Here is a 115,343-nt window from a genome sequence, read left to right as displayed (position 1 = left end):
AAAAAAGCGTTTGTTGAGTTCGTTGCATTCTTCTTCTAAAACTCCAATAACGACTTTTTTGCCAGCTTCAAGGAGTTTCTTAATTCCTTTACCTGCCACCTTTTCGTTAGGATCAACAGTTCCTACAACTACATTCGGGATATCATGTGTAATGATTAAATCGCAACAAGGAGGTGTTTTTCCAAAATGGCTGCACGGCTCTAGGCTTACGTAGATAGTTGCTTTTTTGAGTAATGATTTGTCTTTTACTGAATTTATGGCATTTACTTCGGCATGTGGTTCGCCTGCTTTTTTATGCCAGCCTTCTCCGATAATTGTATCATTATAAACGATTACGCTACCAACCATTGGGTTTGGATATGTTGTTCCTAAACCGTTTTTGGCAAGTTGAATGCAGCGATTGATGTATTTTTCATGTATATTCACAATGCAAAAGTAGTTATTTTTGAGTTTATGATTTAGTTTTGAAACTATCTAAAATAACAATAAAGTATATTTACTTTTGTGTTTAAATAAGACAGAATAAGAAGAGGTCGAAAATTGGATTATCAGATAGATATTAAAAGAAGACAATTTGGCTGTGGCATAATTAATAAGAGCAGTTTTTGATGAGTTTATTATTCCGAAAGTTGGAACACCATACGAAGATCCTTATTTAGATTTTATGTTTTGAGAATAGAATAACCAAAATAGGTTAATTATTTGGTGTGAAGTAATTGTAGGTTGTAAAGGAGTTGTTCTAATAGAGAAGGAAGCGCCGACAATTTGTGAATTGCAATGGGATTTGATTGCTAATTAAATCTACTTTTAATAAAATACAAAAATGAAAATAAAACAATACAGAACACAGTTTATTCAAGAGCTTTCAGGAATTTATGATGTTCTAGAAGTAGAGAGTTTTTTCTATTTAATTTTAGAAGAGAAACATAATCTTAGGCAAATAGATTTGGCATTAAATCCAGATTTAGCTTTTTCTGAACAAGAAATTGAAGAGTGGAGTAAGTTTGTGACTGAGTTAAAGAAGGAAATACCGATTCAGTATTTGCTTGGCAAAACTAATTTTTACGGATTAGATTTTGAAGTAAATTCGAATGTTTTGATTCCGCGACCAGAGACAGAAGAGTTGGTGGAGTGGATTATCAAAGAAAATTCAAATAATGAAAAACACAAAGAACTAAAGATTTTAGATGTAGGAACCGGAAGCGGTTGTATTGCTATTTCATTGGCTAAGAATCTTTCTAAAGCTCAGGTTTTTGCAATTGATGTTTCGGAGGGGGCTTTGGCTACAGCCAAAAGAAATGCTACTTCTAATGGCGTTTCGGTAACTTTTTTGCATAAAAATATTCTAGAAACAGACGATTTAATGCAGGTGTTTGATGTTATCGTGTCGAATCCGCCTTACGTTCGAAATTTAGAAAAAGAAGAAATTAAGAAGAATGTTTTAGATAATGAACCGCATTTAGCTCTTTTTGTAGACGATAATGATGCGTTGATTTTTTACAGAAAAATAGCCGAGCTAGCAAAGAAAAATTTAGCAAAAAATGGGAGTCTTTATTTTGAAATCAACCAGTATTTAGGAAAAGAAACAGTTGAATTGCTTGAGGATTTAGATTTTAAAAACATCGAATTGCGTAAAGATATTTATGACAATGATAGGATGACTAGGAGTGTTGTTTAGTCTTTAGTTTACAGTTTACAGTTTACAGTTTACAGTTTACAGTTTACAGTTTTCAGTTTTCAGTTTTCAGTTTGTTTCGTATAAAAAAAGATTTTGCAAAGCAAAATCTTTTTTTATATAGATGCTAGACTGCGACTGCGACTGCGACTGCGACTGCGACTGCGACTGCGACTGCGACTGCGACTGCGACTGCGACTGCGACTGCGACTGCGACTGCGACTGCGACTGCGACTGCGACTGCGACTGCGACTGCGACTGCGACTGCGACTGCGACTGCGACTGCGACTGCGACTGCGACTGCGACTGCGACTGCGACTGCGACTGCGACTGCGACTGCGACTGCGACTGCGACTGCGACTGCGACTGCGACTGCGACTGCGACTGCGACTGCGACTGCGACTGCGACTGCGACTGCGACTGCGACTGCGACTGCGACTGCGACTGCGACTGCGACTGCGACTGCGACTGCGACTGCGACTGCGACTGCGACTGCGACTGCGACTGCGACTGCGACTGCGACTGCGACTGCGACTGCGACTGCGACTGCGACTGCGACTGCGACTGCGACTGCGACTGCGACTGCGACTGCGACTGCGACTGCGACTGCGACTGCGACTGCGACTGCGACTGCGACTGCGACTGCGACTGCGACTGCGACTGCGACTGCGACTGCGACTGCGACTGCGACTGCGACTGCGACTGCGACTGCGACTGCGACTGCGACTGCGACTGCGACTGCGACTGCGACTGCGACTGCGACTGCGACTGCGACTGCGACTGCGACTGCGACTGCGACTGCGACTGCGACTGCGACTGCGACTGCGACTGCGACTGCGACTGCGACTGCGACTGCGACTGCGACTGCGACTGCGACTGCGACTGCGACTAAATACTAAGAGAAACTATTCGTAGCGTAACGCTTCAATAGGATCGAGTTGTGATGCTTTTATTGCTGGGTATAATCCGGAAACTACGGCAACCATGAAGCTAGTACCAAAAGCAGCAAGAATTGCACCCCACGGAATTACGAATACAAAGTTCATGGCTGAGGAAATTCCGAAGCCAATTAAAATTCCCAGAATAATTCCGACCAATCCGCCTAATTGTCCGATTAGTAAAGTTTCGATAAAAAACTGAATAGCAATAGTTGTCTTTTTGGCACCTAAAGCTTTGCGAACCCCAATTTCACGTGTGCGCTCTGTTACCGATACAATCATGATATTCATTAAGGCAATCGAAGAGCCCAAGATGGTAATGACGCTAATGCTCCATGCGGCTATGCCTAGATATTGTGTGATGCTTAGAATACGATTAATAAGATCATCACTTCGGACTACACCAAAATTATTGTCACGTATAGGGCTTAATTTTCGAACTCTACGCATGGTGCTTGTTGCATTGTCAATGGCTTGATCTAGTAGTTCTTTTTTAGAAACCATTACGCTTATAGTGTAATTTATGTTTGGAGCAGTAAATAATGAACGGGCTACCTGAATTGGAATCAATACACGTAAATCTTGACTATTTCCAAATGTAGATCCTTTTTCTTTCAATACGCCAATTACTTTAAAACGTGCCCCTCGAATAGAAATAATCTTATCAATTGGGTTTACATCTTTTAGTAAGCCTTTCATGAAATCGGAACCTAATACACATACATAGGTATTGTTTTCTATATCAAATTGATTGAATGTTCTGCCAATACTAGTTTCTAAACCAGAATTACCAATAAAATGCTCGTCAACACCTAGAACTTTAATTTCGGGATCGGTTTTAGTCGAAAGATATTTTACTTCGGCAGTAGAAGTTGCTGTGAATGAAAGGGAAGTTTCTGTAAAAGGGTACTTGAATTTATTTTTGAAAGCGACAGCCTCAGGATAAGAAATAATCGGATTGATGACTTCTCTTTCGTTTCCTCCACGGTTTCTAACTTCGTTTTCGTATTGATTTATGTTGAAGGTATTTGCTCCCATAGAAGCAAAATCAGTAGAAATGGTATTCTCTAAAGCCGATACTACGGTTAGGATTCCTACTAAAGCAGTGATGCCGATTGCGATAATTAAAACGGTAAGTATCGTTCGTAATAATTGAGTTCGAATCGAACCAAATGCAATTCGGATATTTTCTTTGAATAATTTTAGCATCATACTAGTTTGTCACGAAAATACAATTTTTGTTACAAGTTTGTTTTAGAAGAGTCATTATTTATTTTAAAAAGTGAGATATTTGCATTCGATTTAAAATAATAGATACTGTCTAAGGTCTGAAATCTAAAATAAATAAAAATTAAATGGCATCAAAACCTAGTATTCCTAAAGGAACCAGAGATTTTTCACCAACTGAGGTGGCAAAACGTCAATATATTATTCAAATTATAAGAAGTAATTTCGAGAAATTCGGTTTTCAACCAATCGAGACACCTTCGTTTGAAAACTCGGAAACCTTAATGGGGAAATACGGAGAAGAAGGCGATCGCTTGATTTTTAAAATATTGAATTCAGGTGACTATTTGTCTAAAGCAAATGAGGCGCATTTAGAAGCAAAAGACAGTACAAAGTTAACTTCAAGCATTTCTGAAAAAGCATTGCGTTATGATTTGACAGTTCCTTTTGCAAGATACGTTGTGCAACACCAAAACGAAATTGAATTTCCTTTTAAGAGATATCAGATTCAGCCAGTTTGGCGCGCTGATCGTCCGCAGAAAGGTCGTTTTAGAGAGTTTTTTCAGTGTGATGCCGATGTGGTTGGTTCAAAGTCATTGTGGCAGGAAGTAGAGTTGGTACAATTATATGATACTGTTTTTACCTCTTTGGGTTTAAGCGGTGTAACGATAAAAATTAACAACCGAAAAATATTATCTGGAATTGCAGAAGTTATTGGAGCTTCAGATAAATTAATTGATTTCACAGTAGCGTTAGATAAGCTTGATAAAATAGGCGAAGATGGTGTGAAAAAAGAAATGATTGAGAAAGGAATTTCGGAAGAAGCGCTTGTAAAAGTGCAACCATTATTTAGTTTTACAGGAACTATTTCGGATAAGATTGAGCAACTTTCAGATTTATTAGCTTCTTCAGAAGAAGGGATGAAAGGGGTGGAGGAATTACGATTTATATGTGACAATGTTTCCAGTTTAGGTTTGTCTACTGCAATCTTGGATTTGGATGTTACTCTTGCTCGTGGACTTAATTATTACACAGGAGCAATTTTTGAAGTTGGTGCGCCAAAAACGGTTGCTATGGGATCTATTGGTGGTGGTGGAAGATACGACGACTTAACTGGTATTTTTGGATTAAAAAATATGAGCGGGGTTGGAATATCTTTTGGATTAGATCGTATTTATTTAGTGCTTGAAGAGTTACAATTGTTTCCAGAAACTGTTACGGCAACTTCAAAAGCTTTGTTTATCAACTACGGCGATAAAGAAGCGTTTTATGCGCTAAAAGCTATTCAGGAATTAAGAAAAGAAAATATAAAAGTTGAATTGTATCCTGAGAATGTAAAGGTAGGAAAGCAGTTTCAGCATGCTGATAAACGTGCGATTCCTTTTGCGGTTATTGTTGGTGATGTAGAAATGGAATCAAATACATATTCGCTTAAAAATTTGCTAACAGGCGAACAAGTTTCGGTTGATTTAGAAGGATTGAAGAAAGCTTTGCTTCTTTAAATCGTAAAGAGAGTTTGAATTTTATGGATTAAAAACTATTTCTTATTCGTGAATTCGCTACGGATTAATCGCAAAGAGCATAATATTGCTAGTTATCGGGATTGAAAAGTTATAAAGTTTTAATCTGATTTAAGAATGCGAATTTTGCAAAGCTTTGGTGGTGATGACGTTAGCTTGTTAAGTGTAGTTGTTAGATTAAATATTTAAAAATTTATGTAAAATAATTGCTGGAGAAGGGAAAAAAAGCTTTTAATTTGCGCTCAAGTTACGGGCGTAGTTCAAGGGTAGAATAGCGGTCTCCAAAACCGTTGATGGGGGTTCGAATCCCTCCGCCCGTGCAATCACTTTGAAAGAAGCTTTCGGATAGAAGGTGAATAAAAAGCAAAAAAAAGCTTCGTCTATTAGGCGAAGCTTTTTTAGTATAGTAAAGTTGAATTAATAATTTATTATAAAAGCCGAAGGGTAACCTTTGATTCAATTTTAATAATGATAACGATTTTGTTATTACCTCAAATGTATTTAATCTTGACGGCAATTTTCTTAAAATTATATTAATTTTTTGAGAATATGATTGCTTTAGGTGGATTAAATAGGGACTGAATAAAATGAAAATTTGTCAAAAGATGACAATTTGACATTTTCTAAGATTTGGCAGTACTTTTGCAATCCATAGAAAAGAATAAAAAAATGAAGTTTAAGAATATTTTTAAAAATAAAAGTAATATGACTACGGAAAATACAGAAATCGATCAAGAAATAGATGACGTAACGTTAGAGAACAATGCCAATGGCGAACAAATCATTATTGAGGAATTAAGTGTAGAAGAACAATTAGCTCAAGATTTGGCAAAAGAGAAAGATAAATTCTTGAGATTGTTTGCTGAGTTTGAAAATTACAAAAAAAGAACTTCAAAAGAAAGAATTGATTTGTTCAAAACGGCTAATCAAGATGTGTTGTTAGCAATGCTTCCTGTATTAGATGATTTTGACAGAGCATTAGTTGAAATCAACAAATCTGATGATGAGCTTTTGGCAAAAGGAGTAGAGTTAATCTATGACAAGCTAAAAAATACATTAACATCTAAAGGTTTAGAGGAGGTAGAAGTTAGAGCAGGTGATGCATTTAATGCAGATTATGCTGAAGCAATTACTCAAATCCCTGCCCCTTCAGATAAGCTGAAAGGTAAGATTGTTGATGTACTAGAAAAAGGATACAAATTAGGAGACAAAATTATTCGTTATCCTAAAGTGGTTATTGGAAACTAAAATAACAAATTATAAATCCCAAATCCCAAATAGATAGTTTTGAATTTTCAGAATTGAGTTATTTATTGGGTTTTGTTTTTTGGCATTTAAACAATTATGAAAAAAGATTTTTACGAAATATTAGGCATTTCAAAAAATGCGGATGCTGCCGAGATTAAAAAAGCGTACCGTAAATGTGCGTTAAAATATCACCCGGACAAAAATCCGGATAACAAAGAGGCAGAAGAGAACTTCAAATTGGCTGCAGAAGCATATGAAGTTTTAAGCGACCCTAATAAAAAAGCCAAATACGATCAATACGGACACCAAGCCTTTGACGGTTCAGGTGGCTTTGGAGGTGGTGGTCATGGTGGTATGAATATGGATGACATATTCAGTCAGTTTGGCGACATCTTCGGAGGCGGATTTGGTGGTTTCGGAGGCGGTGGAGGCGGAGGCCCTCGTCGTACTAAAGGAAGTAATCTTAGAATTAAAGTAAAATTAACTTTAGAAGAGATTGCAAATGGTGTTGAGAAAAAAGTAAAAGTAAAACGTAAGGTTCAAGCCAAAGGGGTTACTTATAAAACATGTTCTACATGTAATGGTCAAGGGCAGGTAATGCGTGTGACTAATACAATTTTAGGTAGAATGCAATCAGCTTCGACTTGTCCAAGTTGTGGAGGTTCTGGTCAGATTTTAGATAAAAAACCTGCCAATGCAGATTCGCAAGGAATGGTTCAAGAAGATGAAACTGTATCAATCAAAATTCCTGCAGGAGTTGTTGACGGAATGCAGTTAAAAGTTTCTGGTAAAGGAAACGATGCGCCAGGAAATAGCGTACCAGGTGATTTAATTGTTGCAATTGAAGAACTTGAGCACGAACTCTTGAAGCGTGAAGGAGAAAATTTACATTACGATTTATACATAAGCTTCCCGGAAGCTGTTTTAGGAATATCAAAAGATATTGAAGCAATTAACGGAAAAGTTAGAATTAAATTAGAAGAAGGAATTCAATCAGGAAAAATTCTGAGATTGAAAGGAAAAGGAATACCAAGTATTAATGGATACGGAAATGGAGATTTATTAGTACATGTTAATGTTTGGACACCAAAAACATTGAGCAAAGAACAAAAACAGTTTTTTGAAAATGCTTTAAATGACGAACATTTTATTCCGCATCCTGAGAAAACGGATAAATCATTTTTTGAAAAAGTAAAAGATATGTTTTCATAAAAGATCTTAATCTTTTATAAAAAGTTATAATTAATTTACAAACCCATCTTAAACTTTGTTTAAGATGGGTTTTTTTTTGTAACAATATGAAGTATTCGCTACTAATTATTTACTTTTACACACGCGGGGCCGAAAAGGCCAAATTGACTTAGTAAATCCAAAAAAAAAGCATGAGCAACTTACTCGAAGTACATAATGTCGTAAAACAATACGGTGATTATGTTGCGCTTAACGAAGTTTCATTAAATGTTCCAAAAGGCAGTATTTATGGGCTATTAGGTCCTAATGGAGCCGGAAAAACATCACTTATACGAATTATAAATCAGATTACTTTACCAGATAGTGGACAAGTGATTCTCGATGGCGAAAAATTACAATCAAAACACGTACAACATATCGGATACCTTCCTGAGGAGAGAGGTTTGTATAATTCTATGAAAGTAGGAGAGCAATGTTTGTATTTGGCCCAGATGAAAGGATTGTCTAAAGCCGAAGCTAAAAAACAATTAGAATATTGGTTTGATAGATTGGAGATACAAGGATGGTGGAACAAAAAAGTTCAGGAGCTATCAAAGGGAATGGCGCAAAAAATCCAGTTTGTGGTGTGTGTATTGCATAAACCAAAATTATTGATTTTTGATGAACCATTTTCTGGTTTTGACCCAGTGAATGCCAATGTCATAAAAGATGAAATTTTGGCATTAAAAGAGCAAGGTTCAACAATTATTTTTTCAACACATCGTATGGAGAGTGTAGAAGAACTTTGTGATCATATTGCTTTGATTCATAAATCGAATAAACTGATTGAAGGAAAATTGGTTGATGTAAAAAGACAATTTAAGACAAATAGTTTTGAGGTTGGAATATTGACAAGCAATGTAGAAGGTTTGATGTATGATATTACTCAAAAATTCACAGTTTCACCTGCAGATTTTAAATCATTGGGAGATGAATTAAAACTAGAAATTCAGATTGGTAATGCTACTCCAAATGAATTATTGAACATATTGACTCAACGCGGACAAGTGACGCATTTTGTGGAGAAAATTCCAAGTGTAAACGATATTTTTATTCAAACCGTAACAAAATAAATTGTTGGACTTCTTAGATTCTTAGACTGAATCTGGAAGTCTAAAAAAAATCTAACAATTTAAGAAGTTTAAAAAACTAACAATCTAAAATAGAGAATGAGTATAATTTCATTAATTATAAAAAGAGAATTTATTTCTAAAGTTCGTAATAAGTCGTTTGTTGTAATGACTTTTTTAAGTCCGCTATTGTTTGTTGTGATAGCTGCTTTTATCGGATATTTAAGTTCTATGAAAGCCGAAACAAAGCGTATTGCCATTCATGACGAAATGGGCTTGTTCGCTTCACAGTTTACAAAACAGAATGCAAAAAACACGGAGTTTAAATATCTGGATTTATCCAAAGTACCTTTGCAATCTTTAAAAGATAGTATTGCCAAAGAGCGGTTAGATGGATTACTGTTGATTCCTAAAACTGGTAAAATAAAAGATTTAGAAAGTAAAATCGAATTCATTTCGAATAATAGTCCGAGTATTTCTTTTATCGAAAACACACAAAATACGATTGCTAATGAAATTACCAGAATTAATTTTCAAGAAGCAAACTTAGATACATTGGCTATAAAGAATGCTCAGGCAAATGTAAATATACATCTTGCAAAAGCATCGGGAGAAGAAAGTCTAAAAGGATTAAATGAAATAAAAATTGCTATTGGGGGTTCTTTTGGTTACTTGATAATGATGTTTATTGTTATTTATGGTAATATGGTTATGCGAAGCGTAATTGAAGAAAAAACCAATCGTATTATAGAGATTATTATCTCATCCGTAAAACCTTTTCAGCTGATGATGGGTAAGATAATCGGTACTTCATTGGCTGGTTTATTGCAATTTTTAATTTGGGCAGTAATAGGATTTGCTTTGATGTTTGCCGCATCGGCATTTTTCGGTGTAAACGTAGGGCCAACGGCTAAGATTCCGCCAGAATTAATGCATGCAGCGCAAAAAGAAATGGTAGGAACGGCACAGATGTATATTAATGAATTATGGAGTCTTCCGATTGCAAGTATCTTGATTGGATTTGTAATTTATTTCATTGGAGGTTATTTTCTATATAGTTCGTTTTATGCGGCTATTGGAGCGGCTGTTGATAATCAAACCGATTCGCAACAATTTCTTATGCCAATTCTTATGCCTTTAATTTTGAGTGTTTATATTGGTTTTTTCACTGTAGTAAATGACCCGCATGGGACTATTGCCGTAGTATTTTCGATGATACCGCTTACCTCACCAATTGTTATGTTAATGCGACTTCCGTTTGGAGTGCCTTGGTGGCAAATACTTATTTCCGTAACTTTATTGTTTGCTTCCTTTTTTGCAGTAGTTTGGTTTGCTGCCAAAATTTATCGCGTAGGAATATTGATGTACGGTAAGAAGCCTACATGGAAAGAATTGTATAGATGGCTTAAATATTAATTTTATTGTTACTGAGGTTCAAAGTTACAAAGCGACAAAGCAGCAGAGGTTTCTCTTTGTTACTTTAAGTGTTATCTTTTGAACCATAAATAAAAAAGTAATTAAGTTGCAAAGCAACAAAATGGCGAAGGATTTGAAATCTTTGTAACTTTGAGCCTCTGTAACTTTGAACCTTAAAAAGAATGAGTAGAATACTAATTATAGAAGACGAAGCAGCTATTCGTAGAGTGCTTGCTAAGATACTATCAGAAGAAAATGATAGCTATCAGGTAGAAGATGCAGAAGATGGAGTTTCGGGACTTGAGAAAATAAAAAATAACGATTACGATTTGGTTTTGTGTGATATCAAAATGCCAAAAATGGATGGTGTTGAGGTATTGGAAGCAGTGAAAAAAATCAAGCCTGAGATTCCGATGGTTATGATTTCTGGTCATGGAGATATGGAAACGGCAATTCATACGATGCGTCTTGGGGCATTTGATTATATTTCAAAACCACCGGATTTAAATCGTTTATTAAATACAGTTCGTAATGCTTTGGATAGAAAAAAGCTTGTTGTAGAAAACAAGATTTTAAAGAAAAAAGTGAGTAAAAATTACGAAATGATTGGTGATAGTGAAGCTATCAATCATATTAAAGTTATGATTGATAAAGTAGCAGAAACGGAAGCTAGAGTTTTAATTACAGGACCTAACGGAACTGGAAAAGAATTAGTAGCGCACCAATTGCATGAAAAAAGTGGCCGTTCTAATTTTCCTTTAATCGAGGTGAATTGTGCAGCGATTCCTAGTGAGTTAATCGAAAGCGAATTGTTTGGACACGTAAAAGGAGCTTTTACATCGGCAGTAAAAGATAGAGCAGGAAAGTTTGAAGCAGCAGATAAAGGAACTATCTTTCTAGATGAAATTGGAGATATGAGTCTTTCGGCTCAAGCCAAAGTATTGCGTGCTTTACAAGAAAGTATGATTACAAGAGTTGGAGCTGAGAAAGACATAAAGGTAGATGTTCGTGTGGTTGCTGCAACCAATAAAGATTTGAAAACAGAAATTGCCGAAGGACGTTTCCGTGAAGATTTATACCATCGTTTGGCAGTAATTTTAATTAAAGTGCCAGCATTGAATGATAGAAGGGAAGATATTCCAGCTTTGGTTTCGCATTTTACTGAAAAAATAGCTTCAGAACAAGGAAATGCTGTTAAGTTGTTTTCGCCACAAGCGATACAATTGTTACAAGAATATGATTGGACAGGGAATATTAGAGAATTAAGAAATGTCGTTGAGCGCCTTATTATATTAGGAGGAAGCGAAATTTCTGAGACAGACGTGAAGATGTTCGCAAGTAAATAAAATTTAATTAAATGATTTTAAAGTCAAATGATTTAAAGATTGGACAGATAGTTTGATTCTTAATTTCTTGATTTTAAATCTTTCAATATTTGAAGATGAAACTAAAAAAAATAAACGAAAAGTTACAGGAAGGGTTAATTGAGAACGGTTTGACCGAAGCTAATGCGTTGCAACAAGAAACTTTTTCTACACTAAAAAGTGGAGTAGATTGTATTATTGTGGCTCCAAAAGGAAGTGGAAAATCGACAACAATTGTATTGAATGTTATCCAGCAATTAGAAGGTAAAAATGAAGAGTCACCACGTGCTTTGATTATTGTAGAAGATAAAACAAAGGTGCTAGAAATGGAAGAGCTTTTTGAGAAGTACGGTAAGTATACTACTCTTGAGGTTTACGGAGTGCATGATAAAGGTGATATGGATTATGATAAAAACTATATCTCAACTGGTATTGATGTTTTAATTGGAACACCAAATAAATTAAGCGATATGTTTACCACAGCAGGGTATAATGTAAACCGTTTGAAAATGTTTATCTTGGATGATGCAGATCCGATTTTGAAATTACGTCATGAAACTAAAATCATGCGTATTTCAAATAGTATTGCTAAAACGCAACGAATTGTTTTTACAGAAAAGCTTACTGAACGTATCGAAATTTTGACGGATAAAATGTTATTGGAACCTTATTTGTTTGAAATCGAAGAGGGAGATGACGAAGAGGAGGAAGAAGAAGATATTGAAGAATAGATTTTAGTTAAGTTATTAATAAATAAAATAAAATGATATGGGATTAATGAAAGTGTTTTCAGGAAGTGAAATTTTAGCACAAGCATTGCAATCAAAACTAGAAGAAGCTAAAGTTGATACAGTAATTAAAAATAATATCCAATCGGCTCGTTTAGGTGGTTTTGGGAATACAGATTTAGCTGTTGAGGTATTTATTCAAGAGACTGATTTTGCAAAAGCAAATCCTGTTATTGAGGATTTTAGAATGAGTATTTAATAATGAAAATAATAAGTATCAGTTACAGTCTCAGTTATTAGTATTGTCGAAAGTGAGACTGTGACTGAAAACTTAAAAAAAGAATATGCAATACAAAATGTTGGTTTTAGACATGGATGATACCTTGTTGACCGATGACCATAAAATTTCGGATATTAATAAAGAAATGCTCCTTAAAGCCCAAGAAAAAGGAGTTTATGTAGTTTTAGCATCTGGAAGACCGACTTCTGCAATGACTTCTTATGCTAAAGAACTAGAGTTGGATTTAAATGATTCTTATATGATTTCTTTTAACGGTGCTGTTATTAGTAGTGTTAAAGACAATGAGATTCTTTTTGAACAAACATTGTCTAAAGAGCAAATACATGAATTATACGATTACAGTTTAAAAAAGGAAACTCATATTATTACTTATTTAAATAATGAGATAATCAGTGAAACTGACTCAGAGTACATTGAAATAGAAAAAGAAATTACAGGTTTAAAACATACTAAAGTGCCGAGCTTTAAAGAAGCTGTTACCACATCTGCTGTGAAATGTATTTTGCTTGCAGAGCCAAGTTATTTAAAAGGATTAGAAGATGATTTAAAGGCTGCAATGCCACATTTAAGTGTAGCGATGTCTAAGCCTTTTTTCTTAGAAGTAGCTCAAAATGGGATTGATAAAGCAGCAAGTTTAAAACTTTTGGCAGAGAAGTTAAATATTCAGCAATCAGAAATTATTGCGGTAGGAAATGCAGGTAATGATTTAACTATGGTAGAATATGCTGGTTTGGGAGTTTGGGTAGATAATGTTACTCCCGAATTGAGAGACAGAGCAGATGTAATTGTAGCATCAAATAATAATCATGGTGTTGCCGAAGTAGTTAAACGTTATATTTTGAACTAAATATTCTTAAGTCCATGAAATCAATAGAGACAGAACGTTTATTGTTAAGAGAGTTTCTTTCTTCGGATGTTGAAGGAATGTTTCAATTGGATTCTAACCCGAATGTGCATAAGTATGTAGGGAAGAAACCTGTTACGCATATCGATGAAAGTCACGCTTATATTGAATTTGTTCAGCAGCAATATAAAGATATCGGAATTGGACGTTGGGCAGTTGTTCTTAAAGAAACCAATACTTTTATCGGTTGGTCTGGAATAAAATTCATCACTACTACGATCAATAATCACCAGAATTTTTATGAAATTGGTTATCGTTTTATAGAAGAACACTGGGGTAAGGGATATGCTACCGAAGCAGGAAAAGCTTTTATAAATTATGCTTTTAATGAAATGAAGGTGGAGGCAATTTATGCTTACGCAGATGCAGAAAATAGTAGTTCTAGAAATATTCTGGAAAAACTAGGATTAAAGTATATAAATGCCTTTATGCTTGACGAAGAGGAAGAAGTTTGGTATGAACTAAAGAATCCTAATCTTTAGAATTTAAAATTTAATGTTTCTATATCTTTACAGACTTTTGGTTTTATAATCTAATAACAAAATGTAGGTAAGTTGTTGCCGATTTTGTATGTAAAGATATAGATGACATAGCTCCGTTACGAGATAACGGTATCTTAGTATTTTAAGCTTATTTTTTAGCTACAGAAATAAAGTATTTATTCCCATCACCCATTGTAAGTTTTACACGTTCGTCGCAAAGATCGATAGAGTAATTAGCATTCTCATAACAACTACAAGTTGTGTTTTTATCTTTAGACATTTCTGTTTTACAGTTGTTGCTTTTGTAGGTAGACAATTGTGGAGTGTACAATGACACTAAATCTGTCGAAGCAGTTACTAATGATATAATACTAGCAGTATTACCATTTGCAATTCTATAAACGATTCTGTCTGTATAAGAAATATCGTTTGCAGTTACTTTTCTGATATAGGTAAAAGCAGTTGAACCTTCTTCAACAGATTTCACTTCAAATTTAAATCCAATACCACGAACTTCAATATCAAATTTTGATTGTGAATTATAACTTGCCCAAGAGGTAAGAGTCGCAATAGTAGGAAATGGATTTGTGTTAGTACCAGTACTAGCAGTTTGTGCCTGTACTCCAAAAGTAGTTAATAGCATTAATAAGATTGTAGGGATAAATGCTTTCATGTTTTTGTAATTAATTTAAATACCTACTCTATATGGTTTTCGGTTTGCCCAATTATTTTTATTCAGTTCAGAATTCAATGCTTTTATGAAAATATAATTAACGCAAATTGATGTTAATTAGTGTTTTTTTTGTCACAATTTTCGTGGTGTGAATTTAAGACGAAAATTTACGCGAACAAAGCGTATAATAGGAAAACTTTATTTTTTGAATTCATTTTTTTTAACGGGATGCATCTTGTTAATAATCATTTAATTGAGTGGGTTTTTTTAATGTAAAAAAGGATCGCTGAAAAAAAAGAATATATATAAATAAGATTTATCTGTTAGTTATATTACTTTTTTGATTTTGATTCATAAAAAAAAGACTAGGGAGAGTTCCTATAGAATTAAAATGATGTTTTTTATTCGTTTTTTTAGATTTAGCGTTTCATTTTTTCTAAAAGTAAAATGATTATGGCTTTTTTTGGTATTTTTTTGAGAAAATAAATGTTCCTGCAATTCAAAATATTGATATATAGCTTATTATTGATTTCGTTTTAAAAAATATTGTACGTAAATTTGCAAACTCTTTTGTAAAGAGGTAAATTATAATAAATACTACTTAAAACGTAGTTTATTGCCATGGAAAATAGAAAAAAAGTTGCTTTTTATACGTTGGGATGTAAGCTGAATTTTTCAGAAACGTCTACAATTGCTAGAAATTTTAATGAGGAAGGTTTCGATCGTGTCGATTTTGAAGATGTTGCTGATATATATGTGATCAATACATGTTCGGTTACCGAGAATGCTGATAAGCAGTTTAAGCAGGTTGTTAAGAAAGCAATGAAACTTAATGATAAAGCATTTGTTGCTGCTGTGGGTTGTTATGCCCAACTTAAACCCGAAGAATTAGCATCTGTAGATGGTGTTGATTTGGTTTTGGGAGCTACCGAAAAGTTTAAAATCACGGATTATATCAATGATTTGAGCAAAAATGATATGGGAGAAGTACATTCTTGCGAAATTTCGGAAGCCGATTTTTACGTAGGAAGTTATTCTATTGGTGACAGAACTCGTGCTTTCTTAAAAGTGCAAGACGGTTGCGATTACAAATGTACGTATTGTACAATTCCGCTTGCTAGAGGAATTTCTCGTAGTGATGCTTTGGAGAATGTATTGCAAAATGCTAAAGAAATTGCCGCTCAGGATATTAAAGAAATTGTTTTAACAGGAGTTAATATTGGGGATTACGGAAAAGGGGAATTCGGAAATAAAAAACACGAACACACTTTTCTTGATTTAGTACAAGCTCTAGATAAAGTAGAGGGAGTTGAGCGTTTAAGAATTTCTTCGATTGAACCGAATTTATTGAAAAATGAAACAATTGAGTTTGTATCAAAAAGCAGAACGTTTGTACCACACTTTCATATTCCGTTGCAATCAGGAAGTAATGATATTCTTAAATTAATGAAGCGTCGTTACCTACGTGAAGTGTACACAGAGCGAGTAAATAAGATTCGTGAAGTTATGCCACATGCTTGTATTGGTGTTGATGTAATTGTTGGATTTCCTGGTGAAACTGATGAGCATTTCCTTGAGACATATCATTTCTTAAACGAAATGGACATCTCTTATTTACATGTTTTTACATATTCTGAACGTGATAATACAGAAGCGGCTAATATGCCAGGAATTGTGGCTGCAAATGTGCGTTCAAAGCGCAGTAAGATGCTACGCGGATTGTCGGTTAAAAAGCGTCGTGCTTTTTACGAGAGTCAGTTAGGTGCTAATAAAACAGTACTCTTTGAAAGCGAAAATAAAGAAGGTTATATTCACGGTTTTACAGAGAATTACGTAAAAGTTAAAACGCCTTGGAATCCTGAATTAATAAATACATTACACGAAATCAATTTGACTACTATTGATGAAGATGGAAGTGTTCGTTTGGAATTCTTAAACAAACTGGCAGAAGCTTAGAAAAATATAAGAAGTAAGACAGAAAGAGATTTAGATATAAAAATATCAAATTGAGCGAAGTCGGAATTAGTATACAATAATAAAACCCCTTTTGCGAGGGGTTTTATTATATGTATATTTAACTCATTGAGTACAAAAAAAGCTATTTAACACATAGTGACATAGTTCTGATAGCTCTAGGAATAGAATTGATAATCAAAAGTTGATTCAAGAAAAATATTTTTTTCACATAGCTTTATGTGATTTATTTTAAGTGAAACGTCTTTCTTTAGATTTTAATGATCTATGTTTCTATGTGTTAGATAATTATAGGTAACAGTAATACTTAAATTTAATTAAGGATTTGTAGACCAAATACTGCTGTTTTTTATAAAAACTCTGCGGTTTAATTTTAACTGTGCAATGATTAGTTCTGCGATATCTTCAGATTGCATTACTTTTTCAGGATTACCATCAGTTAGTTTTAATTCTTTTGCCATATCAGTTGCTACCGTACTTGGTGTTAAAGCTGTAACACGAATGTTGTGCTTTCTCATTTCTTGCATTAAAGAATCTGTTAATCCTAATACAGCAAATTTTGAAGCACTGTAGGCACTAGTTAATGCATTTCCGTTTAAACCAGCTGTTGAAGAAATATTGATAATATCTCCAGTTTGGTTTTCAATCATATTTGGTAATACGGCACGAGTTACATAATAAATACCCATTAAGTTTACTTGGATGATTCTTTCCCAAGCTGCTGGTTCTAAATCTAAGAAATTACCAAAGGCAGCGATTCCTGCATTGTTAATTAAGATATCGATAGTTTTAAATTCGGCTAATGCTTTTTCTACAGCACTGTTTACAGAATTAATATCTGCAACATCAGCAGTAATTGCTAATGATTTTACACCAAGTGCATTTATTTCGGTTGCAACAGCATCAATATCAGCTTGAGTTCTTGCCATCAAAATTACATTTACACCTTCTTTGGCTAATGCAATTGCAACTGCTTTTCCGATTCCTTTTCCTGCACCAGTAATAAGTGCATTTTTATTTTTTAGATTGCTCATACTCGTTATTTTTATGTACTGTAAAATACAATTTGTTTAATATAGTTTGTTATACAAAAATACTTATTTCAACTGTGAAAAGTGCTTTTTAGAAGGATTGTTAATATAAAATTAACTGGATTTGGTTCTTTTAAAATACTATTACGTTTTCGGTTTTATTTTTATTGATATCTTTAAATAAAGAAACTTATTGAGATAATTATGTAATGCTTTTTTGTATTGAATTGGCCAAATTTGTAATAAACACATCTATTATGAAAAAAGTACTTCTTATTTTAACAATAGCCACTGTGCTATTCTCATGTAAAAAGAATGAGCCCCCCGAGATAAAAGAAATGCAAATAAGAGAAAAACCTACTTCTATTTCTTATCATGTAGAAAACAGAAAAGATTGGTTGAAAGCGAATGCTACTGATGCTACGCAGCTAGATATTCTTATTGCAGTTAATCGAACTGATATGGCCAATTTTACCAAAATGGATTCTATTTTGGTTCCTTCGGACTTAAAAGGCGAGCTAGAGGACTATCTTCCGTTTCCGTTGACAGTTCCTTATTTGAAAGATGTAGATAAGGTTTTGTTTTTTTCTTATCCATCGCAAACCTTCGCTGCATATGAGAAAGGGCAATTGGTATATACAGGGCCTACTAATATGGGACGAAAAAAGGACCCGACACCAACTGGGCTTTTTTATACCAATTGGAAAGCAGAGGAAACGGTAAGCACCTTTAACGATGAGTGGGAATTAAAATGGAATTTTAATATAGAAAATAAGAAAGGCGTTGGGTTTCACCAATATGCTTTACCTGGGTATCCTGCTTCGCATTCTTGCTTGCGACTTCAGGAAAAAGATGCGCGTTATCTTTATGATTGGGCAGATCAATGGGTTCTTGCTGATAAGGAAAATATAAAGGTAAAAGGGACTCCTGTAATCGTTTTTGGAAGTTATGATTTTGATGGAAAGAAGCCTTGGTTGCAATTAGCTAAAAACCCTAAGGCTTTGGAGATTACTTCAGAAGAAATAGAAAAAGAAGTTAAACCTTTCTTAGAAAAGATTCTATTAGAGCAAAAGAATAGGGAAGAGTATAACAGTAGTAAATAATAAAAAAAGCCACGAATCCTTATTCTTGAAGGATATCGTGGCTTCTGTATTTTGGTATTAGTTATTCTTTTAGTACCATATCGATACACATTACCGCTGCTAAAATAAGCTGTCTTGAACTATCATCCTGTGCAACTGTATTTTCTATTTGAAGCACATAATTATCGGCGCTAGTAAAGAATTCTTTCCCGATTCCGGCCCATTTTTTATTTACTTGTCCAAGCATTTTGGTGTCTTTGGTAAATTTAAAATCCCAACCTGTCCATTTTCCTTGTAGTGTACAAACGGGTCTTTCGTTTTTGTCTAAAATTTCAAATTTCCCTCCAATAGAAAGTAATTTTTGTTTGAATGTTCCAATTAAACGTTCTTTTTCGTCAAAAACCTGAACTGTAGAACGGAAGATTGCTACGCCACGTTTTATATTGATTATTTTCTCTCCTGCTGGTGTTGCAATTTCGATATTAAAAGGTGTTGCTCTTTTAAAATCTGTAAAACGTAATACTTTGGTGAAAAAGCCTAGATCTTTTTCTCGGCAATTCATTATTAGTTCATTGTTTTCTGGATTGTAGATATCATAGTTATTTGCAGCTTTGAACATCCCGACGTGTTCTTTTACTAGAAATAGATTTTGATTCAAAATTGGGTTCATTCTAATTATTTAAAGTTAATTTATAAATTGTTTGTTTTCTATTAGGATAGAGTGTTTTAAAATATGATTTATTTGGTTCTATATTATTTATTCTTCGAAACAAATATCATTGTAAAAAGTAACGATTTCTTCAATATCGCTAAAAAGCCATTTATCTCCTTTTAATTTTTTAACGATAAAATCACAATCCGCGAAAAATTTAGAAGTGTTTCTTCTCCAGGAATTGATTACGCCACAATTTAGACAAGTTGGATAGGTATCTTTCTCTTTTTTAACATAATAAAATACGGGGACATCTCTGGATTGGAAATGTTGCCCATCAATGTTTGTCATGTAAGTTTGTGTTTCATCATGCGGATTTGATATTTGATCAACAAGGCTGTAATCTGAACCTAGTTTTTTATATTAGGTCGCTTCTCCTTTTGTGATTGTCTCCAATAGTTTAGGTTTATCTATCGAGCTTAATGTCACATATTCAAAGGTTCTTCTTATTTCAAAGCCAAGGAATGTGATTTTTTTAATGTGTTCATAATCCCATGTGTCGGCTTTATCATCAGGTGAAATTTTAAATTTTATTTTATTGAATTTTAGCATCGCAAAACCTTCAATAGAATCACCATTTTTAAAGTATATTATCGCCTCTTGTGTTTGAGAATAGCTTTTAAAGCTGATAAGGAATAAGATAATTATAATGCTTTTATAAATTTGTTTCATTTTTTAAGACTCTTGGCAATAGAAGAGTAGCCTTTGATGTTTTAGTTTTTTTTTAACTAAGAATTACATGAATTATTTTATCTATGAATCTTTGTCGTTTTGAGTCTTTAATCTATAAATCATTTTGAAGGTATAGTTAATTTATAAATGGTTGTTTTTAAATCGTCTGTATCATTGTCTTCGCAAAGTAAAAATTCGATTTGATTGTTTGATTTTTTATACAATGTCAATCCTTCGAATTTGTTTGTTGAGGTGATTTTTTTTGTATAATCTATTTTCATGGTTTTAAGATCTATTCGACCAATGAAGCTCCCTAATATTTCTCCATCATTATAAGTAGATTCTGTATCTTCGGCTGTAGCCAAAAAGTAAATTTTATTGTCAACAAGAATAGCATCGGTAAAACTGCTTCGGACTCCTTTTATTTTTGGGAGTTTATAATCTACAGCAATAAGACTGAATTCTTCTCCTAAGCTCTTGGCATGTATGGTGAATATGGCATTTTTATTTGTTTTTCCGTTTCCACGATTGAATAAGTACCAGTTTTCTCCATTGAAGATGGCGCCTTCGAGATTAAAATCTTCTGGTTTTATATTGGAGAAATTTTGCATTACGGCATAAAAATCGGTTAGATTGTTTGTTGCAATTTTGGTTTTTGACTTTAAATCGAATTCTATCATTTTGTTTCTTTGATCGGTTGAACCAGAACCAAAAATGTAAAGGGTATCATTATGATTTGTGATGGATTCAAAATCGGGCTTTAGATTTTTTGCAATGTTTTCGGTTGGATTTGCAATTAGTTCATGCTTTTTTAAATCGGTATTATCGATGTTGTATTCATATAAATAACCGCTATTGTCTCCAATTATGAATAGTGCGTTGTCTTGATATAGTAGTCCTGATGCCGAACCGATTCCTATGATTTGGAATAAGATTTCGAGTGTGAATTTTTCCATGATTGTTGTTTTGATTCTGTTGTTTTAGCCCCGATTGAAATGAAAATAGTTTGAAATGAAATTGTTGTTTTTTCTTGAAGGAATAGAGCGACCTGCGGAAGCTCCTGTTACTTTATTAGAAAAAAGCAATTTACTGAAAAGTATTGTAATGCAAAGCGGGAAAAAGCTGACCAAAAATAGTATATTTACTTTAATTAAAACGATGAAATATGAAATCAATTGACCCAAAGAATTTTAAAGTTGTTGATAAAATTAAATTATCAAATATTCCTACTTTGTTGGATATCGATGCCGACGAGAAGGAGAAGGAAGTTAAGCTGGATAAGGTGCAAGCCAAATTAAGTAAACTGCAGGATGTTATGTATGCTCACAATAGATACGGAGTTTTGATTTGTTTGCAGGGAATGGATACTTCTGGGAAGGATAGTTTGATTCGTGAAGTGTTTAAGGAGTTTAATCCGCGTGGGGTTGTGGTTCATAGCTTTAAAACGCCTAATTCGAGTGAATTGGAACATGATTATTTATGGAGACATTATCTTGCTTTGCCCGAAAAAGGAAAGTATGCGATTTTTAATCGTACGCATTACGAGAATGTTTTGGTTACTCGTGTGCATCCTGAGTTTATATTAAATGAGAATTTACCTGGAATTGAGAAGGTAGAAGATATTCCTGAGCATTTTTGGAAAGATAGAATTGACCAAATCAATAATTTTGAAAGACATATTACTCAAAATGGAACTATTGTTTTTAAGTTTTACATGCATTTAAGTAAAGAAGAGCAACGCCAACGTTTATTGCGCCGACTGGAGAAGGAGAAACACAATTGGAAGTTTTCGCTATCTGATTTGAAAGAAAGAGGACATTGGGAGGAATATATGCAGTATTATGAGGAGGCTATAAATAAGACTTCAACTAAAGACGCTCCTTGGTACATTATTCCAGCTGACGATAAAGAAATGGCGCGTTATATCGTGGCTAAGATTATTTGGGAGGTAATGGAAAAACATACTGATATTAAAGAACCTGAACTCGATGAGAAGATAAAGGATAATATTAAAATGTATGAACAACAGTTAAAAAACGAGTCTTAGAAATAAGGCTCTTTTTTTTGGTTTGATGTTATTGCAAGTTTATGAATGTTTTGGATTACTAATTTAATGTTAATTTTTTTAGGGTTTGTTACCGTTTTTTGATTGGAGTATTGTTTTTTTGATAATATCTAAGTCATTTTAAGTTAAAGAGTGGGGATTTACTTTGCTAAAAAAAATATAAACCAACTTTTACTAAAAATGAAAAGAATTATTTTACCCCTAATTATTCTAGGATCGTTAATTACATCATGTAATAATGACTCTAAAGATCAAGAGGAAGTAGCAACATCTAGTGTTGTATTAAAAGACCAATCTGTTACGCCAAGTTTATTGAAAGCGAAAGCAGGTTTTGAAAACTTAAAGATTTATTCTCTTTTTAGTTCTGATGATGTTTTTCCGGATAGTCCAAAGTTTGTTTTTGGAGGTTCTGCTGATGGTTCTGGCTTGTTAAGAAATACAGATGGGACTTTTACTTTTTTGGTGAACAACGAAGACAATTTTGCGGTTTCTAGAATTACTCTTGACAAAACATTCAAACCTACTAAAGGGGAATATTTGTTAAATTCTAGTGGAGGAACTTGGAGATTATGTGGTGCTACAATGGCTACACCTGCAGAACATGGTTTTGGACCTTTATATTTAACTTGTGGAGAGTCTGGAGAAGAGTCTCGTACGCATGCATTAGATCCTAATGGTAGTGTGGGTTCTGCATCGGTATCTAAAGAATTAGCTGGTTTTGGTCGTTTAAGTGCCGAAAATGCGTTGCCTCTGCGTACAGGAGCTTACAAAGGTAAAACGGTTGTTGTAATTGGCGATGATGACTCTGGAACTTACGGAGGTCAGGTTTTTATGTATGTGTCTAATACGGTAGGTGATTTATCTGGTGGTTCTTTATATATGTTGAAAAGAAATGACGATAACCAAAGAGAGAAAGATATGGATGTTAGTAAAACATATCCTGTTTCTTTTGTGAAAATCGATAATCATAAAACGCTAACTGGAGCTCAAATTAATGCATCGGTAAATACGTTGAAAGCTATTAAATTTGGTCGTGTAGAAGATTTAGATTACCGTAAAGGTGGAGGTACTGCTGACCGCGAATTGTATTTTAATGTTACTGGACAAAACACAACAGGAACTAATGCAGATGGTTCTAGAACAAAATATGGTAGAGTTTATAGATTGAACCTTGATGCAGCTGATCCATTAAAAGGAACGCTAGAGGTTATTCTTGATGGTGATAACCGTTCTGGAATTGCTGGTAAATTTCAAAATCCAGATAATATCTGTGTAACTAAAAACTTTGTTTACGTTCAGGAAGATGCAAACGGATATGGCGATGAAACTCACGATGCTTACATTTATCAATACAATATTGCAACAAAAGATTTAAAAGTTGTAGTTGAATTAGATCACCGTCGTACGCAAGCGGATGCTGCTAAGTATAACGTAGGAGGGATGTCTAAATTTGGAGATTGGGAATATGGTGCTTTAATCGATGTCTCTGAGCAAGTTGGTATCGAAGATACTTTTATGTTAAGCGTTCAGCCACATAGCTGGACTGGCAATAAATACAAAGGTGTTGATGGGGGAACTAACCGCCCTAATGAGCAACAAGCAAGTCAAATCTTAGTTCTTAAAGGTTTAGCAAGATAAATTTTAAGTAATTATAAAACAGCTATCCACTACTTCAAATTGAGGTAGTGGTTTCTGTTTTTCTGAATATTCCTCTTTATAATCGGTATTAAATCATGAAAAAAATATATTGTTTGTTGTTGCTAGTAGCATTTGTTGCCTGTCAGAAAAAAAACAAACATCAAGAAGTAAATGAATTGTTTAAAGCAGATATTACTTTATTGATTCAAAAAGTTGCCAAGCTTAAATATTCGGTTCAATCAGACTCAACCGAAGCACAAATTCAAAGACAATTTCTAGAAGCGCATGAAAGTTATAAGAAAGTTGAAATGATTAGTGAATATTATGCGCCTACAGTTTCTAAAGCCATCAATGGCCCTGCAATACCAGAGTTTGAAGAAAATGATAAGGTAACAGTGCCACCTGAGGGGTTTCAGGTTATCGAAGAATTAATTTTTCCTAAATACAATGTGAGTAGTAAGAGAGAATTAGTTCAAGAATTGGGAGTTCTTGCTGCTAACTTAACTCGTTTAGAAAAGGTTGCGAGTACTACAGAGTTAACAGATGCACATGTTTTTGATGCTATGCGATTGCAAGTCTATCGTATAATTACCATGGGAATTACAGGATTTGATTCGCCTGTTGTTTTTAATTCAATCCCTGAAGCTTTGGTGTCTTTAGAAACGATAGAAAAATATTATCGTGTTTTTATAACAGATAAGAAAGTTACAAACGCTAAAGAAGTTCTTACTATTTTAGAGAAAGGGAAAAACTATTTAAAAACAAATACCAATTTTAATGCTTTTGATCGTGCTTTTTTTATCAGAGAAATTGCTAATCCATTAAGTAGGGGACTTTATAAATCCCAAATTGAATTAGGGATTCCGTTTATGAAAGAAACGAAAGGCTTGAAACCAACTGCTCAAACTATCTTTGATGCAACTGCATTTGATGCAGAAGCTTTTTCGGGGTTTCCTGATTATAAAACAACGCCTGAGAAAATTACTTTGGGTAAAAAACTATTTAATGATCCTATTTTATCTGGGAACAACACTCGTTCTTGTGCTTCATGCCACCATGAAGAGAAGGCTTTTACGGATGGATTGGAACGAGCAGTTTCTTTAGACGGAAAATCGTTGCTTCAGCGTAATACACCAACTCTAGCTAATATCGCTTTTCAGCGTGTGTTTTTCTCTGATTCTCGAGTAAGTTATCTCGAAGATCAGGCAATAGCAGTTATCAAAAATGAAAATGAAATGCATGGGTCTTTGGAGAAATCGGCATTGGCGATTCAAAAAGATACTACGTATGTGAAAGAGTTTAAAAAAGCATTTCCAAAAGGTGAAATAAATGAATTTGAAATAAAAAATGCTTTGGCATCGTACATTCGTTCTTTGAGTAATTATGACTCTAAATTTGATCGTTATATGCAAAACAAAGGCACTTTTACTGCTGATGAAAAAGCTGGTTTTAATTTGTTTGCTGGTAAAGCCAAATGTGCAACCTGCCATTTTATTCCGCTTACAAACGGAACTGTTCCGCCTAATTTTGATAAGTCAGAAAGTGAAGTATTGGGTACGCCAAATAAAAACAAAACGCTTGATGGAGATTTAGGCAAGTTTGTAGTAACCCAAGCAGCAATTCATAAGCATTCGTTTAAAACACCTACGATAAGAAATATCGAACTTACCGCTCCTTATATGCATAACGGCGTTTATAATACTTTGGAAGAAGTTGTTGATTTTTATAATGATGGTGGAGGCATAGGTTTAGGATTTGACCTTCCGAATCAAACTTTGCCTGAGGATAAATTGAACTTAACCGAAATTGAAAAGAAACAACTTATTGCTTTTATGAAAACATTGACTGATGCTAGGTATTTAAAGAGAGGATAGAGGAAAGATTATAGAGGAAAGATTATAGAGGAAAGATTATAGAGGAAAGATTATAGAGGAAAGATTATAGAGGAAAGATTATAGAGGAAAGATTATAGAGGAAAGATTATAGAGGAAAGATTATAGAGGAAAGATTATTGAGGAAAGATTATTGAGGAAAGATTAGAGAGGAAAGAAGAAGGATGAGGTGGGTTGATGTATGGTGTAGAGTAAAGGCTATAAGTGCTTTTGGCAGTAGTTTGTATTGTTGCTTTTATTGATATTAAACGATTTTTCTCCTTTACAGTAAATTATGTAAACTAAAAAAGCCTTTCGTAAGAAAGGCTTTTTAATGAATAGTGTCTTTTACAATTTAAATCCGTATGCTAATCGCAATGCAACTTGATTCGTGTTGAATTTTGTGTAATCTTCATATCGCACACTTATATCAACATATTTATTAGCATACCCAATTCCTGGTGCCCATAAAAAAGTAGTGTCGTTGTATCCGTTTGTTACTGCAAAACCTGCGCCCACTTCGCCCATTACATAAAACTGATCTTCCCAGATAAAAGCTTTAAAACCACCTTTTGCAGGAATGAATCCGATGTCTTTTAAGTCCTGCTTATTAACAAATAAATTAGTAAAACCCGTTGTTAAGGTTAAGGATGTTTTTTTTGATAAATCATACTGTAATCGAACATCACCACCTAAAGACCAGCTATAGGCTTTATTTGTCGGAATTCCACCATTTAAACCAAATCCTAAACGAAAACCTTGATCATAGTTTTTTATTTCAGTTGTTTGTGCCGTTGCAGAAGTATATATAATTGCAAAAACGGCAATTAATAGCATTTTTAAATTGATTGTCTTTTTCATAATATCAGATGTTTTAGTTTATTAATGATGTAAAAGTAGTTCTAGGGTACAGCGAGAGCGTTATATAATTATCAGGTTTTATTATATAATATTTAGGTTATCAATTAATTGAATAATAAATAGGGTTATAAATTGAATAATAGGGAAAGAATTGAAAGCTTCTAATTATCTTTGCACACTTAAAAAAACACAAAGTGAACTTTTCTCAATACACAAAAGAATTTTCTTATAATTTAAAATTAGCTTATCCCATAATATTGGGGATGGTTGGGCATACCCTTATTGGTATTGTCGATAACATAATGGTAGGAAAATTAGGAAGCACAGAACTAGCGGCAGTTTCGCTAGGAAACAGCATGATTTTTATTGCAATGTCATTAGGAATTGGTTTCTCGACCGCAATAACTCCTATAGTTGCCGAAGGCGATGCCGAGAAGAACCCTGATAAAATCCGTGGTGCATTTCATCATGGATTGTTTTTGTGCACAGTTTTAGGGCTAATGCTTTTTGGAGTAATTGTTTTAGCAAAGCCAATAATGGAATTACTACAACAACCTGCGGATGTAATTGCACTTGCTAAACCATATCTTGACTGGGTAGCTTTTTCATTGATTCCTTTAATCATGTATCAAGGATACAAGCAATTTGCTGATGGGCTTTCGCTTACAAAATACTCGATGTATGCTATGGTTATGGCAAACGTATTGCACGTTGGTATAAACTATTTGCTTATTTATGGTATCTGGATTTTTCCAAAGATGGGAATTGTTGGAGCAGCTCTAGGAACTGTAATTTCAAGAATATTTTTGGTAATGTTCATGCATATTATGATTTCTAGAAGAGCCGAATTAAAACGTTATTTCCAAGGTTTTAGTTTTGACCAAATCAAAAAAGAAACACTTAAAAAAATTATAAGTATAGGATTTCCTTCTGCCATGCAAATGCTTTTTGAAGTTGTATTGTTTACCGCATCAATCTGGTTGTGTGGTAATATTGGAAAAACTAGTCAGGCAGCAAATCAAATTGCGTTGAGTTTGGCTTCGATGACTTTTATGTTTGCTATGGGATTAAGTGTAACTTCGATGATTAGAGTTAGTAATCAAAGAGGACTAAATGATTATAAAAATCTTGTTGTAGTGGCACGTTCTATCTTTTTACTTGCTATCATAATCGAAACTGTTTTTGCAATTCTATTTGTTATATTCCATAATTACTTACCGCATATCTTCTTGAATATGGAAAATAGTGGACAAGTTCTAGATAATACAGAAGTAATCGCAATAGCGTCAAAATTACTTTTGATAGCAGCAGTTTTTCAAATTTCTGACGGAATTCAAGTTGTTGTTCTGGGAGCTTTACGTGGATTGCAAGATGTTAAAGTGCCAATGTATATTACATTTGTAGCCTATTGGATCATCGGATTTCCTATCTCATACTATTTAGCTGAATATACTGATTTAAAAGCAGAAGGTGTTTGGATAGGTCTTTTGGCAGGATTAACTGCAGCGGCTATATTTTTATATATTCGTTTTCATTATCTGACAAAAAAATTAATCAATAATTCAGTTTCAAATTCATAAATTTGAATCGTAATAAATGCAGACGAAGTAAATCTGTATAAAAAAAATAGTCTGCTTAGCAGATAAATAGAAAAATAAAACAAAAACAAAAATGGAATTACCTAAATTTTTACTTGGCGACAATACTGATTTCCCAGATGATATCTTTATTATTCATCTTGATTACCCAAGATTTATAATCAACTTAAAAGATGATGAGGTTGAGTTTATGGAAGAAGCAGAAGATCTTGATGAGGCTGAATTAAATGCAGAAATGGAAGGATTAATTGTTCTTGCGAATGAGTTCTATGATAGAGAAATAAAACTTTACGAAGAATAAACGCCTTTATTTAAAATTTTTTTTCAACACTTTCAAAAATCCTTATTAAATGAAAAAATTCGCTTTTTTAAAACCAATTTTTAATTTTATAGCAATTGGATTGCTAATTACTACATTAAGTCGAATATTTTTATTTTTTATATTTAAGGATAGAGTAGTTGAAACACCAAATTTCTGGTACATTTTCCCAATTGGGTTGCGAATGGACTTGATATTGCTTTGCTATTTGTCATTTCTTCCAGCGATTTTAGTGACTTTATTGCCTAATAGCTGTATCAAATTTACAAACAAGTTTTTGGTGGTTTATAGTTTCTTATTTCTGTTTCTGATTCTTTTTGTAGAATTAGCAACACCAGATTTTGTGAAACAATATGATACGCGTCCAAACAAGATATTCTTAGATTATTTGATATATCCTAGAGAAGTTGTAGGCATGCTTTTAAAAAGTTACTTAGTATCTATCATTGTTACTTTTGTAATCTTAGGAGTTGTAATCTATTTTGCTTTTAAGAAAGGACAAAAATATTTTCATACGCATCCAGCAGATTATAAATTCAAATTAATTGTATTCCCATTTGTAGCTTTTCTATTGTTCTTCGGAGCACGTTCAAGTCTTACCTCAAAGCGACCAATCAACGCAAGTAATGCTGTTTTCTCTACAGATCAGTTAACGAATACTTTAGGTTTAAATTCATTTTATACGGTAGCTTTTGCTGCTTACTCTATTAAGAATGAAGGAAACACTAAGATGTATGGTAAAATGGAAGAAGCTGAGGCTATTGCTCGTGTGAAAAAATACATGACAGTAAATCCTGCTGATTTTACAGATCCAGAAATTCCATTTCTACACATTCAAAATCCAGATACACTTTTAAAGCGACCATACAACTTGGTTATATTTTTACAAGAAAGTCTAGGAGCAGAATATGTTGGTATTTTAGGAGGTAAACCATTAACACCAGAATTTGATAAGCTTTCAAAAGAGGGATTGCTTTTTACAAATTTATACTGTACAGGAACGCGTAGTGTACGTGGGATTGAAGCTGTTGTTACAGGGTTTCTTCCTTCACCTTCAGAAAGTGTGGTGAAATTAGGAAACTCACAACAAGGATTTTTTACTTTGGCGGATGCCTTAAAACAAAAAGGATACGAAACGAGTTTCATCTACGGAGGAATGGCCAATTTTGATAATATGGCTTCTTTCTTTAATGGAAACGGATTTGAAGATATCGTAGATCAGGAAGATTTTGATAGCGATGGACATAAATACGCATTTAAAGGAACTTGGGGGTATTCTGATGAAGATTTGGTTGTTAAAGCAAATAATTATTTCAAAGGTAAAGGGGACAAACCATTCTTTTCATTGATGTTTTCTACTTCTAATCACGAACCGTTTGAGTATCCTGAAGGAAGAATTAAACCATACGATAAGAAACCAGCAACGGTTAATAACGCTATGAAATATGCCGATTTTTCGATTGGTAAATTCTTCGAAATGGCTAAAAAAGAAACGTATTTCAAAAACACAATTTTTATTGTAATTGCAGATCACAACACAAGAACATACGGAAAGAATTTAGTTCCAATAAACAAGTTTCATATCCCAGCTTTAATTTTGGGACCAGGAGTTCCTAAAGGGAAAGCATACGGTAAATTAGCAAGTCAGATTGATATTCCGCCTACTTTGTTAAGTTACATCGGTGCTCAGTTTGAAACGCCAATGGTCGGAAGAAATTTAACTCAAATTGGTCCAGATGTAAAAGGAAGATCAATTATGCAATTTAATGATATCAATGCTTTTAGAGTAGAGAATAAGGTTGTGATCATGCAACCAAATTTAAAACCATTGCAATTCGAAATTAAAAATGATACTACTTTAATTCCTGTTAAGCTAGACGAAGAACTTGCAAAAGATGCTTTGGCACACGTAGTAACTGCAGGGAATTTATATAAACAAAACAAGTATAAGCTTAGAAAGAAGAAGTAGTTTTTAAGTAGTTACTAAGATACTAAGGTTCTGAGGTACTAAGTTTGTTCTGATTTAATTCAGATGCTTAGTTCCTTAGGGCTTTTTTTATTTGGAGCAGAGGCACAGAGGTTCAGAGGTGCAAAGCTTCAAAGGTTTTTTTAAGAAGTTACTAAGATACTAAGGTTCTGAGGTACTAAGTTTAGTCTGAATTTTGAGGTACAAAGGTTCAGAGGTGCAAAGGTTTTTAAGTAGATACTAAGACACTAAGGTTCTGAGGTACTAAGTTTAGTCTGATTTTTAATTCAGATGCTTAGTTTCTTAGGACTTTTTTTATTTAGAGGAGAGGCACAGAGGTTCAGAGGTGCAAAGCTTCAAAGGTTTTTTTAAGAAGTTACTAAGATACTAAGGTTCTGAGGTACTAAGTTTAGTCTGAATTTTGAGGTACAAAGGTTCAGAGGTGCAAAGGTTTTTAAGTAGATACTAAGACACTAAGGTTCTGAGGTACTAAGTTTAGTCTGATTTTTAATTCAGATGCTTAGTATCTTAGAACCTTTTTTTAAAACCTTTATCGCTTTGTTGCTCTGTTCCTTTGAACCTTAGTTTTTTTTACTTAGTACCTCAGAACCTTAGGCCTTAGGACCTTTTTTGAAACAATTCCAATAAAATACTCGCAGCTGCAAAAGGAGAGACTTCATCATTTTGTACCGCTTTTTTGTTTTTATCTAGTTCAGTTATGATTTCGGGATGATTATAAAAATTATTTTTTAATTGTTCGTTTATAGTTTCCATCATCCAAAATTGATTCTGCTCTTTTCTCTTTTCTTGAAAATAATGCGACTTTTTTGCCATATCAAGATAATCAAGAATCGTTTGCCAGACTTCGGGGATTCCTTCGTGTGTGATAGCACTACAAGTAGATACGGTAGGTTGCCATCCTGATTTTTTGGCAGGGAATAAATGCAACGCTCTATTAAACTCCGTTTTGGCAAGTCTTGCTTTCTTAATATTGTCGCCATCGGCTTTATTAATTACAATAGCGTCTGCCATTTCCATAATTCCCCTTTTAATGCCTTGTAGCTCATCGCCAGCACCAGCAATTTTAAGCAGTAAGAAAAAATCGACCATGCTATGAACAGCAGTTTCGCTTTGTCCAACACCAACAGTTTCGATTAAAATGGTATCAAATCCAGCCGCTTCACAAAGTATAATAGTTTCTCTGGTTTTACGAGCAACGCCTCCAAGAGTTTCTCCAGAGGCACTAGGTCTTATAAAAGCATTTTCATCTTTAACAAGTTCTTCCATTCGGGTTTTATCGCCAAGAATACTTCCGTGCGAAAACGAACTACTTGGATCGACTGCTAATACAGCTAATTTTTTCCCTAATCCAGTTAGTTGTTTACCAAAAGCTTCTATAAAAGTACTTTTTCCAACGCCTGGAACACCTGTAATTCCTATTCGTACCGATCGGTTGGCATGCGGTAGGCAACTATTGATTATTTCATTTGCTTTGGCTAGATGGTCAGGGTTGGTACTTTCTATAAGTGTAATTGCTCTACTTAAAGCAGTTATGTTTCCTGATAAAATACCAGAAACTAATTCTTGTGCAGTAGGTTGAATTCGTCTAAAACGTTGAATTTGCTCAATTGATGCACCACTGGTGATTTCAGGTTGCGAAATTCCAGGCTTTTCATTTAAGCTACTTCCTTGTTTTTTATGTGTTGACAAACTCTTTAATTTTGAAGGGTAAAAGTAATCAAAACAAAAACAGTTTCAAAAGTAGAATATAGCTTTCGAAACTGTTTTTTGTGAATTTGTTTAATACCGGTGTGATTAATATGCAGCAGTAAAACGAACTTGATGGTGTTTAGGAGATTCTACTTCATCAGCAATAACTACAGCTAAATCTTCTACAGATAAAATACTTCTTTGGTTTTCATCAAAAACAGGATTCTCTAATCCTAAACGATATTTACCAGTTCTTCCTGTAGTGATTCCTGGATGCATTTCGAAGGCTGGACTAAAAAATGCCCAATCTAAGTCTTTCTCTTCTTTTATAATATTCAAATAATCTCTAGCTGCTGAAGCTCCTGCATAATATTCTTTTGGAAAATCAGGTGTGTCTACAGCTTGCAAATTAGGAGCTACAAATAGACTTCCTCCGCCTCCAATTGTAATAAAACGTTTTACTCCTGATTGTTTTACAGCTTCTTGAATAGATTTAGAACCTGCAATAAAATCATCATAAAGATTTGGGTTTGTCCAGCCAGGATTAAAAGCACTAATTACAACATCATTTCCTTGTAGTATTGTAGCTAATTCGCTAGTGTTGAATATATCTGCCGTTACCCATTTTACATTAGAAGCATCTTTTGGGGTTCTTGCGATAGCAGTGATTTCGTGTTTGCGGTTTGCTAATTCATTTAAGATAGTTGAGCCAACAAAACCTGTTGCTCCGATAATTGCGATTTTCATAATATATTTGTTTTATTAGTAATAAAAAATGTTACAGTTTAGTGTAAAAAAATAGATTAAAACTGATTTGAAAAATTTTCTAATGTAATTGTACTTAATTCAGTATTTATTTTCTCATTGATATCAGTATATAATAAGTCTAGATTTTCGTTTATTTTCTTACCGACAGGGCAATCTGGATTGGGCTGATTTTTAGCATAACCTAGATTTACAGTGTCAAAAGTCATTTTAAAAATGTCAAGCAAGGTAATTTCAGAAGCAGGTTTTAATAATCTTGTACCTCCGTTTTTACCTTCTTTACTCTCTACAATATGATTCTTTTTTAGGTTAGAAATTTCTTTCCTCACCAAAACAGGATTCAAATTTATGCTCCCCGCAATGTACTCCGATGACAAGTAATCATTGGGGAACTTAGAGAGTAGCGTAAGAATATGTGTCGTTATGGCAAATTTACCTGAAATCATACTGTAATAAAATATGTTACAAATTTACAGGTTTATATTAAACGGACAAAATAATTTACTTTAAAATTAAATAATTTAAGAAGATATTAAGTAGTATTTTTGTTTTTTTACTGAAGATGAGCAACTTTATTTTAATTTTCGTTTTTATTACCGCCGGACTTATATTGCAAAATATCAAAGGTTTTCCAGTACACATTTACAAAACCTTAAATAAAATCGTAATTTATTTATGCCTTCCAGCTTTGGCATTGTATTTTATCCCAAAGATAAAATGGAGTACTGAATTGTTGTTTCCTATAGGGGCAGCATGGATTAGCTTTGTTGTTGCGTTTTTACTTTTTTCATTTTTAGGAAAGAAATATGGTTGGTCTAATAAGCTAATAGGATGCTTAATTCTTACTGCAGGATTGAGTAATACCTCTTTTTTAGGCTATCCCATAATAGAAGCTTTGTATGGTAAACAAGGACTCCAAACAGCTATTTTAGTCGATCAGCCGGGGTCTTTTGTTGTAATTTCGACTTTAGGTGTTTTTGTAGCAGCTTTTTTTTCAAAAGGAAGTCCAGATGCGAAGGCAATTACAAAGAAAATTTTGTTTTTTCCTCCTTTTATTACCTTTGTCATTGCCTGTTTTATGAACGTTTTAGGTTATGATTTCGATATAGATCTACAGTTTGTGTTTCAAAAATTAGGAAGTTTAGTTACACCTCTTGCTTTGCTTTCTGTAGGTTTGCAACTTCGTTTTGAAAAAAACAGTAAGCATTGGGGGTTTTTAACTTTTGGTCTGTTTTTTAAACTGATCATCACACCACTATTGTTTCTAGTATTGTATGTCTTTATTTTAAAGCAAAATTCTTCAGTAATTAAAGTTACAATTATGGAAATGGCTATGGCGCCAATGATTACCGGAAGTATATTGGCTTCTACGTATGGTTTAAAACCTCGATTGAGTAGTATGATGATTGGTTTCGGAATTCCAATTTCGTTTGTTACACTTGCGTTTTGGTATTTTATTTTGAGTTTTATTTAGTTTATATATTAATTTTTAGTTCTATTTTATTATGAGTTCCTCTAGTAATACAGCAACAATCGATGGTTCGGTTTTAGCCCAAAAAACAGTTTATTCTGTATTGTTTTCTATAGCATTTGCCCATTTATTAAATGATTTAATGCAAGCAGTAATCCCTGCAACTTATCCAATATTAAAGGATAATTTTAATTTAAATTTTACTCAAGTTGGATTAATTACTTTCGTTTTTCAGCTTACTGCGTCTTTATTACAACCTTTTATTGGGTTTTATACGGATAAAAAACCAATGCCTTATTCCTTAGTTATAGGTATGATTTTTACAATTTCTGGTTTATGCTTATTATCGGTATCTAATGAATTTTGGATGTTATTAATAGCAGTTGGATTAGTAGGTATTGGTTCTTCGATATTTCACCCCGAGGCTTCTAGAGTTGCCTTTTTAGGTTCAGGAGGAAAGCGTGGTTTGGCACAGTCCATTTTTCAATTAGGTGGAAATGCTGGTAGCGCTATAGGACCATTATTGGTTGCTTTAGTAGTTGCTCCTTATGGACAATCACATGTTGTTTGGTTTGTTATAGCGGGAATATTAGGAATTATTATTTTATCTAGAATTGCAGTTTGGTATGAGAATCATATGAACTTGAGAGCTGCTAATAAAATAACTTCAGAAGAAGCAACGGTTCCTTTGTCAAATAAAAAAATAACTATTTCAATTGTTGTTTTATTGATGCTTATTTTTTCTAAGTTCTTTTATATGGCAAGTATGTCTAGTTATTTCACTTTCTATTTAATTGATAAGTTTGGAATGAGTATTCAAGATTCACAATTTTATTTATTTGTTTTCTTGGCATCTGTTGCTGCAGGGACATTAATAGGCGGTCCTTTAGGTGATCGTTTTGGTAGAAAGTATATCATTTGGATTTCTATACTAGGAGCGGCACCATTTACGTTGCTATTGCCTTATGCTAATCTTTTTTGGACAGGAGTATTATCTGTAATTATTGGAGTGGTAATAGCATCTGCATTTTCGGCTATTTTGGTTTTTGCACAAGAATTAAAACCGGGTAAAGTGGGAATGATTTCGGGATTGTTCTTTGGATTTGCTTTTGGAATGGGAGGACTAGGTTCAGCAATTTTAGGTTATGTAGCCGATCAGACTACTATTGAATATGTGTTTAAAATAAGTTCGTATTTGCCTTTAATTGGTGTTCTTACTTATTTCTTACCTAATATGAAAAAGAAAATCTAATTCTAGTAAGTCTATCAACTTTATAATTTTTTTATGAGGTCTAATGTTTTCCTTGTCCTTTTTTTAGTTATTTTTAATTAAAATTTTAAATAAATACTCATGGCAACACTACGATTAGGAGATATAGCTCCAGATTTTGAAGCAGATACAACACAAGGACATATAAAATTTCATGAATGGTTAGGAGATTCTTGGGGAGTGTTATTTTCGCATCCTGCAGATTTTACCCCAGTTTGTACTACAGAGTTAGGAACTGTGGCTAATTACTACCCAGAATTTGTAAAAAGAAATGTAAAGGTTATTGCTCTAAGTGTAGATGGTTTAGAATCGCATTTAAAATGGATTAAAGATATTAACGAGACTCAAAATACGACTGTAAATTTCCCTATTATTGCCGACGAAGACAAAAAAGTTGCCAATTTATATGATATGTTACACCCAAATGCAAGTGATAAATTTACTGTTCGTTCGGTTTTTATTATTGGAAACGATAAGAAGATTAAACTAACATTGACTTATCCTGCTTCGACAGGAAGAAATTTTGATGAATTACTTCGTGTTATTGATAGTTTGCAATTAACTGCAAACTATAGTGTGGCAACACCAGCAAACTGGAAAGATGGTGAAGATGTAGTTATATCTCCATCAATTCCTGATAGTGATATTCCAGCTAAGTTTCCAAAAGGGCACAATCCGATAAAACCCTATTTAAGGATGACTCCTCAGCCTAATAAGTAGGTTTACATTAATAACTCGTTGGAGAGATTGCTTTAACACATAGACACATAGCTTGGTAAAGCCTAAAAAAGACGTTTAACTTAGGATAAAACACATAAGGCTATGCAGGAAAAATCTATTTTTCTTAGTCACCTTTGGTTGTGAATTCTATTTCGATAGCTATCGGAACTATGTTTCTATGTGTTGAATGTCATTTTTGCGAATCCAAGGTGGTAAAATAAAAAAGGTATAATTCTCATTATACCTTTTTTTTGTGTTATACTTTTTTTCCGAAATTCTTCATTCGTTTTTTGTCTCCAACAACCCAAATGATATCATCTTTTTCCAAAATTAACTGCGATTCTGGATTAAGGATTCGTTTACCGTTTCTTTCAATTCCAACGACCAAAGCGTTTGTTTGATGTCTAAATTCACTAATGCTTTTTTTAGCAAACTGATCATCGGATAGTTCTAGTTGGTTTAAAACAATCTCTGATTCTTCAACTGCTTGAGGAATTTCTATTTCGTTTTTGGTTAGATAGTCTTTAAATTCATTTACTTGCGCATCAGTACCAATAACACATATCTCATCTCCAGGAAATAACCGTTCTGTTTTTGTTGGAATTTGTATAGTGATGTCACCTCGTCTTATAAAGGCAATATTGATTCCCAATTCTTCCCTAATCTTCAATTCTTCTAGTGTTTTTCCAGCTAGATTAGATTCTTTTGCAATTTCAAATATCGACATGTGTCCATCCCAAGGTGTTAAATTAGCATACTTTCTATCTATTTTAGTAGATTCTCTATCGTTAAGGTTTTTTAAGAAATGACTTTCTATTTTATGGTATTGCTCATTTAGTTTCTTGGGGAAAAATTGGTAACAGGTAATGGCTATAACTAAGGCAATAAAGGCAACCAAAGGAGAGAAGAAAATGTTTAATAGGAAACCAACAAAGAATAAACCAAGGCTCATTCTGATTAAGATTAACATTAAAAGAGCTCCACGGTATTTTCGTTCTTCCCATAAAGTTTCAACTTCATTTACTTTTACACGGCGTAACGAAAGCGCCCATAAAAATGGTGCAATTACAACTAAAGTAATTAATGCAGCCAACGTATTTCCGAAACGGGTATCTGCTACTAATGGAGCAACAAACTTTGCCGATAATAAAATAATGGCTGTAATAATAATAGAGTGCAATATAATTTGTGTTATCGAAGCACGAAATACAATCTGCCAAGTGCTAACCGATTTTATAGCTTGTGCATTGACACTATAACGGTTGATGTTTTTGATCCATCTTTTGGGTAGTTTTCGTTCTAAGAATTCAGAAAAAGGATCTGAATACTTAATTAAAAAAGGCGTTGTAAATGTTGTTATAGCTGATACTGCCACAATTATCGGGTATAAGAAATCGCTGGTAACCTTTAGTGTCATTCCTAGAGTAGCTATGATAAATGAGAACTCTCCAATTTGAGCCAAACTCATCCCAGTTTGTACTGATTGTTTAAGAGGTTGCCCTGATAATAAAGCTCCAATTGAAGAACTAATTGCTTTTCCGAAAATAGTAATAAGAGTAATAAGAGCAACTGGTAATGCGTAAGTAATTAATGTGTCTGGATTGATTAACATTCCAACTGATACAAAGAAAACAGCACCAAAAAGATCTTTTACTGGTTGAATCAAATGCTCTATTTTTTCTGCCTGCGTAGTTTCTGCAATAATAGATCCCATAATAAAAGCACCTAGAGCGGGTGAGAAGCCTACATTTGCAGCAAACATAACCATCATTAAACAAAGTGCTAATGAAATTATTAGTAACATTTCATCAGTCAAAAGGTGTTTTGCTTTTTTTAGAATAGTTGGAATTATAAAGATTCCCCCTAAAAACCAAATGATTAAAAAGAAAACTAATTTTAAAACTGATCGTAGCAATTCACCACCAGAAACCTGATCGCTAACGGCTATCGTTGATAATAAAACTAACATTAAAATAGCGACAATATCTTCAACAATTAATGCTCCAAATACAATCCCTACAAACTTTTTTCCTTTAACTCCCAATTCGTCAAACGCACGAATGATAATTGTTGTAGATGAAATAGAGAGTGTTGCTCCAAGAAAAATGCTATCCATTTTACCCCAGCCCATCCATTGTCCAACACAATAACCGACGAGGGTCATGGACAAAATTTGTGTTATAGCGGTGATGGAGGAGGTTCCTCCAACTTTCATTAATTTCTTAAAGCTAAATTCTAGCCCCAGACTAAACAACAAAAAGATAACCCCAATTTCGGCCCAAACTTCTACGCTTTTTATATCTTTTATAGAAGGGAAAAAATCAAAATGATTTCCTGCTAAAAATCCTGCTATTAAGTAGCCTAGAACCAAAGGCTGTTTTAGTTTTTTAAAGATTAGCACAGCTATCCCAGCTGTCATTAGGATTAATCCTAAGTCACTAATTAAGGGTTCTAAATGTTGGGTGGCATTCGTTACAGTCTCTGTAGGACTCATAGGCAGGTACTTTTTTTGTGTTTAATTTTTGAATTGTTGTAAGGTAGCAAAAAATAAAAAAAGATGAAAGTAATCGGATTTCAAAATATAAAAATAATGAAATTTTATTAAAAAAAAATCTCGTTATTTATAGTAAAACTAACTATAAATAACGAGATTTTTGTCTGAATAAGAGTGTTTTATATTCCTAAAAAGTTGCTAGGAGTAATTTTCATCAGCTCCGCTTTGATTTCTTCCGAAACATCTAATGTCGCAATAAAACTGTGGATAGCATTTTTATCAATTGCTTCATTTGTTCTAGTAAGGCCTTTTAGTGCTTCATAAGGATTTGGATAGGCTTCACGACGTAAAATTGTTTGAATTGCTTCTGCAACAACCGCCCAGTTTTTTTCTAAATCTTCGTGGAATTTTGATTCATTTAAAAGTAATTTGTTCAATCCTTTTAATGTAGCTTCAAAAGCAATTATAGTGTGACCAATTGGCACACCAACATTTCTTAAAACAGTACTATCTGTTAAATCACGTTGTAATCTTGAGATTGGTAGTTTAGCCGAAAGGTGTTCGAAAATAGCATTAGCAATTCCTAGGTTTCCTTCTGAGTTTTCAAAATCAATAGGATTAACTTTATGTGGCATAGCCGATGAACCAATTTCGCCTGCTTTAATTTTTTGTTTGAAATATTCCATTGAAACATACGTCCAAATATCTCTGTCTAAATCAATTATTATGTTGTTGATTCTTTTTAATGCATCAAAAAATGCAGCAAAATGATCATAATGTTCTATTTGTGTAGTTGGAAACGAGTGGTGTAGTCCTAGTGTGTTTTCTACAAAATTACCACCAAATTTTTTCCAGTCAATTTGTGGATATGCAACATGGTGTGCATTGTAGTTTCCTGTTGCTCCACCAAATTTGGCTGCAAATGGGATATTAAATAACAAACGCATTTGCTCTTCGATACGCTCTACAAAAACACCAATTTCTTTACCTAAACGAGTAGGAGAGGCTGGTTGTCCGTGAGTACGAGCAAGCATAGGGATAGCAGCCCATTCTACGCTTAATTCTTTTAATTTGGCTGTAAGCGTAATCAAAGAAGGCATATATACGCTTTCAAAAGCTTCTTTTGTAGAAAGAGGAATAGCTGTGTTGTTAATATCCTGAGAAGTTAACCCAAAGTGGATAAATTCTTTATATTCAGATAGGCCTAATTTTTCAAAAGCATCTTTAATAAAGTACTCCACAGCTTTTACATCGTGGTTTGTTACTTTTTCTGTTTCTTTTATCCAAAGGGCATCTTCTGTAGAGAAGTTTTTATAAATGTTACGTAAGCTTTCAAAAACAGCTGCATTTACGTTTGCAAGTTGTGGCAATGGCACTTCGCATAAAGCTATAAAGTATTCAACTTCAATCAATACCCGGTATTTAATTAGCGCTTCTTCAGAGAAAAATGGCGCTAATGAAAGGGTTTTGTTTCTATATCTTCCGTCAATTGGCGATATGGCATTCAATTCGTTTAAAGTAGTCATTGTTGTGTTGTTAATTTTGAAGATGCAAATGTAAGTTATTGTTAAAACTTCTGAAAGTTAGTTGCAAGTTATTATAGTTAAACATTGCAATTTTAAATGATTGCTTTAAAATTTTTATCCAAAATAGTAAAATTAAAGCCAAAATTATGTATCCCGTTTTTATGATGGTTCGAATGGAAGCTTGTTGTTAAAATCTATTTTCAATAAGGAAAACTCCCATAACAGTATATTTGTTACAATATAATAGGTCAAGTGATTCTTCAAGAAGCATACTTATTGTTGTCTATTTTGTTATTTGAGCTAATTTCGACTTTAATATTTCCATTCCTTTGGATGCTATTTCTGGAATAACTTCAATTTTATTTCTCAAGTTTGGAATTTTAATAGGTTTAGGGTCAATATAAAAAACGGGTGCATTTGCTGGAGTGTATGAGATCAATCCAGCTGCAGGATATACTTGCAAAGAAGTTCCTATTACGGCAAAGTAATCGGCTTGTTCTGCAATTTCTATTGCTTCTTCGAGCGCCGGGACTTCTTCTCCAAACCAAACGATATGTGGTCGAAGTTGATTCCCTTTTTTATCTAAATGACTCATAAATAAATCATCATGCCAATCTAAAATATAATTGGAATCTTGTGAACTTCGTACTTTAAGTAATTCGCCATGTAGATGTAAAACTTTTGTGCTTCCTGCACGTTCGTGTAAATCATCGACATTTTGAGTTATGATATGCACATCAAAATCTTTTTCGAGTTCAGCTAAGATAATATGCCCCAAATTAGGCACTACTTCTTTGAGTTGTTTGCGTCGTTGATTGTAAAAATCAAGAACCAATTCGGGATTTCTATACCAACCTTCGGGAGTCGCCACATCCATTACATCGTGACCTTCCCAAAGGCCATCACTATCACGAAAGGTTTTAATACCGCTTTCGGCACTAATTCCAGCTCCAGTTAAAATAACTAGTTTCTTTTTCATTTTTTATCTAATTCTAAAAAATAAAATTAGTCAATTTATGATTATAACGGGCTATTGATTTTGTAAAGAATGAATTTATAAAAGTGATGTTTTTTTTAGTATTTTTACTATAAGTCAATTACAAAGCTTTGATTTGTATTGCTTTGTTGTACTAAAGAAAATTAATTTTTTGATGATATTTAAATGATATTAATACAATTTACAGGTTTATCGGGCTCTGGAAAAACTACATTGGCAGAAAATGTAGGGAGTTTGTTATTGGAAAAAGGATACAAAGTTGAAATAATTGACGGTGATATTTATAGAAAAACCCTTTGCAAAGACTTGGGATTTTCAAGAAATGACAGATGTGAAAATGTGAGACGACTTTTTAATGTAGGTCAGGAGTTTATTAAATCTGAAGTTATCGTTCTAATGTCGGTTATTAATCCTTACGAAGATTTGCGGAATGAAATTGGTCAACATGAGTTTGTCAAAACAGTTTTCTTGGATAGTTCTATAGCTAATTTAATTAAAAGAGATCCCAAAGGATTGTACAAAAAAGCATTGCTGCCAGATAGTGATAGCAATAAAATCAGAAATTTTACAGGGATAAGCGATGTTTATGAAATTCCTTTAAACGCAGATTTAACAATTAAAACTGATTCTGAATCAGTAACTGTTTCAACCAATAAACTGTATTGTTTTATTGTAGATAATATAATTTGATGTGATGTGATTTGTTTCTTAATGATCATATTTTAAAGAGCTATAGATATTATCTGTTAACTACTTAGATGATATTTTATTACCACTTTACATTTATTTGATGTTTAGTGGCAAATACTTTTCCTTTTTGGTAAAGTGAATCAATCAGGTTGTTAATCTTTGGCATATCCACCTCTTCTACTTTTTTTAATAAGGTTTCTTTTTCTGTCGAAGTATTTTTTTGGTCACAAAGCTTGGCATACTTTAGGTATTCTTTTTTATGAACAGCTAATGCCGTTTCAAACAATTCAATTGAGTTTTCTTTTATTGCTTTTCTTTCTTCATTATTTGCATCAAGTGCTTTAATTTTTGCTAATGCCTGTTTTATATGTTGTATTTTAATCTCGACAGCTTTTTGTGCTTCAACACCTGTTTTTTTACTTGTAGTGTTATTAGAATTTTCATGAGCATGTTTTTCCAACAGATTACCAAAATAATGAGGCTCAAATTGGCTAAGTAAATTAGTGTTCAGTATCGCTAGATCGAAGAAACGGTGAGGGGTTGTTGATTTGCAAGACGGCTGACATAGTAAGATAGCGATTAAACAATGTGATTGATTTTTTTTGATCATAGATTCTATAAATATTTAAATTAATTTATTTTCCTTTTTTAAGAAGTAATAATTAATTGAAGGAAATTAAGTTTTGTAAAATTTTATATGAGATTTTTCTGATTTTTCACAAACGTACTAATTTTTTTTTAATTTTGTAAGTGTATTTGATGTTTGACTTTATTTAATTGTGATGAATTGGCAGATTTACGCTTCATTTCTTTTTTGTTTTTTGTCCGAATTGTTGTGGAATTTTATAGTTAATTAGTTGTTGTTTAGTTAGTTTTTTCTAAAATGTATATATTTACATAGCAATGAAAATTTAGAAACATATAATAGACTTGTAAGAAAAATTAATTTTATACAATGGAAAACGCAGCGCATCCTCTTTCAAATTGGATTCCCAATAAGTTAGTCGAGATAGACAGTAAAGTATATTTTGAATGGATTTATTTAGGAGATAAAAGGTATGTAGATCCTTTTTTTGATGAAACCCTAATGAAATGTAAAGGGCATTATAACAATTCAACAAGATATAAGGTAGTAAGTAGTGTAGAAAATCTTATTGATTGGTCTGTAGGATTGGTTTCTGCAGCATTAAAATCATTATTGTTTCATGTGTCTCGTTGTGGTTCTACAATGATGTGTCAGTCTTTGGCAGTTTCTCCTCAAAATATTGTAGTTTCTGAAGCTCCAATTCTTGATCAGATTATAAGAAGTGATTTTTTTGATTTGGATAAAAAAAGAGTTCTCATTAAATCAGTAATAGCATTATTGGGGCAAAAAAGATTTGTTGAAGAAAAGAATTTAATAGTAAAATTGGATTCTTGGCATATATTCGAAATTAACGAATTAAGAGCGATTTTTCCTGAATTGCCTTTTGTTTTACTTTATAGAAATCCAACTGAAGTGCTGCAATCCCATGCGAAATTAAAAGGAATGCATATGGTTCCTAATTTGTTGCCAGCAACTATTTTTGGAATTAGTGAAGAGGATATTCAAACAATTAGTTTTCAGCAATACGGCGCTGTAGTTTTAGAAAAATATTTTCAGTCTTATCTTGATTTTTACGGGACTGATAAAAATGTTTCGTTGTATAATTACAATGAAGGAATGAAATCTGTTTTGGAGCGATTTTTATCTTTTATCGATGCAGACTATTTTGTGGAAGAAGTTGATCAGATGTGTGAACGCTTAACAAGACATTCAAAAAATGGAGATGTTGCTTTTAAAGGTGATTCTTTTGTAAATGAGATTTTAGCAATTGATTTGACTAAGGGAAACAGTCTCTATGAAAAATTAAATAATAGCATAGCTAAATCGTTGGTTGCTAATATAAGATAGAGGATTGTTTTTATTGCACTAATTATGTGGGTTTTTAGTATTTTTGCCACAAATATTATTGAAATGATTGATTTAGATTACCTCGCTTTCCTAGAAAATATACTTACTGATAATCGAAAGGAAAAATTTTTAAAAGTCCTAGAAAACCGCACTAAACACTTTACTATAGCTGTAGAAGATATTTTTCAGATGCATAACACTAGTGCTGTAATGCGTAGTTGTGAAGTTTTTGGTATTCAGGAGCTTAATGTTATCGAGCAACGTTATGGTAAAAGTATCGACAAAGAAATTGCGATGGGAGCTCAAAAGTGGGTTGACATCAACACATTTGATAGCATTAGTAATTGTGTGGATACATTAAAAAATAAAGGATATCAAATTATTGCCACAACACCTCATGAAAATGATTGTTTACTAGAAGATTTTGATATTACTAAACCTAGTGCTTTGTTTTTTGGTACTGAAAGAGATGGCTTGTCTGAAGAGATTTTGCAAAAAGCAGATGGATTTCTTAAAATCCCGATGGTAGGTTTTACGGAGAGTTTGAATATCTCTGTATCGGCAGCAATAATCATTCAGAACCTTACAAGTAGATTACGAAATACAGATATCGATTGGCATTTATCGGATGATGAAATTCTAGAAAAACGTTTGGCTTGGGCCAAAAGTTCTATAAAAGATATCAAGCGAATTGAAGCTCGTTATTTCGAAGAGAATCCTAGATAGACTCAAAAAAAAATAAAATCACTAAGGTACTAAGGGAGTGAATCAAGTGCCTTAGTGATTTATACTGGCAGTATTTATTTGCTATTAAAAGAAATTAAATTCAAAAATTGGATTGTGGCTCTTCTTTCGAAGTCTCGATCATTTTACTACAAGATGCTCTTATGCATCTTTTTTTTTATTCCATTTAGAATTGATCCTGTATCAGAACCTAAATTTTAACTATAAAAAAATCCCCAACTACATAGTAATTGGGGATTTTTGAGTTTGTAGTTTCTGTCACAGTTTTCAGTACTAGATTGAGAACTGTAACGGAATACTTTTATTATTTTACGATAACCCATTCGCCAGAAGCTAATAAACTTTCTGCTTTTTTGAATTTCATCGTTTCGATAGTTCCAGTTGAAACTTGTTGAACTGTAACATTATCATTACGATTAATTTTTGGCATATCTCTTACGATAGTTTCGGTAACTTGACGTTGCTGTGTTTCTCCAGCTTCGCGGTTAATCTCTTCACTATTTTCGATTTCGTCTTTACTTAATTTGTAATTTTCTTTTTGACGAACTTCTCTTGCTTCCTGAATTTCTGGAGTGCTTTGAGCTGGTAAATCACCTTTGAATAAGAATGAAATTACTTCTCTATTTACGTTATCCAGCATAGAACGGAATAAGTTAAAAGCTTCTAATTTATAGATAAGCAATGGATCTTTTTGTTCGTGAACGGCTAATTGAACAGATTGTTTCAATTCGTCCATTTTACGTAAGTGTTTTTTCCAAGCTTCATCAACGATAGATAAAGTGATGTTTTTCTCGAAATCAGCAACTAATTGTGCACCTTCAGTTTCGTATGCTTTTTTAAGATCTGTAACAACATTTAATGTTTTAATACCATCTGTAAATGGAACTACAACGCGCTCAAATTGATTGTTTTTCTCTTCGTAAATTCCTTTAATGATAGGGAAAGCTTCTCTTGCGCTACGCTCTGTTTTTTCAGTATAGTAAGCTAAAGTTTCTTTATATAATTTTCCTGTAATCTCATTTTCTGTTAACTTGATAAAATCAGCTTCAGCTATTGGAGATGTTATAGAGAAATAACGAATTAATTCAAATTCGAAATTTTTAAAATCATTTGTTGCTTTATTTTGGTTTACGATAAGTTCACAAGTATCGTAAAGCATGTTTGCGATATCTAGTTTTAAACGCTCTCCAAACAAAGCGTGACGACGACGTTTGTAAACTACTTCACGTTGTGAATTCATAACGTCATCATATTCTAATAAACGTTTACGAACTCCGAAGTTGTTTTCTTCTACTTTCTTTTGAGCACGCTCAATAGATTTAGTCATCATTGAATGCTGAATTACTTCGCCTTCTTGTAATCCCATTCTATCCATTACTTTGGCTACTCTTTCAGAACCAAATAAACGCATTAGGTTATCTTCTAGAGATACGTAGAATTGAGAACTTCCTGGGTCACCTTGACGACCAGCACGACCACGTAACTGTCTGTCAACACGACGTGAATCATGACGCTCTGTACCAATAATTGCTAAACCTCCGGCAGCTTTTACTTCTGGAGATAATTTAATATCGGTACCACGACCAGCCATATTGGTTGCAATGGTTACTACTCCTGGTTTTCCTGCTTCCTCAACAATTTGTGCCTCTTGCTTGTGCATTTTAGCGTTCAATACGTTGTGTGCAACACCTCTCATTTTAAGCATACGGCTTAATAATTCAGAGATTTCTACCGATGTTGTTCCAATTAATACTGGTCTTCCTGCGTTAGATAGTTCTGTTACATCTTCGATTACAGCATTGAATTTTTCACGTGTAGTTTTGTAGATATAATCTTCTTTGTCTATTCTAGCCATAGGACGATTCGTAGGAATCTCAACTACATCTAATTTGTAAATTTGCCATAACTCTCCAGCTTCTGTTACTGCAGTACCAGTCATACCGCCTAATTTGCTGTACATTCTGAAGTAGTTCTGTAAAGTAACAGTTGCAAAAGTTTGTGTTGCAGCTTCAATTTTTACATTTTCTTTAGCCTCAATCGCTTGGTGTAATCCGTCTGAGTAACGACGACCATCCATGATACGACCTGTTTGCTCATCGACAATCATAATTTTGTTGTCCATGATAACGTATTCTACGTCTTTTTCAAAAAGAGCATACGCTTTTAATAGTTGCGTTAAAGTATGAATACGTTCGCTTTTTACACCAAAATCTTGAAATAATCTTTCTTTGGCTTCAGCTTCAGCGTCTTTGTCTAATTTTTGTTTTTCGATAGCAGCAATTTCAGTTCCGATATCCGGTAATACGAAAAAGTCTGCATCTGTATCTCCTGAAAGGAATTTGATTCCGTTATCAGTTAATTCTACTTGATTATTTTTTTCTTCAATTACAAAGTATAAAGCCTCATCAATTTTATGCATGTCACGGTTGTTGTCTTGCATGTATTGATTTTCGGTTTTTTGAAGCAATTGTTTAATTCCTTCTTCACTCAAAAATTTAATTAAAGCTTTATTTCTAGGTAAACTTCTGTAAGCTCTTAATAATAAGAAACCACCATCTTTAGTGTTTCCTTCTTTTATTAATTTTTTAGCTTCAGCTAAGAAACCATTTGCCAATTGGCGTTGTAAACTTACTAAGTTTTCAATTTTTGGTTTCAATTCGTTAAATTCATGACGGTCTCCTTGAGGAACTGGACCAGAAATGATAAGTGGAGTTCTAGCATCATCAATTAATACAGAATCGACCTCATCGACGATTGCATAATTGTGTTTTCTTTGTACCAAGTCATTAGGCGAATGCGCCATATTGTCTCTTAGGTAGTCAAAACCAAATTCATTATTTGTTCCGTAAGTAATATCAGCATCATATGCTTTCTTTCTTCCTTCAGAACTTGGTTGGTGATTATCAATACAATCAACAGTTAAACCATGAAATTCAAATAAAGGTGCTTTCCATGTACTATCACGTTTTGCCAAGTAATCATTCACCGTTACTAAGTGCACTCCGTTTCCTGTTAAGGCATTTAGATAAAGAGGTAAAGTAGCTACCAAGGTTTTACCCTCACCAGTTTGCATCTCTGCAACTTTTCCTTCGTGTAATACCATACCACCAATTAACTGAACATCGTAATGAACCATGTCCCATGTAATCTCTTTACCAGCAGCATTCCATTTATTAGCCCAGATAGCTTTTTCGCCATCTATCTCAATATATGTTTTTGAAGCCGAAAGTTCACGGTCTTTTGCAGTAGCAGTAACTTCAATATGTGAGTTGTCTTTAAAACGACGAGCCGTTTCTTTTACTACAGAAAACGCTTCAGGAAGGATTTCTAATAAAGTTTTTTCTGAGATTTCGTAAGCTTCTTTTTCTAAAGTATCTATAGCTTCGTAAATGTCTTCTCTTTTGTCGATATCTTCAATGCTTTCTACTTCAGCTTTAAGAGAAGCGATTTTTGCATCTTTTTCGGCTCTTGCGTCCTTTATCTTTTGTTTAAAAAATGCAGTTCTAGCTCTCAGTTCGTCATGAGACAAAGCTGCTAAGCTAGTTTCGAAAGTTTTAATTTTGTTTAAATAAGGTTGTAAAGCTTTGACATCTTTTTGTGATTTATCACCTACAAAGACTTTAATAATACTGTTAATGAAACTCATGATCTGTTGGTATTTCTATAATTTATCTAAATGTGTAAATTTAAACAAAAAAAAAGCCTCTTTTTTTGAGACTTTTTCTTTGGGTTACTCTTTAATATTCATCCTCATTCCAAAGATAATCTTCGTCTGTTGGATAATCTGGCCATATTTCTTCCATTGATTCATATATCTCACCTTCGTCTTCAATTGACTGTAGGTTTTCTACTACTTCTAATGGAGCTCCAGCTCTAATAGCGTAGTCTATAAGTTCGTCTTTGTTAGCAGGCCACGGTGCATCACTTAAATATGAAGCTAATTCTAATGTCCAATACATGTTTTGTCAATTTAGTTTGTGCAAAAATAATTTTTTTACTGAGAAAGACAAGTAAAAAACGATTTATTTTAGTAAAATTTAAGAACGTCTCTTTTAGTATTCAATTATCTGTTACAGTTTACAGGTGAGAATATTAAAAACTGCAGCAGATTACTTTCTCGGAATCCATTTAACTTCCTCCGCTTTTAAGTCAGAAGACAACTTTCGTGCCAAGACAAAAAGGTAGTCAGAAAGTCGGTTTAAGTATTGTATTGCTATTTCTGGAACAGTCTCATTATGACTTAGATGTACTGCCAATCGTTCTGCACGACGACAAACACAACGGGCAATGTGACAATATGACACAGTTTGGTGTCCTCCTGGTAATACAAAGTGAGTCATTTGCGGAAGCGCTTCTTCCATGGCATCGATTTCATTTTCAAGTAATTCGATGTCAGTAGGTACAATTCCTAGATTTTTAAGGCGCAATTCACCGTTTTTTAAGACTTCTTTCTCTACAGGAGTAGCTAAAATTGCTCCTACGGTAAATAAGCGATCTTGAATTTCGATTAGAATTGTCTTGTAATGTGCATTCATTTCCTGATCTCGTATAAGACCTATATATGAATTGAGTTCGTCAACAGTTCCGTAACTATCAATACGGATATGGTCTTTAGGAACGCGGGTACCACCAAAAAGGGCAGTAGTTCCTTTGTCTCCTGTTTTAGTATATACTTTCATTTTTTTTGAGGGGCTGAGTTTCTAAGGTGCTTAGATACTAAGTTTTGTTTTTATTTGATTAAATAATTAACCTATTTTATTGTTTTTGTATCACTTTCAATAAGTCCATCACGCAAGCGAATCACACGATGCGCATAGGCAGCAATATCTTCTTCGTGGGTTACTAGAATTACGGTGTTGCCATTGGCATGGATATCTCCAAATAGCTTCATGATTTCAACAGAGGTTTTACTATCTAAATTTCCAGTTGGTTCATCGGCAAGAATAATCGATGGTTTGTTAACCAATGCTCTTGCGATTGCTACACGTTGGCGCTGCCCTCCCGAAAGCTGATTGGGCTGGTGATCCATTCTGTCGTCAAGATTTACTTGTTTCAATACTTCGGTAGCACGTGCAATTCGTTCCGATTTTGAGTATCCCGCATAAATCATGGGTAAAGCTACATTGTCTAAGGCAGTGGTTCTTGGCAGAAGGTTAAATGTTTGGAAAACAAAACCGATTTCTTTATTTCTAATTTCCGCTAATTCATCATCTTTCATCTGGCTTACATCTTTTCCGTTTAAGATATAGCTTCCAGAGGTAGGTGTGTCTAAACATCCTAATAAATTCATTAATGTTGATTTTCCTGAACCAGATGGGCCCATTAATGCAACATATTCTCCTTTATTTATTTCTAAATCAATTCCCTTTAAGACATAAACAATTTCGTTTCCAAGTACAAAATTTCGTTTAATATTGGTTATTTTAATTAATGGATTTGCCATTGATGTTTATGATTGTTGATTTACAATTTCTAGATTTTAAAAGTACAAAACACTTTTGAATTAATCATAAGTAGTTTAAAATACATTTTTGTTACAGGTCTATTAGTGTAAGTTGCGAAATAGAATGAATTAATTACACCCTTTTTTTAATAATCTTAAGTGTTTTATATAATTGTATTTAAAATTTACATAATTATCATATTTTTTAATTTTTAATAATTTTAATTTATAAATAATCTTAATTTTTTGATAAATATTTAATTTTGTTTAAAAATAGTGTTACATTTGGGATATAACATTAACAAATCGAAATTATGAAAAATACACAATTATTATTCGGACTAGCGTTTGTTGCCATGGGATTTACCTCATGCAAAGATGAAAAAGCAGCACAAGCTGAAAAAACTATTGATTCTTACGTAGTATATGTAGACTCAATAAAAAATGTAACTGCAGAAAATGTTAAAGCCAATTGGAAAACAATTGAAGAAGGATATGCAATTCGTGCAGAAAAAGCTGAAATGGCTTTGGCAGATTTAAAAGAGAATACAAAAGCGCAAGAAAGATTAGAATCAAGTAAGGCTAAATATGAAGCTTTTAAAGCAGAAATGGCCGCTCTTAATGCGCCAACCAAAATGCAAAAAATGCGTGATGCTTTATTCGGAGAAGGTAAAATAGGAGAGGATATGAATTTTGATTGGGTAAACGCCAAAAATATTCATGGTGTTTACCAACAATTTGTACATACTGTAGAAAATAATAAAGACAGTTATTCTCGAGAAGACTGGGATAAGATTAAAATGATGTATGAGGCTCTTGATAGTCGTAAAAATACGGTTGAAAAAGAAGGACTTTCGTCTGAAGATAATAGAAAAATTGCTGGATTGAAATTGAAATTTGCACCAATGTATACCTTAAATAGAATGGGAGCAAAATCTGAAGAAACAGCAAAAGCAAAAGAGTAGATTAATTAAGTATTTATATATAGGATTAGGTTGAATTTGAATTTTGAGCAAAAGCGGCAGTCTGTAATGGCTGTCACTTTTTTTATGCCCTAATTATAAAATGTTCTATTTCTTGCTCATATCTAAAAAACACGAATCCCCATTGAAACGTATCAATAGTAACTTTTACTCTTGGATGGTTTTTTATTGTTTCCCAACTCTCTTCCATTTCTGAAGACGAATGAATAGCATTAAAAATCCAAACCGTATCGTTTGTAATTGTTGGAAGTAAAAAATCAAAATAAGCTAAAGTTTCTTTTTTAGAATGATTTCCATCAAAGTAAACCAAGTTAAAGTTTTGAGTCGTAGTTTTCAGTTCGCTCTCAAGATCTTTGAAATAATTCTCAAATTCGGTTACAACCGATTCTACATTATCACAATTAAACACTTGTAATCCTTTTTGGGCAACTGTGGCAGTTTCAGGACAACCTTCGAGTGTTATTACTTTTGCTTTTGGATTCCCTAAGGCTAGGGCAGAGGTAGCTAGTCCTAATGATGTTCCAATTTCTAGAATAGTATCAGGTTTAAAATACGCAACAACTCGGAATAATAATTGGGCTCTTTTAGCAGAAATTCCAGCTGTCTTGGCAATCTTTGAAATTTGTCTTTTATTGCTTTTAAAAACTTTAGATCCTGCATCAAAATCGGTTACTTCGATTGTATTCTGGTTTTGTAAAAATGATTTACGATAAGCGCTTAAAATGGCGTATTCTGGTTTTGTCTTTCTGTCATAAAAACATTTCGTTAGTAAGTTAAATACAAAAGGCGAATGCACAGCGTGCTCGTTTTTAGAGTTCCAAAGGAATTTGAAGTAGGATTTTATTTGAAATAACATAATGACGGTTGCAATGTAGGTGCGAAGATACGAAAAAGTCATAAAGACATGAGGTCTGAAAGTCGAAGGTCAAAAGTTTAAAGTCAAAAGATGATACTTTATGACTTTACGACTTTTGACTTTAGGACTATAATAAAAGACTATATTTGCGAGCTTTAACCAATAGGTTTTTTTATGATGACGAAGGAAGAAATAGAAATTAAGAATACGATAACTTCGGAAGAAATAGACCGATGTATTGCTGTTTTAGCTCAATTAAACACCGATACTGATCAAATATTTGATATTCCCAAAGAACAAAGAATTGCTTTGCTTAAAGAAGCAGGTATGTTTTCTAGACCGGATAGAGATGAGTTTTCTCGAAGAGTTAAAGACGGAAAAGAAGCGACCAAGCGTAAAAAGGAAAAGAAAGATAAAACGGCTCGTAAAGAAACCGGAATTCGATATGCTCGTGAAGCAAGTATTTTTGTTGCGCCAAAATTATTGGCTTATACAGATCTTGCTAATAAGGAGCAATTAGAATTAGAAACGCCTAGAAATTGCTACGTATGTAAAACGGGATTTACTAAAATGCATCACTTTTACGATACAATGTGTACCGATTGTGGTGATTTTAATTATGCTAAACGTTTTCAAACGGCTGATGTAAAAGGGCAAGTGGCTGTTATAACAGGTTCTCGTTTAAAAATTGGATATCATATTACTTTAATGCTTTTGCGTGGCGGTGCTACTGTTATTGCAACTACTCGTTTTCCTGTTGATTCTGCGTTGCGATTTTCGAAAGAAGATGATTTTATGGACTGGGGACATCGTTTAAAAATTCACGGATTGGATTTGAGACATATTCCTAGTGTGGAGATTTTCTGCAATTTTATAGAGCAAAAGTACGAGCGATTGGATATTCTAATTAATAATGCTGCGCAAACAGTGCGACGTCCGGCTGGATTCTACACTCATTTAATGGAAAACGAAGAGCGTGCCATAAGTACTTTGCCTAAGCAAGCACAAGAATTACTATTGGATCATACCAATTGTTTGGATGAATTGAAGGTATTGACTTCGGGAGCTTCTTCTAATCAAAATATGCCGGTAACTTGGCACGGTCCTGAGCCTGGAATCGGATTGCGTGCTTCGGCTAAATTATCTCAGATTCCTTATTCTTTTGATAATGCGCTTGTAGCAAATGAGGTTTTTCCTGAAGGGGAACTTGATGCCGATTTACAACAGGTAGATTTAAGAAAAACTAATAGTTGGCGTTTGCGATTGGGACAGATCGAAACTACTGAAATGATTGAAGTTCAGTTGGTCAATTCGGTTGCGCCTTTTGTATTATGTAATCGTCTTTCGGAAGTGATGAAGAAAGATAATACTGGACAAAAACACATTATTAATGTTTCGGCTATGGAAGGTAAATTTCATCGCTTTTTTAAAGAAGATCGCCATCCGCATACTAATATGGCTAAGGCTGCTCTTAACATGTTGACGCATACTTCATCGGGTACCTTGGCTAAACACGGTATTTTTATGAATGCTGTAGATACGGGTTGGGTTACCGACGAAGATCCTGCCGAATTGGCTAAAAAGAAACAAGAGCTTGAAGATTTTCAACCTCCACTAGATATTGTCGATGGCGCTGCAAGGGTTATGGACCCTCTATTCGACGGAATTAACACGGGTAAACATTGGTGTGGAAAATTCTTGAAAGATTATAATCCGATTCCGTGGTGATTTTTTAGTTTACGGTTATTAGTTGCAGTCGCAGTTTGCTTCAGTTTGCAGTCTTGGTTTACAGTTATTAGTTTTCAGTCGCGGTTTTCAGTCGCAGTCTTGGTTTGTGGTGATTTTTAGTTTTCAGTTTTCAGTCTTGGTTTCAAGAAATTTAGCGTCTTCTCTTTGTGAATCTTTGCGAAAGAACTCCAATCTAGTTCGCCAATTTTGTCTTTCTGAGGAACGAAGAATCTCCGTAATTAGTTCTTCAATCTATGTCGAGTTCCTTTATGAGACCCTTCCTTTGTCAGGGTTGACAAGATTGTGTGCTAAAAAAAGTGCAGTTTGTCTTTTTTAGTTATGATAAAAAACATCAAAACCCGAATACACTTAAACATGTATTCGGGTTTTATTATTTTGATTGAACTTTTTAGATGTTTACTCTTTGTTCAAAACCTAGTTTACTGAAATTAATTTAATATCAAAGATAAGCACTGAACCTCCAGGGATTGAGCTGTAATCGTTATTTCCGTATCCTAAATGTGCTGGAACTAAAAGAATTCCTGTGCCTCCTGTTTTGAAATAAGGAATACCTTCTGTCCATCCTTTTATTACTTGGTTTAACCCGAAAGAAATTCCTTCACTACTTTCGTCAAATACTTTACCATCAATAAAAGAACCTTTATAAGCTACAGTTACATTAGACGATGCTGTTGGCTGTGTTCCTGTTCCAGGTTCGTTGATTACATAGTACAAACCTGATTCACTTCTGTGTGCATCTAGTTTGTTTTTTGTTATATAGTCTTTAATGTCTTGCTCGTTTTTAGCGACATAGTCAATACTTGCATCAGCAGTTTCTGTTTTTTTCTTAGCGCAAGAGACAAAAAGTGTCAAAGCTAATAGGGCAGTGATAAGGTGTTTCATGAAAATTGGTTTTTTAATGGCGCAAATATAGTGAAATTGGTCTCGGTTTGCAGTTATTAGTTTTCAGTCTCAGTCTCAGTCTCAGTCTCAGTCTCAGTTTTCAGTTTTGGTTTGCGGTTATTTAGTTTACAGTCGCGGTATTCAGTATTCAGTCGCAGTCTCAGTTTTCAGTTTTGGCTTGTGGTTAGTCTCAGTTTACAGTCGCAATGTCATCCTGAGCGGAGTCGAAGGACATTTTCAGTGTTTAGTTATTAACTTATAGTACTTAGTCTCAATTGTAGCCTTTACTCTCAATATCATTCTAAGCGGAGTCGAAGGATAATCTCTGTTTGCAGTTACTACGATTGAATACTATATTTTGCATCCAAATTTGGTTGGATTATTAATCATATAATTAATTAGTTTTCCAATTTCGATGTTTCTGTCATTTAAGGTGTCAAAGGTTTCTTTGTTTATGTATTTACATTGTAAACAGAATTGCAACCATACATTTGTTTCTGAGTTTTCAGCATCACTATCAGTAAGTTTGCTTATAAAATGATTTGTATATCTTCTTTTTCGATAGGATTCAGAGATATTTGCAGATACACTTCTAGAGGAACGACGTATCGGATCAGTAAGAGAATATTTTTCTTCAGGTGGAAATGATTTAGATAGTTCGAATATTTCCATTGCCAGCTGAAACGATTTTTTATAAGCCAATAATTCTTTGAAATCCATATATTTATTATTATAAGTAAAATTAAATATAAGATAAAACTTTCAAATAATACTAGAAAAAAGAATGTGTAAAAAAAGCCACAACAAGATTTTACTCCGTTATGGCTTTTGTTTTTTATATAAGTTAAGAAACTTCAGTTGTTTGTCCGAAATTGTCATCGCAAACTGCGACTGTCCTTCGACTCCGCTCAGGATGACACTGAGACTGTAAAATGTGACTGTAAAATGTGACTGTAAACTGTGACTATCCTTCGACTCCGCTCAGGATGACATTGCGACTGCAAACTGAGGCTAACCACAAACAGAGACTGAAAACCGCGACTGAGACTGAATACTGAACACTGCGACTGTAAACTTAACACTGCGACTGAAAACTGAAAACTAATAATTACCCTTCAATCTTAGCAGAAAGCTCAAACCAGCGTTCTTCTTTTTGGTCTATTTTATTGATGATATTCTGTAGTTCATTAGCTTTTTTCTCGATGTCGGCATCGGCTACTTTTCCATCAGAGAATAATTGCTCAATTTTGGTTTTATCAATTTCTAGGTCTTTGATTTCTCTTTCTAGTTTTTGATATTCTTTTTGCTCGTTGAAAGTAAGGTTTCCAGTTGGATTATTTTGCTTCCAATCTTTCTTTTCGGCTTTGTTTTCTTCCTTTTGAGCTACATCAGCACTGTCTTCGTAAGCTCTAAAATCAGAGTAGTTTCCAGGGAAATCTTCAACAACACCTTGTCCTCTAAAAATGAACAAGTGATCTACAATTTTATCCATAAAGTAACGGTCATGCGAAACCACTAACAAGCATCCAGGGTAATCCAAAAGGAAGCTTTCTAGTACGTTTAACGTAACGATATCTAAATCGTTTGTAGGTTCATCCAGAATAAGGAAGTTTGGATTCTGAATCAAAACGGTACATAAATACAAACGTTTTAATTCACCACCACTTAATCTATCAACAAAGTCATATTGTTTTTTTGCATCAAAAAGGAAACGCTCCAATAATTGTGAAGCAGAAATGATTTTTCCTTTCATCAACGGAATGTATTCTCCGTATTCTTTAATAACATCGATTACACGTTGTCCCGGTTTTGGATTGATTCCACTTTGAGTGTAATATCCTATTTTGATTGTTTCACCAACAATAACTTTTCCAGAATCTAACGGAAGAGTTCCAGTCAATAAATTAAGGAAAGTCGATTTTCCAGTTCCGTTTTTACCAATAATTCCGATACGTTCTCCACGTTGGAAATCGAAACTGAAGTTATCTAAGATAACGTGGTCTTTGAATTTTTTAGAAATTTTGTGAAGCTCGATAATCTTGCTTCCCATACGCTCCATATTAATTTCAAGCTCGACTTTGTTTTCGCGACGGCGACTTTGTGCTTTTTCTTTAATTAAATAAAAGTCATCCTGACGAGATTTAGATTTGGTTGTTCTCGCTTTTGGTTGGCGACGCATCCATTCTAATTCTTTTACGAATAAGTTTTGTGCTTTATCAACACTAGAATTTTCTGAGGCGATTCGCTCTTCTTTTTTCTCTAAATAGTAAGAGTAATTTCCTTTGTATTGGTATAATTTACCATTGTCTAATTCAATGATTTCATTACAAACACGCTCTAAGAAGAAACGGTCGTGCGTTACCATGAATAAAGTAATATTTTCTTTAGCAAAATAACTTTCTAACCATTCGATCATTTCAAGATCCAAGTGATTGGTAGGCTCATCCAGAATTAATAAATCAGGACGATTGATTAGTATAATTGCTAATGATAAACGTTTTTTCTGACCTCCAGAAAGACTTTTTACTTTTAGTTTAAAGTTCTCTAGTTTCAGTTTAAAAAGAATCTGCTTGTATTGCGTTTCAAAATCCCAAGCATTGTGTTGGTCCATTCCGTCAAAAGCTTTTTGATATGCTTCTTCGTCTTCTGGATTTTCTAATGCTTTTTCGTAAGCTTCAATAACTTTTAGCGTTTCATTATCAGAAGCAAAAATGCTTTCTTCGATAGTTAGTTCGTCTTGTAAGTTGTTGTTTTGCGAAAGAAAAGCCATTCTGATTCCTTTTCTTAAAACTACCTGACCTGTATCTGGTTCTTCCAAACCATTGATAATACTCATAATAGTTGTTTTTCCAGAGCCATTTTTGGCAATGAAAGCAATTTTTTGGTCCTTATTGATTCCAAAAGAGATGTTGTCAAATAAGGTTCTTTCACCAAATGACTTGGATATATTTTCTACAGATAAGTAATTCATGGAGATTTGTAACTGAAAATCAGTTTTTTATTGTTTAAAAATAAGTAACTCAATTAGTCCCTACATTTTTATAGTAGTTCCTAAAAAAGTTCGCGCAAAGATAGCCTTTTGGAGCAAACAAAAAAAGATAGCTTTACAACTATCTTTTTTATTGGATTTTAGAGTGTTTGTTGTTTAGTTTAATTGATGTTTTTTTAGCAATTAGTAAGGATGTAAAAGGGATTTGTCTAATTTTAGATTGCTTTTTTTAATTAAAGCTCTTGAAAAATTCTTGGTCAATTTCGAAAACTGTAACAGGCTTTAAGCCAAGTTGATATTTTTCAAAAAGTTCAACAAGTCTGTCGCCATCTATCAACTCAATTGGTGTGACTCCATCACGATTTGCTTCACTTTTTGCTTCACTTTTTGCTTCTTTTGTAAAACGTCCTGTAGTTATTATAAGTCCTTTTTCACCACGTCCTTGCATTGCACCGCGGAAATCACGGACATGGTGTGGGGAAACAGTTTCTTTATAGCGTTTACATTGAAAAACAATATTTAAACCAACAACATCATTAAGTTTTACGATTCCCTTTCCATCAATTCCTTTATCGCCAGAACCACCTGTTATTACTATTTCGTTAATCCCGATTTCAGTTAATAAACGTTTGCAAAGTTTTTCAAATCCGCTTGGAGTAAGGTTTTGTATAATGTTAATCAAGTCGATTGAATGTTCTTCATCTTCGGTCGCTATGTCTTCAAATTTCGGTTGAGCTTTTTGTGATTTTGAAGAAGAAGTTTTTTTAACACTATCTTGAACCCTCTTAAATAAGTCATAAACATCATCATTGTGGCTCAGTTTTTTATCTAAACCTTCTTTAGTTAATCGCCAAATTCCCCTTTGAGTATTATCAATTAATCCAGCTTTGAATAAATAAAATCTTGCCCATTGGATTTGATTTCTAATTCGTGATTGACCACTTGAAGTAGTTTCTTCTAATTCAGTTTCTGTAATGCCTAATTTATCTATTATTTGTTCGATTACGTCTGATGAATTTCCAGCACCTCCGTTTGATTGAAGTGTGGTTAAAACGGGATTTATATATTTCAAAAATTCCGGGCCTTTCATATCCTTTTGATTTGAGTTTTGTTACTAATGTTGAATGTGCTAATAGAAGTGTAGGTAAAGTTACGAGTGCATTTAGTATTCTTAACTTTGCAGTTCTGTCGTATCTAAAAGTATAACTTTTATTTTAAGATTAAAAAAAAATGTTAAAATAAACATTAAAAGATCAGTGTTGAGGGAGAAGCAAATTATAAAGCTACCGAAGAATTTACTAAACTAATTAATCAAAAAACAGTACCTAACTTTTTGTTAGGTTTTTATTCGCATATTCAATTATTACGGTAGATTTGCAAATATATAGCAGTATTATAATTATGAGTGATTCTACCAAAGGTTAGAATAAATATTACTAAAGGAAAAAATAAAAATAAGCTATTAGAAATGAATATATAAAAAATAATGACAAGTACAGCACAAAGAGCAGAATTACTAGCTAAAATTTGGAAAATAGCCAACGAGGTTCGTGGGGCTGTAGATGGATGGGATTTCAAACAATTTGTATTAGGAACACTCTTCTATCGCTATATTAGCGAGAACTTTACGAATTATATAGAGGCTGGTGATGACAGCATTGATTACGCTAACTTATCAGATGATGTTATTACACCTGATATAAAAGATGATGCAATTAAAACAAAAGGATATTTTATCTATCCTAGTCAACTTTTTGTAAATATTGCTAAAACGGCTAATACTAATCCAAACCTTAATACCGATTTAAAAGCCATTTTTACAGCAATTGAAAGTTCTGCAAATGGGTATCCATCGGAAGAAGATATAAAGGGGTTGTTTGCTGATTTTGACACAACCAGTACGCGATTAGGTAACACCGTTGAAAGCAAAAACAGTCGTTTAGCTTCTGTCTTGAAAGGTGTTGAGGAACTAAATTTCGGGAATTTTGAAGACAATCATATTGACCTTTTTGGTGATGCATATGAAATCCTTATTGGCAATTATGCAGCCAATGCTGGTAAATCAGGCGGTGAGTTTTTTACACCTGTACACGTATCTAAGCTTATTGCACAATTGGCAATGCACAAACAAGAAAAAGTAAATAAAATTTATGACCCAGCTGCAGGTTCTGGTTCTTTATTACTTCAAGCAAAAAAACACTTTGATGACCATATCATTGAAGAAGGCTTTTTTGGACAAGAAATAAATCATACTACGTATAACTTGGCTCGTATGAACATGTTTTTACATAACGTCAACTACGACAAGTTTAATATAGCTTTAGGAGATACACTTCATCACCCTCACTTTATTGATGATAAACCATTTGATGCCATTGTATCCAATCCGCCTTATTCGGTAAAATGGGTTGGAGATGATGATCCAACACTTATAAATGATGACCGTTTTGCTCCAGCTGGTGTGCTAGCGCCTAAATCAAAAGCAGATTTTGCATTTGTACTGCATGCCTTGAGTTATCTTTCCAGTAAAGGAAGAGCAGCCATCGTTTGTTTCCCAGGTATTTTTTACCGTGGTGGTGCAGAACAAAAGATAAGAAAGTACCTAGTGGATAATAACTATGTAGAAACCATAATCGCTGTAGCACCCAATTTGTTTTACGGAACTTCTATAGCGGTAACTCTTCTGGTACTTTCAAAACACAAGACCGATACTACCACACAGTTTATTGATGCCAGTGGTGAAGATTTCTTCAAGAAGGTAACTAATAACAATATGATGACCGATGTACATATTGAAAAAATAATGGAGTTATTTGATAGCAAAGCAGATGTAGAACATGTTGCAAAATCTATCGATAATACTAAAATTGCTAAAAACGATTATAATTTATCGGTTAGTTCGTATGTGCAACCAAAAGACAATCGAGAGAAGATTAACATTACCGAATTAAACAACAAAGTAGCAAAAACCGTAAAAAAAATAGACAAGTTACGTATTGATATTGAAGGACTTATAAATGAGATTAGAGAATGAGTTTTTTAGATAAATTATTAGAAGACGTTGCGGTGGAATGGAAACCTTTGGGAGATTTTACTAACTATGAGCAGCCAACGAAATATTTAGTGAGTTCAAAAAATTACAATGATAATTTTCTAACTCCTGTTTTGACTGCTGGTAAAACTTTTATTCTCGGATATACTAATGAAACGGAAGGTATTTATAAAGCATCAGAACAGCCTGTTATAATTTTTGATGATTTTACAACAGCTAATAAGTGGGTTGACATTGACTTCAAGGCTAAGTCATCAGCGATGAAGATGATTACATCTAAAGATGAATCTAAAGCATCATTAAAATATATCTACTATTGGTTGAATACTTTACCTAGTGAATTGGTTGATGGTGATCACAAAAGACAATGGATTAGTAATTATTCAAAAAAAAGAATACCTATTCCATGCCCAGATAACCCTAAAAAATCACTCGAAATTCAACAAAAAATTGTTGCAATTCTTGATTCTTTTGCAGAACTTACATCAGAACTTACATCAGAACTTACATCAGAACTTACATCACGTAAACAACAGTATAGTTACTATAGAGAGAAATTATTCAACTTTAATGAAAATGAAGTTCAACATTTACCAATGGGGGATGAAAATATTGGACAGTTTCAAAGAGGTAAGCGTTTTGTAAAAACAGATTTAATCAGTAAAGGAGTGCCTACGATTCATTATGGTGAAATGTATACGCATTATGGTACGTGGACGGATGAGACTATTTCTTTTGTTAGTGAAAAGTTGGTTAACGATAGAGGATTAAGGCTTGCCGAAAAAGGCGATGTTGTCATAGTAGCAGCAGGTGAAACAATCGAAGATATTGGAATGGGAACGGCATGGTTAGGTGACGAAGGGGTAGTTGTTCACGATGCATGTTTTTCATATAAAACTATATTGAATCCTAAGTTTGTTGCTTATTTTACACGTACCAAACAATTCCATGATCAAATTAAAAAGCATATTTCGTCCGGTAAAATTTCAGCTATTAATGCAAAAGGTTTAGGTAAAGCAATAATTCCAGTGCCTTCTAATGAGGAACAAGAACGAATAGTAGCCATTTTAGATAAATTTGACATTTTAACTAATTCTATAAGTGAAGGTTTGCCAAAAGAAATAGAGTTAAGAAAAAAACAATATGAGTATTATAGAGATATGTTACTAACATTTCCAAAAGACAATTTAGAAGAATAATATGGCACAGTCATTAACTGAAATAGCACAATCTCTTATAGTTGCCAATAAAAAAGTGCAGTTGATTTATGCGTTTAATGGTACTGGTAAAACACGTTTGTCACGTGAGTTCAAAGAATTGATCGCTCAAAAAAATCCAGAAACTGACGAAGAGGAAACAGGAATCAAGATAATGTACTACAATGCATTTACTGAAGATTTGTTTTATTGGGATAACGATTTACTAAAATTGAAAATTCAGCCTAATACATATACCAATTGGATACTTCAGGATCAAGGACAAGAACCAAATATAGCAGCTCATTTTAAGCGTTATACTAGTGATAAATTAACACCTACTTTTAATGAGGAATACACTTTTAAGAATCAAGACAATAGGGATGTAACGATTCCTGCTTACTCTGAAGTGCGTTTTTCATTTGAACGTGGAAATGATGAGCCCTCAGAATCTGTAAAAATTTCTAAAGGGGAAGAAAGCTGTTTTATTTGGAGTATGTTTTATAGTTTACTAAAGGAAGCCATAGAGGCATTAATCCCATTAGGGGAGGCTCAAGAAGAAATAAAATCATTGGTAGTAATAGCTGAATCAAAAAGCAAAGACACAAAAAAAGCGGAAAATTTAGCTAAAAAAAGCGGAAACAAAGGGGATGTTAAAAAAGCAGACATATTGAGAAATGAAACGGAAGTGGCTAATATTGAATTGAGCACAGCACGGGGAAAACTCAAAAACTTAGGTGGGCTATTTAATAATTTGGATTATGTATTTATTGATGATCCTGTAAGTTCACTCGATGATACACACTTAATTGAGCTGGCTGTAAATATAGCTGAGTTAATTAAGTCTAGTAAATCGGAATTAAAATTCATTATCACCACTCATAATCCATTATTCTATAATGTATTATTTAATGAATTTAACAGAGTAAAAAACACAACAAAATGGCGTTTAGAAAAACTGGACGATGGTACTTTTTCAATAGGTGAGTTAGCAAGCGACTCACCGTTCTCCTATCATTTATTTCTTTTATCTGAATTAGAAAAAGCTATAGGATCACCAAATGATATAAAAAAGTTTCATTTTAACTTTCTTCGTAATATATTAGAAAAAACTTCTACCTTTTTGGGACACAATAAATGGGAAGATCTTTTGCCCGAAGAATCACGTGAAGCGTATTACAAACGAATAATAAATCTCTCCAGTCATTCTAAACATCATGGAGAAGAAATAGCAATTATTGAAGAAAATGATAAGAGAGTATTGAGCTTTTTGGTTGAAGAAGTAAAAAGAAGGTATGGATTCAAGTCAACTATTAACCCAAATGTTATAGAAGAAGATGACACAGTATAAGACCATCGCAGAATCAAACAATTTCATTGTTTTAGACAAATACACCAAATATTCAGAAGTTAATGAGCCACCTGCAGTTTATCAAACGGAAGCCGCTCTTGAAAAAGAATTTATCCAAGACTTAATCAATCAAGGGTACGAAAATCCTAATCTAACTTCTATTGAAGCCATGTTAGCTAATGTGAGAGTACAATTGCAAGCTCTTAATAACATGGTGTTTTCAGATAGCGAATGGGCTCGTTTTGTGGAAGAGTATTTAGATAAACCGAGTGATAATCTTGTTGAAAAAACAAGAAAAATTCATGAAAATTACATCTATGATTTTGTTTTTGATGATGGTCATATCCAAAACATTTATTTAGTAGATAAAAACAATATTGCGCGTAATAAAGTACAGGTAATTAAACAATTTGAACAAAAAGGAACGCATGCTAATCGTTATGATGTTACAATTTTAGTTAACGGCTTGCCTTTGGTTCAAGTAGAACTAAAAAAACGTGGTGTAGCTATTCGTGAGGCGTTCAACCAAGTGCATCGCTATACAAAAGAGAGTCTTAACAGTACAAATTCTCTTTTCAAATACTTACAGATTTTTGTAATTTCCAACGGAACGGACAGCCGCTATTTTGCAAACACCGTTGAGCGAAACAAAAACAGCTTTGACTTTACCATGAACTGGGCAAAAGCAGATAATACATTAATTAAAGACCTTAAAGATTTTACAACTACCTTTTTTCAAAGAGACACTTTGTTACATGTGTTGCTCACGTATTCGGTTTTTGATACAAGTGATACATTGCTTATAATGAGACCTTATCAAATTGCAGCAACAGAAAGAATGTTATGGAAAATTTCAAGTTCATATCAAGCTAAAAATTGGTCTAAAGTAGAAAGTGGTGGTTACATTTGGCACACTACAGGCTCGGGGAAAACATTGACCAGTTTTAAAGCGGCTCGTTTAGCTACAGAATTGGATTTCATTGACAAAGTTTTCTTTGTGGTTGACCGTAAAGATTTGGACTTTCAAACCATGAAAGAATACCAACGCTTTTCTCCTGATAGTGTCAATGGTTCCGATAGTACCGCAGGTTTAAAGCGGAATATTGAGAAAGATGACAATAAGATTATCGTTACGACTATTCAGAAACTGAACAATCTGATGAAAACCGAGAATGATTTAGCTATTTATCAAAAACAAGTGATTTTTATTTTTGATGAAGCACATCGCTCTCAGTTTGGAGAAGCACAAAAGAACCTTAATAAAAAGTTTAAAAAATTCTATCAATTTGGTTTTACAGGCACGCCTATTTTTGTTAAAAATGCCCTAGGCGCTGAAACGACTGCCAGTGTATTTGGTCGTGAATTACACTCTTATGTAATTACTGATGCAATTAGGGATGAAAAAGTATTAAAATTTAAAGTAGATTACAATAATGTTCGTCCTAAGTTTAAGGGTATTGAAACAGAAAAAGACGAGAAAAAACTAAGTGTTGCTGAAAACAAAAAAGCATTTTTGCATCCTGGTCGTATCAAAGAAATTTCTCAATATATTCTGAATAATTTTAGAATAAAGACACATAGAAATCAAGGAGGCAACAAAGGTTTTAATGCCATGTTTGCGGTAAGTAGTGTTGATGGTGCTAAATGTTACTATAAGGAATTAAATCGTCTTCAAAAAGAAAGCGAAAAGCCTTTGAGAATTGCAACGATATTTTCGTTTGCAGCCAACGAAGAACAAAGTGCCATTGGTGAAATACCTGACGAAAATTTTGAACCATCAGCCATGGATAGTAGTGCAAAAGAATTTTTAACGGAAGCTATCAGTGATTATAACGCCATGTTCAAAACCAGTTATGGCGTGGAGAGTAAAGAGTTCCAAAACTATTATCGCGACCTTGCTAAACGTGTAAAGAGTAAAGAAGTTGACCTAGTTATTGTAGTAGGGATGTTCTTAACAGGGTTTGATGCACCTACGCTTAATACGCTGTTCGTAGATAAAAATTTACGCTATCATGGGTTGATGCAAGCATTTTCGCGTACCAACCGTATTTATGATGCCACAAAAACTTTTGGAAATATTATTACTTTCAGAGATTTAGAAACAGCTACTGTTGATGCAATAACTTTATTTGGAGACATAAATACTAAAAATGTAGTGCTCGAAAAGAGTTACAAAGAATATTTAGAGGGCTTTACGGATATTACCAATGGGGAAGCACGTAGAGGTTTTAAGGATGTTGTAAAAGACTTAAATAATAAGTTCCCGAAACCTGATGAAATTGTAACAGAAAAAGATAAAAAAGAGTTCACAAAATTATTCGGGGAGTACTTGCGAGTGGAAAACATCCTTCAGAATTATGATGAATTCACGAATCTTAAAGCACTTCAAGCAATAGATGTAAATGATGCTGAAGCTCTTGAAATATTTAAAGAAACCTACTTTGTTACAGACGAAGATATAGCAATAATGCAAGAGATAAGCTTGTTGCCGGAACGAATGATCCAAGATTATCGCTCAACTTATAATGATATACGTGATTGGTTAAGGCGAGAAAAAACTGGCAAAGAATCAGAAGAATCCACAATCGACTGGGACGATGTAGTTTTTGAAATTGACCTACTAAAGTCACAAGAAATTAACCTTGATTATATTCTTGAATTGATTTTTGAACATAATAAAAAAAATAAAGACAAAGCTACCTTAATAGAAGAAATTCGCAGGGTAATTCGTGCAAGTATCGGCAACAGAGCAAAAGAAAACCTAGTTGTAGATTTTATAAATGAAACAGACCTTGGTAGCATTCAAGATAAAGCGAATGTTATAGATTTATTCTTCGAATATGCTCAGGAAAAACAGAAAAAAGAGGCTTCAGAGTTAATTATGGATGAAAACTTAAATGAGGAAGAAGCAAAACGATATATTGCAGCATCTTTAAAGCGTGAATTTGCGAATGAAAACGGTACAGAACTAAATACTATTTTACCTAAAATGAGTCCTTTAAATCCTCAGTATTTGACTAAAAAGCAAAGCGTATTCCAGAGAATCAGTGCTTTTGTAGAAAAATTTAAGGGTGTTGGTGGGCAAATTTGACAATAGTGAATTATACTTTTTGTATTTTCTTATTTAGATGAATATGTAAAAAAACAGAAAATAAACTTAAAGGTGTGTTTGCGCATCTTTAAGTTTTTAAATTCGTTTGTAGAGTTTCCTTTTTTGTTAAAACTTTTTGAATTATACTCATTTATTTTCCACTATGGACAAAATCTCAGTCAGATTTTCTTTCAGGGACTCTTTTAATTCCAAGATTAAAAAGTTTTAATCAACATTCGAAACAATGTTTTGTTGTTTTTTTTAAATTGATGAATATTCATCGTACAGCTTTTTAAAAATTCTTTTGTGCTATTTTTTTTTTACTAACTAATTTTGTTAAAAATTAGTTTAGATATATAACTAACATAAGTAATTCCATAAAGTTGTATTTGTTTACTCTTTCTTAAAACGGTATATACATACCATCAGTTTACGTTTTTTCTTAATATTTTTTAGGAGACATTCTTTTTAATTTATAAGATTCGATATATTATTTAATACAATAGCTGAGATATAATTAGCATAATTACATCAAATCTCTTTTTTGAATTGTATTAAGTTTTCCTTGCAAAAAGCTTCTTTATCATCCCCTAAAGCATAAAACAAAATATTTCATCAGTATTTTTTCAAGTCTTGAATACTGTTTTTTACCCGACTTTACTAATTGCTTGCCCTTGTGAATCAGATTGTAATGAGGGAGTTTTTGAATGCTATTATGCCCCAGCCTAAAAACACACCCCTCCCAAAAAAAAAAATTAAATTAAATTCAAGAAAATAGAGAAGGCGGTACCAGATTTTCCGTCGCTTTCTATTTTTATAGAACCATTATGCATTTCAACAATTTGTTTGGTAAGATACATACCTAGCCCTGTGGTGTGCTCGCCAGCAATTCCAGTTCGTTTGGCTTGAGTAAATTTGTCGAATATGTGTTCTTGTAAATTTTTAGGGACGCCAATTCCGTTGTCTTTAACAACTAGTTTTAGTTTGTTGTTTTCTGTAGCAGTAGCAATTTCAATAGTTCCATTTTCATGAGTAAATTTAAGACTATTAGATAATAAGTTATGAATCACCCTTTCAAATTTAGAGCGATCAATTTTAATAGTTTCACCGAAATTAAGATCTTTTATTAAAGTAATTTGTTTTTGTTCAAGCTCTCTAGAAAAATAAGTAATGGACTCTTCAATTAGGAAATCAAAATTTTCTAGTGTATAAGAAACAGCTTCCTCTGTGACTTCCTCAGTGATTAGCACATCTTCGATAATTTTAAAGGCAAAGTCACAACTTTGGTTTAAATAATCAATTAACTTTTTGTCTTCGATATGTTTGAGGTTGATTCGAAGAATGTCGCTTATCATCCTGATAGAGGCAATAGGATTTTTTAGATCATGAGCAGCCCATTGCATGGTTTGTTTTTGAATGTTAAGGCTGGAGTTTAAATGATTGATGATGTCATTTTTCGAAATTGTCCCCATAAAGGTTTCGTTATCGTATACCATTAAAACATTTTGACCGCTGCTGTCCATGATTTTAAGCACATCGGTAATTTCATCGGTTTTGTAAACAACAGGTTTCTTGGTGAGGCAATCTATAATAATTAAATGCTGTTTTTTTGCTAGATCAGAAGAGGTAAGAATACCGATGGCTTCATTTTCTTCCATTACAATAATGCCTTTTTCTATAGATTCGCTTCGTCTTGCACTTACGACACCTGCATAGGCATCTAGAGTAGCATAATCGTAATTTACAAATGATGTTATGCTCATAGATTAAAATCCTTTAGGACTATATTTTTTACAGAAAGATCTATTTTTAAATCGACACTTATAAGTTTCCCTTCTGATACAAATGGGAATACATTTTTCTCTAAAATGGGTATTAGTTTTTCCTTATCAATTAGAGTAAGTATATTTTTGTTGACAAAAACAGTTTCAATATTTTTATCGTCAACATTAATAGTTTCAAAGCTATTTGGAACTAATAATTCGAATGATTTTGAGAGTCCAATTTTACCTAGAACAGCATTTTTTGCAACTACAAGTATATCTTGAAAAGGAGGAAGTTTTATTTCTTGAAAACGAAGGTCAATGGTGTATGTTTTGTTTGATTCGGTCATGTTTTATGGGGTAAAAGCAGATAGGAATAACTATACTTTTTAAATTTTTATGTTTAAATAAATTGAGGAAAAGCACTATGTTTTGCTTCAGCTTTTAACATTTTCAATTTAATGTTGTGTTATATTCCCTAACTGAAATTTTGAATTATCGAAGTTGATTTTTTTATTCAGTATATGCTGGCCTATCAGATAAATGCAGCGTTTTTATGTAGTTTTTTATTACGAATTGTAAAAAAGGGATTGAGGTTTAACTTATGAATTGTAAGGAACATATAGTAATTGGTCTATTTGTTTGTTTTTTAATGATTTAGTACTTGTTTTTTTTTAGGAAACAAATAACAGTGTAGGTTTTGTATTGCAAATGTACATAATTTAATATATTCGATGAAAGTTTAAGATTGTTAAAATTTTAAATAAAAAGCTATTTACCTAAGTATAACTGAACTAAATGATAAGTTATTTAAGAAATAGCAATTATTTTGATAAAGGATTTAAAATCCATTATTGCGATCGAATAGGAGATGATGGAGGGAACTGTAATTGAAAATAGTTAGAGTTTTAATTCCTTATAAACAGTTCCCATAATTTTTAATCCTTCTGTAAGTTCTTCTTTATTTAGGGATCCATAACCAAGTCTTAAGGAATTTTTAGGTTGATTATCTAAATAAAAACTTCCTGGAGGAACAATCTGAATTCCTTTCTTTTCTAGCTGCGTTATATAGTGCGTTAGGTCTATTGGTTCATTAAATTTTATCCAAAAAGCGAGTCCTCCTGTAGGTTTCTGAAAACTAATAGCATTTCCAAAATTTTCATCTAAACAGGCTTCCATTAAATCACGTCTTTCTTTGTAAATAGCAACAACTCTGCGTGCATGTCTTTTTAAGGTTCCATCTTCCATTAATTCGGCAATGGCATGTTCGAGAATAGTATCGCCTTGACGGTCAATTTGAATGCGTAGGTTTACAAGTGATTGCATGAAAGCTATGGGGCCTGTAACGTAACCGACACGTATTGCTGGAGCAATGAGTTTGCTTAAGGAGCTAATGTAGATTACATTGTCTGATTTTTCATTACTGGCCAAAGCCAATTTATTTCCTGCTCCAAAATGGTATTCATGGTCATAATCATCTTCGATTATGGCGAAATTATATTTTAAGGATAGTTCAAGTAATTTGATTCGTCGTCCCGCTTTCATCGTAATCGTAGTAGGGAATTGGTGATGTGGCGTAACATATACGGCTTTGATTTTTGTTTTACGACATAAGTCTTCAAGTTCATCAACGTTGATTCCGTCTTTGTCTATTTCGACCGTTTTTAAAATAGCGCCTGTTTCGCGAAATATCTTTTGCACGGCATAATAGGAGGGATTCTCGACTACGACAGTATCACCAGTTGTGATAAGCACTTTTGCAACCAGATATAGTGCCATTTGGCTTCCTCGGGTTACACATATAGTTTCTGGATTTGTATGAAGACCTCTGTCTCTAGAAAGCATTATGGAGAGCATTTCACGTAGTTTATAATCTCCTTTTTCGCTACTATAACCAAGTAAACCCCATTTTCCTTTGCGTTGAAAGATGCGTTTGTATGCTCTAGATAATTCTTTAAGCGGAACAAGTCGGGTATCGGGAGCGCCTTCATTAAAAACAATGCGACTTCCTTCTAGTGCACGGTCAGTAAGGTAAAATGGTTGGTGCTGAATGTGTTCGAAAGTAGCTTCCTTTTTTGGAATTGTAGGTTGCTGTTTTTGTATTTGTGGTAAATGGGCAGATATGTATGTTCCTGATTTGTATTTGCTTTCTAGCCATCCTTCTTCGATTAAGGCTTCGTAGGCAAAAACAACGGTTTTTCGGTTTACTCCAATGTCTTCGGCTAGGATTCTGGTACCAGGCAAAGGCGTTCCTCTTTCGAGTCTTCCGTAACTGATTTCTTTTCGGATCACTTCGGTTATTTGTTCTACCAAAGTTTGATCGGAATGAAACGAAATATTAAAAATGGTCTTCCAAGGTCTTAACATCAGCTCTTTATTTTATTGAAATATACATTGAGTTCAAAATTAAGCCTTTTATAATGACTTACTTCATCTGGACCCATTTGTTTGTTGAAACTGGATTAATCAAACACTCCTGTAATGCGTGACATTTGCTCCTTTATAAATCATTACTTTAAATTATTTTATTATGAAACACATTGAAATTGCTACTTTGGATCATTTGGATGAATTTGCAGCGTTGTTTAACAGTTACCGAATTTTTTATAGACAACCATCTAATGTTGAAATAGGGAAAGCTTTTCTTAAAGAGCGAATTACGAATAAAGAAACAACTACATTCTTGGTTAAAGCTGATGGGAAATTTGTTGGATTTGCACAATTATATCCATTGTATCATTATAAGGCATTACAGAAACAATGGTTGCTAAGTGATTTGTTTGTTGATCCTGATTTTAGAGGGCGAGGTTTGTCTGTAGATTTAATTGATAGATGCAAGTTGTTTTGCGATGAAACCGACGCTTGTGGTTTATTATTGGAAACTGAAAAGACGAATGAAATTGGAAATATTCTGTATCCTAAATGTGGTTTCGAATTAGACAATGATCATAACTATTACAACTGGTGGAAGAAAGCTTAATAATCCTATTGCGAAAGAAGGAAGATAAATTGTGAATTAAAAGAGCTGTTTCAGATATCTTGAACAGCTCTTTTGGTTTTGGATTATTTTATAAATGCTACTGAAATTAATTGCCCTAGCCCAGTTCCGATAGCTATCGGGAGAAACGGCATCCTTTACTTGACATCCTGACAAAGGAAGGATCTAGGAAAGATATAGTGATCAGCTGGAATAGCTTCTTAAAATGAAACTTTAAAACAATACTTTAGGAAACAAAAAAATCCACTTTATTATTAGTAAAGTGGATTTTAGTTTATAGAATTAGGAGACTAGTTTTTGGTCAGTTGATTCTCTTTTAGAAATTGTTGGAAATTTTCTTCGGATTCAAAATAGGCGACATTTCCTTCTTCGTTTAAGGACTCGATATATGCCAAGGCTTTGTCGATTTTTTGACCTGTAAATGGATCTGTTGCTTTACGAACAGTTTCGTCATTTGGGATGCGTTCTACACACATATTGCAACAGCCGTAGTACATTTTTCCGTCAAAAGGAACTTCCATTTGCTTTTTTGCCATGTGTTTATCATTGACCATGCAAACCTCATCGGTAGGAACATGTTTTGCTTTATTGGGCGCTGTGTCTTGTTGTACTGGCTGTTCTTGTGGAGTTTGTGCCACCGTTTGCTCTTTGTTTTCTTTGTCTTTGCAAGAAATTAGAATCGCAGCAATTGCTACAATAACTAGGTATTTATAATATGTTTTCATCTTTATTATTTTTTAATTTTTGTTCCTTCTACTATTTCTTCTGTGGCTTTTAGGAGTATGTTATCGCTTTCGTTTAGCTCTCCAAAAACTTCAATTTTATCCATTAACGTACGTCCTTTTGAAACGGGAATATTTTTTGTTACACCATTTTCAACACGGATTACATACATGCCAATATTGCTTTCTACCAAGGCTGTTTTTGGAATGAAAAATGTAGCTTCTTTTGCTTGTAATGGCAATGTTGCTTCAACAACCATTAGCGGTTTTAGCTCAGGATGCATTTTCATGATATCTGCTTCGATGCGTTCTGAACGAAGTTTGAAATCTAGAACTCCTGATTTTCGAGATATTTTGGCCATATATTTTTTCTGAGGAATCGAAGTAACTTTAAAATGTACCGAATCTCCCAAACTTAAATAAGCTGTATTTGCTTCTGGAACTGAAAGGGAAACTCTCAGTTTTTTGTTGTCCTGAAGTACCAATAAAGGTTTGTCTGATCCTTTTCCCATTGGGCCAACATAAGAGCCTAAATCGATGTTTCTTTCGGCAATGATACCACTAAACGGTGCTCTAATGACTAAATAATCGTTCATAATTTGCATTTCTTGATAGGCAGATTTGGTTGCTTCTAATTGTGCTTGATCGGCTAGTTTTCTTGCTGTAATCTGGTCTAAGGCATCTTTGGCAATGGCTCCTTTTGTTTCATTTGCTTTGAACATTCGGTCGTAATTCGATTTTGTAGCAATGTAAATGGCTTCTTGTGCTTTCCATTTTGATTTTGCTGCTGCCAATTGCGCTTGAATTTCTGGTGCTTCGAGTACAAGGATAACTTGCCCTTTGGTAACTATTGAGCCAATATCTACAGGGAGTTTTTTGACATAACTATTTACTTTGGCATAAATAGATGTTTCCTGATCCGATATTAATTCGCCTGCTAGTTTTAATTGTACCTGAGGATTGCTTTTTTTGATAGATACGGTTTCAAAATTCGGCATCATCATCATGGGCATCGCATTTGGTTTTTCGGCCTTTTTGTTTTCTGAATTGCAGGATGCAAATACAATTCCGATAAGGATATAATAAATTAGTTTCATATGTAAATAATTTTATTTTTTATTGAATTCTGATTCTTCGTTATTGTTTATGATTCCGAATCATGACGATTTCAGGTTTTTATTTTTCTAATGCGATATAATGTGCACTGTTTTCGTCGTCTGGATCTAATGATGGCGATTGTGTAGATGCCTTGCCTTGTATCCATACGAATACTAATGGCAATAATAGCAATACACTAAAAGAGGATGCGATTAAGCCGCCAATTACTGCTCTTCCTAGCGGAGCAACTTGGTCTCCACCTTCGCCATGTCCAATTGCCATTGGTAACATACCTGCTATCATAGCCAATGTTGTCATGATGATAGGGCGAATACGAAGCGACGCAGCTTGTATGGCTGCTGTTAATGCATTTCCATTTTCCATACGCAATGTTTCGGCATTACTGATTAGTAGAACGGCATTGGCGATAGAAACTCCTACCGACATGATGATTCCCATATATGATTGTAAGTTTAATGTAGAGCCAGTTACTTTCATTAATAACAGCGATCCTAAGATTACAAATGGTACTGTTGTTAGGATTACAAATGAAACTTTGAATGATTGAAAGTTGGCTGCCAACATTAAAAAGATTACAATAATTGCAATTAATAATCCCATTGCCAAACTGCTCATGGTTTCATCCAGAACAGGCACCATTCCTGAAATTTGAACATTTACCCCTTTTGGTAATCCACCCAGAGAAGCAATTGCAGCTTGTACATCTTTTTGCGCTCGGCCTAAATCGGTATCATGAATATTTGCAGTAACGGGAGTATAGCCCATTGTTCCTAAGTTGTAACTTTCTCCTAAAACTTTTGTTGGTGTAATTGTGGCTACATCACCAAGAACTGGTCGGTCAGCATTTTTTCCTAACGGAACATTAAGCAATTCGTCCTTACTATTTAATATGTTCTGAGGCGTTTGTACTTGAACATCGTAGGCAATTCCCATCATGCCGCCAACCCACATATTTTTGCTGGTATAGCGAGAAGATGCTGTAATTGGTACCAAGGAACGAGCAATATCCTGAGCATCGATTCCTAATTGTGCGGCTCTTAATCTGTCGATATTAATTTCGAAAGCGGGATAATTCAGCGATTGCGGAATTTGTTGGTCTCTTAAATAATCAATTTCTTTTAGTTTTGCCAGTAACTTATTAGCATACATGATGTTCATTTTTTTCATCATACCCGAAAAACGAACTTCAATTGGCGTATTTGTTCCTTGACTTAAAATCTTTTCAGTGAGCTCTATTGGTTCGAAAGAAAAATGCAATTCGGGCATTTTTGCTTTCATGTGATTACGGATTTTTTCTTTTAAATCATTCGTGTTTCCATCGTAATCTTTTAGTGCGATTTGCATCAATCCTTCGTGTGGCCCTGCATTATATAAGTAAATTGGACTTACCGCAAATGATGAAGGATGCTGACCAATAAATACCGAAGAAATAGCAATGTGGTTTTTGCCAATTACTGTTTCTAGCTCATTTAGAACTTGCTTAATTTTCAGTTCTGTTTTTTCGATACGAGTCCCCTCAGGCGCTTTTATACGTACTTGAAACTGACTTGAATTTACGGTTGGTAATACATCTTTTCCTGTATTGTTGTACATGATAAAAACTCCTAATCCAACCAAAACAAAGCTCGCAATCAAAATCATTTTGCGCTTTTGCATTATAGATTCTAAAAACGTTACAAAACGATTTTTAAAACGATCAAATTTATCTTCTTTGTGTACGTGATTCTCATCTTGAGCCTTCATTAACCAATTGGCCATTACAGGAACAAAGGTTTGTGATAGGATAAATGATATAATCATCGAAAACCCAATAGCAAGTGCCAACGGCATAAATAAAGAACCAGGTATTCCAGTCATCATAAATGCAGGAGCAAATACGGCAAGAATACAAAGTAGAATCAATAATTTAGGAAAAGCAATTTCGAGACAAGCATCTAGGATTGCCTTTGCCTTTGTTTTGTTCATTGCAAGATGTTGATGAATGTTTTCGATAGTAACAGTACTTTCATCAACCAGAATTCCTATTGCAAGAGCCAGTCCAGATAAGGACATAATATTGATACTTTGTCCAAATAATTTTAGGAATAATACTCCTGAAATAATCGAAATTGGAATCGTTAAAACCACAATTAAAGCCGCTCTATTATCACGCAAGAACAGTAATACCATTAATCCAGTTAATAAAGCACCTAAAGCACCTTCTAGAATTAAACTTTTTACAGCATTGATTACATATACCGATTGGTCAAATTCATAAGAGATTGTAACATCTTCTGGTAAATTATTCTGAATCATCGGAATGGCTTTCTTCAAATTCTTCACCACATCCCAAGTCGATGCATTACCCGATTTTGCAATATTGATATACACAGAACGCGCTCCGTTAATCAAGGCGTAACCTGTTGTAATATCGGCACCATCTTTTACAGTTGCAATATCACGGATATAAACATTATCGACTCCGCCTTTGAAAATTGGAATATTCCCAAAATCAGCCACTTCTTTAATGGTATTATTTGTAGGCGTTAGATAATTAATATCATCAACATAGATATTCCCCGATGGAGAAGTAATATTATTACGGCTAATGGCTTCTACAATTTGCTCAGGAGTTAATTGATGCGTACGCAATTTATTTGGGTCGATGTTTATTTCGATAGTTCTTGGGCTTCCGCCAAAAGGAGGTGCGGTTGTTAGTCCTGGAATTTTAATCAAAAATGGTCGAGCCGAAAAGTTGGCGATATCCTGTAACTCGTTGTTTGTTTTTGAATTACTCTTAAAAACCAATTGTCCCACAGGTTGCGACGAAGCATCAAATCGAATGATGAATGGAGGCGGAGCACCCGGAGGCAAAAATACCTGAGAACGATTAGATAAGGCATTGATTTCGGCAATAGCCTGCCCCATATCTGTTCCCTCATAAAAGTTAATTTTCATTAAGGTAAGTCCTTGGGTATTTTTGGTTTCGATGCTTTCGATACCGCTTGTAAACAGCATCATATTTACATACATCTTTGTAAAATAACCCTCCATTTGTTGCGGTGTATAACCATTAAATGAGTGGGCTATATACACAACAGGAAGATTCATATCTGGCAGAATATCCACCTTTATATCTTTGGTAGCTTTGATTCCGAAGAATAATAGCCCCAGCACCATCACCATAATAGAGATGGGCTTGCGCAAGGCAAAACGTATTAAATTCATAATTTAGGCTTTAGTATATGGCGTTTAATAAAATAGACAAGTCACCCTTGGCTGCAGCTTTAATCCATAAGGCCTGCCAGATGTTGTTTTGAGCTATTTCATAGTCGATTTCGGCTCTGTTGAGCGTGTAGAAAGATTGAGTCAAGTCAACAATAGTCGTTAATCCGTTATTGTATAATGCAGTATGCTGTTTGTATGCATCTGTAGCTGCTTTTACTTGAATTTTAGTTTCTTCAAAAATTTCAAATGCATTTTTTAATTTGTCATCTGCCAATTTTTGTTGCGCTACAAGCTCCTGATTCATATAGTCATATTCGTTTTGAAGCGATTGCGTAATGAACTTTTGCTCTTTCTTTTTTGAGGTCTGACGGTATAAATTCATCAGATTCCAACTAATTCCAATACCAACAATATAATTACTTCGGTCTATGCCAACGCCATCAGAATACGATTTAGAAAATGCTGTATTGTCTTGCACATAATTCCAATCAAAACCTGAACCGCGTCCTTGTATTACACCAAATGAAGAAATACTAGGTAACCCAAGTGAGGACTGTAATTTTTCTTGTTGCACGCTTTTTTGAACCGTACTGTTTTGCCATTCCAAAATAGGGTGTTTGCTAGTTTCTAGTGATGATTCTAAAAGTAGTGATGGTGTTTTGTTGGTGAAAAAAGGATCTAATTCGTATTTTCGATATTCTTCTCCCATCATCACGGCCAGTCCTTTTGAGTAATCGAGTTCTAAATCATAGGCTTTTAATACTGCCGATTTAGCATTGGCAACTTCGGCTTTCGCCAAAGAGAAATCGACTTCTGGAATCAAACCGCTATTCGAACGGCTTTCGGTTGTGGTTGCAACAACTTCGGCACGTTCTAGGTTTTTATCCTGAACAAATTTGATGCGTTGTGCAGCCAAGAGATTTAAGTAAGCAGCGCCAACTTTTACCTGATGTTGGAATTTTAGTTGCTCTAAATCTTTTTGTGCTACGGTTTCATCTGCTTTGGCAATTGCAACCTGATTTTTTATTTTACCAAAAGTAAATAGGTTCCAATTGATGTTTGCTAGATAGAGTGAGCCAAAAGCGGCATTCCAATTTTGCTCCTGCAAAGGCATAGAAGTCGATGCAACGCCCAAACCTCCAAACCCATACATAGGTCCGTTTTGAGCATTAATTGTTCCGTAGCTTTGTTGCGCCATCAAAGTGAAATCAGGTAAATACTGACTTTTTTGGTAGATTACATTTTCTTTTGAAGCAAGTACCATTGCTTCCTTAGCTTTTATTTTTTCAAAATTCTGAACAGAACGTTCAAGAGCATTTGGTAATGTTACGGTTTGTGCCAAAAGATTTCCTGTGGCTAAACCGATGATTACCAATGCAAAGAATTGCATTTTCATACATTTATATTTAAAATTTAACAATAGAAATCCTGTGCTGTTCTTTAGAAACAACATAGATTATTTAATTGAATAAAATCAAATACGATATACGCAATAATAAATGTAGAGTAGGGTATTCCTAATAGGAATCGTTGCAGAGACGTATGTAAACCTTAAAGTTTTTACTTGAGGAAGTTCATAGCCAAAGACAACTTTAAAGAAATGAAAAGGCAAAGCAACTCCTAAGTATTTTAGAGGAATCGTATCAGAAGCTGCTTTTTGAGCCTTCTCTGTTATTTTTAATAGCTTGGTTTCGTGTTTGCAACAATCTTGAAGTATTTTTCCGTCCTTACGAGCACATTTAGAACAAGGTTGTCCTTCTTTATTTTGCGCAAAAAAGTACGTCTCCTGCTTGATTCCTTTACAGATATGAGTATTCTTAGTAAAGCCACTAGACAATACTAAGTAAAAGAAGGAGAGTAATAAGATAAATACTTTTTTCATATCAGTGAGCAAAGGTTGCTATATCCGAGGAATTAGTTGTTGCATAATTTTGGTAGATGTTTGTAAGATTTACAATTTTATTTTAACCTGAAATTTTAAGCTTGAAAAAAATTAATCGCAAAGTTCGCAAAGATTTCGCAAGGTTCGCAAACTGTGACTGAAAACTGAGACTGGATACTGCGACTATAAATTCACCCCCAATCTTGTCACCCTGAGGCACGAAGGGTCTTCGCAAGAAACTAACACAAACCTGTAGTAAGTTTAGTTTTTAAAATCTTTTTAATCCTTTTAATCTGTGGCAAGAAAATTAACCGCAAAGTTTATCGACAATCTTGTCACCCTGAGGCACGAAGGGTCTTCGCAAGAAACTAACACAAACCTGTAGTAAGTTTAGTTTTTAAAATCTTTTTAATCCTTTTAATCTGTGGCAAGTAAATTAACCGCAAAGTGCACAAAGATTTCGCAAAGTTCGCAAAGCTTTACGCAAGGAATGCAAACTATGACTGTTTTTCGTCTCCGCTCAGGATGATACAGAGACTGAATACTGCGACTGTAAATTCACCCCAATATTGTTACCCTGAGGCACGAAGGGTCTTCGCAAGAAACTAACACAAACCTGTAGTAAGTTTAGTTTTTAAAATCTTTTTAATCCTTTTAATCTGTGGCAAGAAAATTAACCGCAAAGTGCGCAAAGATTTCGCAAGGTTCGCAAAGTTTTACGTAAGGAGTGCAAACTGGGACTGTTTTTCGTCTCCGCTCAGGAAGACAATGCGACTGGATACTGTGACTGAAAACTGTGACTGAAAACTGAGACTGAAAAGTCCGCAAAGGTTTCGCAAGGTTCGCAAAGTTTTAATTCTAAGTTGTGGCAAGAAAATTAACCGCAAAGTGCGCAAAGATTTCGCAAAGTTCGCAAAGCTTTACGTAAGGAGTGCAAACTGGGACTGTTTTTCGTCTCCGCTCAGGATGACATTGCGACTGGATACTGTGACTGAAAACTGAGACTGAAAAGTCCGCAAAGGTTTCGCAAGGGACGCAAAGCTTTACGCAAGGAATGCAAACTGCGACTGTCCTTCGTCTTCGCTCAGGATGACACTGAGACTGAAAACTGCGACTGAAAACTAGAAATGCGACTGAAAACTGAGACTGAAAACTAGAAATCCGACTGTAAACTAGAAGTAAGAACTTAAGTCAACTCGATGGATTTGTTGAGGTGTATTAAGTAAAGGTTTTCTAATCAAAGCTTCATTGGTTAAATAATAATGCAAACCATCTTCGGTTGCGATACCTTCAATTTGATGAAAAGGCATGGCAATCTTGATTCTTCGTTTATTACCTGACAGAAAATCATTGTTTTTATAATCGTACAAAAGGTATAAAAAAGGTTTTCCAATTTTAGAATAACCACAAAGGACAATCCTCTTTTTGGAGGGTACAAAAGTAGCGCCTGTCACTAATCCTTTTACATCAAGAGTTCCTTTTAATTGCGCAATATGCTTTCCAGTTTTATTAGGTAAAGCGTAAATACTGGTTTTATTGTGTTTCCATTGTTTAGTAAACAGATAAATACTATCGTTTGTAACAATAAAAGCTTCACAATCAAAGTTGGTTTTGTTTGCTTTCTCTGAGGTAAAATTAGTTTGATTAGAATATGAAAAAGAAATGGTATCGATGACAGGTTTTCCTGCTAGAAAGGATTCTTTCTCGATTTTTAAAATATGTAAATCGACTCTGTTTCCAGCATAGTTATTTCCAAAGTCCCCTAGGTAGATGTGAGTGCTATCTTGCGAAATTTCTTCCCAGTCGGAATTGATGACTTTCTCCAGTACGATTTTCTTTTTGATCTCTCCTTGATAATTCAGTCCGTAAATGGTTTTATCATGATCGTCATTGTGTGTCCATAATAGCGAATTGAAAGCAATTAATCCAGAAGTTTCTTTGATTGAATCACTTAGTTTTTTTGAATACTCAGGTTTTATTTTTACCGATTTATATACACAACTTCCGTCATTCTCTGTAGCTTTTGGATTGTAGTTTTTAGACAGCGGATCAATACAACCTAAGATTTGTCCGTAGGTTGCCGTAATTGATAAAAAGAAAAGCAAAAGGGCTTTTTTCATTGGGATGAATTGTGATTTATCAAAAGTAAGGGAATATTTTTTGACCCAAACAAAAAATGCTTCTATTGATATTTAACAATAACGAATAAGTTTGTCAGTCTTTTGTAAACTACTTTGATTTCTTATTGAATATTTTATATTTGTTAGGATGCTAATAATGTGGCTGATTATGATGTAGAAGGCAATATTCTATTCCTGTTAAAACAAATAGTACCTACATATGAAAATAAAAGAAGATTTATTCAATAAGAGAATTATCTCCATAGATGCTTTTCGTGGAATTACCATTTTTGTTATGATTTTTGTCAATGAGTTAGCAAGTGTCAAAAATGTACCCCAATGGATGAAGCACATGCCAGCTGATGCTGATGCAATGACATTTGTTGATTTGGTATTTCCTGCTTTTCTATTTATAGTAGGAATGTCTATTCCATTTGCATTTAATGCTCGATTACTTAAGGGTGACACGCCTAAAACTATTTGGACACATACATTAAAAAGGGCATTGGCGCTAATCATAATTGGAGTTTATATGGTAAATGCCGAATATGGTTATGATGCATCCAAAATGGTAATTTCTGCTGCTTTATGGGGACTTTTGGCTTATTCAATGCCAATTCCAATTTGGAATAAATACGATAAATCATTTCCTAAGATTACTAAAAACATATTGCAATATGGCGGAATGTTGGTTTTAGTATTATTGTATTTTTTATATGTTCAGGAAAATGGAAATATAGGAATCACACCAAAATGGTGGGGAATTCTGGGGCTTATAGGATGGGCATATTTAATTTCGGTAGTTTATTATTGGCTCGTTAACGGAAAATTAATTGCGATGATAGGATTTCTATTGGTCTGTCTTATTGCTAATATCCTAAATCAGACAGAAGGGAATATAATTCACGATACAAGTTGGCTGAATTTTATTGCGGGACATATGACGCATGCTACATTGGTTTCGGCTGGAGTAGTAATTTCGCTATTGTTTTTTGAAGGTAAAAAATCAGAAAATATCAATTGGAAAGTAATAGGTTTCGGACTGCTGTTTTTTGTTGTAGGATATTTATTAAGACCTTATTATGAAGTTTCAAAAATAAGAGGAACACCTTCTTGGGTGCTTTATTCTGCGGGTATTTGTACCGCAGTATTTTATTTCTTGTATTGGTTAATGGAGGTTAAAAAGCGAACAAAATGGAGTAACTTTTTTATGCCAGCTGCCGCTAATCCATTGCTTATTTATATCCTTCCGGGGATTATCTATTATTTTAATTTGACATTTAATATTCAGATCATTCCAGATTATTTCCGCGAAGGCGTTCCTGGGATAATTTGGGCTTTAGTATTTTCAACGATTATGCTATTTGTAATGCGAATTTTTAATAAATATAAGATTCAGTTGCATTTGTAATAATTGAATTAAAATAGTTACAAATTTTGAATTTCTACAGCAGTTATTTCTAAAAGTGAACCAGAAACAGGGTGATAATTCACGAAATTAAATTTGGAGAGATTATGAATGTTTACAGGATTTCCATTTAGTTTAAAATCAGTCCATGGAATTTTTACAGTAGTAAATCTATCAGGAGAAGTAGGTAAGTTGGTCATTGCATGCGTTCCTCCATGCACACAGCCGGTACCAGAATCGTTTCCTTCTCGAGCTTGAATAGTAATAGGTTGGGATGTTTTGTAAGTAATACTAACAAAACTGGAACTACTAGGAAGATTGGTTGATGCTCCATCATTAGAACCAGATGGTGTAATCATTACATTTAGTTCAATTTCTCCAACAGGGGAACCATTGGCAGTAACACGAATAACTCCTTCTTTTTTTCGAATTGTATTAATCGTTTCTTGGTTTTCTTTGGCAGGTCCTGCAATATACCAAGTACTTGATTTTACTAAATCTGTATTATCGGTGGAGTTTTGAAGAGAAGAAGTTTTACAACTTGAAAAAACACACGAGATTATAATAAAAGCGAAAGGTAAAATTCGATTAGTGACAGTTCTGTGTTTCATAAAGATTAATCTTATTTTTTTGCTAAAATAAATAATTAAGTAATAGGGGGGTGTGTTATTTGAAAGGCAGTAATAATATTTGGACTTTGAGGTTGGGATTAGCAGAAAATTTTTAACTTTCCCCAAAATATATAGCTCCATTTTTTCATGCAATTATCAGTAATCATCCTTAATTATAATGTACGTTATTTTCTTGAACAATGCGTTTTAAGTGTTCAGGGTGCTCTATCTTCAATAGATGGAGAGATTATAGTCATTGATAATAATTCTTCAGATGATAGTTGTGAGATGATCCGTAGTCGTTTTCCTGATGTGAAACTGATTCAAAACACAGAAAATCTGGGCTTTCCAAAAGGAAATAATATAGGTGTTGCTCAGGCTAAAGGCGATTATATTTGCATTTTAAATCCCGATACGGTTGTTGCCGAAGATACATTTATAAAAGTGCTTGCTTTCGCTAAAGAGCAACACGATTTAGGAATAGTAGGCGTAAATCTTATTGATGGAGCAGGTAATTTTCTTCCAGAGAGCAAAAGAGGAATTCCAACACCTTGGGTAGCTTTTACCAAAATTGCAGGATTGTACAAGTTTTTCCCAAAATCAAAATACTACAATAAATACTACGCACAACATTTACAGGAAAACGAAACAGGAAAAGTCGAAATACTAGTCGGAGCCTTTATGATAATGAAGAGAGATTTGTATAGTGAAATCGGAGGTTTCGATGAAGATTGTTTTATGTATTCAGACGATATTGATTTGTCATATATGGTTTTGAAAAAAGGAAAAACGAATTATTATTTCTCCGAAACAACTGTAATTCACTATAAAGGCGAAAGCACCATAAAGGATGAGAAATACATGAAGCGCTTTCAGGAAGCTATGAATTTCTTTTATAAAAAACATTTTAAAGTATCCTTTTTATTCTCCCTTTTTATGAAAATGGGAATTGTGTTTTTTTCAATTGTTAAAATGATTCAGGGAAAAACAACGATAAAAACGACACCTCAGGAGTATTTTTTATATAGTTCAAATGACAATTTAGTAGAGAAATTGAGTTTGATTTTACAAAATAAAGTTACATTTTACGATTTAAAAAAAGAAAAAATGGTAAATTCGTGCCTGATTTATATAGCAAAAGGAGCAGAAGTAATTTTGGATAATCAATACATATCATTCAAGAAATGTATCGATATCATAAAATCTGAAAGACATAAGAAGATTACTTTTAAAATTTTACCCAAAACCACTGCTTTTTTAATCGGAAGTGATTCTAGTAATGATAGAGGTAAAATCGTTAAAATCACATAAAAATTATATTTAATGTAATTTATATTTAAAAATTTCAGTAATTTCGCAATCTGAAAATCAATATCACCTTTTAGGTTAACAATATGGCAAGATTTGAATTAAAACTTCCTAAAATGGGAGAAAGTGTCGCTGAAGCAACAATCACAAACTGGTTGAAAGAAGTTGGAGACAAAATTGAAATGGATGAAGCAGTGCTTGAAATCGCTACCGATAAAGTAGATAGCGAAGTGCCAAGTGAAGTTTCAGGAATTTTGATTGAGCAATTGTTTGGTAAAGACGATTTGGTACAAGTAGGACAAACTATCGCTATTATTGAAACAGAAGGTGGTTCGTCATTTTTGGTTGATAAAGTAGTAGAGGAAACAGTTGCTCCGGCAGAAGTTGCGGCTATCGAAAAAACAATCGAAATTGCTAAAGAAGTAGTTACTACTCCAGCAGATTATAGTACATCGGATAAATTCTTTTCTCCTTTGGTAAAAAATATTGCTAAAGAAGAAAACGTTTCTATCGCTGAGTTAGAAAGTATAAATGGTTCAGGAAAAGATGGTCGTGTGACCAAAGAAGATATATTGGCTTATATAGCTGGTAGAAAAGATAAAGTAGAAGAACCGAAAGCAGAAGCTAAAGTTGCAGTTGCAGCGCCAGTTAAGGTGCAGGAGCAAGCAGTTTCAAAAGCGGCACCGGTTTCTGTAAATGGAGGTGATGAAATCATTGAAATGGACAGAATGCGTAAGCTTATTTCTGGCTACATGGTAGCTTCAGTTCAGACATCTGCACATGTTCAGTCGTTTATTGAAGTTGATGTTACTAATATTGTAAAATGGAGAGAAAGAGTTAAAACGGCTTTCGAAAAAAGAGAAGGCGAGAAGCTTACTTTTACTCCAATTATGATGGAGGCAGTTGCCAAAGCGTTAAAAGATTTCCCAGGAATGAATATTTCAGTTGATGGTGATTATATCATCAAAAAGAAAAATATCAACTTAGGAATGGCTGCTGCTTTACCAAATGGAAATTTAATTGTTCCTGTAATAAAAAATGCAGATCAGTTAAACCTTGTCGGAATGGCAAAAGCAGTTAATGATTTAGGTAACCGTGCAAAAACAGGAAAACTAAAACCAGACGATACACAAGGAGGAACTTATACGGTAACGAATGTAGGAACTTTTGGAAGTGTTTTTGGAACACCAATTATTAATCAGCCACAAGTAGGTATTTTAGCATTAGGGGCAATTCGTAAAGTACCAGCAGTTATAGAAACTCCAGAAGGTGATTTTATCGGGATTCGTCAAAAAATGTTCCTTTCGCACAGTTATGATCATCGAGTTGTAGATGGTGCATTAGGAGGAAGTTTTGTGAAAAGAGTAGCTGAATATTTAGAAGCTTTTGATGTAAATAGAGATTTCTAGAAAAAACAATCTTACAAATAATTGACCCTTTTAACGTTTTAAATGTTGAAAGGGTTTTCTTTTTGCAGCATTATTGCATTGCAGGTGGGTAATCGTCAAGTTTCTGAAAAAAACAAGTGAAATTCGGCTTTAAAAATTATATTTGTAAACTTATAAAATTAAAAAATGGAACTGAAACTCAATAAACCAATTTGCTTTTTTGATCTTGAAACTACAGGAATTGACATCGGAAAAGATAGAATAGTAGAAATTTCAATATTTAAAGTTTTTCCAAACGGAAATAAAGAAAGTAAAACTTGGTTGGTGAACCCTACAATTCCAATTCCAGCACAAACTACCGCTGTTCATGGTATTACTGATGAAAAGGTAGCAAATGAGCCTACGTTTGCAACATTGGCACCACAGGTCTATAATATGATAAAAGATAGTGACTTGGCTGGGTTTAATTCAGATCGTTTTGATATTCCGTTATTGGCAGAGGAATTACTGCGCGCGGGAGTCGATTTTGATATGAAAAATAAGTGTTCTGTCGATGTACAAACTATTTTCCATAAAATGGAAGAGAGAACACTAAGTGCGGCTTTGAAATTTTATTGTGGAAAAAGCTTAGAAAATGCGCATTCAGCAGAAGCGGATACAATGGCGACATACGAAATTCTTAAAGCGCAATTAGATCGTTATCCAGAATTGGAGAATGATATGAAATCATTGTCGGAATTTACAACTAGAAAAAAAATAGCTGATTTTGCAGGAATGATTGCTTTTGATAAAGATGATGAAGAAATTTTTACCTTCGGAAAACATAAGGGAGTAAAAGTAGAAAAGATTCTTGAAACAGAACCAGGATATTTTAGCTGGATACAAAATGCAGATTTCCCTTTGTATACTAAAAAGGTACTGACGGCTATTAAATTAAGAAAGTTAAATACGAAATAAAGTCACAGTCGCAGTTTTCAGTGTGTATACTGGAAACTGAGACTGAATACTGTAAGCTATGAAAATAATCTGTATCGGTAGAAATTATACCAATCATATTGAAGAGTTGCAAAACGAACGCCCGACGGAGCCAGTTGTTTTTATGAAGCCCGATTCGGCAGTTTTATTAAAACAACATCCATTTGTAATACCTGAATTTTCAGAAGATATTCATCACGAAATTGAGTTAATTGTTAAGATTAACAAGGTAGGGAAGTATATAGAGCCTAAGTTTGCTCATAAGTATTACGATGAAATTAGTGTGGGGATTGATTTTACTGCTAGGGATTTACAAGCTAAGCTGAAAGAAAAAGGATTGCCTTGGGAGAAAGCAAAGGCATTTGATGGTTCGGCAGTGATAGGAGAATTTTTGCCAAAGACGCAATTTAGTTCGTTAGAAAATATTACATTTGAGTTAACAAATAACGCTAAGACTGTTCAGAAAGGAAATTCTAATATGATGTTGTGGAAAATTGATGAGCTTGTTTCATATGTTTCTCAGTATTTTACATTAAAAATTGGAGATATTATTTTTACAGGAACTCCAGAAGGAGTTGCGGCTGTAAAACCAGACGACGTTTTAGAAGGGTTTTTAGAAGGGAAAAAATTATTCAGAATACAAGTAAAATAATGGCTTTAAAATACAATCTTTCAAAAGTGTACGCACTTTCAGATAACGATCCGGAATTTGTAAAAGAGATTCTTAATTTGTTTGTAACCGAAGTTCCTGAGGATTTAAAACAAATTAAAGAAGGGATAAAAAAGAAAGATCATAAGCATGCCTATGCGTATGCACACAAGGTAAAACCAACGCTTGATCTATTGGGGCTTAATATGGCTTTTGAAGAGATTCTTCAGGTTGAGGCATGGACAAAGGTCGAAGGGAAGAAGAAAGCGATAGAAGAGACTTTTAAGAGTATAAAGAATCAAGTAAAAGAAGCGATCAAAGAAATTAAGAAAGACTTTGATTTGTAAAATAATAATAACGATAGCCTTTCCGTAAAATTTGGTTAGGCTATCTGTTTTAAATAAAATTCACTAATCTGATGTTAATTGAAAAAGAGGGTGAATTAATTTCTTTCTTCGTATTTACTTCGCGATAAAAAGGATATATATTGCTACTTCATGCGGTTCCTTGCGAGAAATAATCTAATGTAGTAATTTGAATTTCAAATACATGAAAGCAACAATAATAACAATTGGTGACGAAATCCTTATAGGGCAAATTGTAGACACAAATTCTGGTTTTATAGCCAAATCTTTAGATAAAATCGGAGTCGAAGTCCATGAGATGATTTCGATAAGCGATGAAAAAGAGCATATTCTAAATACATTTTCACAATTACAAAATAAAGTTGATTTGGTAATTATCACGGGAGGTTTAGGACCGACTAAAGATGATGTGACCAAAAAAACATTTTGTGATTATTTTGAAGATGAATTAGTGGTTGATTCTGGGGTTTTGGCTCATGTTACGGCGATAATCGAAGGTTTTTATAAGCGACCGATTACTCAGATGAATAAAGATCAAGCATTGGTTCCTTCAAAATGTACCGTGCTCCATAATGAAATGGGAACAGCGCCAGGAATGTGGATGAAGAAAGAAAACACTGTTTTTGTCTCTCTTCCGGGAGTTCCTTATGAAATGAAATATCTTGTGGAGAGTGTTATCGTTCCGAAAATTGTAAAAGAGTATGAACGGCCATATATCATTCATAAAACGATACTCACATATGGTCAGGGCGAAAGTTTAGTAGCAGAGCGCATTGAGGAGTGGGAGAATAATTTGCCTGATTTTATAAAATTAGCTTATTTGCCCAATCCAGGAAGAGTGCGACTGCGACTTTCGGCACGAGGAACTGATAAAGAAATGCTAGAAGCGGTTATTGAGGCCAATGTACGATCCTTAGATGCAATTATTCATGATATCATAGTAGGTTTTGATGATAATGAAACTATCGAGGTGGTGGTTGGGCAATTACTTGCTAAGAAAAGGAAAACGATAGCGACAGCCGAAAGTTGTACTGGGGGAAAAATCGCATCGCTTTTGTCAGCGGTTTCTGGAGCATCGAGCTATTTTAAAGGAAGTATTGTGCCGTATTCAACCGAGCTAAAAACAACTGTTTTGGGGATTTCAGCGAGTTTGATAGCAGAAAATTCTGTCGTAAGTTCGGCAGTGGCTTCGGCGATGGCTTTGAGTGTAAAGAGCCTAATGAAAACGGATTACGCAATAGCGACAACTGGAAACGCTGGACCGACAAAAGGAGACTCAAATGCAGAAATTGGTACGGTTTTTATTGCAATTGCAACTCCGGACGATATAATTGTCGAAGAATTCAACTTTGGCCAACCACGTGAAAAAGTGATAGATAGGGCTGTAATTAAAAGTTTAGAAATGTTACAGAAAGAAATTTTAAAAAATGTGCGATAATTTTTTGTTTCAATCGTTTATTTTTCTTTTCTTTGCACCCTGATTTTGAATAACGATAAAACATAAGTATAATGTCAAGAGTTTGTGACCTTACAGGTAAAAGAGCGATGGTAGGAAATAACGTTTCTCACGCTATGAACAAAACTAAGAGAAAATTTTCTGTGAACTTAGTGAAAAAGCGTTTTTATCTTCCAGAAGAAGATAGATGGATTACTCTTAGAGTAGCAGCATCTACGATAAAAACAATTAATAAAAATGGAATTTCTGCAGTTTTGAAAAAAGCGCAGTCAGAAGGATTTATCAAATAATCTTTTCCAATAATAAATATATAGCAAGATGGCAAAGAAAGGTAATAGAATCCAAGTAATTTTAGAATGTACTGAGCACAAGACTTCTGGTGTATCAGGTACTTCAAGATACATTACAACAAAGAACAAGAAAAATACTCCAGACAGATTAGAGATTAAGAAATTTAATCCAATCTTGAAACGTGTAACAGTTCACAAAGAAATTAAGTAATAATTAGAGATTTTATAAATCTCAATGGTTTTCCATTAGAGCTTTATAAGAACTTCAAATAACATTTGAATCATGGCAAAGAAAACCGTAGCATCGTTACAAACAGCTTCTAAGAGATTATCAAAAGCCATCAAAATGGTGAAATCTCCAAAAACTGGTGCATATACATTCGTAGAATCTATTATGACTCCTGAAGAAGTTGATACTTTCTTGAAAAAGAAATAATTAACAATTACAATATATAGAAAAGCTACTTTCATTCGGAAGTAGCTTTTTTATTTTTTATATTTGTCTCGAGATATAAGAGAAGCCTAACATTAGTTCTTTTTTTTAGCAATGTACCCGCTTTTGCTTCAATCTTTTGGTTCTGAAACCCAGAACAAAAGGATTTTACTACAATCGGGGCTAATTAAAGACATTTGTCCTTTTTTAAACTCAAGGATTGTTGTAGATTGTGAGAAGATCTAAATAATTCAAAAAACTAACAACCTATATAAAATGAGTTTTTTTAAAAAAATATTTTCATCCGAAAAAAAAGAAACACTAGACAAAGGTCTTGAAAAATCAAAAACCTCTTTCTTTTCTAAATTAAGCAAAGCAGTAGCTGGTAAATCTAAAGTCGATGATGACGTTTTAGATAATTTAGAAGAAATTCTTGTTTCTTCGGATGTTGGGGTAGAGACAACTCTAAAAGTGATTACCCGAATAGAAAACCGTGTAGCAGCCGATAAATATCTTGGTGTTGATGAGTTAAACCAAATCTTGAGAGAAGAGATTGCAGGTTTGTTATCAGAAACCAATACCGGTGAAGCAACAGAATTTGTAATTCCTGTTAAGACAAAACCATACGTTTTAATGGTTGTTGGAGTAAATGGAGTAGGAAAGACTACAACTATCGGTAAATTAGCGTATCAGTTCAAAAAAGCCGGATATAAAGTAGTTTTAGGTGCAGCAGATACTTTTCGTGCAGCAGCGATTGATCAATTGCAAATCTGGGCTGATCGCGTAGACGTACCTATTGTGAGACAAAACATGGGGAGTGACCCAGCATCAGTAGCATTTGATACTTTACAATCTGCAGTAGCTCAAAATGCAGATGTGGTAATAATTGATACTGCAGGTCGTTTGCATAACAAAATCAACCTGATGAACGAACTTACCAAAGTAAAACGTGTAATGCAAAAAGTAGTAGCCGATGCACCACACGACGTACTTTTGGTTTTGGATGGTTCTACAGGTCAAAATGCCTTTGAACAAGCTAAGCAGTTTACAGCTGCAACCGAAGTAACAGCTCTTGCAGTAACTAAACTAGATGGTACTGCCAAAGGTGGTGTTGTGATTGGTATTTCGGATCAGTTTAAGATTCCTGTAAAATACATAGGTGTTGGAGAAGGAATTGAAGACTTACAGGTTTTTAATAAGTATGAATTTGTAGATAGTTTTTTTAAATAATTTCAAGATGAGTTTTAATACTATTCCTCCAATCTATTTTTATTTTGGTAGCATTCTTTCTTTTGTATTGTCTAATATTTTTAGAGAGCAAAATCTAACCGTATATTACATTTTATTAGTAATAGGTGTGATTTTATTCCTTCTTGGGCTTCTTAGAAGGATTCAAACAAAAAGATAATTTAATAAACAGCTATTTCTAATATCGTTTTATAATATAAAGCTTTTCGTTATTAGGATAAGCTGTGTTTAATATATAAAAAAAACCAAGGAAAACGTATCGTATTCTTTGGTTTTTTGCTTTTACGGATAAGTCCGAATTAATCGAATAGTTTATAGGGTTTTGGCTTTTTTTTCTTCGTTATCAATTTTATAAGGTTAACTTTGTAATTGATAAAAAACATCCATAATTACCGTGAAGCTTTAGCCCTGATAGAAGCGACATCCTTTATTGTACCATCCTGACAAAGGAAGGATTTTACAAAAAAGATATAGCGAATAGCAGGTAATAGCTTCTCAAAAAAATAAATTATAATGAAAAACGTATTTAAAATTTTATTTGTTTCGCTTTTGTTTGTCTCTTGTCAACAGAAAATTGAACCCGCTGATATTGCCAAATTAAATGGATATTGGGAAATTGAAAAAGTTACTTTTGATGAGGGAGAGGATAAAGATTACGGAATGAATGAGAGCTTTGATTATTTTATGATTGGAGCCGATAATACTGGAACTCGCCAAAAAGTAATGCCACAATTAGATGGGACTTTTGTAACAAATGATTTGCATGAAGAGGTTAAGGTTAGATTTAAAGATGGTAAAGCCTTTTTAGATTATTCGACACCTTATATGAAATGGAGTGAGGAGTTAATTGCTTTAACTGACGGAGAGTTGGTATTGCTGAACGCCGAGAAAAAAGAATATCATTACAAAAAAGCAGGACCAATAAATATCATAGAGAATGGCGAAAAGACTAAATAATCAGAGTTCCGTTGGGGATATTTTACAAAAAATTATTGAGGTAAATAGACTTCAGTATGGAATGGATGAAATTGATGTAAAGGATGCATGGAGACAATTGATGGGAAATGGAGTGAATAGTTACACCAGAAACGTTATTTTGAAAGGAAGTACGCTTTATGTTGAGCTTACATCTTCTGTTTTACGAGAAGAGCTTACTCATGGAAAATCTAAGATTATTACAATGATCAACGAAGAATTACGTAGAGATGTTGTTCGTGATGTGGTTTTAAGGTAGACTTCTTAGATTATTAGATTTTTAGACTAGCTTAGACTACTAGATATGTTAGATAGTTAGATTTTTAGACTGGCTTAGATATCTTAGATTTAATGAGTAAATGGATTATTAGGCTACTTAGATTGTTAGACTTTCTTAGACTGACTTAGATGTCTTAGATTTAATAAAAGATTATTGAGATACTATATAAAAAACAAAACCCGCTTCATTGAAGCGGGTTTTGTTTTTTAGTCTAAGAAATCTAGTATTCTAAAAATCTAACTATCTAATAGTCTAACTATCTAATAGTCTAACTATCTAACAATCTAAGCTAGTCTAATTAGAATTGCTCTCTTCCAGCAAAATGGAATGCACCTTCGATAGCAGCATTTTCGTCGCTATCAGAACCGTGAACTGCATTTTCTCCGATAGAAGTTGCGTATGCTTTACGAATTGTTCCTTCAGCAGCTTCAGCAGGGTTTGTAGCTCCGATTAAAGTTCTGAAATCTTCAACAGCGTTGTCTTTTTCTAAAATTGCAGCAACAATTGGTCCACGAGACATGAATTCTACTAATTCTCCGTAGAAAGGTCTTTCTGAGTGAACTGAGTAAAATGCTTTAGCATCAGCTACAGTCAATTGAGTTAATTTCAATGAAACGATTTTAAATCCTCCATTAGTAATCATTGCTAAGATATTTCCGATGTGTCCGTTTTGAACAGCATCTGGCTTAATCATTGTAAAAGTTCTATTTGTTGCCATTTTTGTTTTTATTAAATTTTGTGCAAAAATAGGCTTTTTTTATGAATTGAATTTAATAAATTCACAATTAAAACTACAGAGGCTATCTTTATGATAATTAATATGATTTGGAAAAATTTTTAAACCTTAAAAATAAGTTTGTTCTTGTAGAAAATCCACAGAATAAACGTCCAAATTCCAACGTAGGTAAGCGCGCCAGCCAATGAAGCTGTCATTGGATTACTGAAAAAAGGAGCAATTCCAAAATTATATAAATAATCTAAAAGATTGATTTGTTGCTCAGGATTATGCGGATTTTTAAATTCAATCATTACCAGTCCTTGTGGGATTATCTGAGAAAAGAAAAAGACTATCATTGGGTTTACTCCCCAAATCAAGAATAATTTAATTCCCTTTTTCAGGTTCATAATATCAATAAGATAATATAAAATAGCAAGGCAAGTAGTAGCTAATCCTGCTGTATATAAAACGTAGGTACTTGTCCATAGTGATTTGTTAATTGGGAAAACAATACTCCAAATTTGAGCAACGATGATTAAAAGGATACCTGCAATTGCCATTTTTTTAGCAATCTCTATTTTAGGTATAGAGCGGTGTAATAATTGACCAATAAGTAAACCAATAATTCCTGTTGCAATTGATGGAATGGTACTTAAAATCCCTTCTGGATCCCAAGTTATAGTTCCGCGATACATATGTCCTTTTAATAAAATGCTATCGATCCATGACGCTAGATTAGTTCCTTTGTCAAAATTAGCTTCTCCAAATCCTGGAACTGGAACTAAAGCCATTACAGCCCAATATCCTAATAACAAGATAGAAGCAACTAGTAGTTGAGTTTTCTGATTTGATTTTAAATATAAAAGGGATACTACAAAATAGACAACTGCAATGCGCTGAAGTACTCCAGGTAATCGTACGTCCTGATAAGCTTCGATACCGCTATAAGCTAAAAAGAGATAAATAAACAGAATAGAAAAGGCTAGAATATTTTTTACTTTAGCACTAAAATTACCCATTAATGCATATCCTACTGCAATAGTTATGATTAATCGACCAATAAGCAATGGAATTCCTTCGAGTCCGAAAAGTTGAATCTTGGCAAAAAAATTAAAGAAGATTCCTAAACAAAACATCCTTAATGACCGAACTAATATTTTATTAAAAGTTGTGCTGTCAAACGTCTTATTGGGCATTGCAAATGAAACAGCAACTCCCATAATGAAAATAAAAAAAGGAAAAACCAAATCGGTTGGTGTACAGCCGTGCCATTCTGAATGTTGTAGTGGAGGATAAATTGCGCTCCAGCTTCCTGGATTATTGACGATTGTCATTAATAAAATAGTTAATCCTCTGAAGACATCTAGTGAAATCAAGCGCTCTTTGGTCATGATGTTTTGGTAATAGGTTAGTTTTTGTTTTAAAAATTAATAATTTGGTTTAGGGATAATAATCTAAGAAGCAAGCGGTTATTTATTTTCTTATTGATTATTACTTTATTGATTTAAGTTGCTCCTTAAAGGAGCAACTGTTTTTTATATTGTTATGATATTAAAATTAGATTCTAACGGTTTTAAATCTTGAATCAAAAGAGGAATTAATCTTTCTCCTTTTTCTAAATAAAACTCTGAGAAATTGGCTTGACGTTCCTGTAAGCTTTTATTAGGAAACAGTTCATTTTGCAAGTCAGTAATACGTTGTAAAATATCATTTAGTTTTCTTTTTTGAGCTTTCAGTAATCGTTTTTCAAGGTTTTCTAATCCTTTCAATTGTTTTACTTCTTGTGCTTTTACAGCCCCAGTAAATGACTTATCAGTTTGATTTGCTAATTCATAAAGATATTCGAATTGCTTCTGTAGAATCTCTTTTTGAGGTGTTAAATCAATTGAAAACGGTGATAGTTCTCGGGTGCTTTTATTGATTAAATGTTCTTGTTTAGAGAATAAATCGCTCCATGATAAATTCAATTGATCTGCTTTTTTAACTTGTTTTTCTGTTGCTAAAAGAACTGAATTTCTAATTAAAAGCATCGGAAAAGTAATCTTTACAGTATCAAAAAAAGATTTTAATTCTAGCCAATAAGCGATTTCTCCGCCTCCACCAATATAGCACAAGTTAGGCAGAATAATTTCCTGATATAGTGGACGCATAATCACGTTTGGACTGAATTTTTCGGGATTGGTTTCTACTAAATCGAAGATTTCTTGACTTGAGAATTCTATTCGAGTATTATTTACTATGTATTTACCATTTTCAAAAATGATGCGTTCGCGTAGATTATCTTCGATATAAAATAAATTAATCTCACGTGGATTTACTTGAACTGTATAATCTTTGAGTTTCTCAATAGTTTCTTGAACTGCTTTATAAGAAGATTCAGATTCTAGTTCTTCTTTTATATAAGGAATAAAGGCACGTTTTAAATCTGCATTATCCGCATCTAAGATTACTAAACCTTGAGAAGCAAATAAATTATTAGCTAGATAACGTGTTGCATCAGCTAAATTATCGTGTTGTAAATAGGCTTCTTTAAATAATTTTTTCAAAACAGTGGCATTGGTACTAGAACCCAATTCTAAAGCATAGATATCAAAAACATCGTCTAGACCTTTAGTTGATAATCTACCTACAGGTCCTGTACTTTCTGCATTCCATCTGAATTTTTTACCTTTAAAATTGAAATAATTAATTTCTTCAAAATCATGGTCTTCAGTTGCCATCCAGTAAACGGGAACAAAGTTATAAGTAGGGTATTTTGCCTTTAATTCGTTGGTAAGATTAATTGTAGAAATAATTTTATACAAGAAATATAGTGGACCACTGAATAAATTTAATTGATGCCCAGTTGTAACTGTAAACGTATTTGAGAGCGCTAAAGCCTCTATATTTTGCTTAGTTGAATCTGAGAGTTCAATCGTAGCATATTGTTCTTTTAAAACAGAAACTAAAGGAATTCGATTGTTATCATCAAAATTTTGTTGTTTTTCAATGATTTGTTTTTCAAAGTTTTCCAGCGTTGGAAAATTATTATATAGCGGTTTTAAATCCGATTTTTGCTCTAAATAATCGTGTATCAATGTTGAGAAATATCCTGAGTTTTGGTAGCTGATACAGTCGTTTGGCATAAGTATTGGTTTATTTTTGATAGCTGTAAATTTAATCAAAATTTATAGTTTAAAAGGGATTTAACGATTGCTTATGATTTGATTTTTAAATTTAATATTAATTTACTGAAAATTAATTAGTTAGTGTTAAAATAAGAAAATACTTGTTTTTAAATTTGTTTATTTGAAAAATAATTCACAAAATTTGCATCAGAAATAAATCATTAACCAATTAATAAACGAAGACAATGTTTGTATTAAACTTTACCTCTCAAAACATCGCATCAGGATTAGATTCTGTTGTTATGTGTCTTCGTGGCTTTTCGCAATCATAGCAAATCAATTTTAGATATATGAATAAGCCCGAAGGAAATTAACTTTCGGGCTTTTTTTATTCTAGACACTTCAAAAAATTCCCGATACCCCGAACTCAATTTATCTATTTGAGATAAAATGCTTTTGCCTTGTATTTTCTAATGCTTGGCAGGGAAACTATAATTTAAATTTTTTTTAAATGGACAATTATCTTTTAGATGATTACATCCAATGTAGTCGCTTAAAGAAAAAAAGACACAAAAAAAGCGTAGTTAAAGAGGATTTCGAGAAATATCTCATTCAATTATCAAAACAAAGACATTCAATTAATTTGGCAATCAAAAATTTGCCACTAATAGAATTAAAAGAGCCCTATCAAAAAGGCTGGGGTCGTTTTTTTGTAGTTCGAAACGATATTTTACGCTCAGAGGATGCGTTGTTTTTTGTGAATTTATTAGATAAAATAAACACATTTCAGTTTTCTGATAAAAAAACATTTACGAGTCGAAAGAAAAGATTTGGAAAAAAATCGGATAATCTGAGGGAGCAATTTGTTAGTAATGTTACTATTAGTGACTGGAATAAAAACAAATTCGAATTTACTGATAAAGAAAAATCCTTTTTTACACTAGCCGAAAAATGGTCTGGCAGATACCAGTGTTTTAAGACCTATTACAAATTCAATGAGCCATGGAGGTTTGTGTTTAAAATTGAGCCCAACATAATTACACATAAAAAGGCTGTAGATACAGTTCTTGAGAGTGAATTAAGGCTAATAGAAAATTACATTGAAAACCAGTGCTTAGGATATAAAATTTATAAAACTGGTAATAGAGATAGTGATTATTATAACAGCTTACATAAGCTAAAATACAGTAATCAAATAAAAAGTAAAAATCTAAATGCGCTTTATGAAGCGTATTTAGAAGAAAAATATACCTAATGGGAAATAAATTATCCGGAAAGGACCTGATTAAAATAGGCTTTCCAAAAAATAATAGTATCAATATTGCCTTGGGGCAAATAAACAGATACAGAAAACGAGAAAAGAAAGAGAGCATATTAACCGAAGCCAAAGAAGTTTTACTATTCCCTGAAAAATTCACAGGACATGGTACTTGGGGTAAAGTTGCCGAAGGATTAGTAAATCCAGTACAAGTAAGAATGCATCAGTTAAATAATACGCGCGCACCATTTTCGATATTCGGAGAAAATGAAATCGATGAGCAAGCAAAATATCAGTTGTACGATGCTTTAAAATTGCCAATTTCGATAGCAGGTGCTTTAATGCCCGATGCACATTCTGGTTACGGATTACCAATAGGTGGTGTGCTGGCTACAGATAATGCCGTGATTCCTTACGGAGTAGGCGTTGATATTGGTTGCCGAATGAGTTTGTCAATTTTTGATATTCCAGCTTCTTTTTTTAAAGGAAAAGACCATCAATTGCAAGCGATTTTAAAAGACCATACGAAATTTGGAATGTATGAAACGCATGCAATAAAAGCAGATCATGAATTGTTTAGCCGAAGCGAGTTTCAAGACATTCCGCTTTTAAAAAAACTATTGAGTAAAGCGTATAAACAGCTTGGAACATCGGGAGGAGGAAATCATTTTGTAGAGTTCGGAATTGCCAAAATTACAGATCCACTTAATGAATGGAAGATAGGTGTAGGTGAGTATTTTGCGGTGCTTTCGCATAGTGGATCAAGAGGATTGGGAGCAAACATCGCTAAACATTATACCTATTTGGCGACTAAACAATGTCCCTTGCCAAAAAATGTACAACATTTGGCTTGGTTGGATTTAAATACCCATGACGGACAGGAATATTGGTTGGCTATGAATTTAACAGGTGATTATGCCAAAGCGTGTCATGATGATATCCATCGTCGAATAGCGAAAGCAATTGGTAAACGTGTGGTAGTAACAATCGAAAATCACCACAATTTTGCTTGGAAAGAAATGGTAAATGGCAAGGAAGCAATTGTGCATCGTAAAGGAGCAACTCCTGCAAATGTAGGCGAGCTTGGAATTATTCCGGGTTCAATGACTGCACCTGGATTTATTGTTCAAGGAAAAGGAAATCCAGCCAGTTTAAACTCAGCTTCTCATGGCGCAGGTAGACTTTTTTCTCGTAGAAAATGCAAAGAATCGTTTACGCAAAGTGAGATAAATAAAGTCTTGAAAGCAAACGAGGTGAGTTTGATTGGAGGAAATATTGACGAAGCTCCAATGGCGTATAAGGATATTAATAAAGTAATGGCTAATCAAACAGAATTGGTTGATGTTTTAGGAACATTTACACCAAAGATTGTTCGAATGGACAGATAATTTTAAAAATTAGAAAAGATGAAACGATTTCAAGATGAAAATAAATTTTTAGGGAATTTTTCCAACGATGTTTTTGTAAAATGTCCAAAATGTGATTCTAAATCCACTGTTAAAAGAGAGAAGAAAATCGACTGTGAATGCGGTCGCTGTTATACAGAAATTTTTGAATGCAAATGTTGTTTTTATAAACTTAAAGAGCCAGTTTACCAATACATCGCTTATGGAAAAGTCTATTGCAATCATTGTTTTGAAAAATACGAATTTGAATCGCAACCCTTGAAAGAATGTCCTGAAAAATACCGAGCAAAATGTCCTCATTGTAATTTTCAGGAAGAGTGGAAACCAAAAATAAAAAAGGTTTTACAGCGTGTTGCTTTAAATGATGGCTTGGTTAGAGATACAAGATATGATTTGCCACTTTGGTTTCAAAAAGAAGTAGATGGAGAACTATTTTGGGCTTACAATCAAGAGCATATAGCGTATTTAGAGCGATACATTGGAGCAGATTTGCGAGAGCGAAATTCAAAAGCAAATTACAGTTCTAGTTTAGTGGCTCGTTTACCAAAATTTGTAAAAGAGGCAAAAAACAGAGAGAAACTGTTGAAAATTATAGAAAAATGGAAAAAATAATTCAAATAACATCAGGCCGTGGCCCAGCAGAATGTAGCTGGGTTGTGGCTCAGGTTTTAAAAACATTCCTAGAAGAAGCTACTATCAGTAAAATAAAGACTACTTTGCTTCAACGAGAAACAGGAATAGAAAATGGGACAGTTGAAACTGTCACAATTTTATTAGAAAGTGATACTCTTGATGCGTTTGTAAACTCTTGGATTGGAACAATTCAGTGGATAGGGCAGAGTCAGTTTAGGAAATTTCATAAACGTAAAAATTGGTTTATCGGAATTTTTGAAGTTGATAAAACAACTACAACTCAAATTTATGAGCATGATATCCAGTATCAGGCAATGCGTAGTTCAGGTGCTGGCGGGCAACATGTAAACAAAGTAAGCTCGGCAGTTAGAGCGACTCATGTACCTACAGGAATTAGTGTAGTGTCGATGGATTCGCGTTCGCAACATCAGAATAAAAAACTAGCTACCGAGCGGTTATTACAAAAGTTTAAGGACGAAACAGTAAAACAATTTAAAGCCGAATTTCAAGCCCAATGGATGAATCAGTTGCAAATACAAAGAGGCAATCCAATTCGTGTTTTTGAAGGATCGGATTTTAAAAAACAAAAACAGGCAAAAAATTTCAAACAAGAACGACAAAGATTAAAAAGAGAAGATTATTTAGGTAATGATTAATCTCAAAATCTTTAAAATAGAATAAATTATGAAAACAATAGATAAGTACCTTTTTCAAGCATTAGATAATTATCCGTATTCGCTGGAAGAAACTATTGAATCATTGGATTATGCATTGTCTTATGATGAAAAAAATACAATGGCATTGTGTTTATACGGGCAGATATTAAGCGATCATTTGTTTAAATATGATGAGGCCAAAGAGTATTTTCAACAGGCTATTTTAATTAATATTAATGCCATTGAAATATATCCTTCTTACATTCATACTTTAATCATGAATGAAGATCATGAAGAAGCAGTTAGGTTAATTGATTTTGCATTAACAATTAAAGGAATTAATAAAGTAGAGATTCTTCTTAAGAAAGTAATGTTTTTAGAAAGCCAGATGGAATTTAAAAAAGCATTAAAAATAGTGAAACAAGCAAGACTTCAAACGTTAAATTCATTTTATGATTATGAAATTGAAGAGACTGAAAAAAGATTGAACAAAAAAATAAATAAAGGTTCTAAAAAAGAGAAACCTATTAAAAAGAAAAAGAAATAATACTAGAAAGGATGCTGTAATAGGTACATTGGTATAATTAAATATTTTGCCAAACTAAGAGCGAGAAGAGTTGATTAAGTATTGTTTGATTATTAGATAGTTGTTGTTTTGCTAAATCGCATTGGTTGCCGTAAAGTATAGGGTTTTATGAATTAATTCCTAAGCTTTTATATATATACAATATTAGTGTCGCTTAGTTGTAAAAAAATTGAATGCTTTTAAGAAATTCTTAATTCTGTAAGCTCAATCCAAAATTACAATTCATTTTACGAGTTTAGACAGTGTATAATTGTTGGTATTCAAATTACTAAATATAAGCCGTATGATGCGCTTTACATTAATATCGAAAATATTACCCCTTGGCAGTTAACTGCCTTTGATAAGAGGTCAAAAAAAGAAGTTCCAGAAAAAGCGTTTACTGAACAACATGGAAACGTTACAAGGTTAGGTTTTCGATAAAATTAGGATCCTAGCAACATCAATACTTAAGTTAGTATATTGTTAAATAAAATAATTTTTTGTAGTCTTTTTTGAGTAATTTTTAGCTAATACTTGATTTTTTGGAAAAAAAGTATTACTATTGCTTGTTTAAAAATATATGTATGTATGAAAAAAGCTATCCTTAATATCTTAAGCTACTCTTTATCTTTATTTATTCTTCTTGTCTACTCTTGCAGTACTGAAGAAATGGTAACAAATCAAACTTTAGATGCTCAAACTTGGTTTAAAAAGTACGAAGCTGAAAGCCCAAATTTTGATATATTTCAAAATTTAGAATACAATTGGAGTCAAGCCAAAAGAACAACCTCAGAAGATGGGACTGAAACCATTATTGTTCCTATCGTTGAACGCAAAAGAAATGCATCAGAAATTTGGAAACAAAATTTGTATCTTTATAAGATAAGTGAAAATAATTATGAAGCATTAATCTTTGAGATATTCCCCGATATAAGTTCAAACAATAGTAGCCAATCAATAGATGGTGGTGATTTTAATGGATACATTAGCTCTTGGAATTTGAAAAATGGTTTTATAAAAGTAGCTAAATTTGAGAATAATAAAGTTATTCAAGAAGGAATAGTAGCAATGTTATCGCCTGTCAGTAACAATGAACAAAGTAAAATGATAGCCTCCCCTTGTTCTCTTTGTCTTGATGAAGAAGAACCCAAAGGAGGAGGAGGAAGTAGTAGTAGTTCTCCTGCTATACCGCTTAGAGATGTTGTAATTACGTCTCCATCATCACCACCAACGTTTCCTCCTATGACCTATATCCCTCGTGGTCCCTCATTCGGAGGAGTGACTAATCCGTCTGAATATACAAATCCTCCTCATGGTAGTGGCGGTGGTGGCGGTACAACGGGAAATACTGAAAACCCTTGCGATCAAATTAAAAAGCAGAATACAAATCCAAATTTTAAAGCTAAACAGGATGAATTAAGCAAGAAGACAAAACTAAAAAAGGAAACTGGTTATTTGGAAAACAAGGACAGGTCTTTTACAGCTCTTACTAATTTAAGTAGTGATTCGATGAAACTACCGCATGATGCTAATACCATTGGTTATATGCATACCCATCTTGACGATTATGATACTGGAACTGCAGATTTAAACGATAACCCAATTATTAATCGGCCTATTAAAATGTTTTCTCCCGCAGATGTACAATCTTTTATGGTACTTTTGGTAAAAGCCAACAAAAATGGAATTCCTTTATCAGATATTTATGGGACTATGATTTCTAGTAAAGGAAATTATACACTTAGACTTGAAGACTCTTATAGTAATCTTAATCTGGGATTGAATTTTAAAGAGTTAAATGAAAAATATGAAACTACAATGCGAAAAAGTAACTCAAAAGAACGAGGTTTTTTAAAATTCATGAAAGAAAATAATATTACTGGTATTTCTTTGTTCAAAATAAATAATGATGGTACTACTGACAAAAAAACTCTAGACGCTAAAGATAAACTAACAACAACACCATGTCCATAAAATCTGAAACAAATACGATGAAAAAAATAATTATTATAAGTATTCTGACTGTATGCAATTTATCCTGTAAAGCACAATCAGTTGTTCCAATAGAAAACTTAGCAGAATATATCCAAGCTGATAATGGTATCCCTGAAAGTGTCACTTATTTAAAAGATATAAATGGTATTAGGGATAATTATGTAGGCACTTGGAAAGGAACTTATAATGGGAGAAATTATGAAATCACATTTACAAAAAAAATGACTACATATGATGGTCTAACCCAAGACAGATTAATAATGCGTTATATTATTAAAGACACTAACGGTAGTGTTTTAGAAGATACCAGAGCAGAGCCAGATGACAGCCCTTATACAGCGAAAAGTTCTTATTTTAACAAAACCTATTTTGTTTTAACTTATACAGGCCGTCAAAGCCAATGTGGACAAGGGGGAGAATTAGTTGTTATGTTGACAAAAAACATAAATAATAGCGCCATAGAACTGTTTCTTACCCCTAGACAAGATTTTATAATTGAAGAATATTGTCCCAATGGTGCAGCCCCGCAATTATTTCCAACAACCAAAATGAGCTTAATCAAACAGTAGATAACTTTAATTCTCAATTTTAGAAATCAAAACAAAAGCAGTGTTTTTTGAAATACTGCTTTTCTGTTTTAAGGTTTTTCTTCTGAAGTTGTTTTGTTAAGTTTAAAGATAAACTAACAACAACACCATGTCCATAAAATCTAAAACAAATACGATGAGAAAAATAATTATTATAAGTATTCTGATTGTATGTAATTTATCTTCTAAAGCGCAAATTATAGTTACTACAGAAGAAGTTTTAAAATACATGGATACTAACAAAGCATTTCCAAAAGGAGCATACTTACAAGATGTAAATCATGTTTTAGACAAATTTATTGGTACTTGGAAAGGAACTTATGGTGGTAAAAATTACGAATTTAGAATAACAAAATTCTTAGCCGTAAGAGAGAGTTTTAAAGAAGATATATTATTAATGCGTTACCTTGTAATAAATAGTAATGGTACTGTGATTGAAGATACAAGAGCATTGCCTGATTCTAGTCCTTATGTAATTAGAGGAGATTATCTTGATACTACTACCTACGCTTTAAATTATAGTGGTAAAAATGCAAATTGCGGGCAAGCAGGTACTATATTCATTGATTTCTTAAAAGACAGTAATAATACAAAAATGACTTTATTCTTAGTTACTGAATCGATGATTATTGATCAAAATAGTTGTCCTAATGGAGGAGCGAAACAAATTATGCCTACAGCTGATCAAATAATATTATTAAAACAATAGAAGTGAAAAGCTTGTAAAAACTAAAAACTACCTATAGCGGTAGTAGTGGTCGGAAGAAATTCCGGCCATTTATGTTATATTTTTTGACAGAACATTTTAATTAGAGTATTGACTCTATTTTTGATTGTGATTTTCACAAAGATATTTTAATTTCAAAGATAAATATTTGTTCATTTTAGGAATTAGCTTCATTTTTGCATCTTGTTTTCTTAAAATTTATATTTAATCACATGAAAAATAATTCAAAAAAAATAAATTCCACAAAACACGTTCTTTTTGGTAGTTTAATTGGTACCACAATCGAGTTTTTCGACTTTTATATTTATGCCAATGCTGCGGTTTTAGTTTTTCCTCAGTTATTTTTTCCAAGTTCAGATCCTACAATGGCAACATTAGAGTCACTAGCCACTTTTTCGATTGCTTTTTTATCTCGCCCTTTGGGTTCTGCATTTTTCGGACATTATGGAGATAAAATTGGACGTAAATTTACTTTAGTTGCTGCATTATTGACTATGGGAATTTCGACAGTAGCCATTGGTTTTTTACCTAGTTACGCAAGTATTGGTGTCACTGCTCCTTTATTATTGATGTTATGCCGATTTGGACAAGGCGTTGGATTAGGTGGAGAATGGGGAGGAGCTGTTTTGCTAGCTATCGAAAACGCACCACCAAATAAACGTGCTTGGTATGGCATGTTCCCACAATTAGGGGCGCCAATTGGGTTGTTGCTTTCTGGAGGTACTTTTTTATTACTAACAGATTCAATGAGTAATGAAGATTTTATGAATTATGGATGGAGAATTCCTTTTATCGCCAGTTCACTTTTGGTAGTGGTTGGGTTTTATATCCGAACTAAAATAACAGAAACACCTTCTTTTGAAAATTCTAAAAAGGAACAAGAAGAAGTGAAAATTCCATTTTTAACTTTGGTCAAGTCGTATAAAAATCAATTGATATTTGGAACACTTGCAGCGGTTACAACATTCTTGGTGTTTTATTTAATGACCGTATTTACATTGAGTTGGGCAACTTCTGATTTGGGTTATGCAAAAAGAGACTTTTTATTGATTCAGTTATTTTCAGTATTGTTTTTCGCTTTATTTATTCCAATTTCGGCTGTAGTTGCGGATAAAATCGGACGTCGTAAAATATTAATTTTAACTACGGGAGCCATAGCTGTTTTTGGTTTTTTCTTTTCCTATTTTTTAAATTCAGGAAATACAGCGATGGTAACATTCTTTTTATGCTTAGGAATGGCTTTGATGGGATTCACTTATGGGCCTTTAGGAACGTTTCTATCTGAATTATTTCCAACGAATGTTCGTTACTCAGGAGCTTCATTAACTTTTAATTTGGCAGGAATTATTGGTGCAGCATTCGCACCAATGATTGCGATTTGGCTAGCAAGTACTTATGATTTAACCTATGTAGGTTTTTATCTTAGTATTGCGGCTTTTATTTCGATGTTGTCATTGTTAGTAATCAGTAAAAAAGAACATAAGTTTTAGTTGAGGAAGTAATAAAATAGCAAAGCCTTTTGATAATTATTCTTAAAGGGTTTTTGCTTGAAAAATAGGATCTAAATCTTTTTGCAAAAACATTATAAATATGCCGTATTTTTGCAGAAAATATTGTTGCCTTGAAAACGAAGCTTTTTGTAATTACACCTCCATTTACTCAATTGAATACGCCGTATCCAGCAACCGCTTATATCAAGGGGTTTCTGAATACTAAAAATATAGAATCTGTTCAGGCAGATTTGGGTATCGAAGTAATTCTAGAATTGTTTTCGAAGAAAGGATTAACAGATGTATTTGAAGGTTCAAGTTCAAAGTTTGAAGTTTCTGAAATCTCAGATAACTCTAAACGTATTTTTGCGCTTCAAGAGGAGTATCTTAAGACGATTGATGCTGTAATTGCCTTTTTGCAAGGAAAGAATCCAACATTAGCATTACAAATTTGTCAGGAAGATTTCTTGCCAGAGGCTTCTCGTTTTGCACAATTAGAAGAACTTGATTGGGCTTTTGGAACAATGGGAACGCAGGACAAAGCGAAACATTTAGCAACCTTGTATCTTGAAGATATTTCGGATTTTATTGTAGAATGTATCGATGAGAATTTTGGTTTCAGTCGCTATGCAGAACGTTTAGGACGAAGTGCTAATTCTTTTGACGAATTGTACCAAGCTTTACAACAAGAGACTACCTATATTGATGAGGTTTTAATTTCGATTTTAAAAGAACGTATCGAATCGGTAAAACCAATATTTTTTTTAATCTCAGTTCCTTTTCCTGGGAATTTATATAGCGCATTTAGATCTGCACAGTGGGTAAAACAAAATCATCCTGAAATTAAAATTTCAATGGGTGGTGGTTTCCCAAATACTGAGTTGCGCTCACTTTCAGATAAACGAGTTTTTGAGTTTTTCGATTTTATCACTTTAGATGATGGAGAAGTGCCCATCGAAGAACTAATTTCGAGTATAGAAAACCCAGAAGCTAATTCATACAAGCGAACTTTTCTGCTAGAAAATGGAGAAGTAGTTTATAAAAACAATTCGCTTAAGCAAGATTATAAGCAATCTCAAGTAGGAACACCAGATTATTCTGACTTGCTATTGGATAAATATATTTCGGTTATAGAAATTGTCAATCCGATGCATAGAATGTGGAGTGACGGACGCTGGAATAAACTAACAATGGCACATGGTTGTTATTGGGGAAAATGTACCTTTTGTGATATTTCATTAGATTACATAAAGGTTTATGAACCTGTTGCTGCAAGTTTGTTATGTGATCGAATGGAAGACATGATGGCGCAAACAGGACAAAACGGATTTCATTATGTAGATGAAGCTGCTCCGCCTGCACTTATGCGTGCTTTGGCGCTCGAAATTCTTCGAAGAAAGTTAGCTGTAACTTGGTGGACAAATATTCGTTTCGAGAAAAGTTTTTCAGCCGATTTATGTTTATTATTAAAAGCATCGGGCTGTATTGCCGTTTCGGGAGGGCTAGAAGTTGCTTCGGATAGGTTATTGAAATTAATCGATAAAGGAGTAACTGTAGAACAAGTAGCAAAAGTGACGCGTAATTTTACCGAAGCAGGTATTATGGTTCATGCCTATTTAATGTACGGATATCCAACGCAAACAGTTCAAGAAACGGTTGATAGTCTAGAAATGGTGCGTCAGTTATTTGAAGCAGGGATTTTACAATCTGGATTTTGGCATCAGTTTGCCATGACTGCGCATAGTCCGGTAGGAATGTATCCTGAAAAATTTGGTGTAAAAAAAGCAACAGAAGCTATTGGAACTTTTGCCAATAATGATATTGATTATACAGATTCTACGGGAATCAATCACGATAAATTTAGTTTTGGACTTAAGAAATCATTATTCAATTTCATGCACGGAATTTGTTTTGATTATGAGCTTCAAGATTGGTTTGATTTTAAAATTCCAAAAACTAAGATTGGATCAGATTTTATTTTTGATGCTTTACAAGAGTCAGAAGATTTCAATATAAAACCCACAGCTAAAATTGTTTGGTTAGGAGGGAAGCCTTTTACAGAATCTTTTACCAAATCTAAAAAAGGAAACTCTTGGGAAATGCTAACGCTTACTTTTCATGATAAAAAAGAAAGTTTTAGTATTCTGACAAATAAAAATGAAGGAGAGTGGCTAGTTGAAATATTACAGAAAATTTCGGTGGCAAAAACTAAAACCTATAATTTTCAGGAAATCAAAGCCGATTTTGAAACTAATTTTGATGATTTTGAATTGTTTTGGTATTCAAAACCTGTGAATACTTTAAGAGAATTTGGATTGTTGGTTTTATAAAAACTCAACAGATTCACCATCGTTAGGAATCGAAGTCTTTGATAAAAGATTATTTGCTGTTAGAGCAAGTCTAAGTTCTGTTCTAGTTGTTGGGCAATGATTTAAGGCCTCTAGATGATTTGCAAAGACTTTTCCAGGTGCAAGAGCAATAAATTTTAGAATATCATTCATTCTCATTAATAGCGGTTGACCAATATCTAATCTAGCTGTACCGCAAGCAATAGTTGCAATATCGGGTTTAAACTCAGTTAATACTTTTTCTACATCTTTAGTAAAAATAGTATCAGAACTAATATAAATGGATTTTTCATTAAGAAGTTCAATATAAAATCCCATTACATTTCCCATCAGTTTTGTAATGAAGCCATAACCATGAACAGCAGGAATGCCTGTAATTGTTCCATCTAAAAAATCTTGTGACTTCCAATAATCCAGAGTCTGAACAACAGTTACACCTCTTTTTGTAAGGGCATCTTCATCTTTAGTACTACAAATTACAGGAATTGATTTTCTTCTTAAAAAAACCTCACCAGCCTTATCTAAATGATCTGGGTGTAAATGAGTAATGATGCAATGGGTAACTTTACTTAAAATGGCTCTACTGTTTTTTGGTAAATAGGTAAGCGGATTTCTTTTTGGTTTGAAACGAAAAAGACTAAAAGGAGCAATAGTCTTCCTTTTGCCTAACATTGGGTCAACTAAAATAACGTGCTTTTCTGTTTCAATTACTAAAGTGGCATTACGTAAATGATGCAATCTCATGTCTGGAATGTTTGAATATTAAAATTACAAAATTCTATATATTTAGACAAGGATTAGATTGTAAATCTAAAACCAATTCCGTGTAAGTTTTCTATAGAAATACCTTGTTCGTTTGCTAAAATTTTGCGCAGACGCGAAATAAAAACATCTAAGCTTCGGCCCATAAAATAATCATCGTCTCCCCAAAGCGAAGTTAGAATCTGCTCTCTTTTTAAAACGGAATTTTTATTGTCAAGAAATAATTTTAATAATTCAGCTTCACGTTGTGTAAGGCCTATTTTTTCATTTTCATTAAAAAGAATAAAGTTCTTAGTGTCAAAATGATATTTTCCAATTTTATAAATAAATTTATCTATAGAGTCATTCTTGTGTGAACGTTTTAAAAATATTTCAATTTTCAGAAGTAGTTCTTCAATACTAAAAGGTTTAATGAGGTAATCATCGGCACCAAGTCGCAATCCTTTTATTCTATCTTCCTTAAGCGTTTTGGCCGAAAGAAAAATAATAGGAATGTCAGAATTGAGTTTTCTTATTTCAGTAGCGAGTTCAAATCCATCTATTTTTGGCATCATAATATCCAAAATACAAATATCGAAATTACCTTTGTTAAAAGCTTCAAGACCTAGTTTTCCGTCGCAACAATGCGTTACATCGTAATTATTTTGTTCAAGATTATCTTTGGTAAGAAACCCTAAAGTTTCATCATCTTCGGTGTAAAGGATTTTGAAAATACTCATTTTTTATACGGAATTGATATGGTTATGGTAATCCCTTTTTTTGGATTGTTAGTAGCATTGATTTTCCACTGATGCAAGTTGCAAATCTTTTTTACATAATACAAGCCTAATCCAAAACCATTTGACTGGGTGCTTTTTTCATTTGGAATTCTGTAGAATTTGTCAAAAATAAAAGAAATGTTCTTGTTGGCAATTCCAATTCCGTTATCTATAAAAGCAATTTTTAAGAATTGATTATCTGTAGCCAGACGAATTGTGATTTCGGGTTTGGTATCGCAATATTTTATTGCATTATCAAGGAGATTATAAACGATGTTTGTAAAATGAAAAATGTCAGCAACAATGGTATAATTTGTAGCATCCGATTCAATTTTAATAGTTGTATCAGGGTATTTTAGTTTGATGTTTTCTATTGTTTCCTCAATAGCAGGAATAATTAAAATATTTTTAAGTTCTAGTTCTAATGGAGTATAATCAGATTTTGCAATACTTAAAATTTTCTCAATATGATTGTTTAGTTTACCACTTTGATTGATGATGATTTCAGTATACTTTTCGAGTTTTTTATCTTCTTTGATTGGGGCTTGTTTAATCAAATAATTAGAAGCAATTAAAATTGAAGCCAAAGGAGTTTTAAACTCGTGTGTCATATTATTGATAAAATCACGCTGTAACTCAGAATATTTTTTTTGCTGTAAAAGCGTAAAAACAGAGTAGATATAGATTAGTAAAATAATAATAATAAGTATCGAAAGTACAAACCAAAAGCGCATTGAACTAAAGATATAACTAGTTTCATTAGGAAATCGAACAGCAAAATAATAAACCAGATTTTTATGCTTAGGGAAATGAACGGATTGTTTTTTATCTAATTTTTTAGATAGTGAAACATGATCTCCATAAACCATTTCGTTACTCTGACAGTTGTACATGGCGTATTCGAAATCGGTTGTGATATTCATTTTCTTGAATTCCGATTTTAAATAAAATTCTAAGATATCGGGCTCAAAATCATTTTCGATGTTTACAACATAATAGTCATTAGATATTTTTTGGATAGGACTTTGAGCAGGTAATTCATTGCTATTACTTTCATGTAGTTTTTTTGCCACTTCAAGTAAAGCAATATGCGTTTTTTGGTTTAGTTTTTTTTGCTCAAGGGTAAAAGCTTCTTTAGTCCATAGTAATTGCACGACTAGTATGCCGATGATTGCTATAAACCCCAGAAGGATAATGCTGTTGAGTCTGTTTATTTTCACTTAAATGTAATTTACAAGGTGTAATATTAATCAAAAATATCTTTAAAAACAGCGATTAACAAGTCGTTAACAAACATTTGAAAGCGGTTAACAGCGTTTCGTTTTTAGTCTATTTAAATTTGTAATGTTCAAAATAACAAACCAAATAATCATTTTAAAATTTAAGCTTATGAAAATTATCAGACCATTATTATTAGTATTGACTTTAGGTTTAATGTCTTTCTCAGCGATTGCTCCAGTAGAAACAATAGTAGCAAAAGCTTCTGCATTCGCAGGATCAATTACATGGAAAGCAGAAACTATCGATGTTGGGCAAATACCACTGAATGTACCAAAAGAAATTGATTTTGAATTTAAAAACACAGGAAAAACAGCTGTAGTTATTACAAGTGTTCAGGGATCTTGTGGGTGTACTGCAACAAATTATACAAAAGAACCGATTTTACCTGGAAAATCTGCAAAGATTACAGCGACGTATAATGCTGCTAGCAAAGGTGCTTTTTCTAAAACTGTTACTGTAGTAACAAGTGCAGAAGCAACACCAAAAGTACTTACATTAAAAGGAATAGTTTTATAAAAGTAGTTAGTTATAATGTCTAGGCTCCAAGCATGTTAAATTGCTTGGAGTTTTTTTTATGCCTTAACTTATTACAGTAATGAATCATTTTTTTTATTTAGGCAATACATTTATGCATTTATAAAAGCGATTGCTGTAGTGATTTGAGTCTAATGCGCTAATTATTACGCTTTTTATTTTTCCAGATGAAGCATGAATAAATTTTGATTTCATACCATTGGCTTCACAAATTATTCCAAGATGACCTATTCTTTTTTTGTCTTTATATCCATAAAAAACTAAAATATCTCCCACTTTAAAATCTTCAGGTGATTTTGCTTTACCAATGTTTTTGTAAGCGCTTGAGCTTCGGGGTAAGTCAATCTCAAAATATTTAAAAACATAATTAACAAAGCCAGAACAATCAAATCCTTTTTTAGGAGTATTTCCAGCGTATAGATAGGGTGTTCCCAGATATTTTTTAGAGTAGGTAATAATGGAGTCTCTGTCAATTATGGATTGTATTTCTTGAATTTGATTACTTGTGATTTTCTGATCTTTTTTTGTGGTAAATGATGAAAATAATACAAAGGCTGTAAATAGGTAAAAGGTAAACTTCATTTTTGAATAAGGAAATTATTTAATTTATAAAGATAAGCGGTTGTTTTTAATTATCAAAAAATGATATACAATGAATTTTGAAGATTAATAATAAAAGCTACTAAATGATTAAGTTTGCTTTCATTCTAAATGATTTTAAGTGCTATGATGACAACAATTTCTCTTCCTGCTATTTTTGGTGATAATATGGTATTGCAACGCAATTCAGAAGTCATCATTTTGGGTTGGGCAAATCCAGAAGAAAAGATTGCATTAATAGCAAGTTGGGATAACAAGGAATATAAAACTGTTGCTAATAATGAGGGACAATGGGAATTTAAGATTGCAACACCCCAAGCAGGAGGACCTTATACGATTAGTGTAAAAGGAAGAAATGAAATAGTTCTCAAAAATATTCTTATAGGAGAAGTTTGGATTTGTTCAGGACAATCTAATATGGAAATGACTCCAAGCTGGGGAATTGATAATGGCAATGAGGAAGTACAAAAGGCGACAAATTCAAATATTCGGTTTTTTACTGTTCCAAAATTAACTGCATCTACACCGCAAAATAATTTATCAGGAAACTGGGTTAAGTCAACACCAGAAACTATGAAAGATTTTAGTGCTATTGGATACTTCTTTGCTAAACGACTGCAAGAAGAATTGAAGGATGTTCCGATAGGTTTGATCTCTTCGAATATGGGTGGTACTCCTGTTGAGGTTTGGATGCCCGAAGAGGTAGTTACAAATGATGCTATTTTGGCTGAAAGCGCCAAGAGATTTAATGAACAAGAATATGAGCCTAGACTGCCCGGGCGTGCTTATAATGCAATGATTCATCCCATTGTAGGATTTAAAATTGCAGGAACAATTTGGTATCAAGGAGAATCGAATGTAGGGTCTACAACCTACGACAAAACATTAGTAGCTTTAATTGGCTCTTGGAGAAAAGTTTGGAAAGAAGATTTTCCATTTTATTTTGTTCAAATTGCTCCTAATAAAACGGGAAGTAATAACTTTTGGAATGTAATTGTCAGAGACGCACAACGCAGGGTACTCAAAGAAGTTTCTAATACAGGAATGGTGGTAATAAGCGATGTTAGTGATGTGAAAGAAATTCATCCAACAGACAAAATAACAGTTGGTATTCGCTTAGCGAACCTTGCTTTAGCAAATACTTATAAAACCAATATCGATTTGGTAAATAGCCCACTTTATAAGGCAATTAAAATAGAAGGGAATAAAGTAATAGTGTCTTTTGATTATGCAGATGGGTTGTATTTTAAAGATAGAAAGGAAGAGCAATTTGAAATAGCTGGAATTGATGGTGTTTTTTATCCAGCCAGTGCCGAAATTAAAGATAGTGAAGTTTGGTTGGAAAGTAAAAAATGCATTACTCTGGTAAAAGTTCGTTTCGCATGGGGAAATACGGTTCATTCTAATTTATTCAATAAGGCCAATTTACCTGCTTCTTGTTTTATTTCAGAATAAAAGATTAACTATAAGAAGAGAAGATAAATAGTTGATATTACTATAAATTTAATGATGTATTTATGGGTTAAATTTTACAAATTAGATTTTATATTTCTTATCTTTGGTAGACATCGTAATAAAATAGACTAAATAAAGGATTGTTTTATTGTGTGGTATCAATTATAAGGGATGCTGAAAACTTTATAGAGTAAGCGTGATTTGCAAAATACATTTATGGGAAATTCTTTATTTAAAAAGGTAAAAAAAGCAATTGATTATTGGTATATTCCATTTTTAGTGGGATTGCTTTTTATTGGAATCGGAATTTGGTCTTTTATGACGCCTTTAGCGGCTTATTTAAGCCTTGCATTGATTTTTAGTATTTCATTTCTAGGAAGTGGAATTTTTGAAATCATTTTTGCGCTTTCTAACAGAAAAAAAATAGATAACTGGGGTTGGACATTGGCATCTGGGATTTTAGGACTGGTAGTAGGGATATTGCTAATTTCGAATCCATTAATTTCGATTACGATACTTCCATTATACGTAGGGTTTGTAATTTTATTCCGTTCGATCATGGCGATCGTTATGGCTTTTGATTTAAAGAGCTATAGAGTGCCAGATTGGGGGAGTCTTTTAGTATTAGGGATTCTTGGAGTTATATTTTCATTCATATTATTATGGAATCCTGTTTTTGCAGGTCTTTCACTAGTATATTGGACAGCCTTTGCTTTTATTGCAATTGGAGCTTTTTATATTTATTTTTCTTTCAAACTGAAAAAAATACATGATATTTCTGAGAAGTTTGATTAATAAGAAGAAAAGATGATTTTATAAAGATTGTTTTTAGGAAACTAAAAACAAGAAAACGATAAATCGAAAGTATTTCAATTAGTGTAAATTAATTGTGTAATACTTTCGATTTCTTATTTTTACAGAAATAGAATTTATATGTTGATTACCGTTAAGTTCTTTAATTTTCAATCTTTAAATTAATAAAATGAAATATAATAGATGCGGGAAAAGTGGTTTGTTATTACCACAAATTTCTTTGGGACTATGGCATAATTTCGGGTCAGTAGATAATTTTGAGAATGGTGAGCGTATCATTAAAGGAGCCTTTGATAAAGGAATAACTCACTTTGATTTAGCCAATAATTATGGACCAGTTCCAGGATCGGCTGAAGAGAATTTCGGAAAAATTCTTTGGCATAATTTTCAAGGAAATTTGCGCGATCAAATTGTAGTTTCTACCAAGGCAGGTTACACCATGTGGGATGGACCGTATGGCGATTGGGGATCTAGAAAATACTTGTTGTCAAGTTTAGATCAGAGTTTAAAACGCATGAAATTAGATTATGTAGATATCTTTTATTCTCATCGTTTTGATCCCGAAACGCCACTAGAAGAAACCATGATGGCATTAGATTACGCAGTAAGAAGCGGAAAAGCATTATACGCAGGAATATCCAATTATAATGCAGCACAAACCAGAGAAGCAACTGCAATTTTAAAAGAATTAGGAACGCCTTGTTTAATTCATCAGGTTAAATATTCGATGTTTGTTCGTGAGCCAGAAGCGGGTTTACTGGATGTTCTTGAAGAAAAAGGAGTAGGTTGTATTGCGTTCTCACCTTTAGCACAAGGGCTATTAACAGATAAATACCTAAAAGGAATTCCGGAGAATTCAAGAGCTTCAAATCCGAACGGACATTTACAGCTCGAAGAAGTATCGGAACAAAAAGTACAAAAGATAATTGCCTTGAATGATATTGCTCAAAATAGAAATCAATCTTTAGCACAAATGGCATTGGCTTGGTTATTAAAAGACAAGCGTATTACATCTGTTTTAATTGGTGCGAGTTCAGTAGGACAGTTAAATAATAATATCGATAGTTTGCAAAATCTTGATTTTTCTCAAGAAGAACTAAAAGCAATTGAAACTATTTTAGGATAAAATATATTGCAGCATTTGCAACATTGCATCTCTATAAAATGAATTAAACGAAAAACCCACCTGCAAAAAGAAATGCAGGTGGGTTTAGTTTTAAGTGTCTTTTGACTAAATAGTCAGTGTCTTATTTCTTTTTTGTTGGCTTTACAGGAACATCAAAAATACCAGGAATTGCAGTCATTTCGGCAATTTTAACGATAACATCAGTTGCTTTTTGCATGCTTTCTACAGGAACATATTCGTATTTACCATGAAAGTTATGACCACCAGCAAAAATATTAGGGCAAGGCAATCCTTTGTATGATAATTGAGAACCATCCGTTCCACCTCTAATTGGTTTTATTAATGGTTTTATGTTCAATTCTTTCATTGCTTTCTCAGCAATATCAACAATATGTTTTACAGGTAAAACCTTTTCTTTCATATTGTAGTATTGGTCATTTATTTCGGTAATTACGATCGGTTCACCGAATTTCTTAGCAAACTTATGATTGATTTTTTTAGTAATTCTCTCAATCAATTTTTTACGTCTTTCGAATTTTTTTGCACTATGATCTCTAATGATAAGTTCAAGAACAGTTTCTTCGATAGTTCCACTTATATGGTGTACGTGAAAAAAACCTTGGTAACCTTTAGTTTCTTGAGGAGTTTCACCTTTAGGTAATTCGTTGATAAATTCATTAGCAATAAGTAATGAATTAATCATTTTTCCTTTGGCGTAACCAGGATGTACGCTTTTACCTTTAAAAGTAATTTTAGCACCAGCTGCATTAAAGTTTTCATATTCAAGCTCACCAATCTGACTTCCGTCCATGGTGTAAGCCCATTCAGCACCAAACTTATCTACATCAAA

Annotated in this window: 103 protein-coding genes and 1 tRNA gene (2 of these 104 only partly in view); 61 read left to right on the top strand and 43 right to left on the bottom strand. The window is 33.3% G+C overall.

All coding sequences use genetic code 11. The annotated features are described in order from the left end of the window. Nucleotides 1-426: the start of a bifunctional diaminohydroxyphosphoribosylaminopyrimidine deaminase/5-amino-6-(5-phosphoribosylamino)uracil reductase RibD gene (gene ribD / locus QWY99_RS14500; RefSeq protein ID WP_290266303.1), read on the bottom strand. Its footprint begins 630 nt before the window's first position; only the first 426 of its 1,056 coding nucleotides appear in the window; its start codon is at nt 424-426; its stop codon lies beyond the left edge, outside the window. Between the two features lie 397 nt (nt 427-823). Between ribD and prmC the strand changes: the two genes are divergently transcribed. Beyond that, on the top strand, nt 824-1,678 hold the full coding sequence (prmC, locus tag QWY99_RS14495) for a peptide chain release factor N(5)-glutamine methyltransferase (RefSeq protein ID WP_290266301.1): 855 nt from the start codon (nt 824-826) through the stop codon (nt 1,676-1,678). 902 nt (nt 1,679-2,580) lie between these two features. Here the strand turns inward: prmC and QWY99_RS14490 are convergent. After that, nucleotides 2,581-3,825, bottom strand: a complete 1,245-nt coding sequence (locus QWY99_RS14490; protein ID WP_290266299.1) for an ABC transporter permease — start codon at nt 3,823-3,825, stop codon at nt 2,581-2,583. Nucleotides 3,826-3,968: 143 nt separating this feature from the next. On the opposite strand from QWY99_RS14490, the gene hisS reads away from it, so the two are divergent. The 11 genes from hisS to QWY99_RS14435 all read left to right on the top strand — a co-directional run bounded on the left by hisS (nt 3,969) and on the right by QWY99_RS14435 (nt 14,103). Next, complete coding sequence (hisS, locus tag QWY99_RS14485; RefSeq protein ID WP_290266297.1) at nt 3,969-5,342, top strand: histidine--tRNA ligase; 1,374 nt, start codon at nt 3,969-3,971, stop codon at nt 5,340-5,342. A gap of 267 nt (nt 5,343-5,609) precedes the next feature. Next, nucleotides 5,610-5,680 (top strand) — tRNA-Trp (locus QWY99_RS14480). Nucleotides 5,681-6,029: 349 nt separating this feature from the next. After that, entirely contained in the window at nt 6,030-6,608 is a 579-nt protein-coding gene (locus QWY99_RS14475; RefSeq protein ID WP_290266295.1) for a nucleotide exchange factor GrpE, read from the top strand. A 96-nt stretch (nt 6,609-6,704) separates the two neighbouring features. Continuing rightward, nucleotides 6,705-7,820, top strand: a complete 1,116-nt coding sequence (gene dnaJ, locus QWY99_RS14470; protein ID WP_290266293.1) for a molecular chaperone DnaJ — start codon at nt 6,705-6,707, stop codon at nt 7,818-7,820. A 170-nt stretch (nt 7,821-7,990) separates the two neighbouring features. After that, nucleotides 7,991-8,911: an ABC transporter ATP-binding protein gene (locus QWY99_RS14465; protein ID WP_290266292.1), complete on the top strand. Its 921-nt coding sequence runs from the start codon at nt 7,991-7,993 to the stop codon at nt 8,909-8,911. A gap of 96 nt (nt 8,912-9,007) precedes the next feature. Then, nucleotides 9,008-10,324, top strand: coding sequence for an ABC transporter permease (locus QWY99_RS14460; protein WP_290266291.1), 1,317 nt, complete (start codon nt 9,008-9,010; stop codon nt 10,322-10,324). 182 nt (nt 10,325-10,506) lie between these two features. Further along, on the top strand, nt 10,507-11,670 hold the full coding sequence (locus QWY99_RS14455; RefSeq protein ID WP_290266290.1) for a sigma-54-dependent transcriptional regulator: 1,164 nt from the start codon (nt 10,507-10,509) through the stop codon (nt 11,668-11,670). A gap of 95 nt (nt 11,671-11,765) precedes the next feature. Further along, entirely contained in the window at nt 11,766-12,419 is a 654-nt protein-coding gene (locus tag QWY99_RS14450) for a DEAD/DEAH box helicase (protein WP_290266289.1), read from the top strand. A 37-nt stretch (nt 12,420-12,456) separates the two neighbouring features. Further along, nucleotides 12,457-12,675 carry a putative signal transducing protein gene (locus tag QWY99_RS14445; RefSeq protein ID WP_290266288.1) on the top strand — a complete coding sequence of 73 codons (219 nt, stop codon included), beginning with the start codon at nt 12,457-12,459 and terminating at the stop codon, nt 12,673-12,675. 85 nt (nt 12,676-12,760) lie between these two features. Beyond that, nucleotides 12,761-13,564 carry a Cof-type HAD-IIB family hydrolase gene (locus QWY99_RS14440; RefSeq protein ID WP_290266287.1) on the top strand — a complete coding sequence of 268 codons (804 nt, stop codon included), beginning with the start codon at nt 12,761-12,763 and terminating at the stop codon, nt 13,562-13,564. Between the two features lie 14 nt (nt 13,565-13,578). Next, nucleotides 13,579-14,103: a GNAT family N-acetyltransferase gene (locus QWY99_RS14435; protein ID WP_290266286.1), complete on the top strand. Its 525-nt coding sequence runs from the start codon at nt 13,579-13,581 to the stop codon at nt 14,101-14,103. A gap of 148 nt (nt 14,104-14,251) precedes the next feature. Here the strand turns inward: QWY99_RS14435 and QWY99_RS14430 are convergent, their stop codons facing one another. Beyond that, nucleotides 14,252-14,776 (bottom strand): hypothetical protein, encoded by a 525-nt coding sequence (locus QWY99_RS14430; protein WP_290266285.1) that lies wholly within the window; start codon nt 14,774-14,776, stop codon nt 14,252-14,254. A 621-nt stretch (nt 14,777-15,397) separates the two neighbouring features. Here QWY99_RS14430 and mtaB point away from each other — a divergent pair. After that, nucleotides 15,398-16,732: a tRNA (N(6)-L-threonylcarbamoyladenosine(37)-C(2))-methylthiotransferase MtaB gene (gene mtaB / locus QWY99_RS14425; RefSeq protein WP_290266284.1), complete on the top strand. Its 1,335-nt coding sequence runs from the start codon at nt 15,398-15,400 to the stop codon at nt 16,730-16,732. A 335-nt stretch (nt 16,733-17,067) separates the two neighbouring features. On the opposite strand, the gene QWY99_RS14420 is transcribed toward mtaB, so the two are convergent. Continuing rightward, entirely contained in the window at nt 17,068-17,784 is a 717-nt protein-coding gene (locus QWY99_RS14420; RefSeq protein ID WP_290266283.1) for a 3-ketoacyl-ACP reductase, read from the bottom strand. Between the two features lie 254 nt (nt 17,785-18,038). On the opposite strand from QWY99_RS14420, the gene QWY99_RS14415 reads away from it, so the two are divergent. Continuing rightward, on the top strand, nt 18,039-18,884 hold the full coding sequence (locus QWY99_RS14415) for a L,D-transpeptidase (protein ID WP_290266282.1): 846 nt from the start codon (nt 18,039-18,041) through the stop codon (nt 18,882-18,884). Nucleotides 18,885-18,945: 61 nt separating this feature from the next. On the opposite strand, the gene QWY99_RS14410 is transcribed toward QWY99_RS14415, so the two are convergent. The 4 genes from QWY99_RS14410 to QWY99_RS14395 all read right to left on the bottom strand — a co-directional run bounded on the left by QWY99_RS14410 (nt 18,946) and on the right by QWY99_RS14395 (nt 21,203). After that, nucleotides 18,946-19,533 carry an LURP-one-related family protein gene (locus QWY99_RS14410; protein ID WP_290266281.1) on the bottom strand — a complete coding sequence of 196 codons (588 nt, stop codon included), beginning with the start codon at nt 19,531-19,533 and terminating at the stop codon, nt 18,946-18,948. Between the two features lie 87 nt (nt 19,534-19,620). Next, nucleotides 19,621-19,866 carry a hypothetical protein gene (locus QWY99_RS14405; protein ID WP_290266280.1) on the bottom strand — a complete coding sequence of 82 codons (246 nt, stop codon included), beginning with the start codon at nt 19,864-19,866 and terminating at the stop codon, nt 19,621-19,623. Between the two features lie 72 nt (nt 19,867-19,938). Then, entirely contained in the window at nt 19,939-20,247 is a 309-nt protein-coding gene (locus QWY99_RS14400) for a hypothetical protein (protein ID WP_290266279.1), read from the bottom strand. Nucleotides 20,248-20,366: 119 nt separating this feature from the next. Next, a complete protein-coding gene (locus QWY99_RS14395; protein ID WP_290266278.1) occupies nt 20,367-21,203 on the bottom strand; it encodes a DUF6929 family protein in 837 nt (278 codons plus the stop codon). A gap of 55 nt (nt 21,204-21,258) precedes the next feature. On the opposite strand from QWY99_RS14395, the gene QWY99_RS14390 reads away from it, so the two are divergent. From QWY99_RS14390 to QWY99_RS14375, 4 genes are all read left to right on the top strand, one after another. Then, nucleotides 21,259-21,426, top strand: a complete 168-nt coding sequence (locus QWY99_RS14390) for a hypothetical protein (protein ID WP_290266277.1) — start codon at nt 21,259-21,261, stop codon at nt 21,424-21,426. Further along, a complete protein-coding gene (locus QWY99_RS14385; protein ID WP_290266276.1) occupies nt 21,413-22,294 on the top strand; it encodes a PPK2 family polyphosphate kinase in 882 nt (293 codons plus the stop codon). The genes QWY99_RS14390 and QWY99_RS14385 overlap by 14 nt, the downstream gene beginning before the upstream one ends. A gap of 198 nt (nt 22,295-22,492) precedes the next feature. Continuing rightward, nucleotides 22,493-23,950 (top strand): PhoX family protein, encoded by a 1,458-nt coding sequence (locus QWY99_RS14380; protein ID WP_290266275.1) that lies wholly within the window; start codon nt 22,493-22,495, stop codon nt 23,948-23,950. A gap of 95 nt (nt 23,951-24,045) precedes the next feature. Continuing rightward, nucleotides 24,046-25,824, top strand: a complete 1,779-nt coding sequence (locus tag QWY99_RS14375) for a cytochrome-c peroxidase (protein WP_290266274.1) — start codon at nt 24,046-24,048, stop codon at nt 25,822-25,824. Between the two features lie 345 nt (nt 25,825-26,169). On the opposite strand, the gene QWY99_RS14370 is transcribed toward QWY99_RS14375, so the two are convergent. After that, a complete protein-coding gene (locus tag QWY99_RS14370) occupies nt 26,170-26,682 on the bottom strand; it encodes a hypothetical protein (RefSeq protein ID WP_290266273.1) in 513 nt (170 codons plus the stop codon). Nucleotides 26,683-26,876: 194 nt separating this feature from the next. On the opposite strand from QWY99_RS14370, the gene QWY99_RS14365 reads away from it, so the two are divergent. The 3 genes from QWY99_RS14365 (at nt 26,877) to QWY99_RS14355 (ending at nt 30,568) form a co-directional block, all read left to right on the top strand. After that, nucleotides 26,877-28,262: an MATE family efflux transporter gene (locus QWY99_RS14365; RefSeq protein WP_290266272.1), complete on the top strand. Its 1,386-nt coding sequence runs from the start codon at nt 26,877-26,879 to the stop codon at nt 28,260-28,262. A gap of 91 nt (nt 28,263-28,353) precedes the next feature. After that, the gene (locus tag QWY99_RS14360) at nt 28,354-28,581 is read left to right on the top strand and encodes a DUF8828 family protein (RefSeq protein ID WP_129537524.1); all 228 of its coding nucleotides are present in this window, start codon (nt 28,354-28,356) and stop codon (nt 28,579-28,581) included. Between the two features lie 49 nt (nt 28,582-28,630). Then, nucleotides 28,631-30,568, top strand: a complete 1,938-nt coding sequence (locus QWY99_RS14355; protein ID WP_290266271.1) for an LTA synthase family protein — start codon at nt 28,631-28,633, stop codon at nt 30,566-30,568. Nucleotides 30,569-31,183: 615 nt separating this feature from the next. Here the strand turns inward: QWY99_RS14355 and meaB are convergent. The 3 genes from meaB to QWY99_RS14340 form a co-directional block, all read right to left on the bottom strand. Next, nucleotides 31,184-32,275, bottom strand: coding sequence for a methylmalonyl Co-A mutase-associated GTPase MeaB (gene meaB, locus QWY99_RS14350; RefSeq protein ID WP_290266270.1), 1,092 nt, complete (start codon nt 32,273-32,275; stop codon nt 31,184-31,186). 105 nt (nt 32,276-32,380) lie between these two features. Then, nucleotides 32,381-33,022: an NAD(P)-dependent oxidoreductase gene (locus QWY99_RS14345; RefSeq protein WP_290266269.1), complete on the bottom strand. Its 642-nt coding sequence runs from the start codon at nt 33,020-33,022 to the stop codon at nt 32,381-32,383. Between the two features lie 56 nt (nt 33,023-33,078). Beyond that, the gene (locus QWY99_RS14340; RefSeq protein ID WP_290266268.1) at nt 33,079-33,486 is read right to left on the bottom strand and encodes an Rrf2 family transcriptional regulator; all 408 of its coding nucleotides are present in this window, start codon (nt 33,484-33,486) and stop codon (nt 33,079-33,081) included. Between the two features lie 116 nt (nt 33,487-33,602). Between QWY99_RS14340 and QWY99_RS14335 the strand changes: the two genes are divergently transcribed. The 3 genes from QWY99_RS14335 (at nt 33,603) to QWY99_RS14325 (ending at nt 36,501) form a co-directional block, all read left to right on the top strand. Continuing rightward, the gene (locus QWY99_RS14335; protein ID WP_290266267.1) at nt 33,603-34,514 is read left to right on the top strand and encodes an AEC family transporter; all 912 of its coding nucleotides are present in this window, start codon (nt 33,603-33,605) and stop codon (nt 34,512-34,514) included. A gap of 31 nt (nt 34,515-34,545) precedes the next feature. Beyond that, nucleotides 34,546-35,763 (top strand): MFS transporter, encoded by a 1,218-nt coding sequence (locus tag QWY99_RS14330; RefSeq protein ID WP_290266266.1) that lies wholly within the window; start codon nt 34,546-34,548, stop codon nt 35,761-35,763. A gap of 99 nt (nt 35,764-35,862) precedes the next feature. Continuing rightward, on the top strand, nt 35,863-36,501 hold the full coding sequence (locus QWY99_RS14325) for a peroxiredoxin (RefSeq protein WP_290266265.1): 639 nt from the start codon (nt 35,863-35,865) through the stop codon (nt 36,499-36,501). A gap of 256 nt (nt 36,502-36,757) precedes the next feature. Here the strand turns inward: QWY99_RS14325 and QWY99_RS14320 are convergent, their stop codons facing one another. The 3 genes from QWY99_RS14320 to QWY99_RS14310 form a co-directional block, all read right to left on the bottom strand. Next, nucleotides 36,758-38,995, bottom strand: coding sequence for a cation:proton antiporter (locus QWY99_RS14320; protein WP_290266264.1), 2,238 nt, complete (start codon nt 38,993-38,995; stop codon nt 36,758-36,760). 179 nt (nt 38,996-39,174) lie between these two features. Further along, entirely contained in the window at nt 39,175-40,521 is a 1,347-nt protein-coding gene (gene purB / locus QWY99_RS14315; protein WP_290266263.1) for an adenylosuccinate lyase, read from the bottom strand. A gap of 283 nt (nt 40,522-40,804) precedes the next feature. Continuing rightward, on the bottom strand, nt 40,805-41,500 hold the full coding sequence (locus QWY99_RS14310) for an SIR2 family NAD-dependent protein deacylase (RefSeq protein WP_290266262.1): 696 nt from the start codon (nt 41,498-41,500) through the stop codon (nt 40,805-40,807). 183 nt (nt 41,501-41,683) lie between these two features. Here QWY99_RS14310 and cysC point away from each other — a divergent pair, with 183 nt between their 5' ends. Then, entirely contained in the window at nt 41,684-42,208 is a 525-nt protein-coding gene (gene cysC / locus QWY99_RS14305) for an adenylyl-sulfate kinase (RefSeq protein WP_290266261.1), read from the top strand. Nucleotides 42,209-42,287: 79 nt separating this feature from the next. Here cysC and QWY99_RS14300 read toward each other — a convergent pair whose 3' ends face one another. Beyond that, nucleotides 42,288-42,818 carry a hypothetical protein gene (locus QWY99_RS14300; RefSeq protein ID WP_290266260.1) on the bottom strand — a complete coding sequence of 177 codons (531 nt, stop codon included), beginning with the start codon at nt 42,816-42,818 and terminating at the stop codon, nt 42,288-42,290. Between the two features lie 345 nt (nt 42,819-43,163). Between QWY99_RS14300 and QWY99_RS14295 the strand changes: the two genes are divergently transcribed. After that, nucleotides 43,164-44,141, top strand: a complete 978-nt coding sequence (locus QWY99_RS14295) for a sulfotransferase family protein (RefSeq protein ID WP_290266259.1) — start codon at nt 43,164-43,166, stop codon at nt 44,139-44,141. 63 nt (nt 44,142-44,204) lie between these two features. Further along, the gene (locus tag QWY99_RS14290; RefSeq protein WP_290266258.1) at nt 44,205-44,867 is read left to right on the top strand and encodes a TrmH family RNA methyltransferase; all 663 of its coding nucleotides are present in this window, start codon (nt 44,205-44,207) and stop codon (nt 44,865-44,867) included. Between the two features lie 322 nt (nt 44,868-45,189). Here the strand turns inward: QWY99_RS14290 and secA are convergent, their stop codons facing one another. From secA to QWY99_RS14270, 4 genes are all read right to left on the bottom strand, one after another. Continuing rightward, entirely contained in the window at nt 45,190-48,531 is a 3,342-nt protein-coding gene (secA, locus tag QWY99_RS14285) for a preprotein translocase subunit SecA (protein WP_290266257.1), read from the bottom strand. Between the two features lie 91 nt (nt 48,532-48,622). Then, the gene (locus tag QWY99_RS14280; protein WP_007138072.1) at nt 48,623-48,844 is read right to left on the bottom strand and encodes a DUF2795 domain-containing protein; all 222 of its coding nucleotides are present in this window, start codon (nt 48,842-48,844) and stop codon (nt 48,623-48,625) included. 150 nt (nt 48,845-48,994) lie between these two features. Further along, nucleotides 48,995-49,564, bottom strand: a complete 570-nt coding sequence (locus QWY99_RS14275; protein WP_290266199.1) for a cob(I)yrinic acid a,c-diamide adenosyltransferase — start codon at nt 49,562-49,564, stop codon at nt 48,995-48,997. Between the two features lie 71 nt (nt 49,565-49,635). Further along, nucleotides 49,636-50,328 carry an ABC transporter ATP-binding protein gene (locus QWY99_RS14270; RefSeq protein ID WP_290266198.1) on the bottom strand — a complete coding sequence of 231 codons (693 nt, stop codon included), beginning with the start codon at nt 50,326-50,328 and terminating at the stop codon, nt 49,636-49,638. Nucleotides 50,329-50,642: 314 nt separating this feature from the next. On the opposite strand from QWY99_RS14270, the gene QWY99_RS14265 reads away from it, so the two are divergent. Then, nucleotides 50,643-51,293, top strand: coding sequence for a DUF6565 domain-containing protein (locus QWY99_RS14265; protein WP_290266196.1), 651 nt, complete (start codon nt 50,643-50,645; stop codon nt 51,291-51,293). 82 nt (nt 51,294-51,375) lie between these two features. Here the strand turns inward: QWY99_RS14265 and QWY99_RS14260 are convergent, their stop codons facing one another. Next, nucleotides 51,376-52,167 carry an O-methyltransferase gene (locus QWY99_RS14260; protein WP_290266194.1) on the bottom strand — a complete coding sequence of 264 codons (792 nt, stop codon included), beginning with the start codon at nt 52,165-52,167 and terminating at the stop codon, nt 51,376-51,378. Between the two features lie 177 nt (nt 52,168-52,344). Between QWY99_RS14260 and QWY99_RS14255 the strand changes: the two genes are divergently transcribed. Beyond that, entirely contained in the window at nt 52,345-53,895 is a 1,551-nt protein-coding gene (locus tag QWY99_RS14255; protein WP_290268229.1) for an SDR family NAD(P)-dependent oxidoreductase, read from the top strand. Between the two features lie 435 nt (nt 53,896-54,330). On the opposite strand, the gene QWY99_RS14250 is transcribed toward QWY99_RS14255, so the two are convergent. From QWY99_RS14250 to QWY99_RS14235, 4 genes are all read right to left on the bottom strand, one after another. After that, nucleotides 54,331-54,798 (bottom strand): FKBP-type peptidyl-prolyl cis-trans isomerase, encoded by a 468-nt coding sequence (locus tag QWY99_RS14250; RefSeq protein ID WP_290266191.1) that lies wholly within the window; start codon nt 54,796-54,798, stop codon nt 54,331-54,333. A gap of 351 nt (nt 54,799-55,149) precedes the next feature. After that, nucleotides 55,150-55,518, bottom strand: a complete 369-nt coding sequence (locus QWY99_RS14245; RefSeq protein WP_290266190.1) for a four helix bundle protein — start codon at nt 55,516-55,518, stop codon at nt 55,150-55,152. Nucleotides 55,519-55,906: 388 nt separating this feature from the next. Further along, on the bottom strand, nt 55,907-57,769 hold the full coding sequence (locus QWY99_RS14240; RefSeq protein ID WP_290266189.1) for an ABC-F family ATP-binding cassette domain-containing protein: 1,863 nt from the start codon (nt 57,767-57,769) through the stop codon (nt 55,907-55,909). A 247-nt stretch (nt 57,770-58,016) separates the two neighbouring features. Then, nucleotides 58,017-58,877 (bottom strand): restriction endonuclease, encoded by an 861-nt coding sequence (locus QWY99_RS14235; protein ID WP_290266188.1) that lies wholly within the window; start codon nt 58,875-58,877, stop codon nt 58,017-58,019. A gap of 396 nt (nt 58,878-59,273) precedes the next feature. On the opposite strand from QWY99_RS14235, the gene QWY99_RS14230 reads away from it, so the two are divergent. The 4 genes from QWY99_RS14230 to QWY99_RS14215 are packed head-to-tail and all read left to right on the top strand — an operon-like array spanning nt 59,274 to nt 66,477. Then, nucleotides 59,274-60,821, top strand: a complete 1,548-nt coding sequence (locus QWY99_RS14230; protein ID WP_290266186.1) for a type I restriction-modification system subunit M — start codon at nt 59,274-59,276, stop codon at nt 60,819-60,821. After that, nucleotides 60,818-62,038, top strand: coding sequence for a restriction endonuclease subunit S (locus tag QWY99_RS14225; protein ID WP_290266185.1), 1,221 nt, complete (start codon nt 60,818-60,820; stop codon nt 62,036-62,038). The genes QWY99_RS14230 and QWY99_RS14225 overlap by 4 nt, the downstream gene beginning before the upstream one ends. A gap of 1 nt (nt 62,039) precedes the next feature. Continuing rightward, complete coding sequence (locus QWY99_RS14220; protein ID WP_290266183.1) at nt 62,040-63,386, top strand: AAA family ATPase; 1,347 nt, start codon at nt 62,040-62,042, stop codon at nt 63,384-63,386. Beyond that, complete coding sequence (locus QWY99_RS14215; protein WP_290266182.1) at nt 63,373-66,477, top strand: type I restriction endonuclease subunit R; 3,105 nt, start codon at nt 63,373-63,375, stop codon at nt 66,475-66,477. Before QWY99_RS14220 ends, QWY99_RS14215 begins: the two co-directional genes overlap by 14 nt. Nucleotides 66,478-67,232: 755 nt before the next feature. Here the strand turns inward: QWY99_RS14215 and QWY99_RS14210 are convergent. From QWY99_RS14210 to pdxR, 3 genes are all read right to left on the bottom strand, one after another. Further along, nucleotides 67,233-68,240: an ATP-binding protein gene (locus QWY99_RS14210; protein ID WP_290266180.1), complete on the bottom strand. Its 1,008-nt coding sequence runs from the start codon at nt 68,238-68,240 to the stop codon at nt 67,233-67,235. Continuing rightward, nucleotides 68,237-68,590: a hypothetical protein gene (locus QWY99_RS14205; RefSeq protein ID WP_290266179.1), complete on the bottom strand. Its 354-nt coding sequence runs from the start codon at nt 68,588-68,590 to the stop codon at nt 68,237-68,239. Before QWY99_RS14205 ends, QWY99_RS14210 begins: the two co-directional genes overlap by 4 nt. Before the next feature lie 550 nt (nt 68,591-69,140). Then, a complete protein-coding gene (gene pdxR, locus QWY99_RS14200; protein ID WP_290266178.1) occupies nt 69,141-70,607 on the bottom strand; it encodes a MocR-like pyridoxine biosynthesis transcription factor PdxR in 1,467 nt (488 codons plus the stop codon). A gap of 163 nt (nt 70,608-70,770) precedes the next feature. Between pdxR and QWY99_RS14195 the strand changes: the two genes are divergently transcribed. Then, the gene (locus QWY99_RS14195) at nt 70,771-71,220 is read left to right on the top strand and encodes a GNAT family N-acetyltransferase (RefSeq protein ID WP_290266177.1); all 450 of its coding nucleotides are present in this window, start codon (nt 70,771-70,773) and stop codon (nt 71,218-71,220) included. Nucleotides 71,221-71,528: 308 nt separating this feature from the next. Here the strand turns inward: QWY99_RS14195 and QWY99_RS14190 are convergent, their stop codons facing one another. The 6 genes from QWY99_RS14190 to QWY99_RS14165 form a co-directional block, all read right to left on the bottom strand. After that, complete coding sequence (locus QWY99_RS14190) at nt 71,529-71,963, bottom strand: hypothetical protein (RefSeq protein WP_290266175.1); 435 nt, start codon at nt 71,961-71,963, stop codon at nt 71,529-71,531. A 5-nt stretch (nt 71,964-71,968) separates the two neighbouring features. Then, a complete protein-coding gene (locus QWY99_RS14185; protein ID WP_290266174.1) occupies nt 71,969-73,057 on the bottom strand; it encodes an efflux RND transporter periplasmic adaptor subunit in 1,089 nt (362 codons plus the stop codon). 79 nt (nt 73,058-73,136) lie between these two features. Further along, the gene (locus QWY99_RS14180; protein WP_290266173.1) at nt 73,137-76,286 is read right to left on the bottom strand and encodes an efflux RND transporter permease subunit; all 3,150 of its coding nucleotides are present in this window, start codon (nt 76,284-76,286) and stop codon (nt 73,137-73,139) included. 10 nt (nt 76,287-76,296) lie between these two features. Further along, nucleotides 76,297-77,682, bottom strand: coding sequence for a TolC family protein (locus QWY99_RS14175; protein ID WP_290266172.1), 1,386 nt, complete (start codon nt 77,680-77,682; stop codon nt 76,297-76,299). A 78-nt stretch (nt 77,683-77,760) separates the two neighbouring features. Next, complete coding sequence (locus QWY99_RS14170) at nt 77,761-78,168, bottom strand: HYC_CC_PP family protein (protein ID WP_290266171.1); 408 nt, start codon at nt 78,166-78,168, stop codon at nt 77,761-77,763. Nucleotides 78,169-79,340: 1,172 nt separating this feature from the next. Further along, entirely contained in the window at nt 79,341-80,288 is a 948-nt protein-coding gene (locus tag QWY99_RS14165; RefSeq protein WP_290266170.1) for a T9SS C-terminal target domain-containing protein, read from the bottom strand. 220 nt (nt 80,289-80,508) lie between these two features. Between QWY99_RS14165 and QWY99_RS14160 the strand changes: the two genes are divergently transcribed. Further along, a complete protein-coding gene (locus tag QWY99_RS14160; protein ID WP_290266169.1) occupies nt 80,509-81,699 on the top strand; it encodes a DUF5009 domain-containing protein in 1,191 nt (396 codons plus the stop codon). A gap of 17 nt (nt 81,700-81,716) precedes the next feature. Here the strand turns inward: QWY99_RS14160 and QWY99_RS14155 are convergent, their stop codons facing one another. Continuing rightward, the gene (locus QWY99_RS14155) at nt 81,717-82,307 is read right to left on the bottom strand and encodes a hypothetical protein (protein WP_290266168.1); all 591 of its coding nucleotides are present in this window, start codon (nt 82,305-82,307) and stop codon (nt 81,717-81,719) included. Between the two features lie 147 nt (nt 82,308-82,454). On the opposite strand from QWY99_RS14155, the gene QWY99_RS14150 reads away from it, so the two are divergent. The 12 genes from QWY99_RS14150 (at nt 82,455) to QWY99_RS14095 (ending at nt 91,653) form a co-directional block, all read left to right on the top strand. Beyond that, nucleotides 82,455-83,618 (top strand): glycosyltransferase family 2 protein, encoded by a 1,164-nt coding sequence (locus QWY99_RS14150; RefSeq protein WP_290266167.1) that lies wholly within the window; start codon nt 82,455-82,457, stop codon nt 83,616-83,618. A gap of 83 nt (nt 83,619-83,701) precedes the next feature. Beyond that, complete coding sequence (locus tag QWY99_RS14145; RefSeq protein WP_290266166.1) at nt 83,702-85,024, top strand: dihydrolipoamide acetyltransferase family protein; 1,323 nt, start codon at nt 83,702-83,704, stop codon at nt 85,022-85,024. A 165-nt stretch (nt 85,025-85,189) separates the two neighbouring features. Next, entirely contained in the window at nt 85,190-85,960 is a 771-nt protein-coding gene (locus QWY99_RS14140) for a 3'-5' exonuclease (RefSeq protein WP_290266165.1), read from the top strand. Nucleotides 85,961-86,018: 58 nt separating this feature from the next. Then, nucleotides 86,019-86,630 (top strand): fumarylacetoacetate hydrolase family protein, encoded by a 612-nt coding sequence (locus QWY99_RS14135; RefSeq protein WP_290266164.1) that lies wholly within the window; start codon nt 86,019-86,021, stop codon nt 86,628-86,630. Then, nucleotides 86,630-86,974, top strand: coding sequence for an Hpt domain-containing protein (locus tag QWY99_RS14130; RefSeq protein WP_290266163.1), 345 nt, complete (start codon nt 86,630-86,632; stop codon nt 86,972-86,974). Before QWY99_RS14135 ends, QWY99_RS14130 begins: the two co-directional genes overlap by 1 nt. Nucleotides 86,975-87,176: 202 nt before the next feature. Then, complete coding sequence (locus tag QWY99_RS14125; protein WP_290266162.1) at nt 87,177-88,430, top strand: CinA family nicotinamide mononucleotide deamidase-related protein; 1,254 nt, start codon at nt 87,177-87,179, stop codon at nt 88,428-88,430. A gap of 71 nt (nt 88,431-88,501) precedes the next feature. Further along, nucleotides 88,502-88,738: a 50S ribosomal protein L28 gene (gene rpmB, locus QWY99_RS14120; RefSeq protein ID WP_007805815.1), complete on the top strand. Its 237-nt coding sequence runs from the start codon at nt 88,502-88,504 to the stop codon at nt 88,736-88,738. A gap of 28 nt (nt 88,739-88,766) precedes the next feature. Next, the gene (rpmG, locus tag QWY99_RS14115) at nt 88,767-88,949 is read left to right on the top strand and encodes a 50S ribosomal protein L33 (protein ID WP_047778459.1); all 183 of its coding nucleotides are present in this window, start codon (nt 88,767-88,769) and stop codon (nt 88,947-88,949) included. Nucleotides 88,950-89,021: 72 nt separating this feature from the next. Further along, nucleotides 89,022-89,174 carry a DUF4295 domain-containing protein gene (locus tag QWY99_RS14110; RefSeq protein ID WP_264206378.1) on the top strand — a complete coding sequence of 51 codons (153 nt, stop codon included), beginning with the start codon at nt 89,022-89,024 and terminating at the stop codon, nt 89,172-89,174. A gap of 273 nt (nt 89,175-89,447) precedes the next feature. Next, a complete protein-coding gene (ftsY, locus tag QWY99_RS14105; protein WP_290266142.1) occupies nt 89,448-90,401 on the top strand; it encodes a signal recognition particle-docking protein FtsY in 954 nt (317 codons plus the stop codon). A gap of 531 nt (nt 90,402-90,932) precedes the next feature. After that, complete coding sequence (locus tag QWY99_RS14100; protein ID WP_290266141.1) at nt 90,933-91,376, top strand: lipocalin family protein; 444 nt, start codon at nt 90,933-90,935, stop codon at nt 91,374-91,376. Then, a complete protein-coding gene (locus tag QWY99_RS14095) occupies nt 91,357-91,653 on the top strand; it encodes a DciA family protein (protein ID WP_290266140.1) in 297 nt (98 codons plus the stop codon). Before QWY99_RS14100 ends, QWY99_RS14095 begins: the two co-directional genes overlap by 20 nt. A 319-nt stretch (nt 91,654-91,972) precedes the next feature. On the opposite strand, the gene QWY99_RS14090 is transcribed toward QWY99_RS14095, so the two are convergent. The 3 genes from QWY99_RS14090 to bshC form a co-directional block, all read right to left on the bottom strand. After that, nucleotides 91,973-92,392, bottom strand: coding sequence for a nucleoside-diphosphate kinase (locus tag QWY99_RS14090; RefSeq protein ID WP_229990523.1), 420 nt, complete (start codon nt 92,390-92,392; stop codon nt 91,973-91,975). A gap of 119 nt (nt 92,393-92,511) precedes the next feature. Then, nucleotides 92,512-93,783: an acyltransferase family protein gene (locus QWY99_RS14085; protein ID WP_290266138.1), complete on the bottom strand. Its 1,272-nt coding sequence runs from the start codon at nt 93,781-93,783 to the stop codon at nt 92,512-92,514. A gap of 144 nt (nt 93,784-93,927) precedes the next feature. Then, entirely contained in the window at nt 93,928-95,517 is a 1,590-nt protein-coding gene (gene bshC, locus QWY99_RS14080; RefSeq protein WP_290266136.1) for a bacillithiol biosynthesis cysteine-adding enzyme BshC, read from the bottom strand. Between the two features lie 493 nt (nt 95,518-96,010). On the opposite strand from bshC, the gene QWY99_RS14075 reads away from it, so the two are divergent. The 10 genes from QWY99_RS14075 to QWY99_RS14030 all read left to right on the top strand — a co-directional run bounded on the left by QWY99_RS14075 (nt 96,011) and on the right by QWY99_RS14030 (nt 107,146). Then, nucleotides 96,011-96,754, top strand: coding sequence for a hypothetical protein (locus QWY99_RS14075; protein ID WP_290266135.1), 744 nt, complete (start codon nt 96,011-96,013; stop codon nt 96,752-96,754). Then, entirely contained in the window at nt 96,754-98,145 is a 1,392-nt protein-coding gene (locus QWY99_RS14070) for an RtcB family protein (RefSeq protein WP_290266134.1), read from the top strand. Before QWY99_RS14075 ends, QWY99_RS14070 begins: the two co-directional genes overlap by 1 nt. 18 nt (nt 98,146-98,163) lie before the next feature. Next, entirely contained in the window at nt 98,164-98,775 is a 612-nt protein-coding gene (locus QWY99_RS14065; RefSeq protein ID WP_290266132.1) for a hypothetical protein, read from the top strand. Further along, nucleotides 98,763-99,452: a peptide chain release factor H gene (prfH, locus tag QWY99_RS14060; RefSeq protein ID WP_290266131.1), complete on the top strand. Its 690-nt coding sequence runs from the start codon at nt 98,763-98,765 to the stop codon at nt 99,450-99,452. Before QWY99_RS14065 ends, prfH begins: the two co-directional genes overlap by 13 nt. A 28-nt stretch (nt 99,453-99,480) precedes the next feature. Further along, a complete protein-coding gene (locus QWY99_RS14055) occupies nt 99,481-99,999 on the top strand; it encodes a hypothetical protein (RefSeq protein WP_290266130.1) in 519 nt (172 codons plus the stop codon). A gap of 606 nt (nt 100,000-100,605) precedes the next feature. Continuing rightward, complete coding sequence (locus QWY99_RS14050; RefSeq protein WP_290266129.1) at nt 100,606-101,991, top strand: hypothetical protein; 1,386 nt, start codon at nt 100,606-100,608, stop codon at nt 101,989-101,991. Nucleotides 101,992-102,008: 17 nt separating this feature from the next. Continuing rightward, nucleotides 102,009-102,581 (top strand): DUF6705 family protein, encoded by a 573-nt coding sequence (locus tag QWY99_RS14045; protein WP_290266128.1) that lies wholly within the window; start codon nt 102,009-102,011, stop codon nt 102,579-102,581. Nucleotides 102,582-102,735: 154 nt separating this feature from the next. Next, on the top strand, nt 102,736-103,308 hold the full coding sequence (locus QWY99_RS14040; protein ID WP_290266127.1) for a DUF6705 family protein: 573 nt from the start codon (nt 102,736-102,738) through the stop codon (nt 103,306-103,308). 230 nt (nt 103,309-103,538) lie between these two features. Further along, nucleotides 103,539-104,816: an MFS transporter gene (locus tag QWY99_RS14035; protein ID WP_290266126.1), complete on the top strand. Its 1,278-nt coding sequence runs from the start codon at nt 103,539-103,541 to the stop codon at nt 104,814-104,816. A 131-nt stretch (nt 104,817-104,947) separates the two neighbouring features. Beyond that, complete coding sequence (locus tag QWY99_RS14030; RefSeq protein ID WP_290266125.1) at nt 104,948-107,146, top strand: B12-binding domain-containing radical SAM protein; 2,199 nt, start codon at nt 104,948-104,950, stop codon at nt 107,144-107,146. Here QWY99_RS14030 and QWY99_RS14025 read toward each other — a convergent pair. From QWY99_RS14025 to QWY99_RS14015, 3 genes are read right to left on the bottom strand one after another with little or no spacing between them, the layout of a single operon-like run. Further along, complete coding sequence (locus QWY99_RS14025; protein ID WP_290266124.1) at nt 107,141-107,908, bottom strand: MBL fold metallo-hydrolase; 768 nt, start codon at nt 107,906-107,908, stop codon at nt 107,141-107,143. The genes QWY99_RS14030 and QWY99_RS14025 overlap by 6 nt on opposite strands. 53 nt (nt 107,909-107,961) lie before the next feature. After that, on the bottom strand, nt 107,962-108,645 hold the full coding sequence (locus QWY99_RS14020; RefSeq protein WP_290266123.1) for a response regulator transcription factor: 684 nt from the start codon (nt 108,643-108,645) through the stop codon (nt 107,962-107,964). Continuing rightward, complete coding sequence (locus QWY99_RS14015) at nt 108,642-109,904, bottom strand: sensor histidine kinase (protein ID WP_290266122.1); 1,263 nt, start codon at nt 109,902-109,904, stop codon at nt 108,642-108,644. Before QWY99_RS14015 ends, QWY99_RS14020 begins: the two co-directional genes overlap by 4 nt. A 169-nt stretch (nt 109,905-110,073) precedes the next feature. Between QWY99_RS14015 and QWY99_RS14010 the strand changes: the two genes are divergently transcribed. Beyond that, nucleotides 110,074-110,481 (top strand): DUF1573 domain-containing protein, encoded by a 408-nt coding sequence (locus QWY99_RS14010; RefSeq protein ID WP_290266121.1) that lies wholly within the window; start codon nt 110,074-110,076, stop codon nt 110,479-110,481. A 93-nt stretch (nt 110,482-110,574) separates the two neighbouring features. Here the strand turns inward: QWY99_RS14010 and QWY99_RS14005 are convergent, their stop codons facing one another. Then, nucleotides 110,575-111,081 (bottom strand): C40 family peptidase, encoded by a 507-nt coding sequence (locus QWY99_RS14005; RefSeq protein WP_290266120.1) that lies wholly within the window; start codon nt 111,079-111,081, stop codon nt 110,575-110,577. A 144-nt stretch (nt 111,082-111,225) separates the two neighbouring features. On the opposite strand from QWY99_RS14005, the gene QWY99_RS14000 reads away from it, so the two are divergent. From QWY99_RS14000 to QWY99_RS13990, 3 genes are all read left to right on the top strand, one after another. After that, nucleotides 111,226-112,554: a sialate O-acetylesterase gene (locus QWY99_RS14000; RefSeq protein ID WP_290266119.1), complete on the top strand. Its 1,329-nt coding sequence runs from the start codon at nt 111,226-111,228 to the stop codon at nt 112,552-112,554. A 216-nt stretch (nt 112,555-112,770) separates the two neighbouring features. After that, nucleotides 112,771-113,349, top strand: coding sequence for an HdeD family acid-resistance protein (locus tag QWY99_RS13995; protein ID WP_290266118.1), 579 nt, complete (start codon nt 112,771-112,773; stop codon nt 113,347-113,349). 187 nt (nt 113,350-113,536) lie between these two features. After that, nucleotides 113,537-114,493 carry an aldo/keto reductase gene (locus QWY99_RS13990; RefSeq protein WP_290266117.1) on the top strand — a complete coding sequence of 319 codons (957 nt, stop codon included), beginning with the start codon at nt 113,537-113,539 and terminating at the stop codon, nt 114,491-114,493. Nucleotides 114,494-114,614: 121 nt separating this feature from the next. Here the strand turns inward: QWY99_RS13990 and pepT are convergent, their stop codons facing one another. Then, on the bottom strand, nt 114,615-115,343 hold the 3' portion of the coding sequence (gene pepT, locus QWY99_RS13985) for a peptidase T (protein ID WP_290266116.1). The gene runs 549 nt beyond the window's last position; the window shows 729 of its 1,278 coding nt (coding positions 550-1,278); the start codon falls outside the window, past its right edge; it ends in the stop codon at nt 114,615-114,617.

It is taken from the genome of Flavobacterium branchiarum (genome assembly GCF_030409845.1).
In the GTDB taxonomy this organism is placed as follows: domain Bacteria; phylum Bacteroidota; class Bacteroidia; order Flavobacteriales; family Flavobacteriaceae; genus Flavobacterium; species Flavobacterium branchiarum.
The sequence above is the reverse complement of the archived record's forward strand: the minus strand, read 5'-3'. Positions and strand labels throughout refer to the sequence as shown.

Coding starts and splice junctions, on each gene's coding strand:
- prmC (WP_290266301.1), top strand. CDS start 824: ATGAAAATAAAACAATACAGAACACAGTTTATTCAAGAGCTTTCAGGA.
- QWY99_RS14490 (WP_290266299.1), bottom strand. CDS start 3,825: ATGATGCTAAAATTATTCAAAGAAAATATCCGAATTGCATTTGGTTCG.
- hisS (WP_290266297.1), top strand. CDS start 3,969: ATGGCATCAAAACCTAGTATTCCTAAAGGAACCAGAGATTTTTCACCA.
- QWY99_RS14475 (WP_290266295.1), top strand. CDS start 6,030: ATGAAGTTTAAGAATATTTTTAAAAATAAAAGTAATATGACTACGGAA.
- dnaJ (WP_290266293.1), top strand. CDS start 6,705: ATGAAAAAAGATTTTTACGAAATATTAGGCATTTCAAAAAATGCGGAT.
- QWY99_RS14465 (WP_290266292.1), top strand. CDS start 7,991: ATGAGCAACTTACTCGAAGTACATAATGTCGTAAAACAATACGGTGAT.
- QWY99_RS14460 (WP_290266291.1), top strand. CDS start 9,008: ATGAGTATAATTTCATTAATTATAAAAAGAGAATTTATTTCTAAAGTT.
- QWY99_RS14455 (WP_290266290.1), top strand. CDS start 10,507: ATGAGTAGAATACTAATTATAGAAGACGAAGCAGCTATTCGTAGAGTG.
- QWY99_RS14450 (WP_290266289.1), top strand. CDS start 11,766: ATGAAACTAAAAAAAATAAACGAAAAGTTACAGGAAGGGTTAATTGAG.
- QWY99_RS14445 (WP_290266288.1), top strand. CDS start 12,457: ATGGGATTAATGAAAGTGTTTTCAGGAAGTGAAATTTTAGCACAAGCA.
- QWY99_RS14440 (WP_290266287.1), top strand. CDS start 12,761: ATGCAATACAAAATGTTGGTTTTAGACATGGATGATACCTTGTTGACC.
- QWY99_RS14435 (WP_290266286.1), top strand. CDS start 13,579: ATGAAATCAATAGAGACAGAACGTTTATTGTTAAGAGAGTTTCTTTCT.
- QWY99_RS14430 (WP_290266285.1), bottom strand. CDS start 14,776: ATGAAAGCATTTATCCCTACAATCTTATTAATGCTATTAACTACTTTT.
- mtaB (WP_290266284.1), top strand. CDS start 15,398: ATGGAAAATAGAAAAAAAGTTGCTTTTTATACGTTGGGATGTAAGCTG.
- QWY99_RS14420 (WP_290266283.1), bottom strand. CDS start 17,784: ATGAGCAATCTAAAAAATAAAAATGCACTTATTACTGGTGCAGGAAAA.
- QWY99_RS14415 (WP_290266282.1), top strand. CDS start 18,039: ATGAAAAAAGTACTTCTTATTTTAACAATAGCCACTGTGCTATTCTCA.
- QWY99_RS14410 (WP_290266281.1), bottom strand. CDS start 19,533: ATGAACCCAATTTTGAATCAAAATCTATTTCTAGTAAAAGAACACGTC.
- QWY99_RS14405 (WP_290266280.1), bottom strand. CDS start 19,866: ATGACAAACATTGATGGGCAACATTTCCAATCCAGAGATGTCCCCGTA.
- QWY99_RS14400 (WP_290266279.1), bottom strand. CDS start 20,247: ATGAAACAAATTTATAAAAGCATTATAATTATCTTATTCCTTATCAGC.
- QWY99_RS14395 (WP_290266278.1), bottom strand. CDS start 21,203: ATGGAAAAATTCACACTCGAAATCTTATTCCAAATCATAGGAATCGGT.
- QWY99_RS14390 (WP_290266277.1), top strand. CDS start 21,259: ATGAAATTGTTGTTTTTTCTTGAAGGAATAGAGCGACCTGCGGAAGCT.
- QWY99_RS14385 (WP_290266276.1), top strand. CDS start 21,413: ATGAAATCAATTGACCCAAAGAATTTTAAAGTTGTTGATAAAATTAAA.
- QWY99_RS14380 (WP_290266275.1), top strand. CDS start 22,493: ATGAAAAGAATTATTTTACCCCTAATTATTCTAGGATCGTTAATTACA.
- QWY99_RS14375 (WP_290266274.1), top strand. CDS start 24,046: ATGAAAAAAATATATTGTTTGTTGTTGCTAGTAGCATTTGTTGCCTGT.
- QWY99_RS14370 (WP_290266273.1), bottom strand. CDS start 26,682: ATGAAAAAGACAATCAATTTAAAAATGCTATTAATTGCCGTTTTTGCA.
- QWY99_RS14360 (WP_129537524.1), top strand. CDS start 28,354: ATGGAATTACCTAAATTTTTACTTGGCGACAATACTGATTTCCCAGAT.
- QWY99_RS14355 (WP_290266271.1), top strand. CDS start 28,631: ATGAAAAAATTCGCTTTTTTAAAACCAATTTTTAATTTTATAGCAATT.
- QWY99_RS14345 (WP_290266269.1), bottom strand. CDS start 33,022: ATGAAAATCGCAATTATCGGAGCAACAGGTTTTGTTGGCTCAACTATC.
- QWY99_RS14340 (WP_290266268.1), bottom strand. CDS start 33,486: ATGATTTCAGGTAAATTTGCCATAACGACACATATTCTTACGCTACTC.
- QWY99_RS14335 (WP_290266267.1), top strand. CDS start 33,603: ATGAGCAACTTTATTTTAATTTTCGTTTTTATTACCGCCGGACTTATA.
- QWY99_RS14330 (WP_290266266.1), top strand. CDS start 34,546: ATGAGTTCCTCTAGTAATACAGCAACAATCGATGGTTCGGTTTTAGCC.
- QWY99_RS14325 (WP_290266265.1), top strand. CDS start 35,863: ATGGCAACACTACGATTAGGAGATATAGCTCCAGATTTTGAAGCAGAT.
- QWY99_RS14320 (WP_290266264.1), bottom strand. CDS start 38,995: ATGAGTCCTACAGAGACTGTAACGAATGCCACCCAACATTTAGAACCC.
- purB (WP_290266263.1), bottom strand. CDS start 40,521: ATGACTACTTTAAACGAATTGAATGCCATATCGCCAATTGACGGAAGA.
- QWY99_RS14310 (WP_290266262.1), bottom strand. CDS start 41,500: ATGAAAAAGAAACTAGTTATTTTAACTGGAGCTGGAATTAGTGCCGAA.
- cysC (WP_290266261.1), top strand. CDS start 41,684: ATGATATTAATACAATTTACAGGTTTATCGGGCTCTGGAAAAACTACA.
- QWY99_RS14300 (WP_290266260.1), bottom strand. CDS start 42,818: ATGATCAAAAAAAATCAATCACATTGTTTAATCGCTATCTTACTATGT.
- QWY99_RS14295 (WP_290266259.1), top strand. CDS start 43,164: ATGGAAAACGCAGCGCATCCTCTTTCAAATTGGATTCCCAATAAGTTA.
- QWY99_RS14290 (WP_290266258.1), top strand. CDS start 44,205: ATGATTGATTTAGATTACCTCGCTTTCCTAGAAAATATACTTACTGAT.
- secA (WP_290266257.1), bottom strand. CDS start 48,531: ATGAGTTTCATTAACAGTATTATTAAAGTCTTTGTAGGTGATAAATCA.
- QWY99_RS14280 (WP_007138072.1), bottom strand. CDS start 48,844: ATGTATTGGACATTAGAATTAGCTTCATATTTAAGTGATGCACCGTGG.
- QWY99_RS14275 (WP_290266199.1), bottom strand. CDS start 49,564: ATGAAAGTATATACTAAAACAGGAGACAAAGGAACTACTGCCCTTTTT.
- QWY99_RS14270 (WP_290266198.1), bottom strand. CDS start 50,328: ATGGCAAATCCATTAATTAAAATAACCAATATTAAACGAAATTTTGTA.
- QWY99_RS14265 (WP_290266196.1), top strand. CDS start 50,643: ATGAAAAATACACAATTATTATTCGGACTAGCGTTTGTTGCCATGGGA.
- QWY99_RS14260 (WP_290266194.1), bottom strand. CDS start 52,167: ATGTTATTTCAAATAAAATCCTACTTCAAATTCCTTTGGAACTCTAAA.
- QWY99_RS14255 (WP_290268229.1), top strand. CDS start 52,345: ATGACGAAGGAAGAAATAGAAATTAAGAATACGATAACTTCGGAAGAA.
- QWY99_RS14250 (WP_290266191.1), bottom strand. CDS start 54,798: ATGAAACACCTTATCACTGCCCTATTAGCTTTGACACTTTTTGTCTCT.
- QWY99_RS14245 (WP_290266190.1), bottom strand. CDS start 55,518: ATGGATTTCAAAGAATTATTGGCTTATAAAAAATCGTTTCAGCTGGCA.
- QWY99_RS14240 (WP_290266189.1), bottom strand. CDS start 57,769: ATGAATTACTTATCTGTAGAAAATATATCCAAGTCATTTGGTGAAAGA.
- QWY99_RS14235 (WP_290266188.1), bottom strand. CDS start 58,877: ATGAAAGGCCCGGAATTTTTGAAATATATAAATCCCGTTTTAACCACA.
- QWY99_RS14230 (WP_290266186.1), top strand. CDS start 59,274: ATGACAAGTACAGCACAAAGAGCAGAATTACTAGCTAAAATTTGGAAA.
- QWY99_RS14225 (WP_290266185.1), top strand. CDS start 60,818: ATGAGTTTTTTAGATAAATTATTAGAAGACGTTGCGGTGGAATGGAAA.
- QWY99_RS14220 (WP_290266183.1), top strand. CDS start 62,040: ATGGCACAGTCATTAACTGAAATAGCACAATCTCTTATAGTTGCCAAT.
- QWY99_RS14215 (WP_290266182.1), top strand. CDS start 63,373: ATGACACAGTATAAGACCATCGCAGAATCAAACAATTTCATTGTTTTA.
- QWY99_RS14210 (WP_290266180.1), bottom strand. CDS start 68,240: ATGAGCATAACATCATTTGTAAATTACGATTATGCTACTCTAGATGCC.
- QWY99_RS14205 (WP_290266179.1), bottom strand. CDS start 68,590: ATGACCGAATCAAACAAAACATACACCATTGACCTTCGTTTTCAAGAA.
- pdxR (WP_290266178.1), bottom strand. CDS start 70,607: ATGTTAAGACCTTGGAAGACCATTTTTAATATTTCGTTTCATTCCGAT.
- QWY99_RS14195 (WP_290266177.1), top strand. CDS start 70,771: ATGAAACACATTGAAATTGCTACTTTGGATCATTTGGATGAATTTGCA.
- QWY99_RS14190 (WP_290266175.1), bottom strand. CDS start 71,963: ATGAAAACATATTATAAATACCTAGTTATTGTAGCAATTGCTGCGATT.
- QWY99_RS14185 (WP_290266174.1), bottom strand. CDS start 73,057: ATGAAACTAATTTATTATATCCTTATCGGAATTGTATTTGCATCCTGC.
- QWY99_RS14180 (WP_290266173.1), bottom strand. CDS start 76,286: ATGAATTTAATACGTTTTGCCTTGCGCAAGCCCATCTCTATTATGGTG.
- QWY99_RS14175 (WP_290266172.1), bottom strand. CDS start 77,682: ATGAAAATGCAATTCTTTGCATTGGTAATCATCGGTTTAGCCACAGGA.
- QWY99_RS14170 (WP_290266171.1), bottom strand. CDS start 78,168: ATGAAAAAAGTATTTATCTTATTACTCTCCTTCTTTTACTTAGTATTG.
- QWY99_RS14165 (WP_290266170.1), bottom strand. CDS start 80,288: ATGAAAAAAGCCCTTTTGCTTTTCTTTTTATCAATTACGGCAACCTAC.
- QWY99_RS14160 (WP_290266169.1), top strand. CDS start 80,509: ATGAAAATAAAAGAAGATTTATTCAATAAGAGAATTATCTCCATAGAT.
- QWY99_RS14155 (WP_290266168.1), bottom strand. CDS start 82,307: ATGAAACACAGAACTGTCACTAATCGAATTTTACCTTTCGCTTTTATT.
- QWY99_RS14150 (WP_290266167.1), top strand. CDS start 82,455: ATGCAATTATCAGTAATCATCCTTAATTATAATGTACGTTATTTTCTT.
- QWY99_RS14145 (WP_290266166.1), top strand. CDS start 83,702: ATGGCAAGATTTGAATTAAAACTTCCTAAAATGGGAGAAAGTGTCGCT.
- QWY99_RS14140 (WP_290266165.1), top strand. CDS start 85,190: ATGGAACTGAAACTCAATAAACCAATTTGCTTTTTTGATCTTGAAACT.
- QWY99_RS14135 (WP_290266164.1), top strand. CDS start 86,019: ATGAAAATAATCTGTATCGGTAGAAATTATACCAATCATATTGAAGAG.
- QWY99_RS14130 (WP_290266163.1), top strand. CDS start 86,630: ATGGCTTTAAAATACAATCTTTCAAAAGTGTACGCACTTTCAGATAAC.
- QWY99_RS14125 (WP_290266162.1), top strand. CDS start 87,177: ATGAAAGCAACAATAATAACAATTGGTGACGAAATCCTTATAGGGCAA.
- rpmB (WP_007805815.1), top strand. CDS start 88,502: ATGTCAAGAGTTTGTGACCTTACAGGTAAAAGAGCGATGGTAGGAAAT.
- rpmG (WP_047778459.1), top strand. CDS start 88,767: ATGGCAAAGAAAGGTAATAGAATCCAAGTAATTTTAGAATGTACTGAG.
- QWY99_RS14110 (WP_264206378.1), top strand. CDS start 89,022: ATGGCAAAGAAAACCGTAGCATCGTTACAAACAGCTTCTAAGAGATTA.
- ftsY (WP_290266142.1), top strand. CDS start 89,448: ATGAGTTTTTTTAAAAAAATATTTTCATCCGAAAAAAAAGAAACACTA.
- QWY99_RS14100 (WP_290266141.1), top strand. CDS start 90,933: ATGAAAAACGTATTTAAAATTTTATTTGTTTCGCTTTTGTTTGTCTCT.
- QWY99_RS14095 (WP_290266140.1), top strand. CDS start 91,357: ATGGCGAAAAGACTAAATAATCAGAGTTCCGTTGGGGATATTTTACAA.
- QWY99_RS14090 (WP_229990523.1), bottom strand. CDS start 92,392: ATGGCAACAAATAGAACTTTTACAATGATTAAGCCAGATGCTGTTCAA.
- QWY99_RS14085 (WP_290266138.1), bottom strand. CDS start 93,783: ATGACCAAAGAGCGCTTGATTTCACTAGATGTCTTCAGAGGATTAACT.
- bshC (WP_290266136.1), bottom strand. CDS start 95,517: ATGCCAAACGACTGTATCAGCTACCAAAACTCAGGATATTTCTCAACA.
- QWY99_RS14075 (WP_290266135.1), top strand. CDS start 96,011: ATGGACAATTATCTTTTAGATGATTACATCCAATGTAGTCGCTTAAAG.
- QWY99_RS14070 (WP_290266134.1), top strand. CDS start 96,754: ATGGGAAATAAATTATCCGGAAAGGACCTGATTAAAATAGGCTTTCCA.
- QWY99_RS14065 (WP_290266132.1), top strand. CDS start 98,164: ATGAAACGATTTCAAGATGAAAATAAATTTTTAGGGAATTTTTCCAAC.
- prfH (WP_290266131.1), top strand. CDS start 98,763: ATGGAAAAAATAATTCAAATAACATCAGGCCGTGGCCCAGCAGAATGT.
- QWY99_RS14055 (WP_290266130.1), top strand. CDS start 99,481: ATGAAAACAATAGATAAGTACCTTTTTCAAGCATTAGATAATTATCCG.
- QWY99_RS14050 (WP_290266129.1), top strand. CDS start 100,606: ATGAAAAAAGCTATCCTTAATATCTTAAGCTACTCTTTATCTTTATTT.
- QWY99_RS14045 (WP_290266128.1), top strand. CDS start 102,009: ATGAAAAAAATAATTATTATAAGTATTCTGACTGTATGCAATTTATCC.
- QWY99_RS14040 (WP_290266127.1), top strand. CDS start 102,736: ATGAGAAAAATAATTATTATAAGTATTCTGATTGTATGTAATTTATCT.
- QWY99_RS14035 (WP_290266126.1), top strand. CDS start 103,539: ATGAAAAATAATTCAAAAAAAATAAATTCCACAAAACACGTTCTTTTT.
- QWY99_RS14025 (WP_290266124.1), bottom strand. CDS start 107,908: ATGAGATTGCATCATTTACGTAATGCCACTTTAGTAATTGAAACAGAA.
- QWY99_RS14020 (WP_290266123.1), bottom strand. CDS start 108,645: ATGAGTATTTTCAAAATCCTTTACACCGAAGATGATGAAACTTTAGGG.
- QWY99_RS14010 (WP_290266121.1), top strand. CDS start 110,074: ATGAAAATTATCAGACCATTATTATTAGTATTGACTTTAGGTTTAATG.
- QWY99_RS14005 (WP_290266120.1), bottom strand. CDS start 111,081: ATGAAGTTTACCTTTTACCTATTTACAGCCTTTGTATTATTTTCATCA.
- QWY99_RS14000 (WP_290266119.1), top strand. CDS start 111,226: ATGATGACAACAATTTCTCTTCCTGCTATTTTTGGTGATAATATGGTA.
- QWY99_RS13995 (WP_290266118.1), top strand. CDS start 112,771: ATGGGAAATTCTTTATTTAAAAAGGTAAAAAAAGCAATTGATTATTGG.
- QWY99_RS13990 (WP_290266117.1), top strand. CDS start 113,537: ATGAAATATAATAGATGCGGGAAAAGTGGTTTGTTATTACCACAAATT.